Here is a 115,343-nt window from a genome sequence, read left to right as displayed (position 1 = left end):
TTCACTATCTTGTGCAAGCGGAAGGAATCGACTGGAAGCGGGTCACAGCGTTTCATATGGATGAATATATCGGACTTAGCCCGGGGGCACCGCAGCTTTTCAGTCACTTCCTGACCACGAAGTTATTTAGCCGTGTTAACCCGGGGGAAGTCCATTTGATGAATGGCTCAGCCGATCCGATGCAGGAATGTAAGCGATATGCCGGATTGCTTCAGGAAGCTCCGCTGGATATTGTCTGCCTGGGCATAGGCGAGAATGGGCATATTGCCTTTAATGATCCGCCGGTCGCTGATTTCAACGATCCTTCTACTGTTAAAAGAGTTCAGCTGGATGACCTGTGCAGAGAACAGCAGGTTCATGACGGATGCTTTGCCCTTCTGGAAAATGTGCCGGAGTATGCGCTGACCATGACGATTCCGGCACTGGTATCGGCTGAGAAGCTGTTCTGCATTGTGCCGGGAGTATCCAAACGAAACGCGGTGCAAGGCGCATTGAAGGGGCCGGTATCCCCTTCATGTCCTGCTTCGGTCTTAAGAACGCATAGGGACTGTCTGCTGTATCTCGACCGGGATTCTTGTCCGGGAGATTGAGAGCTTGCCGGATAAGCTGAAATATGGGCAGAACCACGGATGCATTTTGTCATACGAACTGGAGAAATGCCGGTGTGGACTAGCATCGGTGTATCATAAATGTTCATGCTAAGCTGCTTGAAAAAGTAACTCTATGAAAGGCGATGGATACATGGATCTGCGGAGTACTCCTCTTTCCGTTTCATATCTGACAGGAAGACATTACCGGACGGGAGAACCGATCATGCTTGGCCTGGCTGGAGGGATCATTACCGATTGCAGGGTGATCCCTGCAGATGGCTTGGATGGGGAAAGCGAAGAGTCGCTTCCATGGATCGCGCCAGGCCTGGTCGATCTGCAAATCAACGGCTACGGTGGCATTGATATGAATGCTCCGGATCTATCGGAAGAGGATGTTATCACGTTCATTGAGCGAATGTGGGCAGAAGGAGTCACATCGTTTTATCCTACGATAATTACGGGAGCGGATGAATCGATACATCAAGGACTGGAGGTTATTCACCGGGCATGTTCACGTCTTGAAAGGGAAGGGGGCGGAGCAGGTGGGCTGCACAGCATTGCAGGCATCCATTTGGAAGGTCCGTTCATTTCGCCAGAAGATGGCCCGCGCGGTGCTCATAATCGGACATTCGTAAGAGCCCCTGAGCCTCATTGTCTGGAAAACTGGCAGCAGGCTGGAGGCGGACGCATCCGGATCGTAACGCTGTCCCCGGAGTGGCCGGGGAGCGAGGGCTTCATTCACCGCTGCATGGAGAGCGGCATCGTCGTGGCTATCGGACATACGGCCGCAACCGGCGATCAGATCGAACAGGCAGCAGCAGCCGGAGCGCGCTTGTCCACGCATTTGGGCAATGGCGCCCATCCTGTGCTGCCGCGTCATCCCAACTACATCTGGGATCAGCTGGCAGAGGACCGGTTATGGGCAAGCGTCATTGCCGATGGTTTTCACCTTCCCGATGCTTTCCTCAAGATTGCCCATAGGGTCAAGGGTGACAGGCTGATCCTGGTGAGCGATGCCGTAAGCCTTGGCGGCATGCCGCCGGGAATCTATGATACACCCGTCGGTGGCAATGTCACGCTCACGCCGCAGGGCCGGCTGCATCTCACCGAACAGCCGGCTCTGCTGGCCGGGTCGGCTTTACCGCTCACGGCCGGGATCGGGCATATGCTGTCCGCCGGGATTTGCAGCCTTGGGGAAGCGTGGGACATGGCGTCCATCGCTCCTTCTCGGCTGATGAACCTGGAGACTGAGGCCGGGCTTGTGCCGGGTGCTCCGGCGGATATTGCCGTCTTCACGCTTCAGACAGGAAAGATAAGAATTCAGGAGACGTATAAACGCGGAAAGCTGCAGTTCAGCCATCCGGCCTGAGGCGAAGTAATCCGTATTCTCCGAAAAATAAACGGGACGTTCCCTTAAGTGAGTACAGCTTAAGGGAACGTCCCGTTCTGCATTGCAGAGAAAGTATGAAGCAAGACATTGCAGGTAATTGGCCGGGTTTCATGAAGATGGCTTCAAGAAGCATACTTTTTCCGGAATTCGCCCGGCGTCATGCCTGCATGCCGCTTAAACATGCGGATGAAGGAATTGACGTTTTGGTAGCCGACACGGACCGCGACATCCTGAATGCGCAGGTCCAGGTTTTGCAGCATGTCTTTAGCGGTGCGGATGCGGATGTCATTGAGATAATCGCTGAAGTTCTGCCCGGTTTTTTCCTTGAAATAGGTGGACAGGTAGCCGGATGTAATATTCAATTTGTCGGCCATCATATCCAGGTTGATATCTTCCTCCAGATGATCGTTGATATAGGTCATGACAAAAGAGGTCATTGGATCATGGTTCTCCGTCTTGCGCCGGATCAGCTGAAGGGCAGGGTCCAGCAGGCTGCGGAACCAGGTCTTATACTGGTCACCGCTGTAGAAATGCCTGGTGATGTCCAGCGGCGGCACCGATATGGCGTTGTAAGCAGCAGACAGATTGAGATTGCGAAGCAGCTTATCGAGCTCATCGGCCACGTCCTTGGCGAATTGGTGGTATTCGCGGGCAGCAGCCTGTTTTTTCTCAAGCAGGGTCATATTCTTTTCAATCCACTCCTGCAAGCTTTCCTCGCTTCCGCTAAGCAGCCGGTTCTGGAATTCCTCCTCCCATAGTGCTCTGTAGAAGCGGGTCTCCCTTCCGGGATCACCTTCTTCCGGATGGATCCACTGCGTTTGATCGAGAAGCCTGCGATGGTTCAGCATCGCGCTAACCTGGGCGTAGGTCTCTGTAAAAGGCACTCCGGCGGATTGTACCGGACTGTCTGCCATCGTCACCAGATATAAGCCGCGATCCAGGTTAAGTACCTCCTGCAGATGCCGCAGCCGTGAAGCTGTCTCCGCCGATTCGCCCGGGAGGAACACGATGGACAGCACCTGCCACGGCTCGGTTTGGATCGTTACCGACTCAGGATAAACCTGCTGCCATATATGATCGATGTATTCCCGTACATAATAAGCGCCTTTCTCCTGCTCCAGATGATATTTCGCGTAGCCTTCCTTGAATATGATTTGATAAACGATCATGACATAAGGCATGCTGGCATCCGCAAGCTCCTTCAGCTCACTGAGGTTCATATGGATATTTTTCAGCCGGTTCGTATAAGCGTAGTTGCGAAGCATCGAATTTTTACGGGCCAAATCGCTGGAGATACGCTGATGGGTGGAGCGCATATGCTGAACTCTGCGGCTGATCAGCTCAAATTCACGTATGGGTCCCTGCGCAGGCTCGGGTTCGTCTGTCCGGAGGGTGTCGACCATGATCCGGATTGGACGATGCACCCGACGGCTGAACAAGTAAGTAAGAACGACCAGCAGGCCAACGACGGCCAGGAGCGAAAGAAGTATGAGGTTCAAATTCAGGAGCTGGGCGGAAATGCTTTGAACGGGAACCCTGCTGATATATATGAAGCCCGTGTCCTTGCCTTTTTTATAGAAAAAATAGGAATCGCCGGTCTGAACGAATGAATGATGGCCATCCAGTGAATCAAAAGCAGGCAGAACACCGGCGTCCGGACCGGACATTGGCGTATAGAGCGCGCGCCCTTCCGGGTCAAGAATGTAAAAGCTTCCGCTCATTGTGGATTGCAGATTCCGGGCCAGACGCTCCGCATCAAGCATGGCAACCAGGTACATATCCTTGTAGGGCATCATCTTAATAATGACAGGCATCAGCATCCCCTTCGAACGGGCGGAGCCCGGCGTTTTCTCGGCAAATGCTGCCGCAGGGAAGACCTGAAAGGCGTAGGCCTCCTTAAACTGCTCATTCCAGAATGTCAGAGGATAGGACGGGCTGTTGTAATAGGTACTGAACATCGATTTAGCGCTGCTTGTCCCGTCCTTCTCGATAACGTAATCATCCTGTTGAAAATAAATCATGAGATTATCCATGCCCAGAAATGGATTCGTGTATAGGCGTTTCATCTCTGCAATCGCGTAATTGACATAACCGTATGCCTTGTTGTCTTTGACATGCCGCAGCTGGTTGACATACGTCGTCCACAGCGGGTCTTGATTCAGTCCAAGCACCATCTCCCGGGTCAGTCGGAACTGGGTCTCATAGCCTTCTACCGCATGGTTCATGCCCAGTTCATTATATTTGACGATTTCGTTGTGGATTTGCCGCTTCAAATAGAAGAAGGAAACGAGGTTAAAGGCGGTGAGCAGCAGGATGACGGCGAGAAAACCGGACAGCAGTTTGGTGAAAAGCGTTGGAAAGCCAAGCTTTCTCTTCAGAACAAACGACATTCGGATGAACACCTCCAAGCAAATTGTGGTCGGTTTATAGTCGATGGCAAAGCGGCGGCTTAAAAGTGACTATATCATAAGGTTTATTTTCGCGTTCACACAATATTCACCTTTTCGGAATTCTCTACAACCTTTCCACTCACCCGAAAAAAAGGGGATGACGCCGCAAACATGCGGATTTATTTTCTCTGGTTTGATCCGGTATGCTTTCGGTACAGGAAAGGAAATGCATTTTACGAAAGGGAGGTGCGGATGTGAAATGAAACCGGTGGAGACGAATCTGGCAGGCACCGGGGGGGTACTGAAGGCGCGTCCCCGTGCTCGTCCGGGAAGAAACCGGTTGGCACAAGCCTTCCGGCGAAGCAAGTACCTGTGGCTGCTCTTTCTACCCTGCCTGCTGTATTATTTGGTGTTCAAATACGCCCCGATGTTCGGTCTGGTCATCACGTTCAAGAACTATAATGTGTTCAAAGGGATTTGGGCAAGCGATTGGGTTGGCTTGAAGTACTACCGCATGTTTTTCGGCAACCCGGATTTCTGGATATTGATGCGGAACACGTTTTTGCTCGGTGTTTACAAGCTGGTATTCGGTTTTCCGGCACCGATTATTTTGGCACTCCTGATGAATGAGCTGCGGAACGCCGTATTCAAAAAATGGGTGCAGACCTTCAGTTATCTGCCGCATTTTATTTCAAACGTTATCGTTGCCAGTATGGTCATCATGTTTCTCTCGCCGACAAGCGGCATCATTAACCAGCTGATTACCTCGCTTGGCGGAAAGCCCATTAATTTCATGATGGAACCGGGGCTGTTCAGGCCGATCTACGTGATTTCGGAAATATGGCAGCATATCGGCTGGGAGACGATCATTTTTCTTGCGGCATTGACCGCGGTCGACACGCAGCTATACGAAGCGGCCGGAATCGATGGAGCGGGAAGATGGAGAAAGCTGTGGCATGTGACCTTGCCCGGGATCGCGCCGACCATCATGATCATTCTTATTCTTGATATCGGAAAGGTTCTGGAGATCGGATTTGAAAAAGTATTCCTGATGTATAACCCGGCTGTATACAGTACGGCCGATATTATCAGCACCTATGTGTACCGGGTCGGCATGGAGCAGGGCAACTTCAGTTACGCTTCAGCCATTGATCTGTTTATGGGCGTGATCAGCTTCATCTTTATCTTCTCAGCCAATTCTCTCAGCCGGCGGATAGGAGGAACGAGCCTATGGTGACCACTGGACGCGGCCGGAGCCGCATTAGCTTGTTTACGATCTTCAACATGCTGGTCATGCTGCTGCTCTCCGCCGCCATGCTCTATCCATTTGTATATATGCTCGCGATATCGCTTAGCGGGGATGTGTACGTTATGAAGGGGGAGGTGACCCTATGGCCCAAGGGCTGGAACCTGCGGATGTATGAGCTGGTGCTGGGTGACCCCAAAATCTGGACGTCATACCGGAACACGATCATCTATACGCTGCTTGGTACAGCCATCGCCATGCTGGTCACATCCATGGGAGCGTACGCATTGTCCCGCAAAGATATGATGTTTCATAAAGGCTTTACCCTGCTCATCGTATTCACGATGTTTTTTGGGGGAGGCATGATCCCTACGTTCCTGGTCGTTCGTTCGCTTGGACTGGTGGATACGATTTGGGGAATGGTTCTGCCGGGCGCCGTCAGCACCTGGAATTTGATACTGATGCGCACCTTTTTCAGCGGTATCCCGAAAGAGCTGGAGGAATCGGGACGTATGGATGGACTGAATGATATCGGAATCTTCTTCCGGATCATCGTGCCGCTGTCAAAGCCTGTGTTTGCGACAATCTCGCTGTTTTACGCGGTCGGTATCTGGAACAATTTTTTGTATCCGCTCTTATATTTGCGGAGCCAGGAACTGTTTCCGCTGCAGGTACTCCTGCGCAATCTCGTGCTTGCCGGCAGCGTCAGCTCCGGGCAGGTGACACAGATCGGCGGCGACAATCTGGTCGTTGAGGATTCGCTGAAGTACGCCACGATCATGGTGTCCACACTTCCGATATTGATTCTGTATCCTTTCGTCCAGAAATATTTCGTCAAGGGCTCGATGATTGGCGCTGTGAAGGGATAGCATTCGGAAGATGATCCGTAACTGCAGCGGTCACCACGCAAAGTTTTCCGAGTTAATCCGAAAAAGAACATTAAAATCAAAGGGGGATATACTCATGGGAAAGGGAAAGAAACGTTCGTACGTAAGTCTGATCGCCGCGTTGTTGGTCGTGTTTGCGGTAGCGGGCTGCTCTTCAGGGGCGGAGAAGTCTTCCGGGACTGAGCCGAAAAGTCAGGCGGATCCCGCCGCCAAGCCAAAAAGCGAGGTCACATTAACGGCCTTGCTGGATAACAACGCAACGTTTCCGTACAGCAAGGATTGGCCGATCTGGAGCTGGATCAAGGAAAAGACGGGAGTGGCTATGAATGTGGAGACGCCATCGGGCAAGCTGAGCGATACGCTCAATCTGGTGATGGCTTCGGGCAATTTACCGGATCTGATGTATATGTCCAGCCGCCGCGATTCCAACAAATATGGTGATCAGGGAGCCCTGGAAAACCTTCTGGATCATGTGGACCAGATGCCGAACCTGAAAGCATGGATGGAGCAGTACCCGGAGGAAGCCAAGGCGGCACTTTCCGCTGACGGTAAAATGTATATGTTTCCGAACCAGGGCTTTGGGGAAACCAACCGGATGATCTGGCTGTACCGTGAGGATATTTTCAAAAAGAACGGGCTTACCGAACCCAAGACATATGAAGAGCTTCATCAGGTGCTGAAAAAGCTGAAGGCGCTTTACCCTGACAGCTACCCGCTCTCCATGCGTTTCGGTCAAATTCCCGATGAGATGATGGCGAATCTGACAACCAACTTCGGTAGCGGCAGTGATGTCTACTATAATTTTGACGAAAAGAAATGGAAGTTCGGACCCACGGAGGAGAATTACAAGGCCATGGTCAGCATGTGGCATACCTTCTATCAGGAAGGACTCATCCCGCCGGATTTCCTCTCCATCCAAACGAAACAGTGGCAGGATGTGATGTCTACCGGGCAATCGTTTATTACCATCGACTATATCAGCCGCGTCGACTTTTTCAACAATGCCATGCAAAAGGATAATCCGGAATACAGCCTGCAGTTTATGGCGCCTCCGGCAGGACTGTCCGGCATGAAGCCGATGAACCCGTATTTTCACTATTTAGAGGGTGGATTGACGGTTGCCTCAACCTCCAAGCATATCGATGACATTATGAAATACATGGACTTTTTCTATAGTGAAGAAGGCCGGACCTTGAGCAGCTGGGGCAAGGAGGGCGAGACGTTTACCGAAGAGAATGGGCAAAAGAAGTTCAAGCCTGAGTTTACGGATGTAACAGAAATGCGGAAACAGACCGGTCTGCAGACGAGCGGGACTTATACATGGATCGACTACAACGCCCATCTGTCCCTCTTTTCGCCAGATCTGAAGAAGGCTTATGAGGAGGCTGCCAAATATGATCCTCCTGCCATGCAGCCGAAGCCTGCCTTTACGGACCAGGAGAATGAAGTGCTCTCGGTAACCGGGCAAGCGGTGAAAAAGTACCGGGAAGAGAACTTCTCCAAATTTGTCCTGGGTACAAGAAACCTGAGCGAATGGGATAAATATGTGGAGGAAATTAACGGGCTTGGCGTGCAAAAGCTGATTGATACGTATGATGCGGCACTGAAAAGAGTGGAGCAGGCGAAACTCGAAAATAAATAACGATGATCATTATTCTTAGTGAAACCAGGTACCATTCATGGGCCTGGTTTTTTTATGAAGCTGGATGTTTTTGCATTTCCTGAATTAATGCAGGGGCGACAATAAGGCCGCTCCTACATTTCTGCTTCAAATGAGTTTTAGCTGGGAGAGTGTGAAGGCGGACATTGGTCTTCGATCAAACGTTTTGCAGCTCTTAAAAAGTAGTCAGAATGGAATGTATCAGCATCAACATAGGCACTCATCATGGCTCCATCGCTGAGGATTCGTAGCTGGAACGTAAGCTCGGCCGGGTCTGTGGCGCCGGCTTGCCGGGCAATATCCTCTACTTTTCCCCAGACCAAGTAACGGCTTTCGACCGCAGACTGATGTCCAGGATGGCCTGGGTCAGGAAATTCAACGACAGCATTCATGAATGGACATCCACGGAAATCGGACTTGTTCATCCGTTCGACCAAATCGTCAAGCAGGGCATAAAGCTGTTCTTTTGGCGAATCAGGAAAACGACATTTTATCTCTTCGATGTTTCCTTCTCTTCTACCGGATCGCAGTTCCAGGTATTCAACAACGAGTTGATCCTTGGTGGAAAAGTTGCGATAGAAGCTCGCTTTGGCTACACCGGACTCCTCGATAATACGATCAATACCTACAGCACGCACGCCTTCCCGATAAAATAAATCGGAGGCAACCCGCAAGATTCTCTCTTTCGCAGATTCTTTCTTTGTCATTATGATCACCCGGTTTCTAAAAAAAGGTAAATTTTCAATTGACATGATACAGATCTGTCTGTATCATACGATAACAAATGAGACAGATCTGTCTCGTTTATTCTAAAGGAATATTCCGGTTGCTGTCAATTCATCCGGGATGTTTAAAGGAGGAACATATCGCCTATGCCCCAATCGGCAAATTCACTCACATTGGAGCTTACGCATACGGTGGTTCAATCCCGCCAGCGTCCGCGTCTGATGCTAGCGGTTATGCTGCTGTCTGTCTTTATGGCTGTAGCTAACATTTTTATTGTGAACGTCGCAACGCCTTCAATTCAGCATGGACTCCATGCCGATTTCTATGGTGTGCAGTTTGTCATCTCTGCTTATACGCTAGCCTATGCGGTTGCTCTCATTCTCGGAGGGCGGCTTGGTGACCGGTATGGACGTAAGAAAATGCTGCTCATTGGCGTAGCCGGCTTTACGCTCACTTCATTGCTATGCGGTATATCGAATGGGATTGGAATGCTGACGATGGTCAGGGTCATCCAAGGATTCAGTGCAGCGCTGATTTCTCCGCAGGTATTATCACTCATTCAGGCTCAATATCCACCGGAAAAGCGCGGGGGCATATTCGGACTCTATGGCGCTGCACAAGGATTGGCAGCTACAACCGGACAGCTCATTGGTGGACTCCTCCTGATGTGGAATTCGTGGGGACTGGAGTGGAGAATGGTCTTTTTCTTCAGTATACCGATTGGTGTGTCGATCTTGGCGATGGTCCCATTCATTCCGGAATCAAAGGATATGGCCCGGACCAGAATGGATTGGTATGGAGCGATAATTGTGGCAGCTGGCTTATTCCTCCTCGTCTACCCGCTCGTACAGGGTCAGAAGGAAGGCTGGCCGATCGAGCTCGTCATGAGTCTAATCCTTTCCGCTCCGATGCTTGCCTTGTTTGTATGGTCTCAGAAGAAGATGCTGCATGTAAGCCGCGACCCGTTTATGAACGTGAATTTGTTTGGTCAGCGTGGATTTGGGCTGGGGATGATTGTGGTCTTTCTGCTCATGTCATCGCAAGCAGCGTTTTTCCTGATCGCTGCCTATTTGCTGCAAATCGGGCTTGGGTTTACAGCTCTAAAATCTGGAGCCATCATATTGCCGATGGGACTCGGATATTTCCTCGCTTCGCTGATGTCGGCCAGGGTGACGGGCAAGCTTGGTCCGCATGTGCTGACGCTAGGTTCCGTTCTGACTGCCATCGGATATTTGTTCCTTGCCCTCACCGTAAAGGCAACGGGGATTTCTCCAAATGTATACCTATGGATCCCGGCACTTGCCATACTTGGAATCGGCCAAGGCTTCATCGCTGCTCCGCTCACGAATATTGTACTCTCCAAAGTACCGAAGCAGGATATTGGTTCAGCATCAGGCATTCTGACCACTGGAATGCAGGTCGCCTACGCCATCGGTATTGGACTCATTGGCATTCTGTGGATGAATTCACTGGATCATTATGCCCTTCAAACAGGCGTTCAGGAGGGAATTCAACAGGCGGATGCGAGAGGCTATACCCATTCATTCATTTTCTGCATATACATGCTGGCTGCCTACACTGTGTTTCTCATTCCGTTATCAATGACGTTGGCAAAAAGAAAGCGGACATGAAAAAACCCGGCTGATCCTTATGAGATCGGCCGGGTTTTACGTTTACCATATGGTGTTCTTATCGAGGCGTTACGGCATTCTCAACGGAAGTGACAATAACTACTTCGGCATTCGTGATGCCAGGGAGCGAACGAGTCATGATTGGAGAATGGTAAGCAATGATTTTTGTGCCTGCACGTAGGGCTGCTTCGCCGCCAAGGTCATCAATGATCTGGGTATCCTTTGAAATATTCAGAATAACATCATTGGCCTTAGAATCGTCAGAGCCTACATTGACGTATACTTGATCTTTCGAAGTGCTGTCTGAAGGTGCGACAGTACCCTCAATCTTGACGGATTCCGCTTTCTTCACAACAATCTTGCTTGCATGGGTTTGAGCCGGATAGATCATAGTCATGATGTCGCTGTAAGAAGCATCCATATGAATGCCGGCTTTAAGTGCATCTTTGGTCAAGACTTTTCCGTCTTCATCGACGATTTGCGTCTTGTCATCCACGGAGAGGATGACATAATTTACGCCGCCTTTTTCATGCGGTTTGCCGATGACTGTGATCTTGCCTTCAGATGTGTTCGTAATGATTCCATCCGTACCTGCAGCCAGTTCATGGCCCACTTCTGCTTCACCCTCACCTGTTTCATTATTGGTGTTGACGCGAATGTAATTTGTAGTCGCTTGCGGCGGAAGACTCATGGCTACGGCAGGGCCATAAAACGCTTTAATACTCATGCCTTCCTTGATAGCTCCGGCTTCAACAGCTTTGCCGTCCTGATCGAGAATCGTCGCTTTGTCCGCAAAGTGCAGAATAATGGTATCTTCGTTTGAATTATAGATATCCGTTCCTTTAACAAGGATGCTGCCATCTCTAACCTCGGAGACGGTACCTTCGATTGCTGTGAAGCTTTGATCCTGAACCACAAGCGTCAAGGCTGCTTCGCGGGGGGGAAGACTTTTCGTGATGTTCGGGCTGTAGAAGGCCTTTACGACTTTTTTCTCATCCATAATCGTTTTCAGAGCTACGGTTTTTCCTTTGGAATCGACAATTTTAGTATCTTTAGTAATGGACAGAATGATTTGGCTTTGATCGCTAGGGGCTAGTCCGCGGCCGGTAACGGTAATGAATTTACCTGTCTGATCGTTTACGAAATCAGTGATTTGTCCCATGGTTCCAGGAACCACTTTCACTTGGTTTTGAATGATTCCTTGTCCGTTATGAACCGTCTCGGGCGGAACATCCTGCGCGCTTGCCGCCACCGGCACGGCAGCCATGGCCAAAATAGATGCTGTAGCTAACACTTTGTACATTTTGTTCATCTGATATTCCTCCTGTATGTGTGTGCTTGTACGAACGGTTAGGGATGCTTCCGGCAGCACATGAATTGTTAAATTATGCTTGCCTTTCATGATCCTAGACGAGGGTGTTGCACAAAATGTTGCACAAAATCGCAAAGCTATTTTCAAGCTAACGTTTGGCGTAAGCCGCTTATTTTGGCGAAAATCATCACACGGTCCGAGGAGGATTTCTTGCTAAACGGCAGCATGAATTCACTAAAGTGTGCGAATGACCATATAGTACATAAACGCAAATGAGAGGTGGATTGTACGAGTGAAAATAACGCTGGATATCGCCAAGTTTCTGCTCGAAGCAGCTGAAAAGAAGGCGAAGGAGATGGGCCTTGCGGAAAATATCGCAATTGTTGATGATGGAGCCAATCTGGTCGCGTTTCACCGGATGGATCATGCCAAAATAGGGGGGATCGACATTTCGCAAAACAAGGCATGGACCAGTGTGGCGCTGCAAATGCCGACTTCGAACCTTGCTCAGGCCGCTCAACCAGGTAATCCTTCATTTGGGATCAATACGACCAACCATGGGAAAATCGTGATACTGGGCGGAGGAATTCCACTTAAAATTGGAGAGATGATCATAGGTGGTATAGGCGTAAGCGGAGGCACAAGCCAGCAGGATATAGAAGTAGCGAACGCCGCGGTACAGGCGCTTGAAGGATTGATTCAGCATCATGAGTCCAGAAATATAACATATCGGATAGGCTCGAATTAATCATAAAGAGATGATCAGAAACCGACAAAAAAACAATCCGCCTGCCTTAGGAAGGCAAGTAGATTGTTTTTTTGAGTATGATTTAGAAAGCCCAGTTTCCGTTCCGGAATACGGGTTCAATCTGACCGTCTTGCGTAATTCCGTCAATGTCCATTTCAGCGGAACCGATCATGAAATCGACATGAATAATGCTGTGGTTGAGCCCGGCTTGATCCAGCTCCTCACGGGACATCGAGAGGCCGCCTTCCAGGCAGGTTGGAAATGCTGATCCCAATGCCAAGTGATTGGAGGCATTCTCGTCATATAAGGTATTGAAAAAAATCAGGTTCGACTCTGAAATGGGAGAATGATGCGGTACGAGCGCAGCTTCTCCCAAATAACGTGCTGCTTCATCCATACCGAGCATCGCCTTCAGTGATTCATAGCCTTTTTCTGCCTCAAAATCGATGACTTTCCCATCCTCAAATGTGAGGCTGAAATTTTCAATCAGGTTGCCCTGGTAGCTGAGAGGCTTGCTGCTGCGTACCACTCCATGTGTACCCTCTCTGTGCGGGGAGGTGAATACTTCTTCTGTCGGCACATTCGGGTTGAACGGGTTTTTGGCTTCGTTGACCGCCGTGCCGCCGCTCCAGATGTGGTTCTCCGGAAGCTCAATCGTCAGATCCGTTCCCGGAGCGCGGTAGTGCAGCTTCTTATACTGCTTGCTGTTCAGGTAAGCTCTTTTGTCGTGAAGGGTGGCATTATGCTCCTGCCAGGCTTGAACGGGATTATCCTGGTCCACGCGGGATGCTTTGAATATCGCTTCCCACAAGGCTTGGACAGCCGCATCTGCATCCAGGTCAGGAAAGACCAGCTTGGCCCAGCCTGTGGAGGGTACTCCGATGATTGACCATGTCATCTTGTTCGCGGACATATATTCTCTCCATTTGGCCAGCGCGGTACCGGCAGCTTTGGAATTGGCGGCGACCCGCTTGGGGTCGACTCCTTTAAGCAGCTCCGGATTACTGGATTCGATGAACAGGAATGCACCGCCATTCTCCGCAAACTGCTGGACAGCCTGTGCTCTCCATAAAGGATATTCTTCAAAGGCTTCATCCGGTGCAAGATGGTATTTGATCTGCGTACTGATTTCATCCTGCCATTCGATATGTACCAGTTTGGCTCCTGCTTTATAGGCGTGCTCCGTGATCATTCGGACAAATTCCGGTGTATGGATGGGCGCGTTAATCCAAAGCGATTGACCTGGCTGAATGTTGACTGCGGTTTTTATGGCCAGCTCCGCGTATTTTTCCAATTGGTTTATAAAAGACATTCGGGTTCCTCCTTGGTACTACAGTTTAGGATATACAACTTCGTCTTTTTGTTTCAATTCCCTTCTTTTTGAAATTCAACGTTCAGCGCAAAAGAATATCTTCCATAAGTATGCCAATCAGATTAAACGAAGGCAGCCCGCTACCTGTAGAAGGTAAGCGGGCCGCAAAGAAGTTGTCTTCCTGAACCTCATCAAATCCTTCTGGCTTCCAGCCTTCGGGCAATGATCGATAATGCATAGTTGACCGTAAAATACAGCAGCGCTGCCAAAATCAGCGCCGGAATGACGTAATTTGGACTGTGACCCTGCAAAATCTGCACATTATGCATAATTTCCGGCAGCGAAATGACGATGGCAAGGGAAGTGTCCTTCAGTAGCGAGATGAACTGGCTCACCAGCGGCGGCATCATGCGGCGCAGCGCCTGTGGCAAAATGATATGTCGCATGGTCTGGATATAGCCGAGGCCTGAGGAGCGTGCGGCTTCAATCTGGCCCCGATCCACCGAGGCGAGGCCACTGCGGACAATTTCGGAAATCATCGCACCCTCGAACAGCGTCAGGCCTGCAATGGCCGCCCAGAGTGGGGGCATCCTAAGCCCTAATTGCGGAAGGACCATATAAATAAAGAAGATGATAAGCAGCAAGGGCAGATTGCGTAAGATGTCAATGATGATCGCAAGAAGCCGTGACAACACAGGAATGCGTGCGTAACGCAGGATACCGAGAATGTTCCCAAGTATAAAGCTGAACAGGATCGCGAGGGCGGCGACGAGAAGAGTCACGCCGAATCCCTGCAAAATAAAGGAGAGATTAGGCCAGGAATACGCTCCTGCAAAATCCATGCCTCAAGCCTCCTTTCATAAAAGTAAGCTCCTCAATGGTCCGCTGAGCTGAACCGCCGCTCCATATATTGCACCGCCAAGCTAAGCGGGAGGGTGAGGATGAGATAGAATAAGGCCACGAGGGTATAGACGGTAAGTGGCAGAAACGTGTCGGCATTGATTAAATCGGCATAATACATCAGATCAAGACCGGCCACGACGGCAAGAATAGATGAGTTTTTAACCAAGTTGATAAACTGGTTGCTGATGGAGGGCAATACGATTTTGATGGCCTGCGGCAGCACGATATGCAGCATGGTCTGGATATAGGTGAGTCCCGTAGCCCGCGCGGCCTCTGTCTGTCCGGATGGAACGGTCTGGATACCGGCACGGATGCTCTCGGCAATAAATGAAGCAGTATATACCATGAGTCCGAGCGTGCCTGATGTGAAACCGTCAAGCGGAACGCCGAGCGACGGAAGCCCCAGGAAAAAGAAAAAGACGACGAGCAGCAGCGGAATGTTACGGATAAATTCAACATAGGCCGTACCCATCCAGTTCAACGGTTTGACAGGTGATATGCGCATGACAGCAATGATCGTGCCAAGAATAAAGCTGCCGATGAGAGCGATGGCGCTGGACTCGATCGTATGAACGAACCCGAGCAAAAAGCGGTCCCAATGATCAAACAGGATATGAATATTGAACCGACCTGTCACGCATTTTCACTCCTTTCCCGGATATCGTGATCCGTAGGAAGGCAAGAAGGGAAGGCAGGATGCCCTCCCGCTCAGGCTTGACTCCGGTTACTCCGGCTTCACGCCCATCCATTGCTCGTAAAGCTTGTCGTACTCTCCGCTGGATTTCATTTCCTTCAGTAGATCATTGACCTGTGCCACGAAATCCGCATCGCCTTTTTTGACCGCGATGCCGTAGGGCTCATCGGTGAAGTTTCCGCCTACCAGAACGTAATTCGGATCCTGCTGCTGCATGCCAAGGAGGATGGCATTATCCGTCGTAAGAACTTCTCCTTGACCCGCCTTTAGCGCGGTAAATGCGTCCTGATAATTTTCGAATTCCAGCACGGTGGCATCCGGTGCCTTTTCACGGATGTTTTTCGCCGAAGTCGATCCTTTGACCGTCAGCACCTTGACGCCTTTTTTCAGATCCTGCAGGCCTTGAATCGCGCTTCCCTTTTTGACGAGAAGAGACTGCCCTGCTTTGAAGTATACGTCGCTGAAGTCTACCTGCTCTTTGCGCTCCTCTGTAATGGTCATTGTGGCGATAATCAGGTCGATATCCCCGTTTTGGAGCAGAGGAATCCTGGTTTTTGAGGTGACTTCCTTCAGTTCAACTTTCGTTTCATCACCAAAAATTTTCTTGGCGAGTGCCTTGGCGATATCGATGTCGAAGCCTTCGACCTTGCCTGAGGCGGGGTCCTTCAGTCCGAAAAGCTTTGTGTCGTACTTTACACCGGCTATGACTTTGCCGCGTGCTTTGATTGCATCTATTGTGCCGGATTCCTTCTTGCTGCCGCACCCAACGAATACCAAACAGACCGTCAGCAGCACCAGTAAAGCACTCAAACGTGATCTTCTTTTCATCTCTTTTCTACCCCTTTCAATATGTAAGTGCGCCGCCTAATGGCGGATCAGGCGGCTTAAGAACAATCGTGCACGCTCCTCGCGGGGCTGCTGAAAGAAAGTGGAGGCTGGAGCCTCTTCGACAATTTGTCCGTTGTCCATAAACACGATCCGGTCGGCAGCCTCCCTGGCGAAGCCCATTTCATGCGTGACGATCACCATGGTCATTCCTTCATGGGCCAAGGCCCGCATAACATCCAGCACCTCGCCGATCATTTCCGGATCAAGGGCGGAGGTAGGCTCATCAAACAGCATGACTTTCGGCTTCATGGCGAGTCCCCGGGCAATGGCAACCCGCTGCTGCTGGCCTCCGGAGAGCTGGGACGGGTAGCTTTGGGCTTTGTCAGCAATACCGACACGGGTGAGATATGCCAAAGCTCGCTCTTCCGCTTCATCCTTGGACAATCCCAGCACCTTGATGGGAGCGAGTGTGATATTGTCGATCACTTTTTTATGGGGATACAGGTTGAAATGCTGGAAGACAATGCCGATGTCGCGGCGAAACCGGTTGATGTCCACTTTCTTGTCATGAAGCCGCGTATCATTGACGGTGAGCTCGCCGGAGGTTATGGCTTCAAGACGGTTGATGCAGCGGAGGAGCGTGCTCTTTCCAGAGCCGGAGGGACCAATAATGACGACGACCTCACCTTCCTCGATCTGAAGATTGATGTTTTGAAGAACCTGAAAGCTGCCGTAAGCTTTACATACTCCGCGGAACTCGATCATTTTTTTGACCTCCCTTCGTAAGTCATTACGTCAGGCAGCTTGCACCTTGGACGATACGTACATCCTTACAATATATTGCCGATCTTATGGCATCATGCTTGATTTGTCATAAGATGCAATCCATTTTGTCCATTTAGAGCGGACATGAAAAAGCCCGCACCTTTATCTGGCGCGGGCTTGAATATGCTTTTGGATCAGCGTTTTCTCTTGGCTAAAGCAGCAATCAATGAAATGATAGACAGGACAAGTGCGGCAATAGAAACCACAAGTGTGGCCGTTTGTACGCCACTGGAGGACGAGCTATCCGCTGCTGCAGGAGCTGCATCGCCGTTGCTTGAATTGTCCGTTTTTTGGTCTTGATGATCCGCAGCAGCATCATGGCTGTGACCGGATGACTCGGCCTCTTGACCAGCAACCGTCGTGATCTTCGTGATGGAATGCGGAGATTCAGAGCCTTCATCGCCGGTCCATTCCACAATGCTTCCATCCTTGTAGTACTGGAACGCATTCCAGGCTACGTCTGTTTCCTTTTCAGGGTTGTGGGCCACGAAATTGAACTGCTGGAACTCCCCGGCATTTATGCCTTCAGCTGTCGCGTTCCAGGTAATGCTGCTGATTTTGCCTGCGCTGTCCTTTTCAGTGGTGATTTTCCAGTCCGGGATGGGCTGATACTGCATGAGCTCCACACCCTCAGGCACCTTTAATGTAACTTTGGTTGTCGCGATTTCTTTTTCAGACGGAATTTTGATGGTATAGGTCTCCCAGGCCCCAGGCTGGGATGAAGCAGGCTTCACGGTCACATGCGCGCTTGCGATGCCAGAGAACAGCAGCAGACCCGCCGCAGCGGTAGCGATAAACGGAAAACGTTTGGATATTTTCATTAGATTGGTTTCTCTCCTTTGGTGAATCCGGTAAGGATTCTTTGTGTTTTTTGATGAAGTCCGACTCGAGATATCATGGACAACAAGCGTAAGTAGAGGAAGGGGCGAATCGTTCTGAAGCAATGCCCATCACTAATCTTAGTAGCGAGTCGAAAATTTTAATATGATTCACAGTTTACGGTATTAATGATTACCGACATGAATCACAATATCGGTATCCCAGGTTTCAAGCTTGTCGGTCAGCATATGCACATGTACATTCCATTTGCCTGCCATGCTGATCAAATCCTTGGCTTTATAGCCTTCGGCTTTGCCTCCCGGCATGACGATCTCGTATTTACCCATATCCATATCCAGGCTGGTCAGGGTGAGCTTGATTTGCTCGATTCCCTGTACCGGCTGCCCCTTGCTGTCTTGAACCTTCACTTCAAATTCGTTCACGCCTGTAATATTCGGACTGATATCAAGCGAAATGACATTCTTATTCTCGAGCGTCTGCGTTACATGCAGCGGACCGGGAGAAGCCATGGCAGTAGGCATATTGGTCAGCGCAGCCGCAAGCACCAAGGCGAGAATACCGGCAGTGAGTTCCAGCCAGACACCTGCGCCAAGGTTACGCTTTTCCTGCCGTCCGCGCAGCATGTTCCAGGCGGCCAGAAGCAGCATGATGAGAAGCAGGGCACATTTGGCCAGCAGCACCTGGCCGTACGGCGTATGAAACAGGGAATACCAGGTTGGTACATACTGCAGGCTGCCGTATACTCCGCTGATCAGAATCAGGACCACGAAACCCGTTCCCCACAAACTGAATCGGCGGATTATGGCAAAATAACTTTTCTTTCGCTGCTCCGGCTCTGCCGGCAAGGAGGCTTCCTTCGGCAGCAGGACAGCAAAGGCGAGCAGACTGCCCAGCCAGAGGGATGCTGCACCCAGATGGAGGAAGTCCATAGCGATGCCAACGACCTTGTGCTCAGAGGCGGCTGGATGACCGATAAAGGATTTCGCCAGCAGCATAATCAGCATGAGCAGAAAGGCGACCGTTCCGGCGATGTACGCATTGTCTTTGTCCTTTATTTTTGGTACGGCAATAGCCAAGGCTATAATCAATACCAGGAGCAGGAGTTGAACAAGCCAGACTTCACCGAAGCTGGTAATCCGCAGCATTTTGAGGAGTAAGGACGGTTCAGACCAAACGCCGCTCCAGCCGACGCCAGCATCAATCCCGGTCTGCTGCGGCAGACTGAGCAGGAAGCTTGCCGTGAGCACGGCGATATTGATCCACATGAGCTTGATGCTTCTGGTGGACCATGCCGGACGGCTACCCGTACCAGCGGGAAGCAGATACAGCTGGAAGCAATAAATACCCGCGAGGAATGCGAGGCTGGTATAGAACAACCAGCGGATGATGATGAGATCAACCCCGGGCCAGCCGGCAGACGAAGTTACCGAGTGAGATTCATTATTGCTGCTGCCCCCGCTGCCTTCACCAATCTGAAACGAGAAGGTTCCTTCCACCGGATGGCCATCAGCGGATACGGCTTTCCACTGAACGGCGTAAACGCCCTTTGGAAGATCAGGCTGCAAATCGGCCTCAAGCACGGAGGATTCACCTTCGGGAATCCGGCTTTCACTGAGATTCACCGTTTTACCGGATGAGTCCGTAACCTTAATCGAATGAAAAGCCTTTTGGAGAGGCTCGTTAAAATGAATGTCTACTTTGGCCGGCGGCTCAGCCAGTACTGCATTTTCAGCAGGAGTAGATTTGACAATATAGGCGTGGGCAGAGGCGAGGCCTGGGACCAGCAGCAGTCCTATAAGCATCACCGTCAGCCATGCTGAGAAAAAACTGATTTTTTTATTCAATCCATCACCTTCTATGTGGAGCCTTTGCAAAAATGAGCAGATAAAGCTGCGTTTGCAAACATCCCGAGTTGTCTTTTATTGTGTGCCCTTTAGCTTGGGGTTAGGCGTGAGTGTAGTAACATTGTATTCCTAGGCCCAAAAATTATTTTATAGCTGCTGCCTGCAGAAGAAAATGACCCGTGTGGGCTATTCGGTCTAAACCGTAGGCCTGACCGGTGCAAGGCAGAAGAGTCCAAAACCTGATTTTTCGGTATAATGGACATCAAAAGAAGCCAAGACAACCTATCGTAAAAAAGGAGCGGATAGCCGATGCGTTTATGGCATGAAGCATTGATTTCCAAGCTGCCCCGCCCGCAGCTGCTCGGCCAGCACCGGGAATGCTGCGCGCTTCGCGGTAACGGCTGGGGCAAAAAACACGCCACCGTGAACTATGTATTTGAACACAGTCCGATGATGCTGGTCCGCTACCATCAGCTCATTATGGAAGAAATGATGAACAGATCTTATCATGTGGACAATTTGTGGCAAAATCCGCTGTACCGCGGCAAATCCTGTGAGCCTTGGGCGGATCGCGAGTTGAACGCATTGGATGAAGCAATGGCTTATCCGGAGCATAATGAGACTTATTTGCAGGAATGTTTGGATAATCTGGCTGGGAAAGGACTCATAATCGCCCATTTATAATATGAATTGGAAAATTATGATGGGCTATTTAGCTAACTTGGGTGGCATACTGGAGGAATCCGGAGCATCTTTCCGGCTGGTACCGTTCAGCCTCACTCCTGCAAGCTCAGCTGTGTCAGGGATGGCTTAAGCATTTTCTGAACATTTTCAATATTTTTCATAACGCTTTATAATAATAAAGAACTTCCCGGCAAGTTCAAAAAAACGATCCAGGAGTGATTTTATTTTATGAGTCAAGCTGTATTGGAACGCCGTAGTGAACTGCTGAAAAAGAATATTCAACAACTGCTTATTCAGGATAACCAGCACGGAATCAGCCGCCAGGAAAGCATGTTCTTGCAGCAAATGATCAAAGAGCTGCATCAGACATCTCATGAAATGAACGGCCACAACTAGGACTCTTTTTCTTCAGAAAATTTCATAGCCAATGAACAGGGGCTGCCCACTGCAGAATAAATCTAGCGGTGGGGCAGCCCCTTTGGATTTTTTATAAGCTTGGAACAACATGCTCCCCGCGTGCGGGAATAAGTCCGGATTTGCCTTCGATATACTGGATGAACAGCTCGGATAACTCGGGATCAAACTGTGTTCCGGAACAATCTCGAAGCTCCTTAACGGCTTCCTCTATGGATTTGGTAGCTTGGTAGGGGCGCTCGGAGGTCATCGCATCGAAGGAATCAATGATGGTGAGCATACGGCATAGCAGCGGTATTTCAGCAGCCTTGTAACCATGAGGATAGCCTGTACCGTCGTACCTTTCATGATGCAGCTCGATGTATGGGGCTAATTCTTTGAATTTGTCGTTGGTCATTGCCATTTCTTTGCCCCAGTTCACATGCTTTTTGACCACATCCCATTCCGTCAGGGTGAGCGAATCCCTTTTGTTCAGAGTTTCCCAAGGAATCTCCAGCTTACCGATATCATGAATCAGGGCTCCAAGCACAAACTGCCTGCGCGTCACCGTATCGAGCTTAAGGAGAAGGCTCATGTCCATTGCATAGCGGAACACCCGCTTCGAATGCTTGAATGTGTTGATATCCTTGTAAAGGAATAGATTCAGCAGCTGCTCGATATCCCGCACATCCTGGGCAATTTCAATTTCCTGCTCAAGAGGTACGGTGCTGCCATAAATGTAGGCAATATTTTTCCCTTGTTTTTTGGCATCATAGAGCGCTTGATCAGCCTGAAGCACGAGCATTGATTTGTCATGAATATCAATGTGATAACCGGAAATTCCTGCGGAAAAGGAGAGACAGGCATGCGGAAGGACTTCCACTCCCTCGAAGGGGGTGTCATTGACTCTTTTTCGCAACGTGTTCACGAAGATGAGCGCTTCCTGCTCGGTATATCCGGGCATCAGCAGTGTGAATTCCTCTCCGCCATAGCGGGAAGCTGTAATGCCAGCCAGGGCGGCCTCTTCTTTTAAAATCGATCCCAAAAGGCCAAGAAGCCTGTCCCCCTGCAAATGCCCAAAATGATCGTTATAGCGTTTAAAGTCATCAATATCGATCATGGCCAGTGAAAGGGGAGTACCTTCATTCCGGGCAAACTTGATTTCTTTTTCGAGAAGGCTTTCAAAATAGCTGTGATTAAATAGCCCCGTCCGCTGATCGCGGATGGCCCGTTCCTGGAGCTGAAGGTACATATCGAACAGTTTTTTAAACAAATGAGACAGAAATATACTGATCCCCAGGAATAAAATCAACCCGGTAATGCCGTTGTTCACGATCAGAATGGTCAGGACAAGCGACAGGATCAGAATGCACAAATAGACGAGCATGGATTCCTGGAGAAGTCCTTTCAACATGCGGTAAATATCACTTTGGTCGATCATATAGTAGTAGATGCTAATACAGAGTACATTCAGGGTGAAGTATATGATGAGCGCACCTACATAAGATAATAGATGTACATTTTGAAGCTGTCCGAGCTGCCCGCCGAGTCCGTGGAAAACCGTGCCGGCTCCGAAGATCATAATCGTATAGATCGAAAAATTGGTCAGATGCTTCCACCAGGATACCTTCTGTTCAAACAAAGCAAACAAAAGCGAGCTTAGAAGCAGAAGCGCAAGTGCCGCCGGAGTACCAAAAATGAAGAGACATGCCAGATAGACCGCCGAATCCATGGACTGTTTGCTACCTTCGGGGGGGATCTGGAATGTATAAAAGTAGAGGATCAGAGATGCTGCGAACATGGAGCCTAGCAGCGCCCATTCATCAGGTGTGTAGTGGAAGGACAGATGTTTTATACTGAATAAAAACAGGAAGGTGCCGAGCGCGCAGAACAAGAGGGCATTCAAGTTTTTCGGAATCCGGGCCTTCGTAAATAGGCGTTTTTTTAACATGGCATCTTCTCCTGTCGTTCATGATGTGTTCAGAGGCTGAGGCCCGTAGGTAAAATAAAAAGTATGTATGGAAAAGGTTGCGCTAAATCAATATAAGTGAATCTGTTTCTATACGCAAATATCCATATGAAATATCTAAGTGGACCTATGGCGATAAGGAGAATTATTCGACTTGTAAATTGGTAATTCCTTCTATGATAGTGGCATTTTTTCAAATTCAGGTATCTGGAAATAAGAAAAGAAAAATTTGATCTCCTCACTTGCATACCTAGAGGGGGTATAGTATAATAATGTTATTAGATCGATTAAAGGAGGAATGGATGGAGATGATTGCTGAGACAAAGACAAATCAGGAACACCATGACCAGGACAGTGCTGTTGTCCTTCAGGATGAGACCTGTACGACAGGCTGCAGTGAGCGGCATAGTCATCATTCCCAGCAAACGAAGAATAATCTCATTACCCGCCTGAATCGCATCGAAGGACAAATCCGCGGCATCAAGGGCCTGATTGAGAAAGATACCTACTGCGATGATGTCCTGAACCAGATTTCTGCTATACAGGCTGCTCTGAACGGAGTCGGCAAGCTGCTTCTCGAGAATCATATGAGGAGTTGCGTGGTGGAACGGATTGAGTCTGGAGACCATGTTGTGATTGATGAATTACTGATTACGGTTAAGAAATTAATGAAATAATATCCCTTAGCAGGGATTGTACAACTTAAGGAGGAATATATCATGAAAAGCGTAACATTGGACGTTCAAGGGATGTCTTGCAATCATTGTGTAAATGCTGTAGAAGGTGCTGTGAAAAATGCAGGTGCAACCGGCAAAGTGGATCTGCCTGGAAACAAGGTTACTGTGGATTATGACGAAAGCAAAGTAAGCCTCGACACCATTAAAGCAGCCATCGAAGACCAAGGCTACGATGTAGTCTAAGCCTGATTTCATATCAGCTTATGAATATCCCATAACCGTACCGGGCAGCCCCGGGCCTTTTAAGGTCTGCAGTCGCTGCCCTTTTTTATAAGAGTAGATATACCCCATATGGGTATGCTGTCAGAAAGGAGCCGAGATCATGGAGCAGAATACAGGAAACCGAGAGAACGAGCATCAGGCAACGCTGCAGATTACCGGTATGACGTGTGCCGCCTGCGCAACCCGGATTGAAAAAGGCTTGAGCCGAATGGACGGCGTCAGCCGGGCCAACGTCAATCTGGCGCTGGAGCAGGCCACCGTCTCGTATGATCCCAAGCAGTCGGATCTGCGAAAGATGGAAGAAAAGATAGAGTCGCTCGGCTATGGCACAATGAAGGAAACAATGGATTTTGAAATTACCGGTATGACCTGCGCCGCCTGCGCCACGCGGATTGAGAAAGGGCTCAGCAGAATGCCTGGCATTTCCCAGGCCAATGTGAATCTGGCGCTCGAGACAGCCCATGTGGAGTATGCGGCAGGTATGGTTACCGTTAAAGATATGTTGAAAAAGGTGGAGCAGCTTGGCTACAAGGCTCTCCCGAAGCAGGAAGCCAAGGACAGCGCCGAGCTGCGCCGGCAGGAGATTAATCATAAACGGTTCAAGTGGATGATGGCTGCCATTCTCTCACTTCCGCTGCTTTGGGCGATGGTGGGGCATTTCTCCTTTACTTCCTGGATACCTGTACCATCGCTGTTTATGAATCCATGGTTCCAGCTGCTGCTGGCGACACCGGTTCAATTCTTGATCGGCGGGCAGTTTTATGTAGGAGCTTATAAAGCACTGCGCAACAAGAGCGCGAATATGGACGTGCTGGTTGCGCTCGGAACGTCGGCTGCATATTTTTATAGCTTGTATCTGACCATCCAATCCATCGGGATGGATATGCATCATCCGGTGGAGATGTACTATGAAACCAGCAGCATTTTGATTACGCTGATTCTGGTCGGCAAATGGTTTGAGGCGCTTGCCAAGGGCCGCTCTTCCGAGGCTATCAAAAGTCTGATGGGTCTGCAGGCGAAGACCGCGCTTGTGCATCGGGACGGTCAGGAGATCAGCATTCCGGTAGAGGATGTTGAAGTAGGCGACATGGTGATCGTCAAGCCGGGTGAGAAAATTCCGGTGGACGGTAAGGTCGTCCAGGGACTGTCATCCGTAGACGAGTCCATGCTGACCGGTGAGAGCCTTCCAGTAGAGAAGCGTGAGGGCGATGCCGTGGTGGGAGCCACGCTGAATAAAAATGGCATGCTCCGCATTCAGGCAACGAAGGTCGGCAGTGAAACGGCTCTGGCACAGATCATCAAGGTGGTGGAGGAAGCACAGGGCTCGAAAGCTCCAATTCAGCGTATTGCCGACGTGATCTCCGGTATTTTCGTTCCGATTGTCGTAGGGATCGCGATCGTGACATTCCTGATCTGGTATTTTGGCGTGGAGCCCGGGCAGTTCGCAGCGGCTCTCGAAAAGGCTATAGCAGTACTCGTTATTGCATGTCCATGTGCACTTGGACTTGCGACGCCAACTTCAATTATGGCAGGCTCGGGCCGTGCCGCCGAGTTCGGTATTCTGTTCAAGGGCGGAGAGCATCTGGAGTCAGCTCAGGCCATTGAAGTCGTTGTGCTCGACAAAACGGGTACGGTCACGAGCGGCAAGCCGGTTCTGACGGATGTGGTTCCCGCGCCGCTGATGACGGAGCAGTCACTGCTCCGTACGACTGCCGCAGTGGAGCGCCAGTCGGAGCATCCGCTGGCAGAAGCCATTGTGGCTGGCGCTCTCGACCGGAGCAAGGCACTGCCGCTGCCGGAAGCGAAAGACTTTGAGAACCTTCCTGGTTACGGCGTTTCGGCAAGAGTGGACGGCCGGCTGGTATTGGTAGGCACCCGTAAACTGATGGCGGAGCGGGGCGTTCCGGTAGAGGCTGCCCTGGCTGCGATGAGACAGCTGGAAGACGCCGGCAAGACGGCGATGCTCGTAGCCGTGGACGGCAAGTATGCCGGTATGGTGGCTGTTGCGGATACGATCAAGGAAACCTCCCGTGAAGCCGTATCCCGACTGCAGGAGATGGGAATCGAGGTCATTATGATTACCGGTGACAATGAACGCACAGCGAAGGCAATTGCTGCGCAGGCCGGTATCCATCAGGTTCTGGCCGAGGTGCTGCCGGAAGGCAAGGCCGAAGAGGTGAAGAAGCTGCAGCAGACCGGCAAGCGGATCGCCATGGTCGGCGACGGCATCAACGATGCGCCGGCGCTGGCTACGGCCGATATTGGCATGGCGATCGGCACCGGCACGGATGTCGCCATGGAGGCGGCGGATGTGACGCTGATGCGCGGCGATCTGAATGCTATTGCAGACGCAATCCTGATGAGCCGCCGTACGATGGGCAACATCAAGCAGAACCTGTTCTGGGCGCTGGCTTATAATACCGTCGGCATTCCGATTGCCGCTATCGGTTTTCTTGCTCCTTGGCTGGCCGGTGCGGCAATGGCTTTCAGCTCGGTGTCGGTCGTGCTGAACGCCTTGCGCCTGCAGCGGGTGAAGTTGTAAGATAGGCGCCATAAAAAAAGAAGCCTGGACTGAAAACGGCGCCGTTTTCAGTCCAGGCTTTTTTAATGGTGTTCTCGGAGCTCATTCCATCCCTGGCTGCATAGATAGGCATGAACATCCAGGATTAATTTTATATTTTATATTGACATACCGTCGGTCGGTATGTAAAATCAAATTATAAAACCGACCGGCGGTCTGGAGGTCGAATATAATAAAAGGAAGTGTAAACCATCCGATGAACGAAATGCATTCCACTGCCGGTCAGCAAGCAAGTACTGCTTTTGGAGTTGGCGCAGGGGCGGATCAGAGCCGCATACGGAAGAAGAGAACACTAATTAAACCCCTAAGTATTTTTCTGAAGATTTTCACAATGCTGCTCATTTACTTCGGCGTCATGTATATGTTCCTCGGTATCCTCGTCTGGATGGGCGTAATCGACCGGGTGTCTGAGGATTACGGATTTCTCGCAAGCATGAATATCGTAGTAGGAATCCTGTTGAGCGCTACCGTTATGATCGTATACAAATGGAAGGAAGGTGGTCGTCCGCTGCATTTTGGCTGGAGGCTTACCAAAAGGGACGGAGCCTTTTTGATGGCAGGTCTTGCTGCATCAACCCTGCTGGCAGTGCTGTTCACTTGGGGCGCAGGTGCTGACAAAGCAGTGCATGCCGAGTTTTTATGGAACAAGTTACAAAGCAGCTCATTTACCCTGCTGCTGCTGTATGGGGCACTCGGCTGGTTCGTTGGGGCGCTTCAGGAGGAGGTTCTGGACCGTGGATATTATTTCAGGGTGCTGGAAGGAATGGGGCCAGCGGGGGTTATTTTGCTATCGTCCTTCATTTTCTCGCTGACGCATATTCCTACCAAAGGCTTTGATCTGGTCTCCCTTGCGATTCATTTCATTGGCGGCGTAGGATATGGCTATGTCTACCTGAAAAGCGGTTCTCTGCTCGTATCCACGGCGGTGCATGCCTTTCACAACCTGCTGCTCGATGTGCTGTTCAACAATGATTACAGTATCAGCCTGGTCAGCTTCCATCAGGGCCTGCTCGAAACCGACAAGTTGATCCAACAGGTTATTTTGATAAGTGCAGTAATGGTGATTGCCGGATTTATCTATCGCGGTAAAGGAGTCATGGCTCCGGCGGATAACTTGAAGGCGTTGTGGAGCAAGAAGGCGGTTTAGAAGGGTTCATTGGCAACCTTGCATACCGGCGGTCGGTATTAGTTCGTGGAAAAGTTAAGATCATTCTTAAAAAAAGGGAGATTGATAAAGATGACATCATATCAATGGGATTTGATTGGTTACGGCGTATGGGCGCTGATTATTTGGATGACGTTGCGGCAGTTTATGCAGACCCGGCGTCCGGTAAAAGGAAGTGGGCTGCGGCTCCTGCTGGGAGATTGGATGCTGTTTGCTCCGCTACCTTGGATTATTTATTGTGTAGCCAGCCGGGGGACACTCGAGCAGGTAGGGTGGATGCTTGGGCTTGGCGTGCTGGTGGCCGTTCCTTATATTCTGACCAGCCGGTTCGTCAAAACACCATCAGGGCAGATTATGTTCAAGTTCAATGCGCTTTTTTATTTGTTCCTGTTTGGCCTGCCTTATGTCCGTTATGTGATCCGCAATAAAGTGTTCCACAGCTATCCGATTCTCGACGCTCGGCACCGCCCGGATATTGAGCTTATGCTGGCAGAGTATATTGCGGTTCTGGTGATTTTCACTTTGATATGGCGGCTGGGCATGTATATCCAGTACACACGTACACGAAACCGCGAGGAGGCACCAGCGTCTGCAGGCCAGCCTACCCGTATAGCTTGAACATACCGACGGTTGGTATATAATAGGGTGGTAATCACTGATGAACTACAGGAGGTACCATATGAACGACAGCGGTCATACCACCAATTCCAGCCTGCAGCAGATTCTGGACGCAGCCGAGCAGCTGATTAAAGAGAAAGGCTGCCGCCAGACGACGCTCCAGGATATCATTACCACATCCGGTCTGTCCAAGGGAGCTATTTATCACTACGTCTCGGGTAAGGATGAACTGTTCGGAATGATTTTGAAGTCAAAAATGGAATCGATGAACGCACGCTTTCACCAGGCCGTCACACAGGCAGCTGACCAGGATGCAAGGATGCCGGTTCAGGCGATTACCGAAGGAATGATGTCCGGCGCGGATAAGGAGCAGGTATCCAATAAAATTTTCACCTATCTTCTAAGCCAGGCCGATAATCCCAAGGTAGCTCATGTCCTACGCGAGGTATACGATTACTCTCTCCAAACGGCGACGGCTTGGATTGCGACAGGGCAGCAGGCAGGAGCGATTCCGCCGCATATTGATGCAGCACACATGGCCTCTATGTATATGGTTTTCACCTATGGTTTACGTGTACGTAACACCATTGTGCAGGATTCCGAGGGAGCCATTCCGATGGAAGATATTTTCGGGCTGCTGATCCATTCCTTGAAATAGAAACACTCTATACGGTGCGGGCTGTGGGAAGCTATACTGGGGTAGATACGAATTGTAAAAAAATCCATTTCACAGGTGATCTATGTCTTCTTCTATTTCTTCCCGCCGGCCGGGGATTCTGTCAGTGGCATTGACTCTGTTTTTGAACGGGGTACTGCCACTGCTTTTGTATGTATGGCTCAGAAAAGGGCACTCTGAGTTTGTGGCACTGCTGATCGCATCGGCCGTGCCGCTTGTGGAGTCGGCGCTGTATTACGCCCGGTTCCGGAAGCTTGATGCATTCGGACTGCTGATGCTCGCCGGCATGGTGCTCAGTATGCTGCTGGCCCTGGTGGGAGGCGAGACGAAGCTTCTGCTATTGCGCGGGTCAGCTGTTACGGCAGTCATCGGTGCTGCATTTCTATGCTCACTCTGTTTTCCCCGCCCATTGATGGTGCCGTTGGCAAGAAGGTTCACATCCACACATAAGCACGAAGATTTTGATGCTTTATGGTCGATTCCGTATGCCCGGCGGGTATATAGAATCATGACGGCTGTTTGGGGAGTTATCCTGATCGGTGAGGCGGCTGTAAGAACTTTGCTGGCTTGGGAGCTATCGGCAACCTGGTTCCTCGCCGTATCCGATATCGTGTTCTACAGCTTTATTGCCGCTGCCGCTTTGTGGACCATGTACTATCGCCGCATTGCCGCCAAGAAGCTGGCGTTAATTAGGCTCGGAGGCTCTTTGTCCTGATCTTTCTGCAGGGAAAACCTGCGCTAATGACCCTTCAATCTGCTATGAAAATACATCCAATTACATCTATGAATGAGGAGGAGATTTACCAGATGAACGATACCCTGTCTTTACTGATGAACCACCGCTCAATCCGCAAATTTAAAGATACGCCAGTCACTGAGGAGCAGCTGCATGCGATGATCTCCGCAGCGCAAATGGCATCAACCTCCAGCAATGTCCAGGCTTACAGCGTGATTGCCGCTACGGATCCCGGATTGAAAAAGCAGCTCGCGGAGCTTGCCGGTAACCAGGCTTATGTGGAGCAGTGCCCGGTCTTTCTCGTGTGGTGTGCTGATCTTTACCGTCTGAAGCAGGTAACGGCAGAGCCGCTGCAGGAACGGGCATCCTATGAAACGACGACGGAGAATTTCATCGTGGCGACGGTAGATGCCGCCCTGGCTGCTCAAAATGCTGCGATCGCCGCTGAATCACTGGGTCTTGGCATTGTCTACATCGGGGGTGTGCGGAACCGGATCGCCGAGTTGTCCAAGCTGCTGGGCCTGCCAGAGTTGGTCTATCCGGTGTTCGGCATGTGTATCGGCGTCCCCGACCAGGAGCCGGGCCAGCGTCCCCGTCTTCCGCTGCAGTCAGTGCTTCACTTCAACGGCTATTCCGGAGAGCAAAGCGTGGAGCCGGTTAAGGAGTATGATGCCACCATGAAAGCTTATCTCCAAGAACGGACAGGCGGCAAAAAGAATACGCCATGGACGCAGGTCATGGCTGACAGACTGGCTGAGCCGATCCGGTTGCATATGAAGGAGTTTTTGGATGGCAAAGGCTTTATGAAAAAATAACCGGTTTGCTGCTTATGGCAAACGAGTTATATACCGTAAAAGCGCTTGGCATTCGCATACAATATCCGGCGTGCCTCAGGCAGTGGAAGCCCCTGAATCCGGCTCCAGGCTGATGCTACATCAGCCGTCATTCGCGGATGGGTCATCTGCCCGGCAAAAGGTCCCTCAAAAGGCCAGGGCCCGTCAGTTTCCGACATGACGAGGGAGGGAGGATATACTCGTGCCAGCTCCTGAATCTCCTCTTCATATTCAATATCGGGAGTAAAAGAAATGTAGTATCCTTGTTCGGCCATATGCTGCACCGTGTCAGGCGATCCTTTGAACCAATGGAAATGAGCGCGTTTGATATGGTGTTTTGCCAGCAGGCGGCAGGCTGTATCGGCATCCTCGTAGACGGCATGCAGCACGATCGGCTTGTCCTGGTCACGGGCAAAGGCAATAAAACGATCCAGCAGCTCCTCATACGGAACGGAGTCAAAGGGGAGACCGGCTTCTGTGGCCTCCATGCGCGTATAGTAAGGTAAACCGACCTCACCAACGGCGATCATGTCTTTGGCATGCTGCTTCATCCAGGAGAAAAGCTCAAGGATATCAGCTGCGTCAGGAATAGGCTGCTCGGGATGGAATCCGAAAGCCGGATGGACGAGGGACGGGTACCTTTGCGCAAGCTGCAGATTAGCACGGGCAGAGTCGTGGTCCATGGAGACGGCGATAACGCCTTCAACACCTGCATCCACCAGTCCGGACAGTATTTCCTGCTGCTGGACTTCACTGTATGAATCCAGATGAATATGCGCATCAATTAGCGGAGCAAAGGGTTCAGAGCGAGTTCCCTGTGTCAGATTCATAGATCAAGCACCTCCAGAATGATGATGTAGTATCATTATAGCTCAAGATGCTCATGTGCTGCCGTGCCCGTTCAAGGGGTTCCTTTTGTACTCTTAAGCAGCTCCTGCATATTGGAAGGAAGCTCGAAGGTTTGAAGATGCTTGAAGGTGATCAGCTTGATTTTGTCAGGATAGAGGGGAGAGACCTCGAAGGTCATCCGGTCCTTCCCGACTGTAATATGCGGTCCGAGGACAGGCATCGTCTCCAGCGTAATGGAAAAGTGGAATCCACGGTCTCCCGGTCCGCCATTAACCCGTTTAGCCTGAAGGATTTCAATTTGGTACGGATAGACGAGCGGGTTCTCGGCCAATCGGTGTTTATAATAATCATTCACGGCGTTTTGAATATCGGGAAGAAGGAGTTCCATCATGATATCCTGGTACAGCAGCAGCTTCGGTTCCTTGGGCTGATCGCCGGCCGCTGCGGCAGTAGTCGGAATAGACGACAAAAGAATGGTCAGCAGCAGCAGAAACGTTTCAACTCTGGTTTTCATAGATTCACCTCCTATACAACGATCCCCAGCTGAGGCTGAAATTATTCCGTATGGATTCTGAAAAACACTTTTGTGAACAAAAATGGAAACTTGCTGCGAAGGGGCAAAAAAGCTTGTGCTACGGTACCGCTCCCCCTCCTAAAATGCTATAGTACATAGATCAAGATGTTTGCCATATTTGCCATAGCAGTGTATAAAAATTATGGCACTGCATCCGGTTCAGAGGAGGAAGAAGCAGTGAAGATTCACGTTTACGGACAAACCAGCGGACTTACCGAAGGCATGGCAGAGTTGTCGGAAATATTACATATAGAGCTGGATGCGACAGGGCTTCCGGTTGAGGTGCTTCAGGCACCTGGTCCGATCTTAGTTAAGCTTCAGGATGGTAAAGGTACCATCCGCTATCAGGATAAAATCCACTTTTTCCGTGCCCTTGGTCTGCTCGTACAGCATGCAGGGGAGAAGGATCATTTTGAAATTACAGAGGAGCCGAAATTCAGCTTTAACGGCACGATGCTGGATGTTTCCCGCAATGGGGTATTGACGGTTCCAATGGTCAAGCGGTTTATCCGCTACATGGCATTGATGGGGCTGAACGGTCTGATGATGTACACCGAGGATACCTTCGAAGTGAAGGAGCAGCCTTATTTCGGATATATGCGTGGACGTTATACGGTGGAAGAGCTGCAGGAATGCGATGCATATGCGGATCAGCTCGGCATTGAGATGATTCCATGCATCCAGACGCTTGGCCACCTGGCGCAGGCGCTAAAATGGAATTATGCAGGGGGTATGAAGGACCATCAGGATATATTGCTGGTCGGTGAGCCTAAGACCTATGAATTTATAGAGCAAATGATCGCTACCGCGGCCAAAACCTACCGCACCAAGCGTATTCATATCGGAATGGACGAAGCATTTCAGGTAGGCCTCGGAAATTATCTGCGCAAGCACGGCTACCACAACCGTTTTGAGCTGATGAACGAGCATGTGGCGAAGGTGCTGGAGATTACGGAGCGCTACGACCTGAAGCCGATGATCTGGAGCGATATGTACTTCAATCTGCTGTCGAACGACACGCAAGGCGGATTGTATAACATAAACGCCGACTTTTCCGAGGATAAGATGGACCAGATTCCGAAAGGCGTCCAATTCGTATACTGGGATTACGGCAAGGCGGATGAGGAAGGCTACGGCCTGATGTACGAAAAGCATCTGAAATTCGGTTCCAAGCCAATCTTTGCCGGAGGCATTCATATCTGGAACAACATCGTTCCGAACTACGGCAAGACGTGGAATATCAGCCATCCGGCGCTGCGCGCGGCCAAAACCAAGCAGCTGGATGAGGTACTCGCGACGGCTTGGGCAGATAATGGGAACGAGAACAATCATCTCACCATTTTACCGGGTCTGCAGCTGTTTGCTGAGCATGGATATGGAAATGACGTAGATCATGACAATCTGCAAAAACGCCTTAACGCCTGTACCGGTGCAGATCTGTTTAAGCCTGTGGTGGCGCTCAGCCTGATGGATGAAGTACCAGGCGTCCTGCCGGAGAACTATTGGATGGCTAACCCGTCCAAATACCTGCTATGGCAGGATCTGCTGATTGGCTTGTTCGACAAGCATATCGAGCCGGATACGGAAACGGTTCTGCCGGGCTATTACGAAGAGATGGCGAAGGAATTGGGCGGTTACCGCGATGCCCTGGACGCACCCTTCGATCAGCTGTTCGGCATGTACGAGAAGCTGGCGCGCGTGCTTGCGCTGAAGAGTACGATGGGCGTGCAGCTCAAGCGCTTCTATGACGAAGGACAGAAGAGCGAGCTGCGCCGCCTGGCGGAAGAGGCGCTGCCTGAGCTGTATCACCGTGCAGATGAGCTGCGCGTCGCGCATCGCCGCATGTGGATGGAGACGTATAAGCCATTCGGCTGGGAAGTGCTCGATATCCGCTATGGCGGTCTTCTTGCACGTATCCGGTCCGCAGAGGACCGCGTATTGGATTACGTCGAAGGGCGCGTGGACAGGCTTGAGGAGCTGGAAGCGGAGCGGCTGCTCTACGACCAGACCGGCGTGCCGGAGGCAGGTCCAATGAACGTCAATGCAACGTACCAGAGCATCGTGACGGCGGGAGCTTTTGTATAGTAGAAAACTAGATATTTATTTATAACTCGGAAAAAAGGGAGTCCCACAGGTCGTTTGACCAGGGGCTCCCTTTTTAATATTGTCTGTAGTTAATCCTGCCTAGGATTGATGATGCATCTTCCGCTGCTCTTCCCGCATCCAGCCGGAGAGCTCCCGTCTCAGCTTGATAAAATCCGGATGCTCGATGATCTCCTCCCGGCGGGGCCGCGGAAACGGCACATCAACGGTTTGCAGCACCGAGGCCGGACGGCCGGAAAAGACATAGATGCGGCTGGAGAGCAGGAGGGCTTCTTCAATATTATGCGTGATAAAAAGCACGGAGCGCCGGCTTTCCTCCCAGATATCCAGCAGCCAGCGCTGCATGTCGCTTCGCGTCAGCGCATCGAGCGCGCTGAAAGGCTCATCCAGGCACATCAGCTCCTGCGGACTGAGCAGGGCGCGCAGGAAAGCCGCCCGCTGCTGCATCCCGCCCGAGAGCGTATGGGGGTGGGCCTTCTCGAACCCGCCCAGCCCGACTTTGTCGAGCCAATAGCGGGCCTTCTCACGGGTTTCTTTGTCGACAGTGCCTTGCACCTCTTGCGAGAGCAGCACATTATCCTCAATGGTCCGCCATGGGAAAAGTGCGGGCTGCTGGGGCATGTAGCTGATATGCCCTTGCTGACCGGTCACTTCCGTGCCGTTCATATGCACGGTTCCCGTATCCGGCTTCACGAGGCCGCCAATGATATGGAACAGCGTGCTCTTACCGCTGCCGGATGGACCAACAATGGAGACAAACTCCCCCTTTTGAACGGTCAGCGACACATTATCCAGCACCTGAAGACTGCTTCGTTTGGTCCGGAAGGCCTTGCTGATGCCAGAGGCTTCAAGAGCGGGAGGCAGCTCAGACTGAGCTGCGGGTGAATGGGCAGCAATTCGTGTTTCTTCTGAAATTGACATGTAAAAGAGCTCCTTTCTGCAGCCACGGCATTAGCCTTCCTGCTTCGGTTTCCAGCGCACGAGCCATTTTTCCAGCAGGGCGATGAGTCCGAACATCAGCAGGCTCAGTACAACAATGATCATAATGGCGACAAACATGCGGTCGGTGCGGTATCCTGCCTTTTGCAGCATCATATAATAGCCGATGCCTTTATCGGCTCCGATCCATTCGGCAATGACTGCACCCATCACGCTGTAGGTTGCCGCGATTTTAATACCCGAAAATATCGAAGGCAGCGCATGCGGAAGCTCCAGCTTGGTAAAGATCTGCTGTTTACTCGCGCCGATCATCCGCATGTAATTCAGCATCATCCGGTCTGTTTGCTTCAGCCCGCCCATCGTTGCAACGGCAACCGGGAAGAAGCAGACGAGCGTGATGACGATCAGCTTGGGCAGCAGTCCGAAGCCGAACCAGATCATCAGCAGCGGAGCGAGCGCGATTGTCGGAATGTTCTGGCTTAAAATCAGCAGCGGATATAGTGCCGACTTGAGAAAAGGAATCATATGAAGAATAAGTGCGATAATCAGTCCCACGACGGTTCCGATGATAAAGCCCTCCAAGGTCAGTCTGACTGTAGCCCAGACATGGCCCCATAAATCTCCGGCTCCATCAGCCGTTTGCTTCGCGATATCCGCCGGAGAGGGCAGAATCCACTGCTCGATATGAAACAGCGAGGTGCACAGCTGCCATACGGTCAAAAAGAAGAGGACCGCCACAAAGGGCGGCCACACATGACTCCACCAACGTCTCATGGACGGTATTTCTCCGTTAGACGCTCCATGCTGATGCCGCTCGGATTATGGGCGATTTTAATCTGTGAGATGATGCTTGGACTTCCGGCTTCCACCAAGGCCGTATGCATATTGCGTACAACCTCCAGCAGTTCTTCCAGCTCGCCTTCCATCGTTGTTTCGAGAGGATGCACCTCATACTTTACACCGGACTGCTGAATGACTTCGATCGCACGGTCCACGTAGGGAATGGAATTTTCATTGTTCGGGGTCTTGGGAATAACTTGAATGCTGAGCAGGGTATGTGCCATACCCGATCACTTCCTTTTCTAAGAAATATATTTATAAAAGATTTAGGCATCATTATTAGGTGGATAACAGTAACCGCAGCGGCTATCAAGCACATTATTAGGGTAAAGAACAGAGCCTACATCTTAAGGCAAAAAGTCATTGGTATAAGCGCCGCTAACCTCAAGCGGTTTCTCGAGCAGCTTATGCTCATACATCCAATCGGAATAACCCTTCCACACCTGTTCCTTCTGCTCGCCCCAACGCGCTGCATCGTCCTTGTATTTCGGGCTGAGCCATTTCTGGCTGGCCATGACCAGGTCCTTATCAAGCTCAGGCACAGCCTTGATCAGAATATTAGCGGCATCCTCAGGATGGTCGATCGCATACTGATAACCCTTAGAAGTGGCGCGCATAAAGGCCTTCACAAGCTCCGGATCTTCCTTGATCTGCTTCTCATTGGTGACCAGAACCGGTGTATAGTAATCCAGCTTGTCAGAGAAGTCCTTCACATACAGCATATCAAGCGGCTGTTTTCGCAGCTCGGCTTCAATACCGGTCCATCCGTAAAAGATCCAGGCGAAGTCGATATCACGCTTCACGGCTGTAAAATAATCCGCTTCGCCCATATTAACGATTTTGACCTTGCTCACGTCGCCTTTGTCGATGTCCATGATCGAGCTGATCACGGCCTCCTCAACAGGCGAGCCCCAGCCGCCGTAGGTTTTGCCTTCAAAATCCTTTGGCTTCTTGATGTTCCGGTCCACCGGAGCGGCAAAACCGGATGTATTATGCTGAATGATGGCGGCGATCGATACCAAAGGCACGCCTTGCGTACGCGCCTGGGTCACGTTCTCTTGAACGCTGACGCCAAAGGGCACTTTGCCGGATGCCACCATGGCATCCGCTCCACCAGAGCCGGGCTGCATGATTTCGACATTCAGGCCTTCTTCTTCGTAGTAACCCTGATCTTTAGCCACATACAATCCGGTATGGTTCGTATTTGGCGTCCAGTCCAGGACGACCTTCACATCCTTGAGCTTCTTGGTTTCAGTTCCATCCGCAGCGGAGGATGATTCACCGGATGGTTTGCCCGCATCCGTCGTTTGGGCGTTCTTGCTTCCACAGCCGGCAGCTACCAGCATGAGCAGAAAGGCTAGCAGAAGCAGCCCGATTTTCTTCGTTTTCATTGTTTTCTCTCTCCTTACCAGGTTTCTCCCCTTCATTGCAGCAGAATCGTTTCCTTCCATATCTGAGAGATGAATAACAGAATCATGACAGACTATGTCTTCCAATGACTCTATCATTCAACAAAAAAGCGCCCCGTATACGGGACGCTTAGGGCGCAAGATGGGCATGGCGAAGCGCCATGACGATGCTTTTCCTACGCTGGCATTACCCAGATCAGGTTTAAGGGTCAGTATCTTGAGGGATACAATCTCAGCCGGCCAATTCCAGCACCCCGGATTCTTATGAAGTTACGGGTATATCAATGTGTATTATAGTCTTAACTCTGGTGGAATTCAATCCATTCTCGCCATGGCCCTAAAAGAAGGCGTATAAATCTTCAGGAAAATGCCATTATAAGGATGGAGGAGAGGTCTGGTCTATTTAGGAGGATGAGGAAAATAAAAGCACCCATATCATTTGCGCAATCCGTCATGATCATTATGCTCAGTACAGGCCTTCTGAATCATGTTATCATCATTCCTATTATGCTGGATGCAGCTAAGCGGGACGCTTGGATTTCCGTGCTTCTGGCTTGTGCATGTGCGCTGGTCTGGATTTTCATCCTGCAAATCAGCAGCACCAAAACCAATAAGCAGCATCTGTTTGAATGGCTTTCGAAGGCTTACCATCCCATTGTAGGCCACCTGTTTGCAGGAATCATGGGCATATATCTATTTTCCATATGTACGCTTACAACCAGAGACACCGTGTACTGGATCCATCTGACCTTCTCTCCGGAGACGCCCATTGTAGTGTTCACCTTCTTGTTCCTTTTGATTTCAGCGATAAACGCTTATTTGGGTATCCATTCCCTGGCCCATACCGCAGGTATCCTGCTGCCCTTTGTGGTTGTGCTGGGTTTTTTTGTAATGCTGTCGAACACGCCTCATAAGGATTACTCCTTATTACGGCCGATGCTGGAACACGGCATTCAGCCGGTTTGGAACGGGGCTGTATATGCAGGAACCGGTTTTGTTGAGGTCATCATGCTTCTGTTTTTGCAGCATCACATCAGGTCGCGCTTGACATATCTATCCTTTATGATCATGATTCTGCTTCTCTTGGGTCTCACGATGGGTCCGATTATCGGCGCGATTGTTGAATTTGGTGCAGAAGAAGCCGATAAGCTCCGCTTTCCCGCGTATGAGGAATGGAGATTGCTGATGATTGGCCGGTACATCGAGCATCTGGACTTTTTCAGCGTGTACCAGTGGTTCAGCGGTGCATTTCTGCGGATTTCCCTGGCCATGTTCCTTATCCTCGATATATTCCGAATTAAAAGCAAGAGGGGGAAGATATGGGTACTGGGCTGCATATTTTTGGCCGTCACCGTGTTCTCAATCATTCCTTTTAGCGATAAATTCTTCCTAAAGATGATGTCTTTTTACGTGCTTCCGTTTTCTTTATGGGGAGTGCTGATATTTTCAGTGATTATTGCCGGGCTGGTGAGTTTGGCCCACCGAAAGGGGAAGGTGACGTCTTGAAGGAGCATGATCAAAAGGAAAACCAAACACTTGAAGATACGGCTTTACGGCTATTCGGTTCAAGCGCGGACATTCAGAGAAGGACAATCCCTTTGTCGAATTCGGACTATACCGTGCACCTGGTTTATTGCGAGGGACTATGCGATGTCAATAAAGTGGAGCAATACATCATACCCGAATTAAAAAATATTCCGGAGGATATTTTCCAAACGAGTGAAATGAATCTAGAGCAAAAGATCCCATTTCACATGAACAACCTTCAAACGGATCAGGTGGAAGCATCGATGACAGAAACCGTACTGAACGGTGATCTCCTGCTGATCTTTAAGCCCTCGAATCAATTCTACTCCGTGACCTTGGCCGATCCGCCCAAACGGACGCCGGAGGAACCGAATACGGAAGTGTCGACAAGGGGACCCAGAGATGGCTTCACGGAAGATACATTTACCAATATTGCTTTGATTCGGAAAAGGATCAAGACCGAGCTGCTGGCGGTTGAAGAATTCACGATTGGGTCTCAAACGGCTACAAAAGTTCATCTGTTATACCTCAAAGACACGGTTCAGCAGCATGTTCTCGATGAGATTAAGGCCAAGCTGTCTCGTGTACAAATCAAAGGGCTCGTCAGCAGTACCCAGCTGGAAGAAACTTTGATGGGGTTCTCCTTTTTTCCGCTGATGTCTTACACGGGAAGGCCGGACTATGCCGTCAATTCGCTGCTTCACGGCAAGTTTATACTGGTGATGGGCGGTTCACCGACAGTAATTATAGGACCGGCGACTTTTACTTTTCTGCTCAATACATCGGAGGACGCCCAATACGTTAATATCTTTGTTGCATTCACGAGGTTTTTAAGAGTATGCGGGGTGCTTCTCTCCATATTTCTGCCTGGGTTTTGGACGGCAATTACGACATTCCACCAGGACCAGCTCCCGTTTACTTTACTTGCAACCATAGTGAATTCCAGACAAGGCGTGCCCCTTCCGGCTCCTTTGGAAGCAGTGGTCAGTCTCCTTTTGTTCGAGATTTTCCGGGAGGCGGGGATGAGATTGCCCTCATCATTTGGGCAGACGCTTTCGGTTGTGGGCGGGTTAATTATCGGTCAGGCAGCCATCAGCGCGGGCATTGCTGCCCCCGGAACCATTGTGATTACAGCGATCTCCGTACTATCCACATTTACGCTCGTGAACCAGTCTTTGGTCAGCGTTGTCAGCTTGGTTCGTATTGCCGTACTCTTAATGAGCGGAATTCTAGGGCTGTTTGGTACGTTAATAAGTCTTATGGCTCTGATCCTCTTTCTGGTTAATCTGCGTTCGTTCGGCACCTACTATCTGTCTCCTATATCTCCGCCGCGCTTCAAGGACGTATATAAAGTTTTTTTCAGAATACCGTGGGGCAAAGGGAAATTCACAGACAACTCGGAAAATAAAGGATGAGAATGGGCATGAAAATAATCCGATGCATTCTTGTCACCGCGCTTTTCTCCACGCTGCTGACGGGCTGCTGGGGTGCAAGGGAAATCGAGCATATGATTTACGTAAATACACTCGGAGTTGACTATGTAAAGGACAAAGTCGTGGTTTATATCCAAATGGTTAACTTCAGCGGCATTGCCAAGAAAGAGTCGGGGCAGGCTCAGGCGCAGAAAACGTCCGTAGGAAGAGCAGAGGGAGATTCGTTTGATACCGCGATCTTTAATCTGTACAATTCAAGCCCGCAAAGGATTGTCTGGAGCAATGTGAAAACGATTGTATTTAGCGAGGCGGCCTTGAAGGGCGGCTTAATCACACAGGTTTTGGAAGTATGGGACCGGTATTATGAATTTCGTTATACGGTTTGGACCATGGCGACCAAGGAACCTATCGATGAAGTGCTCAATACGGCATCAATCAGTGATTTATCCGTGATCTACTCGCAGCTTAATAGCCCAATGCATACGTATGAACAGAACTCAATCATCGCTCCGATGTATCTGTACAACTTTATAAGGAAGTGGAAAGAGAAAGGCGAGACGGTGCTGTTGCCTTATCTGGATATTAAGTCAGGCTGGTACGACAACAAAAAGCCTTCTCCTAACATCAGCATGACCGGAGTCTGTTTTTTGGATAATCAGCAATACCGGGGCTGCCTGGAGGGCAATGATATATTAGGGCTTCGATGGCTGGAGAAAAGGACGAAAAGGACGCCCTTGGTGATCAAGGAAGAAAAGGAAGTAAAGGCATTGATGGTCATGAATAAGCTTAAAACCTCCGTACATCCAAAGCTGAAACAGGGCAAGCCCGCGTTCGACATCAAAGTATCCATGCAGGCCACGCTCCCGCAATTGAGCACCAGCCTTCATAAGAGACAGCTTGAACTGCAGGCTACTAAGGAAATTAAAGATGAAATTATGAAGACTTACTTGAAGGGCTTGGATATGAACGTGGATGCTTATGGGCTATCGGCAAAATTCTTTCGCAGTATGCCGAAGGAGTGGCATAAGCTGAACACCAAGGAAAAAATAGCCTTGGATCCAAGCAGTATCGATAACATTGATATTAAGGTGAATCTGATCAGTGGTGGAATATCCAAGATGAGGTAAGGGTTGCATAGTGAAAAAAGCGTCCCGGATCCGGGACGCTTTAAAGTGTAAGATGGATGGCTTGCAGCTACGAATTGGTGATTTAGTTATTTTGGCTACGAGCCAGCCTGAATCACTTGCTGCTCTTTATATGCGCGCTGTTTGCGCTGGATCTGGAATGCCGCAAAGCTTAGAGCAACCATGAAAAGCGTGAAGACCGCCAGCAGCCAGGCCGTTTGGTTTACTTGGAGATGATCCATGCACCAGCCGATAACCAGTGGAAGCAGCGCACCACCCACCCCTCCGGAAGCAATGAGGATGCTCGGCGTGGATTCCTCGCTTCCCGCAAGCATTTTACTCGCAAAGACAAGAGCGATGGAGAAAATGCCGGACATGAACAGACCAAGCAGCAAAATAACGGTAAAGGCTGACCAGACGCTTGAGGTAAGAGGGAAAATGGCCAGCAGAACCAGCGTCACCGCGCAGCTGAAAAATACGTATACCCGGTAATGAATGCGTTCAGCGACGGTACCTGCGAAAATCCGTCCCACAGACATGGCGATCCAGAAACAGGTGACGCTGAGCGCCGCTCCGGCTTCCTTCATACCAAGCTTCTCAATCAATATGGCAGGCATAAAGTTGGCAAGACTCATCTCAGTCCCGACATAAATAAAGAAGAACAGCATGAACATCAGCAGAATCCATAAGGATTTACCCTGATAGGGAAAAGGCTTCTTGGGTTCACTAATAATCTCGGTGTTTGAACCGCTGATGGATGCTGTCAGCTGCTTCATGCCCAGCTCGGCATCAATGGTTTCACCAAAGGAGCTTTTGGTCCAGAAGAAAAAGGTGACAAGTGAAAACAGAGAAATGACGAGAAAGGAAAAACGCCACCAGCCCTGCGTAATTAATCCGCTTGCGATGAGCGGCATGAGCATGGCTCCCACACCGAAAAAGACTTCAAGACGGCTCATGGCCACCGCCGTTTTTTCCTTAATGGCTGCAATAATAATCGTTCCGATCACTGCCTCAATCATGCCGAAGCCAAAACCGGCGCATGCGGCTATAGGGTACAACCACCCCCACGGTGGCAGGAGCATGTAAGCAAGCTCGGCTGCGCAAAGCAGGGAAACCGCAATCAGCAAACCGCCTCTTTTGCCGAATCGTTTATTAAGTAAAGGAGAGACAAGCACCCCTGCCAGAAAACCGGCAAACTGGGTGAAAATAAGCGTCCCGCCTTCGCTGTATTCACGGCCGTAATGCTCGAGAAGTACAGGAAGTACTGAACCGAGCACGACATGGGCCAGACCAATCAGAAAGTAGGATAAACATCCTATCCATAATAACCGTTTCATGATGAGCTCCTTCTTATAGTATTTATGACAAACGTTTTCTCATCCTCATCATACCAAGCCATATCTCCTGCGTCACCGATTCTTGTAAAATTCTCCTGAACGGTTCATCCAAATTCGGAAAGGGTACACTACATATACGTGCATGAAAGCTATTTATCAATGGATAGGAGAATGATAGCGAATGGAAGCTAAAATTGAAATGGAACAAAATATTGCGAAAATTATGGATCATAATGAATTCTGCTCCTTTGCCACCGTTGAAGGCAATCGGCCAAAGCAGCGCTATATGGCGCTCTATAATCAGGGGTTGAGCATACATATGGTGACCGACCGCAAAACCCATAAGGTGGAGGAGCTTGAGGAAAATCCGCATGTTTCCCTGCTTCTCGGATATGAGAAGGGCGGTACCAAGGATGTCGTGGAAATCGAAGGCGTCTGCAGTATTTCGGATAATGATGAACTTCGCAAGCAGATCTGGAAACCGGAGTTCAAAATGACATTTTCAGGCCCCGAGGACCCGGACTATGTCATTCTTAAGATCAAGCCGGTGCGGATTGAATACACATCGGACAACGGGGAAAAGCATGAGTGGATTGAGTAGAAAAGCCATTTGAGCTAGTGTTTTCGAACTAAAATTCAGTATGTAAAATCTTGTATAATACCTGGGACAGGGTCCCAGGTATTATTTTTTTACAAATGGGTGTTTTTGTCTTTATTTTGGGTTGGAATCGATATAAACTACTATTGGACCATAGAAGGATTTAACCGGTGGTTATTTTAGAGAACGGTTACAAAACGGTCCGTGCATTGTACTTTTGAGGTACATATATTTAGGAGGGGTAAAATGTCGAAGTCCCGTAAAAAAGTTGTAAAAAGTATTGCCGCCGCCGCCGTTGCATTCAACGTATTGGCGCTCCCGTTTTCTGCGTACGCAGACGGAAGTACAAGCTCCAAAGTAAAGCTCCGTTTGATGGAAACATCGGATCTGCATGTGAACATGGTCAACTATGATTACTATGCAGACAAGCCAACAGACGAATACGGCTTTGCCAAAACAGCCAGCCTGATCAATGCAGCGCGTAAAGAAGCAAAAAACAGCCTGCTGTTCGACAATGGCGATCTCCTTCAGGGCAATCCGCTCGGAGATTACGTGGCTAAAGTAAACCCGCTCAAGCCGGGCGAAACTCATCCGGTATATAAAGCGATGGATTTAATGAGTTATGATGCGGGCGGCGTAGGGAACCATGAATTTAACTACGGACTCGATTTCCTGAAGCTGGCTGAAAAGGGAGCAAACTTCCCGATCGTTAACGCCAATATTTACAAAGACGACGGGGATAAAGATGACAGCAATGATGTAAACTATTTTACCCCTTATACCATACTGGACAAGAAAGTGATTGATGAGAACGGCAAGGAGCAAACCGTTAAGGTTGGCGTTATCGCCTTTGCACCTCCTCAAATCATGCAGTGGGATAGTGCCAATCTGGAAGGCAAGGTTATTGCAAAAGACATCATCCAAACAGCTAAAAAATTCATCCCTCAGATGAAAAAAGAAGGAGCCGACGTTATCGTCGCGATTCCTCACTCCGGTTTTGAGGATATTCCGCAAACCGAGCTGATGGAAAACTCCGTTCTGTACCTGAGCCAGGTTGAAGGCATCGATGCGATCATGTTCGGACATGCCCATAAAACATTCCCAAGCGCTGAGTTTAAAGGCAAAAAAGGCGTGGATCTCGACAAAGGTACCATCAATGGCGTGCCATCTGTTGAACCTGGATATTGGGGTGACCACCTCGGCATTATCGATCTGGACCTCGAAATGGTAGATGGCAAGTGGAAGGTAAGCGACTCCAAAACCGAAACTCGTGCCGTTTATGATGTAGCCACTAAAAAAGCTCTGGTGGATGCCGATCAAGAGATCGTAGACGCTGTTAAAACAGAGCATGACGCAACCATCGATTACGTTCGCGGCCCTGTAGGCAAAACCACGGCACCAATTAACAGCTACTTTGCGCTTGTACAAGATGATCCGTCTATCCAGATCGTGACCAACGCGCAAAAGTGGTATGTTGAAAAGAACCTGAAAGGTACCGAATACGAAAACCTTCCGGTTCTCTCTGCAGGAGCTCCATTTAAAGCAGGCGGACGCTCAGGCGCTTCTTATTATACAAATATTCCGGCAGGAACCATCGCGATTAAGAATGTCTCCGACCTTTACGTGTATCCGAACACTGTACACGCTGTAGTCGTGACTGGCGAAGAAGTGAAAAACTGGCTCGAATGGTCCGCAGGACAGTTCAACCAGATCGATCCTTCCAAAACAACGGAACAACCGCTTATCAATAATGATTTCCCAACATACAACTATGATGTTATTGATGGCGTAACGTACCAAATCGATGTGACTCAGCCGGTGAAATATGATCTTAAAGGTAGTTTGGTTAACGCCGATGCCAACCGCATCAAAAACCTGCAGTATAACGGCAAGCCAATCGATCTGAAGCAAAAATTTGTTGTGGCAACAAACAACTACCGTGCTTCGTCCTCCAAATTGGCCAATCCGGATGGCAAGCGCATTATCATGGCAGCTCCGGACGAAAACCGTCAGGTTATTATTGACTACATCCGCGAGAATGAAACGATCAATCCTTCCGCGGACAACAACTGGTCGTTCGCTCAGGTCGACAAGAAGCTGGATGTAACGTTCACTTCCTCTCCGGATGCTAAGGATTTGGTAGCGAAAAGCAAGAATATGTCGTATGTTGGTGCCGCTGAAAATGGTTTTGCCAAATACGGCCTGGATCTGTCCGTAGGTGCAGCAGCTCCTTCCACAGAGCCAACAACGCCTCCAACGACGACTCCGGCAGAGCCAGAGAAGCCACAAACTCCTTCGGTTCCTACGGTTCCGGCAAAGCCATCCGAGCCGACAACCAAGCCTGAGCCTAAACCTGAACCGACCAAACCGTCTACAAACGGCAAGGTTTATGTGATCAAAAAGGGTGACAATCTCTACCGCATCGGACTTCAGTTCGGCGTAGATTGGGAAAAAATCGCAAAAGCAAATGGAATCAACAATGTCCGCGGCCTCAAAATCGGACAACAAATTTTGATCCCATAAGTCATATGTGACATATGTTATAGCCAAAGAACAAGGCCGACGGTTAAGGTTAACCGTCGGCCTTGTTTTGTTAAATTATTGTTTAAAATTAACAAAACCTCACACACAAATTGTGGGCACCGTGCTATAATCAAATCAACAATTTTCGGCAAAATATGCCAAGGAGGAACTACATGAACTGCAGCGGATGCGCCCCCATACAACCTGTAGAAGATCAAGGAAGGGTCCGATTCAAGCCTAGACATCATCTGGTATCTGCAGTAATCCATGAAAAACAACTTGTAACGGAAACAGGCGTTGAGGATATCATTGTATTCTACGATACGAAGGATGAACTTCTCGAACTGATGCATAGCCTCTATATGCTTCCGGCAGAAATCGTGGAGGCAACGTCCATTTCCATTACAGGCCGGGGGCGGGATGAAAGCAGCAGTCCTTGGATCTCACTCGCCCAGATGAGGGCGAGAATGAATCATTATAACGTGGTCGACATTATACAGCAGGGGCAATTTTCAAGCCATATGCAGCCGATTGTCGATATTTCGGAAAATATAGTCGGCTTCGAATTTTTGCTGCGCCCTGCGCCAAACGGTATCCCTTTTCAACCGTACCTTTTGTTTGAAATCGCCAGGGAAACCGGGATGCACTCCTTCCTGGACCGGGCAGCCCGAATTTCGGCCATTGAGACCAGCGCGGAATGGCTGCCGAAAGGCATCAAACGCTTTATTAATTTCTTGCCATCATCCATATATAATCCTGAATATTGCCTGAGTCATACCTTTAAAACCATTGACCGGCTGCACCTGGACCCTGAAGACTTTGTGTTTGAAGTGGTGGAAACGGAAAAAATCGTTAACATGGATCACCTCCTCCAAATTTTCAAGGCGTATCGCGACCATGGGATGAAGGTGGCACTGGACGATGTGGGATCCGGCTACTCGACAATGGAAGTGATGTCGATGTTGAAACCGGACTATGTCAAAATTGACCGCAGCTTGATCGACTGCTGTGATCAGGACGCTGCCAAAAGGGATCAAATCCTGAATATCCTTGACCGGGCTGAAAAATTTGGCGGTAAAGTGCTTGCTGAGGGAATTGAGCGCCGGGAGGAGTTTGAATTTTGCCGCAATTCCGGCATTCAGCTTGCTCAAGGCTATTTGTTCGGCAAACCCTCCGACCGTCCTCCATTTGATGCACAGCGGGCCGTGTAACAACTACATATGGAAAAATGAAAACCGTAGTCCTGTGAGGGATTACGGTTTTTTGATGAGGATTGAATCATAACACGTCAATCATCTGCAGAAAATTTATGAAGAATAATATAGCAACGATAAGATAAGGAATACGTTTGTTTTCTTCTTTGTTCTTCCAATGGCGGATAGAAAAAAAGAGATAAAAAATAGAAGTGCATAAAGGAATGTATTTCCATCGGTTGATGATTAAGAGGACAATCATGGTTATAATCGTACATGCCCAAACGACTCTAAGCCATATCGGTTCATCTCGCAACATAGGTAGAAATTTCATCGGATTCACCTGCATTGTTTTTTACTTATGCATATTCATATTCTATCCATGAGTAACGAATACCTTTATTATACATTCTGGTTCAGATCCGGTAGCGCTTAATAAAGCGGGATAAAGTGCCCTCCATGGCATACCTGCAATAGAAAAGCGGCACAAGCGTTTAAGCTTGTGCCGCTTTTTCTTTATCACAGCGCGCAAAAAGAGCCGTCCCGCGTGAGACGGCTCTTTTTATAAAAATAGAATGCATGATTTTTCAGCGCTGCTATTCAATCATCGCAAGAAGACGGACCGCATTTTATGGTCCGTCTTCTTGCTAAGTACGTCGATAGAAGTCTCTATTTTAGTGTGCGACTTTTACATTGCCCATGCCGCCGACCGTATAATCTTTGCCATACACGTTGATATCGGCAGGCACTTCGGATTCGTTGGCCACAATCACATCATGTTCGCCAACCGTTACCTTGAGGCGCGAGCCGCGGAACATTACTTTGAAAGAGAAGGACTTCCAGTGACCCGGGTTAAACGGATTCAGCTGCAGAACACCATCTTTGACCTTCAGGCCGCCGAAGCCGTGAACAACGGACATCCACGTACCGGCCATACTGGTCGTATGACATCCATCCTCGGTGTCATTGTTGTAATTATCCAGATCAAGGCGCGAGGTACGCAGGTACATTTCATAAGCCTTCTCCTTGTAACCGAGCTCACACGCCATAATGGAGTGTACACAAGGGGAGAGGGAGGATTCATGTACCGTCAGCGGCTCGTAGAAGTCGAAATTGCGCTTCTTCGTGGCCAGATCATAGCGGTCGCCCAGGAAGAAGAGACCCTGCAGGACATCGGCCTGCTTGATGTAGGCAGAGCGCAAAATCCGGTCCCAGGACCAGTTTTGGTTCAGCGGCAGATGCTTGGGATCGAGATCCTTTACAGGCGTTAGATCTTTATCCAGGAAGCCGTCCTGCTGCAGGAAGACTTCGCGCTCAGGATCGTAAGGGTAGTACATTTTATCAATAATCTCATGCCATTTCTCTGTTTCTTCTGTGGTCAAATGCAGCTTCTCCACCAGCTCATTATAACGGGAAGGCTCATTTTCGCGCAGGTAATCCAGCACTTCCAGTGTATATTCCATGGTCCACGAGGCGATGCGGTTCGTATACCAGTTGTTGTTGACGTTATTTTCGTATTCGTTCGGACCTGTCACGCCGAGCATCACATATTGATCTTTGGCTGGCACATAGTTAACGCGTTCCTCCCAGAATCGGGCGATTTCAGCGAGAACTTCCAGACCATATTGGCCCAGGTAATCGAAGTCTCCAGTATAATTCACGTAGTTGTAAACCGCATAGGCGATGGCGCCGTTACGATGGATTTCCTCAAAGGTTATCTCCCATTCATTATGGCATTCCTCGCCGTTCATGGTAACCATCGGGTAGAGGGCGCCTTTGGTGAAACCAAGCTTGCGCGCGTTTTCCTTCGCTTTTTCCAAATGCTTATAGCGGTAGATGAGCAGGTTGCGGGCGATGGAAGCGTCTGCTGTGCTCAGGTAGAACGGCAGGCAATAAGCTTCGGTATCCCAGTAGGTACTGCCGCCGTATTTTTCACCGGTAAAGCCCTTCGGTCCAATATTCAGACGGTCGTCTTCGCCGCTGTAGGTTTGGTTCAGCTGAAAAATGTTAAAGCGGATCGCCTGCTGCGCAGCCACGTCGCCTTCAATCACGATATCGCTGTCGCGCCATTTGTCGGCCCATGCCTGAATCTGCTCTTTATGCAGTTCCTGAAATCCGGCCTCTACAGCGCTTTGAAGTGCACCGCGCGCGGCATCGACCAGCTGTCCAAAGCCAAAGTCGCGGGAAGTAACATTGGCCACATACTTATAAATAACGATCTGTTCGTTCTCGGCGGCTTGAATCTGTACGCGGGATCCCACGTATTTTTCTTTTTCAATTTGTTCAGCTTCAAAAGTCAGTGGTTCACCGTTTTTGCTGATTTCAAACTTCATTACCGAGGTGAGATGGAAGTCGAGCTTTTTGGTCTTTATGGTTAATGCTGCATCGTTTTCACCGAATTCCTTAGAGACCTCTGCCCAGAATTTTTCCTCGTAATTAGAGTCCTTATTTTGTACGTCACCATCCAGGTATGGAGTTACGGTAAGCGTTCCGCTGAAATTGAGCGGGGTAACGGCATAGCGGATCGCGCCGATTTCATGACGGGTCATGCTAACAAAGCGCAGTGATTCAACGCGAACTTCCTTGCCGCCCTCCAGTTCAGCGGTAAAGCTGCGGGAAAGCGTACCTTCCTTCATGTTCAGCACCCGCGAAAAATCTTTAACAGTACAGGTGGCGAGGTCCAGCGGTTGTCCGTCAATATCAATGTTGATACCGATCCAGTTGGTGCTGTTCAGGACTTTGGCAAAATACTCCGGATAGCCGTTCTTCCACCAGCCGACACGTGTTTTGTCGGGATAGTAAACGCCTGCCATATAGCTGCCTTGCAGCGATGGACCGCTGTAGTTTTCTTCAAAATTGGCGCGCTGGCCCATATATCCATTTCCGATGCTGAAAATACTTTCAGAGATTTCATGCTGATGCAGCTGAAAATCCTCTTCGATGATGTTCCATTTATCGAGCTTTAAATATTGCTTCACAGTAACCGGCTCCTTTGAAGACATAGTAGGGTAGCTTATTTCGAAATAAACATAGTTGTATTCTGTATTTTGCGAAGACTTGATGTCATTTATTTTCGATTTCCAGGGAAATAACCCGAATTATTGAGCCGGGAAAATACCGGTCAGTCGGCTGATCGACATTTCCTGCAGGGAGGGAACGACTTCATCAGCGCGGCCAAGCGTAGCCTTGGAGCCTATTCCGATGCTGCGCATACCAGCGCGGATCGCTGCTTCAATGCCGGCTTCGGCATCCTCGAACACGACGCATTCGGAAGGGCTGGCATTCAGCTCTTTCGCGCCCAGCAGGAATACTTCCGGATCAGGCTTGGCACTGGCCGTTTTCGTTCCGTCAATAATGGCGTCGAAGTAGGGTACCATCTTGGTGTTGTTCAGGATTGTCATGGCGTTTTTACTGGCTGAACCGAGAGCAACGAGAATGCCGGCTGCTTTCAGCTCTTGTAAGAACGCTAGTGCACCCGGAAGAATCTCTGATTCATCCATATGCGATATATAATCTACGTACCATCCATTCTTTTTCTCGGCGAGCGCAAGCTTCGTCTCGTCATCAAGCGATACTCCGCCAATCTCAAGCAAAATATCGAGCGAAGCCATACGGCTCACGCCCTTTAGACGTTCGTTGTCCTGCTCTGTAAAAGTAAAGCCAAGTTCCTCGGCGAGCCGTTTCCAGGCCAGAAAATGATATTTCGCAGTATCGACAAGTACGCCGTCCAGATCAAACAGACAAGCTCGAATTGGAGTATGAAGTGTCATGGAAGAAGTCCTCCTTGGTAGTTGTGCAAACGTTTGAACAATTTCTGAAAATAAATGAAGCACCAAAGATGCTCCACCTGTTTACGGATTTCACGAAATCCAGTCTGTGTATATTTTATAACATAATTCACTATTTCTCGAGAATGATTCCTGAAATAAGGAAAGGTTCTTCTTCTGTGAAAATAACGTCAAACAGGCCCGGTCGTCAAGAGGTAATTTTTAAAAAGGTTCTGCCAGGCGGAAAAACGGGTGGTCTGGCTGACGTTTGTATAATTGCTGGCAGAAGTGCCAGTTATGATTATGGCTTTTTAGGCGGCGAATATAACGATGATTCCCTGATAACCAGCCGATGCGGGATGATATGACGTTTTTGGAACTGTCTTTCCCCATCATGCTGAATGGATTGAATCAATGCCTGCGAAGCGGTATATCCCAGATTATAAATGCCGATATCCATACTGCTGACAGGTGGTGTCGATAGTTCGGCAATCGAAAGATTGTTAAAGCTGACAATGCATAAATCCTCGGGAACCTTGTAGCCGAGCTCATACAATCCGCGTAAAACGCCGAGGGACACAAGATCATCCACCACGACCAAGGCGGTTGGCCGCTCGGGAAGATTCATGAAAAAGGACATGGCACGGTAGCCGCTTTCCTGCAAAAATTCGCCTTCGACGATCCATTCCTTACGCTTCTCAAGTCCGGCTTCCTCCAGCGCGGTGACATAACCTTTCATGCGGTCACGCGATACAATATGGTTCGGCGGACCGCTGACAAAGCCGATGCGCTGATGACCGAGCGAGATCAGATGCTTGGTTGCATCGTAGGCGGCCTGGACATTGTCATTATCCACGGACAGAATGTCGGGGAATTTCTCGCTTCGTCCGACCAGGACGAACGGAAACTGGTTATTTTTCAAAAATTCAACAACCTGATCATCCTTGCGGGAGTACAGCAGTATGGCTCCATCGACCCGTTTTCCTTTCAGAAGGCGTGATACCGCTTCAATTTCCTCCTGCTCGCTGCCGCCGGAACTAATCAGTACATCGTATCCCGAGCGGTTGGCCTGGGTGACGATCCCGCGGATCAGCTCCATGAAGAACATATTCAGAAACAGCTCTTCAGCGGGCTTCGGCAGGATCACGCAAATGCTTTCCGTGGTCCGCGAGACAAGGCTTTTGGCCATAATGTTCGGATGATATCCGAGCTCCTCCATCACATCCCGTACTCTCTGGGATGTTTCACGGCTGATTCTGGTGTTGTTCGACAGCACACGGGACACGGTGGAGGGGGAAACGCCCGCTTTTTTGGCGACATCTTTTATCGTTACAGACATTGTTACCTCCCTGTGGAACCGTTTGCGTTCTTAATTGTACAGGAACGCCAGTTCCCATGATTGTGCTATTTTACACTTGATATCTTAATCCAAATCCCTGGGGCTTGTAAATATGGTTCCTCATGTCCCAAGTGATATTCACAGAAAATAGCAAAAAAATGCTAATTTTGAGGCATAAGCATGATCCTAACCTGTTAAAACCCGAGCATAGGTAAAGTAAGGGCATAAATTTGTTTTGGAACCGGCCATTCTACGGATGGAAATGTAAATATCAAGAGAAAATGGTTGCGCAAACGTTTTTGTTCAGCGTATTCTGCGTAATAAGAAAGCATCATAAAGCTCTCTAACCAAGGAGGATGGCATGAATCCAAAGTTGATAAAGCCGAAGTTAAAAGAATCACATGCGAAGGCATTCAAGCGTTTGGGAACAGGTATGACAGCAGTGATGTTGACAGGCTCACTGCTTGCCGGATGCAGCAGCGGTGGGAAAACAGCCGTGCCTTTAGAACAGCAAACGAGTCAGGGTACAGATGTGAATCAGACGGAGCCATCAGACAAATCACAGGTAAAAGGGGCATCCACGTCCGAAAACGGAAAAGGGACGCAAGCCGCAATTCATGAGCAGTCCTCGACCGTGTATTACGAGGTATTCGTCCGGTCTTTTTATGATTCAAACGGAGACGGGATCGGCGATCTCAAGGGATTGACGGAGAAGCTGGACTATCTCAATGACGGTAATCCGGATACCCATGATGATTTGGGGATAGGCGGAATCTGGCTGATGCCGGTCAATCCGTCGCCAAGCTATCATGGCTATGATGTTACCGATTACCGGAATATTAATCCTGATTACGGAACGCTGGAGGACATGAAAAAGCTGGTGGAGGAAGCGCATAAGCGTGGAATCAAGGTCATTATGGACCTTGTTGTCAATCATACCAGTGTGAAGCATCCATGGTTTCTTGAGGCTAGCAAAGACAAAAACAGCAAATACCGCGATTGGTACGTATGGGCAGAGGACCAGGGAATCAGTCCATCGGGTACGAGCGCTGCCGGTAGCGGGAATCCGTGGTTTGAACGCGGCGGTACTCATTATCTCGGCACGTTCTGGGAAGGGATGCCTGATCTCAATTTCGATAATCCGGAAGTCCGCAAAGAAATCGAAAACATCGGACAGTTCTGGTTGAAGCTTGGCGTTGACGGCTTTCGGGTTGATGGAGCGAAGCATATCTATGAGAATCTGCAAAGCGACCGCGGTACGGCAACTACAGCCAAAAACACCGCATGGTGGCAGGAATTCCGCAGCAGCATGAATAGCGTGAACAAGGAAGCCTATATGGTCGGTGAGATATGGGAGAAGTCAGCAGCGGTTATTGCCCCATATGTGGACGGCGCGTTCAATTCAGCCTTTGACTTTAACCTCGCCGACAGCATAATCAGTGCGGTCAAGCAGGAGAAGGATAATAATCTTGGCTTCACGCTGGAACGAACCAACCAGTTCTACATGGACAAATCCCAAAATCAATTTGTCGATGCCGTCTTTTTGTCCAATCATGATCAGAACCGGGTGATGAGCCAGCTCGGTAAGGATACAAACCACGCCAAAATGGCGGCGGCGCTGCTGCTCACGCTTCCAGGGAACCCGTTTATCTATTACGGGGAGGAAATTGGCATGCAGGGCGTAAAGCCCGATGAGCATATCCGCGAACCATTTGCCTGGATGAAGAGTGGTGGGGAAAAGGGACAGACCACCTGGGAAAATCCGACCGTCAGCGGTGTGGACCAAGCAAATTCCAATGTGGAGATCCAAACAGGGCAAGCGGATTCCCTATTGTCCGCGTACCGGAACCTGATCCGTTGGCGAAACGAGCTGCCTGCACTCCGGGATGGTGATTTGAAAAGCGTGGATACGAAAAATCCGGCAATCGTTGCCTTTGTGCGCAGAAGTGCACTGCAAACTGTGCTTGTTTTGCACAACCTGTCAGGTCAATCACAGGATATTCCGTTGGATTCAGCAGACCTGTCCTCTTTCGGAAAAATGATCAGAAACAGCAGCAGCACCGCGTCAATGCACGAAAATAATGTAATAGTTCCAGCTTATTCCACAGTCGTTCTACAATAAAACAAGATGAAATTAACAGGAATCATGTGATATTTGGAGATATTCCAAGATAATAACCGTAGAATAGGCATATATGGCTTAAAATACACTGTGCAAACGTTTTTACAAAATATTACGCATTGTGTATGATAAACGCATGATTAAAGCGCTTACCTGACAGAATCTTCATGAGATACGGTCTAAATACATACAAAAGAGGTCCGTCATCCTTTTTGTGAAATCGTTTGCGCTAAAAATCAGATGCGTACAAGTTTATATCTCGGAGAGGGGTTATTTTGAAATGAAAATGAAACAGGTTATGGCACTGGCTGCAACGCTGACCATGGCATTCTCAATTACAGCATGCGGCAGCTCAAGTAAGACTGCAGAGGAGCCGGCAACGTCCAGCACCAATACAGATACAACAGCGCCTGCTACGGATAACAAGGATGAATCCACAACAACTGAGGCTTTGAAGCCTGAGGATGGAGCTTCGATCGTTGTTTGGGAAAGTAAAGACGAGAGAGCGTTCACGGACGAAATCGCAAAACAATTCACTGCAAAATATAACATACCTGTCAAAATCGAAGAAGTAGCACCGACGGACCAAGTTACGAAGCTGTCTCAGGACGGACCTTCGGGCCTTGCTGCTGACGTTGTCATTTTCCCGCATGATAACCTGGGCAGAGCCGTAGAAGCAGGACTTTTGCTCGCAAACGATACATTTAAAGATGAAACGACCAAGAACAATACAGAGGCTTCCATTCAAGGCGTAACCTATGACGGCACGCTGTATGGATATCCAAGAGCGGCTGAAACCTATGCCTTGTACTACAATAAGTCCATTGTAAAAGAAGCTCCAAAATCGTTTGAAGACGTCATCGCCTTCGGCAAAACATTTACGGATAACGCGAAGAAGAAATACGCCATCATGTGGGAAACGGGCAATATGTACTTCAACTATCCGTTCATCGCAACGACCGGCGGATACATTTTCGGCAAGAACGGCACCGACAAAGACGATATCGGCATCAACAACGAAGGCGCTTTGGAAAGCTTGAAAGTATACCAGGAGCTGAAATCCATTCTGCCCGTGAAGAGCGGCGATATCAATCCGGATATCAAACGCAGCTTGTTTAACTCCGGCGACGTTGCCATGGATATCAACGGACCTTGGGAGCTTGGCGGCTATAAGAAAGCCCTCGGCGACAATCTGGGCATCGCTCCGATTCCATCCATCGGAGGCAAAACGGCGATTTCTTTCTCCGGCATCAAAGCTTGGTATGTAAACTCGTTTACGAAATATCCAAATGCATCCCAATTGTTTGCTGAATTTGCATCGACCAAAGATGCTCAGCTGCTGCTGAACGAAAAAGTCGGCTCCATCCCTACGAACAATGAGGCTTTGGAAGCCGACCAAATCAAAAACGATCCATATGTATCCGCATTTGCAGAGCAAGCCAAAAACTCTCAGCCAATGCCTTCCATTCCTGAAATGGGCAACGTATGGAGCCCTGTGAACGCAGCTCTTCCAGAAATCTGGGACAACAACGTGGATCCAAAAACAGCGATGGATAAGGCTGCACAGCAAATCAAAGATTTGAACAACGGCGCCACCAAGTAATCCATGCCATGGTTTGAAAAATAATGATGAACCCACCCGCCGCTCGGTGAGCGGCGGGTGATTCACCTTAGAAGGCATTTCGGCTGCAAGGGATATGCAGTAAAGACGTTTTTCCGAGGCAGCGTTGAGACTTCATTTTTCTTAGAATTCGGGGAGGGGAGAGGGCTGATGCAAAGGCACCGCAGTAAGGCAACGATACTGTCGATTTTAAGCATGGGACTGGGACAAATATATAACCGCCAGTTCATCAAGGGCATCATTTTCCTGCTTGTCGAGGCTTGGGGAATTTTTTATTTCAGCGGAAATTTAGGCAGATCTTTATGGGGGATCGTCACACTTGGAGATGCGCCCCGGAGACTGGTCAAAGGCAAGTGGCTTGATGGGGACCACTCCATTTTTATTTTAGTCCAAAGCTTGATTACGCTCTTATTTTTTGTTTTGTTTATCATCTTGTACATCATGAATGTCCGGGATGCCTACAAAACGGCACAGAACCGGGAAAATCGCATTAAGCCTAACAGCTTTAAGCAGTCGGTCCGGTACATTATGGACTACAAATTCGCGCAGTCTTTTCTGAGCCTGCCGGCGATTGGTATTTTGTTTTTTACGATCATGCCGATCATTTTTATGATCATGCTGGCATTTACGAACTATTCGGCACCGAATCATATTCCTCCGGCTAAACTCGTCGATTGGGTAGGATTTCAGACTTTCCGGGATCTGTTAACCCTCAAGACGTGGAGCCATACCTTTTTCGGCGTTCTGAGCTGGACTATTATCTGGGCAATCCTGTCCACATTTACCACCTATTTGGGCGGCCTGCTCGTGGCGCTTTTGATTAACCAGCAGGGCATCAAGTTCAAGGGGTTGTGGCGGACGATCCTGGTTATTCCTTATGCAATCCCGCAGCTGATCTCGCTGCTTGTCATGAGAAACATGTTTAACGGCCAGTTCGGCCCGATCAACCAATATCTCGGATATTTGGGATTAGGCGGCCTGCCTTGGCTAACAGACCCATTTTGGGCTAAAGTAACCGTCATTGTCGTCAATATGTGGGTTGGTATTCCGGTTTCCATGATTTTGATCATGGGGGTACTGACGACGATTCCGAAGGATATGTACGAAGCGGCAGAGATCGACGGCGCAAGCGGATATCAAAAATTCCGCATCGTGACCCTGCCGATGATACTGTTCTCGACGGCGCCTACATTGATCATGCAGTTTGCAGGCAATATCAACAACTTCGGCGCCATTTATCTCTTAACGAACGGGAATCCCGTCGTCGGCGACTACCAATATGCGGGTGCGACGGATCTGCTCGTAACCTGGCTGTATAAACTGACGCTGGATCAGAATAAATACAATATGGCTTCCGCCGTCGGCATCATTATATTCCTGATCATTGCTACGTTCTCTATCTATAACTATCGCCGCACCAAGTCATTTAAAGAGGAGGATATGATCCAATGAGCGGACGTAAAGTGAGAAAAAGCTTCCGTTTGGGGCTGAGCTATATCATTTTAATCATCATGTCGGTAGTTGCGATCTATCCTGCACTCTGGGTGCTCCTGGGGTCATTCCGGCCGGGTAAATCGTTGTACAGCAAAACCCTGCTTCCAGAGAGCTTAACGCTGGATCATTACCGGGAATTGTTTCATTCCAAAAGCATTTTGTTTGGCCAATGGTATATGAATACCCTGAAAATCGCCATATTGTCCATGATTATCGGCGTACTGCTCACCCTGTTGACCAGTTATGCGGTTTCACGTTTCCGCTTCCGCGGACGCAAAACGGCATTGTCGACGGTTCTGATCCTCGGAATGTTTCCGGGCTTCATGAGCATGATCGCCATCTACCTTTTACTTAAGGAATGGCATTTGCTTGACACGCATCTGGCGCTCATCATTGTATATGCTGCCGGTGCTCCCCTCGGAGGGACGTTTATCGCCAAAGGATTTCTGGACACCATTCCGCGCACGCTGGACGAAGCAGCCAAAATTGACGGGGCGAGCAACTGGATGATTTTCACGCGGATTATCCTGCCGCTGTCGAAGCCGATGATTACTTATTTGGCGCTGACGCAGTTCGTTGGCCCTTGGGTGGATTATATTTTTGCAAGGCTCGTACTGCGGACGAAGGAAAACTGGACGCTTGCGGTCGGCTTGTATGATATGGTTTCCTCGAATCAGAATACGAACTTCCCGGCGTTTGCCGCGGGGTCGGTTCTGATTGCAATTCCAATTACTATCCTGTTTATTTTCCTGCAGCGTTTGCTTGTGGACGGATTAACATCAGGAGCGAGCAAGGGCTGATCTGCACATACGACAACAAGATTAAAGGTACAGCTGCTGCATTACATATGCACGCTGTACCTTTTTTATGGCTGAAAACAAGGAGGAGGAGTGAATGATGATGATAAAACAGCATTTCCGGATCCCCTGCATAGGGCTAAATTATTTCTGATTATTGTGGCGGCTGTTGTGCTCCTGTCTGCAGCGGCTACAGAAGAAGTAGCGTCCATGTCTTCTCAGCAGTATGCGGTGAGCGAGAAGCTGGTAGCTCTTTCCGCCAGGCTGGAGGATACTTCCCGGCAGCTGCAGCAGTCAATGATTCCATTCCGAATCTGATTTCGTGATTTGGAAGCAGATCGTTCGTTGCAATCCGCATATACTGCCCGTTTGCTATTTCAATGAAATTCAGCTTTAGGTTACAATAGTTTCCATAAAGGGTCTAAAGGGTCCTTTCACAGGGGGAAAGTTTATGAAGACTATATATGATGCCGGACGCATCATACTGCGTACATTTGAGGATACAGATGCGGAAGCCGCCAAGACGTTCTGGGGAGACGAGGAAGTTATGCGCTACTGTCTTGGCGCCACCCCGCATGATAAGCTGCCTTTGATCTTAAAGGCATACCGCGAATGTCATGAAGCAAAGGGTTTATCCGTTTACGCCGTTGTGGAGAAAGAAACGGGAACGGTCATGGGTGCCTGCGGCTTTAATGTAACCGGGGAAATACAGGAGGTTGAACTTATCTATCATTTTGCCAAGTCCAGCTGGGGAAAGGGATATGCGACTGAAGCGGCGAAGGCCTGCCTGGAGATTGCCAGGGGAAATAGCGGCGTGAAGCGCATCCATGCCTCTGTTGATCCGAATAACCTGGATTCGTACAAGATTCTTGAGAAAATCGGCTTCGTATATGCAGGCAAGGAGTGGTTCGAAGATACAGCGCAGGAAGAATCGGTCTATGAAATGAGACTGGGATGATTGAATTACCCCTTCCAATAAAATACATCCTTCGGGTACAATAATGACCACAAGGGGGCGTATGATGAAAATTCGTGTATTGATTGCTGATGACAATTCATTCATCCGGGAAGGGATGAAGATTATTTTAAATACATTCGGGGAATTTGAAGTGCTTGCTACGGTTGGTGATGGCCAGGAGGCTGTAGATTACTGCTGTTCGCATGAAGTGGATGTCGCTCTGCTGGACGTGCGGATGCCGAATATGAACGGTGTAGAAGCCACAAGGCTGATCAACGAGCAGACGACAACCAAGCCGCTTATTCTGACGACGTTCGACGATGATGAATATATCTTGGATGCCATTCGCTTCGGCGCGAAGGGATACCTGCTTAAGAACAACGATCCGGAGCGGATCCGCGATGCGATTAAGAGTATACATAACGGTCACAGCGTCCTGCAGGACGTAGTGCTGGATAAGCTGAAATCCCAGATGGTTGGCGGCCAGGAGGCTAAAGTTGGCAAGCCTTCCAACCTGTCTGCTGCCACAGTCCAACAAAAACCCGGTGACCGTCCGGATAAGGAGGGCTCCGATGCCGCAAGCCCTTTCGACCGCAGCCAATTTACGGAGCGGGAATTGGGTGTCATGTCCCTGATTGCACAGGGGCTGTCCAACAAGGAAATATCAAAGGAATTGTTTATTTCCGAAGGGACAACCGCCAATTATATCACGTCCATATTGAATAAAACGGCACTTTCGCACCGGACACAGATCGCGATCTATTATCTGACGGGTAAAATCCGTTAGGACGGAAAGGTCGTGACTGCAGATGGAACTATGGACTACCGGCAACAAGATCATATTGCTCATATATATCGTTATGATCACGTATTTTGGTTCTGATCAATCGGGCAGATGGTTAGTCTTATTCTTTTTAATCTATATTGCCCTGAACCTGGTGCAGCATATTGTGAAGGATCCGCGGCTGAAGCAGGGAGTGCTTTTGCTTATTATCGCGTATGTTGTGGGCTGCGCGTGGTATGAAGAACCTAACTTTATCCTTTTACTCCCGCTGAATATGTATGAGATTGCTTCATTCCATATCCGGAACAAATATCCGGCCCTGCTGGTGGCGGCTCTGCTGCCTGCCCTGTTCCTCCGTGACCTTTTGTTGACGAACTACGCGTTTATTGCGGTGCTCTGTTTCTTGAACTACACGCTGATCCGGCAGTATATGGACAAAGTGGACCGACAGGAGGATGCGGTCGACAGGATGCGGCATGATCTGCAGCGGCTGACAAAAAAGCAGAATGATAACTATGAATTTGCCCGCACCTCGGAATATATGGTGAAGCTGGAGGAGCGCAACCGCCTTGCGCAGGAAATCCATGACGGTCTCGGACATGCAATGACGGGAGCGCTGATTCAGATGGAGGCCGCCAAACGACTTCTTAATAACGATCCTGCCACCGCGAGCGTGCTCCTTCAAAATGCGATTGGCATATCCAAAGAAGGTATCGAGGAAATCCGGTTGACGCTGAAAAATAATAAGCCTCTGGTGGAGCAGCTCGGACTGACGCGGCTAAAAACAGCGGTGGAGTCTTTCGGAATGCAGGCGAATTTGCATACGAGTGTGGTCCATCATGGGGATATGGAGATCATTACCCCGCTGCAGTGGAAAATCATCCATGAAAATGTGACCGAGTCCCTGACGAATGCCGCGAAATACGCTTCAGCCACCACGGTTCATGTGGAGGTCAGGGTCCTAAACCGCTTTATACAAGCTGTGGTATCCGATAACGGCCGGGGAACGGAGAAAATTGTAAAGGGGCTTGGCCTTCTTGGTATGGAAGAACGGACCGCATCGGTGAATGGCACGGTGATTGCGGACGGGACCTCAGGTTTTACCGTAACGACATTGATTCCCTATGACCGGAGATGAAGAATATCATAGTGCTTTTTATACAAACCGCCCTGCTGCCCGGCATGGAAATATGAAAATTCTCATATAAAAGGATGAACTTATGCACTGACATAAGGGCATCCTTTTTTCTTATGATATAAGCATGAAATGACAACAGAGCAGCCGCATCCTTATATCCAAAGAATATCCACCTCTAAAAGCGGTCTGGCATCTAGGAAATTGCATCGATAAAGGGATTCTTATGATATAAGTGTGATACAGCAACAAAGAGATTACATCCTTATATTCAAAGAATATCCACCTCTAAAGGCGGTCTGGCATCCTTGAGAGTACATCGATAAAGGGATTCTTATGATATAAGCATGAAATGACAACAGAGCAGCCGCATCCTTATATCCAAAGAATATCCACCTCTAAAAGCGGTCTGGCATTGAAAATATGGCATTAACAAGGAAAACATGAATAGGAGTGAACGGAATATGAACGTACTGGAGCTGCGAGGCCTCACTAAAAAATTCGGTGATTTTATCGCCGTCGATAACATGTCATTACAAATCCGGGAAGGAGAGATATTCGGTTTCCTCGGATCCAATGGCGCAGGCAAAAGCACCACCATTAACATGATCTCATCCCTGCTGCGGCCAAGCGGCGGAGAAATTCGCATCCTGGATCGCGACGCTACGAAGCAGACCCGTTTTGCCAAAATGAATCTCGGGATTGTACCGCAGGATTTGGCGATTTATGAGGATATGACCGCATTTGAAAATGTCAGCTTTTTTGCCGGATTATACGGATTGCGCGGGAATGATCTGAAGGAGCGGGTGCAGGAGGCACTGGAATTTGTGGGACTAAGCGACAAGGCTAAGAGCTTTCCGAAAAATTTCTCAGGTGGCATGAAACGTCGTCTGAATATTGCCTGCGCCATCGCTCACAAGCCAAAGCTGATCATCATGGATGAACCAACGGTAGGTATTGATCCCCAGTCCCGCAATTACATTCTGACTTCGGTACGGAAGCTTAATGATTCCGGATGCACCATTATTTATACAAGTCACTACATGGAGGAAGTGGAGGAGATATGCTCCCGCATCGCCATCGTGGATCATGGCAAAATTATTGCCGAAGGGACCAAAGAGCAGTTAAAGGCGACCATCACGGATGTCAAAGATATCCGTATCGAGCTGAAATCGCTGGATGCACTGGATCTTGAACAATTAAAATCGATTCCTGGCATTCGGGTGCTCAGCGTGCAGCAGGATGATAATATGGTCCGAATCCAGAGTGATGCTGCGGTAGATAATCTGAACCGGATTTTGAAACAGCTGATCGACAGCGGCATGGAAATCCGGGCTGTGGAAGAGCAGGCTCCCAATCTGGAGACTGTATTCCTGACGCTCACAGGCAGAAATTTACGGGATTAGGAACCCGGGAGAGGAGATACCTATGAACACTTTATCAATAGCATGGAAGGAAATGAAACATGATTTCCGGGACTTCCGTACGTTGATATTTTTGCTCGCATTTCCGATTTTGCTGATGCTGATTTTGGGTTTTGCGCTAACGAATGTATTTAACGGTGATGTCAGCGTAGATAACCTGAAGGTGCTTGTGAAGAATACGAGCACTGGGCAGCTGTCTGAAGCGTATACGGCTTTTGCCAAAGGGGTCAGCCAATCAGGTATTACGTTTGACGACCTGAAGGCAGGCGTCAATGGCCGGGAGGAAGTAGAGCAGAACCGCTATGCCGATTACATTGAGGTGAGCGACAGCGGCATTCATCTTTACGGAAGCAGCCGCAGCTCCATTGAAAGCAACATCGTTCAAGGGATGATGAGCTCCTTCGCCGATAAATATAATGCGGCTGCAGCGGTGGCTCAGCAGGATCCCGCCAAAGCAGAGTTTATTATTGCAGCCACCCACCAAACGGATTACATCAAAGATACAGCGATTAATGCAGACCGGCAGCCAGGATCCATTGATTACTACGCCATAGCGATGACGGTCATGATCGGTATGTGGGGCGCGATGAGCGGCGGTTCGCTGATCCGCTCTGAGATTGTGCATGGAACAGCAGCAAGGCTGGCCGCGGCACCTGTTCGAAAAAGTGAGATTTTTATGGGGAAAGTCCTGGGTAGTGTTGTCCTTAATATGCTGTGTGTCTTTGTCATCGTCATGTTCAGCAAATATGTATTTAAAGCCTACTGGGGCAATCATCTCCCGTTAATCTTCCTGATTCTGCTCACAGAGGTCATCATGTCAATCAGCTTGGGATTGGCTATCAGCTATATGATGAAAGGCGAGCCTTCCGGCGGGATCGTCATGATTATCGTGCAGCTGGCGTCCTTCCTTGGCGGAGCTTATTTCCCGATGGGAGACGATACGGGCGGATTTCTCGGAAGCGTCACGAATCTGTCCCCGATCCGCTGGGGGAATCAGGCTTTGACGGAAATTGTGTATGATAACGCGTTGACGGCTGCTTTGCCTGCAATGCTGCTGAATATGGGTCTGGCCGTGCTGTTCCTTGGGGCAGCGGCTCTGATGATGCATCGCAAGGAGGGGATTTAACATGTGGAATGATATTTGGTTTCTGGTTCGGATGACCATACTGACGACTTTCCGTAAGCGCGGAAATCTGCTTCTATATTTCGGCCTCCCGATCGCCGGCGTGCTTGTTGCCTCGATGCTGTATGGATCGCAAAGTACGCCCGATTTGCGGGTTGGAGTTGTCAATGAGGATGGCAATCAGGTGATTGCGGCAGATACGATCAGGTTTGTACAGGGATTAAGCCATGTGAAGCTTGTGAATACGACGAAGGAAGATTTGAAGAAGAACATTGCCGCGAGTAAGCTGGATACCGGGATCATCCTTGATGCGGGTTACTCCAGCAGCGTGCTGAAGGGCAAAGCGGAACACATTAGTATCGAGTCCGTGAAGGGTGCTCAGGTTACGGCTTATATCAAATCCATGCTGTATGGCTATATCGATAACGTCACGGCGATGGGATCCATTGCAGCCGGTGACACCGGAAAGTTCCAACAGCTATATGACACTTATCAGGCAGGGCAGTTCAAGCTGACGACAGAATCCGTCAATGATAAGTCCTCGGGCCAGCAAATGTCATACCAATCTATCGGATTTCTGATCATGTTCATGATGACTTCGGCGGTGAATCTATCACAGTTAATCCTGAAAAATCGGGAAAACCGGACGTATTTCCGTATACTCACCTCGCCGATCAGCTCCAGAACCTACGTATTATCGAATGTGATCGTCAATTTAATCGTAATGATAATACAAATTACCATCGCACTGTTCTTTATGAAGGTGGTGTTCCGGATTGATGCAGGCATTCCGATGGGGGAAATGGTTTTTATCCTTGGGTTGTTTGCCCTCGTCTCCGTCAGTATCTCGCTGGCCATCGTTTCTTTCTCCAAGAGTACGGCTGCTGCAGGAGCATTGCAGAATCTGATTGTTACGCCAACCTGTCTGATTTCCGGATGCTTTTTTCCAAGAAGTATTATGCCGGAAGCCCTTCGCAAGATATCCGATTTTATGCCCCAAAACTGGGTGCTGGAGTCACTCGGAAAGCTGCAAGCAGGCGAGGCCTTGTCCAGTATCGGTTTTAATCTTGTGATTTTGCTTTCCTTTGCGCTCGTATTCTTCCTGCTCGCAACGTATAAATTTGGACGCAACAACGATACACGGAATTTTGTGTGATAAATCATTTATGTTATGAATAAAAAAGAAGCTCCCGATCCATTAAAGGACCTGGGGCTTCTTTGCTTTAGATACCCGGAGGTAAATTGATTCTTAAAAGGGCGTCGTTTATTCTATGATTTGGCCGCTCTGAACATTGCGCATCCATAGGCAGGGAGCTGGGCTGCCAGCTTGTTGCTCTTCAAAACGGCGGTTTCCTTCGTGTAAATATTTTCCCAGCGGCTCTCATTGACCGGAACTTCAATCTCGGCAGGCAGCTCGCTGTTATTCATCATAATGACGAAAAGATCATCCTCATCCTCCCTTGTATAGACCAGCGATGTGCTGTCTGCTTCAGCAGAGAGGAAAGTTAATTTGCCGGTACGCAGGGCACGATACTTCAGACGCATGGCGATCAGGTCCTGATAGAAGGCAAAAAGCTCAAGGTCCTGCTTTTCTTCATCCCATTCCATACATTTGCGGCAATCCGGGTCATGTCCGCCGGTCATGCCGATCTCATCCCCGTAGTAGATGCAAGGAGCGCCCGTATAGGTGAACTGGAACAAGGCAGCAAGCTTCATTTTGTCCTTGTTTCCTTCGCATTTGGTAAGAAGTCTGGCTGTATCATGGCTGTCCAGCAGATTAAAGGCGACTTCATTCGCTTGACGAGGATACCGTGAGAACTGTTTGCCGATGGCGTTGGCAAAATCCTTCGCATCACCAACCCCATCGACGAAAAAGTCGAGCACCGCATTGGTGAACGGATAATTCATCACCGCATCAAATTGGTCACCCATCAGCCAAGGAGAGGATTCATGCCAGATTTCGCCGAGAATGTAGGCGTCCGGTTTGAGCTTTTTCACCACGCGGCGGAATTCGCGCCAAAATTCATGATCGACCTCGTTGGCGACATCCAGGCGCCAGCCGTCGATATCGGCTTCTTCGATCCAGTAGGCAGCGGCTTTCAGTAAATATTCTTTAACTTCCGGATGATCCGTGTTCAGCTTCGGCATCAGCGGTTCGAAAGCGAAAGTATCATAGGTCGGAATCCCATCTTTGACGGCGATCGGGAATTCGCGAATGTAGAACCAGTCCTTGTAGCGGGAGTTCTCCCCGTTTTTCTGCAGATCCACAAACGGTGCGAACGTTCTGCCGGAATGATTGAACACGGCATCCAGCAGTACGCGTATTCCGCGTTCATGGCAGATGTTGACCAGCTTTTTCAGCGTATCGATATCCCCGAACTGCGGGTCGATCTGGAGGTAGTCCTCGGTATCGTACTTATGATTGGTCGTCGCCGTAAAGAGCGGCGTAAAATAAATGGCATTGACTCCAAGCTTCGATAAATGGTCGATATGATCGATGACGCCTTGGATATCGCCTCCAAAGAAGTTGTCGCGCTCGGGGGTACCACCCCATGGCAGAGTGCCCTTCGGATCATTGGACGGGTCCCCATTGGCGAAACGCTCCGGGAAAATTTGATAAAACACCGCATCCTTTACCCACGAAGGGGTCTGGAACACATCGACCGGATTAATGAAAGGATATTCGAACAGGCGGTCCGGATTTGCGGGAGGATTCTTCAAGAAATCATATTCTGTCATCCAGAATTTCTCTTGTCCGCTCTCCAGCAAAAATCCATACTTCAATCTCCGGTATTCCGGGACAATTTCGCATTCCCAGTAATCAAACAGCTCGTCGGATGCCAGCTTACTCATCGGCACATAGGCCTTGGACTGATCCCAGATATACTTGTCACCAGCCAAGGCTGATACAGCGGTTACATCATTCCGCTTCGTGCGGATTCTGAGATGGATGGTGCGTCCGTCATAGGCATAACACCAGTTCAGTTTGGGACGGTGGTACACGGCTTCAAGCAACATAGATTTTCCTCCTCGATTTGGCAGAAACGACTGCGTCTCCTTCTGGGGGTCATATCGTTTCCCGGTATATATAAAAAAGGTACAACCCTGGGACTCATAATGAGTCTTCGAGGTTGTACCTTGATTTTAAGGTAGCATAGCCTTTAAATTGATAGTGTCGGTGTGACAGCATTCGCGCTGCCTGACATGTAGAATATACCATGATTTTATTGGGCATACAACCCGGAAATAAGATGGCCTGGGATATTAGAGAGGATGGAAATATATTGGGGATCCATTTGTTATATATCGAAGATGACGCCGAAATCGGCTCATGGGTGAATGAAGATTTAGGTGGACGGGGCTATGAGGTGACTTGGCTTCAAAATGGGGAGCGGGCTGTGGAGCAGGCAGCAGGATGCCGCTTGGTCATTCTGGATGTGATGCTGCCGGGGCTGGACGGATTCACGGTCGGACAGCGGCTTAAGAAGGCCTATCCCGACTTGCCGATCCTGATGTTGTCCGCCAGAACCTCCATTGACGATAAGCTGGAGGGGCTTCAGTTCGCTGACGATTATTTGACCAAGCCGTTTCATCCGGATGAGCTTGCAGCCAGGATCGAGGTGCTGCTGCGCCGCTCCGGATCCTACTCGACGGAACCGCTTGTGCTAAAACATCTGCTCGTATATGAACGGGAGAACCGGATCGTGAACAATGACAATGGCGAGGAAATTCTGCTAACAGGCAAGCAGTTTCAAATCTTTACTTATCTGCTCCGCCATCTCGGGCAAATTCTGACCAAAGAGCAGATCTATGAGGGCGTATGGGGCGATCCTTATTTGGACGGAGACAAGACACTGATGGTTCATATCCGGTATTTGCGGGAGAAGCTGGAGCGTGATCCGGCCAATCCGGAGATCATCGAGACGGTGCGCGGTGTTGGTTACCGGGTGAAGGCATGAGGAAGGAGAAGCTGCCTAAATCCCGTTTCCGGGGCTCGCTGCTCTCCAGGTACTTGCTCATCATCGTCATCGCACTGTTGTTCATTCCGGTCGTGTTCCCCGCCTCGCTTGTCGGCTATCAATTCGTGCAGAGCATAATCGTCGGCAATATTTCTCCGGAGCCGGAGGCGAAGAATGATCCCTACACAACCATGCGTCTGGAAGATATGTGGCATAGGGAAGCCAAAAGGCTGAAGGGAAACACGCCGGAACAGATCGATGCCAGGATCGGCGAGCTCCATGCGGCTTATTCGAAAGTGGACATGTTCTGGGTGGATGCGAAGTCGCGGGTACGGCAGCCCGGGACGAGCAAGCTCAAGCTTCCCCAAACCTGGGAAGCCGCGGATGCCGTCGCCTACATGAAACGCTACAGGGAAGCAACGCAGCAGTTTTCCGTCATCGCGTTTATCGGCGATGATCAAAAGCTGAAACAAGGGTTCATGGTGATGCAGGTTTCGAGATCGGAGCTGAGGACAGCCGGCTATGAAATGTCCGCGCGGACCTCGATGATTTTCTTCGGCATTATTTTGCTGATGTTTCTGCTGTTCATCGCGGTCTCGTGGATGTTCTTCGTGAACATGCGCAGACGGCTGCTTCGTCTTCAATCGGCGATGACGGTGCAGGACGGCAGCAATCTGCCCAATCCGATCCTGATCAAAAAGACGGATGAAATCGGCCAACTGGAACATGCCTTCAACGGTATGGTCGTTCGGCTGGGCAGCAGCCAAAGGCGCGAGCGCGAGGAAGAGGAGCTGCGCAAGCGGCTCATCGCCAACCTGTCGCATGATCTAAGAACGCCGCTCACTGTGATTCGCAGTCATGTGTATTCGCTCCAGAAGGAGCAGCTGTCGGACAAGGGGCGGCAGCTGCTGAAGCTGACGGAAACCAAGCTCGGGGATTTGTCCGGCCTCATCGACAATCTGCTGTCTTACAATTTGCTGACCAGCGGCAAATACACCCTTGATCCTGAACGGTGCGACGTGCTCCGCATTGTCAGGGAGAGTGCGGCTGCGTGGTACCCGCTTTGGGAAAAGGAGGGCTTTGAAGCGGATATCGATCTTCCCGAGGAGCCCCTGTTCTGGATCATCGATCCGCAGTGGTTCCGCAGGATTCTGGATAACCTGTTCCAGAACGCCGTCAGGCATGCCCGCAGCGGGCAATATATCGGGCTGCATGCCCGGGCGCTGCCCGGCGGACAAACGGCCATCCTCATTTCCGATAAAGGCCAAGGGATGGAAGCTTCATCCGGTGACAAGGGAGCAGGGATCGGGCTTGCCATTGTCGGTTTCCTGACGAGAGAAATGGGAATTGTGATGGATATCAGCAGTACCAGTGGAGGCACGAACATTCTTATTTATCCCGCCTCGGGAAGTGAGCCCGGGCTTAAGCTGAAAGGATAGAGTTTAATAGGTACAGCCCCAAGTTTAAACGAAATTTAAACTTGGGGCTGTCTGTCTTTTAACCTTGGGGGACTAATATAGTTTCCGAGGTGATTAATCGTGAGTGAACTTGTCATTCAAACGAGAGATTTAAATAAGAAATATGGCGGGCGTTATGCTGTGCGCCATTTGAACCTGGAAATTGCCAGAGGGGAAATCTACGGTTTTCTCGGGCCCAATGGCGCCGGCAAAACGACGACCATTCGTATGCTTCTCGGATTGATCCGTCCGACGATGGGTTCCATCCAAATGTTCGGCAAGGATTTGAAAAAGGATAAGCTGAATATTTTGCGGAAAATCGGCTCGCTGGTGGAATACCCGTCGAACTACGGCCATTTAACGGCGGTGCAGAATCTCGAGGCGGTCCGGCGTATCCTGGATGTACCGAAATCGCGCATTGATGAAGTGCTGAGCATTGTTTCCCTCACCAAGGATGCAAAGCGTCCGGTGAAGGGCTATTCGCTTGGGATGAAGCAGCGTCTTGGCATCGCAACGGCCCTCCTGGGAAACCCGGAACTGCTGATCCTGGATGAACCAACCAACGGCCTGGATCCGGAGGGAATCCATGAGATCCGCGAATTGATCCGCAGCATGCCGAAGCAGCATGGCATTACTGTGCTCGTCTCAAGTCACCTGTTATCTGAAGTGGAGCAGATGGCAGGAACGGTTGGCATCATCCGTGAAGGGGAAATGGTTTTCCAGGATACGATCAGCAATCTGCAGCAGCAGGCATCCAGCGGTTTCCGTCTCGTGGTGTCCGAGCCGCAGGAAGCGCTGCAGCTGGTACGGGGTCAAGGCTATGCCGGACAGCTGGAGAACGGTGGTCTGAAGCTGGAGCAGCTTAGCGATCCGGAGGTGGCTTTGCTCGTCAAAAGGCTGGTGGATAACAACCATGCGATTTACCGGGTGGAAGAGAAGCGTCAGTCCCTGGAGGATATCTTTATGCAGGTCATTGAGCAGGGGGGATTCCAGTGATGGTCGGAAGGGCACTATCAGCGGACCTCCTGAAAATACGCAAGCGGGGCATATGGTTTCTGGTCATCCTGGGGTCGCTCGGGCTGATTGCCATGCAGGCTTTGAACTTTGGGCTTCGTTATGATTATCTCGTAGGAAACATATATAAAGGTGATGAATGGGGAGGTCTGGTGGGGGAAATATTCTCCTTCGTACCGATTGCGCTCGTCCTTGGGGCGACATTGATTGCTTCCCAGATTGCGAACGTGGAACATCTGAACAATTCATGGAAACAGCTGCTGGCGCTGCCGATTTCCAGAACGGCCGTCTTTACATCCAAGTATCTGGTTGGAGTTATTGCGTTAACAGCTGCTTGCGTGCTGCTGTTTGCCGGAACAATCGGGCTTGGGCTGGCTTTGGGTTTCAGCATGGAGCATATTCCGTATCTGAAGATTTTGAAGCTGTCGTTCCTCCCTTTCCTTGGAGCTTTGCCGATGCTGGCGCTGCAGCTGTATCTGTCTTTAACTTTCAAAAACCAAGCCCTGCCGATTATGATCGGCATCACCGCTGCCATCGCAACGATGTTTTCCGCGAATTATCCGGATCTGCTGCCTTTGGCGTGGCCGTTTCTCGCTTACTATGCAAAGCCTGCCATGCCGGTGGCGGCGGGAATTATCCTGTTCATCGTCATCTACCTGTTCGGGACAGGCCATTTTGTCAGAAAGGATGTGGACTAAATGGGAGGCTATTTCAAAGTATTATCTTCCGAGCGGCTTAAAATGTCGCGCTCCTATATCGTTCTCCTCATGCTGATTAGTCCGCTCATAGCCGTATTGATCGGGCTGCTCTCCAACATCGATGGATCGTCCATGCCCTGGATCACGCTGATGATGGTCATGAGTATGGTGCATGCCATGCTGTTCATGCCGATTATGTCGGGCATTTTTGCTGCCTTTATCTGCCGTTATGAGCATAGCGGAGGCGGGTGGAAGCAGCTCCTCGTTCTGCCGGTCACGCGTACAGGCGTATATTTTGCCAAATATACGGTCGTGGCTGTTATGCTGGCGATCACTCAGCTGCTGCTTGCAGTAGCGGTGTTTCTGGTGGGCTTCATTAAAGGAATCCATGCTCCGGTAGAATGGGATATCATGCTGCGGAGCATCCTGGGGGGCTGGATCGCTTGCCTCCCGTTAGCCGCATTGCAGCTGGCTATGTCCATGATGTGGAGCAGCTTTGCCGCGCCGCTCGCGCTGAATGTTACGTTAACAATACCGAATATTCTGGTTGCAAACTCCTCTACGTTTGGTCCCTTTTACCCTTGGGCACAGCCGCTGCTGGCTAGCCTACCCGGAAATGCGATGGAGGGCGGAGGTTTTGGTGCACTGAATTTGCCGTTCGAGAACCTGATGATAACCGTGCTGGGCAGCTTTGTCGTTTTCTTTATCTTTGGCTGGGTGTATTTTAAAATGAAAGAAGTATAGACATTTACGAAAATTTTTCAGAAAAAGAGTTTGAATCCGCCACATGGCGGGTAAACCATGACAAGGGCGTCTTCGGGATCGGGGGCGCTCTTTATTTTGTTCTTTTTTACTTGAACGTTTTGATAAAGTTTTTTTGATCCTTGGTAAAGACATAGTCGCGTCGCTCGTAGAACCTATGAGCGTGGACTCTGCTTGGGTGGGACAGTAATTTCATCCCGGAAAATCCATTCTTCTTTCCCCAACTCTCAAGATGATCGATCAGCATGCTCCCTATACCCTGGTTTCGATACTCTTTTTTAACAACAAACCCCAGGACGTTAACTAATGACTCGGAAAAAAGCAGTTCATAGGGGCTTCCGTGAATATATCCGATGACCTCCTTGTTTTGCTCGCAAACAAAGATGATATCTTTTGTAGTTTTTGTAATGACTTCAATCCTTTCTTTTACTTTTTCTTCGGAAAATAAATATAGATTCGGATTAAAGTCTTGATTTAACAAATAAATATCAGGATAATCCATCACTTGAATTTCCCTAACACGTTGATTATTCATTTTCAAATACCTCCATTCGCATTAGCTTGTAATTATGAAATAAATGTTAGCCGTCATTGCATATTTTAGCAAAGCTGAATAACTATTCACAAAGGCGATATAACATGATATATTATTATATAATGTTTTTACAGATGTTTAAGATAAATTAGGCCCATCTATCCCTGACGGGCTAGATGTTTTCTTATGGAGGGGGCTATACCATGTCGCATGAATCATCCTCAAAACCGATGTATGAGCAAATATTTGAAGCGCTGCGCGAACAGATCGCATCCGGTAAATACGTACCCGGCGAGCGGATTCCTTCCGAGAAGGAATTGGGCGAAGCTTATAATGTAAGCCGGATTACCAGCAAAAAGGCTTTGGAAATGCTGACTCAGGAAGGATATATTGTCAGACAACCCGGCAGGGGCTCATTTGTTTCCGAGCATTTCGGCTCTGCTGATGCTTCTCCAGGCAGTGCAACCGGCGTAATCACCAAGCCGCGTCGCGAGAACGGAAAGCTGCTGATCGGGCTCGTGATGACGGACTTTGGCGACAGCTACGGCACCGGCCTTGTATATGGAATGGAAGAAGCATCCCGGCAGCATGACAGTTATTTGATCCTTAGAAGATCGCTTGGAGTGCCTGCCAATGAACAGGAGGCCATTCAGGGTCTACTGGAGCTTGGCGTCGATGGGCTGATTATTTTCCCTGCGCAGGGAGAGTATTTTAATGCCGAAATATTGAAGCTTGTCATCAGCCAATATCCGTTTGTGCTGCTGGACCGTCATTTAAAGGGCGTTTCTGCGAGTTCGATCAGCACCAATAATGCAGCGGCAACGAAGCAGATGATCAAGCATCTTTTTGAACTCGGACATACCCATATTGCCTTGATGACGGGACCTCCGCAGGATACAACGGCCATCGAGGAGCGGATTGAGGGCTTCATTCAGGCACATGCTGAAAGCGGCATCGTTGTGGACCGCCGGCTATGGATGGATCATATTACGGCTACGCTTCCGACTGCTTTTGTTCCCGAGAATAAGGAAAAGGAAAAGGAGAACATCAAGAAGCATTTACGGGAGCATCCCAAAATTACGGCACTGTTCGCGATGGAGCACAACATTGCCCAGCTGGCATATGAAGCCGCACGGGAGTCCGGTCTGCGGATTCCGGAGGATTTGTCGATCGTTTGCTTCGACAGTCCGGATTATGCCGGGGGATTTCTGTTTACCCATATGCGTCAAAAGCAGGAAGAGATGGGCAGACTGGCCTTCGAAAATGTCCTTAAGCTGAGAAACGGAGAGAGCGTACCCAATAAAATTTTGCTGGATGCCGAGCTGATCACCGGATCCTCGACAGGCCCGGTCCGCAAAAAATAATCAGGGTCCAAATATAAAAAAGGAATGCCATTCTGCATGAATGGCATTCCTTTTTTTTGTGTTTTCCAAGCTTCGGTCGGCGGTCGGCTATTCCTTCCTCCTAAGCCGATCCGCGGGAGTCAGTGATGGAGATAAGATGGCGAGCCTTCCTAAAATATTATATTGGTATGTTTAAATGTTATAAAAAGCATATTGACATGTTAATGTTGCGAAATTATAATGTGTCTATGCAAGCGGTAACAAAGCTGGTATATGAATGTGATATACATGATTCTTATCTACATAGAAACGGGAGGAACAACACATGGAATCATTGGGACAAGAACCGATCTCTTTGAGGCATTTGTCCGATAGAATGTCTGAAAGACTGGTTGAGGCGCCGCATCTTTTGAATATTTTCCGGAATGCTATCCGAAATACCTGGGGAACGACACTAAAGAGAATGTCAGACGGCACGACCTTCGTCATTACCGGTGATATTCCCGCCATGTGGCTTCGGGATTCGGCAGCACAGGTTAGGCCCTTTCTGGTTCTGGCAGCAGAGGATGAGGAAACAGCAGATCTCATCGAGGGTTTGGTAACTAGACAGCTGAGATCCATTTTACACGACCCATATGCAAACGCTTTCAATGAAGGACCTAATGGCCATGGCCATCAGGATGATGAAACGGAGATGTCTCCATGGATCTGGGAAAGGAAATATGAGATTGACTCCCTTTGCTATCCGCTGCAGCTCAGCTATCTGCTCTGGAAAAATACCGGACGAACCTCGCAGTTCGATGAATTATTTAAAGAGGCTGCTGAGATGATTTTGGATCTCTGGATTACAGAGCAGCGGCATGAGACAGAATCGAGCTACCGGTTTCAGCGAAAGAATTGCGTTCCTACCGATACGTTAATACGGGAGGGGAAAGGCGCTGAGACGGCTTATACCGGTATGACATGGTCGGGATTTCGTCCGAGCGATGATGCCTGTGACTACGGCTACTTGGTCCCATCCAATATGTTTGCGGTTGTGGTTCTGGGTTATGTTCAGGAAATCGCACGTGAGGTGCTTCAGGACGAAGCCCTATACAGCAGAGCCAATAAGCTTGCTATGGAGATTGACGAGGGCATTCAGCAGTTTGGGATTGTAGAGCATCCTGAATTCGGCAGGATTTATGCTTACGAAACGGATGGCCTCGGCCATTACAACCTCATGGACGACGCCAACGTGCCGAGCTTGTTATCGATTTCCTACCTGGGGTACAGAGGAGCAGATACTGCTGTTTATCAGAACACACGGCGATTTATTTTGAGTAAACACAATCCTTATTATTACCAGGGAAGTGCTGCAGAGGGGATTGGCAGTCCGCATACACCCAAGGGGTATGTCTGGCATATTGCTCTTGCGATGCAGGGGTTGACGGACGATCGACCGGATGAAAAGGAGCGTCTGCTGAAGGTCATGAGCGAAACGGATGCCGGCACAGGACTGATGCATGAGAGCTTCAGGGCTGATGATCCTGCGGATTTTACCAGACCCTGGTTTTCCTGGGCTAATATGATGTTTTGCGAGCTGCTCATGGATTACTGCGGAATCCAGGTACAACGGTAACGGGCTCCTTCTGAATCGGCAGCGCATATTGGCTGATTCGGTTCAAGGGTCAGGAAGATTGAATGAGGGAGGTATGTGAAAAATGATGGTCAACAATAAGAAGCTTCGCGGCTGGGCCAAAGGTTACCTGTTTATATTGCCTTCAATCATCGGCTTCAGTGTCTTTGTCGCCTATCCGCTGTTATCTTCCATTTATTACTCCTTAACCGAATGGAGCGGATACGATACGCCCCGTTTTGTCGGCTTCGATAACTTTAAATACATGTTCACAGAGGATCCGGCCTTCTGGCCATCCGTTCGGGCGACACTTTACTTTGTGTTCTTGAGCGTCCCCTTGTCGCTGATCCTCGGTCTATTATTAGCCATGCTGCTGAATAAAAGTTTGCCGGGCATCAAATGGTTCCGTACGATTTATTATTTGCCTACCGTGGTACCATCGATTGCTTCGCTCACCTTGTGGCTGTTCATTTATCAACCGCAATACGGACTGGCCAATTCCCTGCTTAGACTGCTCGGGCTGCCTGAAGGCACATGGCTGACGAGCGAAACGACAGCCCTTCCATCGATTGTGTTGATCGGATTATGGCAGGTCGGATCAGGCATCATTATCTTTTTGAGCGGATTACAGTCAGTTCCGCAGGAACTGTATGAAGCGGCGGAAGTCGACGGGGCAGTCAGATGGCGTATGGCGCTGCATATTACGATTCCCATGATTACCCCCATCCTGTTCTTACAGCTCATCCTCGGCATTATCGGTGCTTTCCAGGCATTCAATCAGGTTCAAGTGTTGACGGGCGGAGGTCCGAACTTCTCTACCTCATTGCTCAACTTCAAAATCTACAGTGATGCCTTCAATGGCAGAATGTTTGGTTATTCGATCGCTGAGGTGTGGGTCCTCTTTGTGATTATCATGATTTTCACAGCCGTGACTTACCGGTATTCGAACCGGTTCGTATATTACGAAAGCGACAATGCGAGATAAGGAGGTAGATTCATCATGGTGATGCATACGGAAGTTCGGGCTAAGCAGAGACGGAGCTTTAACATACTGGACACCGTCCGCCTGGTCATCTTGACCATTGGAGCGGTCGCAATGCTTTTTCCCCTTCTCTGGATGGTGACGATTGCACTAAAGGGCAACAATGACGTATTCAAGATCCCTCCTGAATGGTTCCCCAAAGAGCTTCACTGGTCCAATTTTGTAACCGGGACGAAGGAAATCAACTTTTGGCAAACCTTTGGCAATTCATTGTTTATCGCAATTACATGTACGGTCGGGCAAATTGTCAGCTCGGTGCTTGTCGGATATGGGCTTGCAAGATTAAGCTTCCCGGGCCGGAAGCTGTGGTTCTCACTGTTTGTCGGCAGCCTGATGCTTCCGGGATTTGTCGGGATGATTCCTCTTTTTAATCTCTATACCCATCTTGGATGGTACGACACCTGGCTGCCGATCATCGTGCCTGCCTTTTTCGGGAACGCCACGTTTTCATTTCTGTATGTGCAGTATTTGAAAACGATCTCCGTTTCGTTTGATGAAGCGGCCAAAATCGATGGTGCCTCTGACCTTTATGTGCTGATCAAGGTTCTGGTGCCGATGACCATGCCGGTTATCATGACCATGGTGATTTTCTCCTTCCAAGGCGCCTGGAATCAATATTTGGAACCCCTGATTTATATTATAGATCCGAGCAAATGGACCTTGGCCCTGGCGATGGCCTCATACAAGGGCACCTATGCAACCGCTTGGAACCTGTTCATGGCAGCGGATTTAATATACATTCTTCCGATGCTGCTGCTCTTCTTCTTTGGACAGAAGTATTTTATGCAGGGGCTTGGCTCTATTAATTCCGCATCGTTAAAGTAAGAACCTTTGCCGGATAGGGGGTGGTGCCTGCCGGATTTGCTGAAACCCCAAGACATACCTTGCTCAGGCGTCATTATTTTAAATTATTTTAGGGAGGTCTTTCTATGAGACAGGGTTCCAAAAAATGGGCCAGCGGAATTGTAGCGATACTGCTATTTTCAAGCTTGCTGTCCGCATGCGGTGGCAATAAATCGGATACGACGGATTCAGCAGGAACGGGATCTGATTCGGGATCTTCGAAAAAGCAGGTTGAGGTCACGCTGATCACCTGGGAATCGGCAGAAATGAACGATAAGATCATGGCGTCCATGAAAAATTTTGAACAGGAGAATCCCGACATCAAGATCAAACTTATCCCTACCCCCCTGGACAATTACGGCGTCAAGATCAACGGGATGCTAACCGCCAAAAAGGCTCCCGACATCTTTATGACAGGCAACGACATGCTGCTGGATAATGCCTCCAAGGGACTTCTCTATGATTGGTCGTCAATGGAAGCCAAGGACAAAGAGTTCATGGACGGCTTCTACAAAGGCGTTGCGGACAGCTGGCATTACGAAGGTAAATTGGTCGGTCTGCCGGGTCTCTTGAATACGTACGGCATCTTTTACAATAAAAAGGCGTTCACAGACGCCGGTCTGACAGAACCGAAAATCGGTTGGACCTATGACGAATTCTTCGCGGATATGCAGAAGCTGTCGAGCAAACAAGGCGGTGTGCAGCAGTTCGGCTATTACGCTCCGCTGGATCCGTTCTATGCCTCTCTTTATTCGGTATCCGCCGGCGGGGCTCCGTTCGCGGACGCCATCATTAATCCAACGAAAGTGGAAATCAGCGACCGTTTCGTGGAAGGCGTGGAAAAATACAAAACGGCTATTGCAGACGGTTCCATGAACCCGCCTACCTTCGATTTAACGAATGTCATGAGCTCATTCAAGCAGGGCAAAGTTCCGATGACGCTTCAGGGACAATGGGTGGCGGATGATTTGATTCGCACGGCTCCCAAAGAATTGGAGTGGGGCTTTGTGCCGATGCCAACGGGGAGCAGCCAGACCGAAATCTATGATGCCGTAGGCTGGTGCAGCCCGACAACAGTTGAAAATCCGGAAGCCGTCTGGAAAGTGCTTAAGTATCTGGATTCCAAAATGTACGAGGAAGTCCTGCCTAAAACTCCAGTGGCACCTGCCGCATATCAAGCATCCTCAACCGCCTACTTTGATGCCCTGAAAGCCGCCGGACATGCCGAAATCGGCGAAGGCATCGACCATATTCTGAAGTCCCCAAGCACGCTGCCAGTTCGCTTCTTATCGTCTTGGGCGGGTAAAGCCAATCCATTTATCGAAGCCTCCTGGAAAAACATTCTGATGGGCAAAGCGCCTGTAACCGAGCTGAACACGATGGCGGACAAAATCAATAAGGTCATCTCGGAAGCAAAGTAAGCTCCAGCCAGTAAAATATGAAGCCGATCGAAAATTCCCGGAGGTCGGCTTCAAGTTTACACATAAAGGAGGACACTTATATGAGATTGAATAAAAGCCGTATTTCCAAGCTTTTCGCCGTCCCTTTGGCCGTGGTGCTAACATGTGGCTCTGTATCCGCATGGGGAACACCGACGACCTATGCTTTTACCTCAACGGATGCCGACACCGCCATAAGAGCATTTAACAATACGTTCTGGGATCCGGCAGCCAAGATTTTCTGGAACAACTCAAGCCATAGCGATCATCAAGGCTTCTGGGTAGAAGCCGAGCTGTGGGAAATGGTGATGGATGCCTATCAGCATACCTCCGATCCTGATCTAAAGGCACAGCTTCGGGCTCAGATCGACGATATTTTCGACGGGATCGTGGCCAAGTACGGCGCAGACTGGACCAATAACCCATTTAATGATGATATCATGTGGTGGGCGATGGGAAGCGCACGGGCCTATCAAATTACCGGGGAGTCCAAGTATCTCGATGCGGCCAAACATCATTTCGATTTCGTTTACGACACGCAGTGGGATGACAGTTTTGCGAATGGCGGAATCTGGTGGCTGAACAGCGAGCATAACACCAAAAATGCCTGCATCAACTTCCCGGCTGCCGAGGCGGCGGTGTATATGTATAACATCACCAAGGATCAGCATTACCTGGATGTGGCCACCCGCATATTCAAATGGGGCAAAACGATGCTGACCGACGGCAACGGCAAAGTATTCGACCGGATTGAGACCGAGAAAGGCGCGATCCCGGACGCCACGCATTACAATCAGGGTACATATATCGGCGCGGCCGTCGGATTGTATCGGATAACGGGGGATACGGTATATCTCGACGATGCAGTCAAAGCCGCAAACTTCACCAAAAACAAATTGGTGGACGCGAACGGTTTGCTGAACTATGAAGGCCCTAACGGTGATTTAAAAGGTGGTAAAACGATTTTAATGCGGAATCTCGCCATTCTCCAACAGGCGCTGGGTGAGCGAACCGAAAGCAAATATACGGAATTTGGAAGCGTGTTTGACGGATGGGTTGCGTTCAATACGGAAATGGCTTGGAGCCACCGGAACACGGACAATATTATCGATGGTAACTGGGCAGGACAGCTTCTGTCCGGGACATACGAATCCTGGTCCTCAGCTGCGGCTGTCGAAGCTTTGACGGTGATCAAACCGCAGGAAGCCGACCTGCATTTCGCAGTCAAAGATCCCTACAAAAAAATAGAAGCTGAACACTATAACATCGGCAAGGGATTTGGATTGGAGGGCGCGCTGGAAGGCTCTCTGCAGCTGGGCGGAATTCAGTCCGGATACTACGCCGCGTATAAAAATGTGGATTTTGGTTCCACAGGCGCTAAGGGCTTTATTGCGAGAGCCGCCAGTGCAACAGGCGGAGGAAACATTGAAATCCGGCTCGATTCCTTGGACGGACCTAAAGCGGGAACCCTGAACGTGGAAGGAACCGGCGGATGGAATAATTATATCGATGCCGTGACCCTGCTGAAGGATGATCAGGGAAATCCAAGCATGATTACAGGCAACCATGATGTCTATCTCGTCTTCACCAAGACGAACGACCAATACCTGTTTAATCTGAACTGGTTTAAATTCACCACGGGCGATCCTTCCCACACCGATGCCTATGCCAAGCTGAAGGCTGGAAATTATGACAGCAGCGAAGGGCTGGGTAAAAATGCGGAGGGAGGATTCCTGGATGGAATTCATAACAATGCCTATGCCTCTTACAAAGGCATTGATTTTGGATCAGGTGCGGCCGGTCTTACCGTGCATGCTTCCAGCGGCAGCCAGGGCGGCACGATCGAAGTCAAACTGGATTCTTTGAATGGGCCTACCGCAGGCGTTGTCGACATTCCGGCGCTGGACAGCTGGGATAAATGGGTAGACATCGTGGCCAATATCGATGACAAAGCAGCTGTAGGCGTGCATGATGTGTATCTGATTTTCCATGGCGCAAATGGCAGTGACTATCCTTGTAATTTGGATTGGTTCACGTTTACAACCATGAAGGGCAAAGCCAGAGATGCTTATGCAAAGCTGGAATCCGAAGATAACTCGAGCGGCGTGGGCTTCGGTACGGAATCGGGCGGCGGCCAGACCTATCTTGCAGGAATTTCCGGAAAGAACAACCCTTATGTCATGTACAACTATATTGACTTCGGAAGCACAAGCCCGTCCAAGTTCCATGTCAACGCAGCAAGTGACACCAGCGGAGGAACGATCGAGGTCAGAATCGACAGCATGAACGGTCCCGTGATTGCAAGCAATACCATTACGGGAACCGGAGGCTGGCAAAATTTCAAGGTGTTCTCTACGGATATTACGGCTCCAGTCACCGGAAATCACATCGTGTTTATGTTATTTAAAGGGACGGACTATTTGTTTAATGTAGATAAATTCACCTTCGGCGATCCGTCTGTATTCACGGCACCAACTATACCGGTTGAACCTCCAAAGGACCAGGTTCCGCCGAGAGACGTGGAGAATGTCCGGATTACTCGCGGAAATGACAAACTGACCCTTACTTGGGATGGACCATACGATATCGATGGTCAGAAGGTGCAAATCACTCTTTCCAGTAATGGACAACAGATCGGTGACATGATTGAGGTGAACCGCGGCATTCAAACGGCGGTTCTCCCCGGAATCGAGCAGGGTAAAGATTATTCCATCCTGTTCAAATCCGTAGATACATCAGGTAATGTATCTCAAGGAATCACAATCGAGAGCAAGGATCAGCCTTCTTTTACTCTGACCGTTAATGGAAGTGCATTGAAGGATGGTGACTCTCTTAGCGATGATGCCGTTCTCACTTTCCTGGCGGGAGGCGGCTTGTCCACGGGTGGAACTGCCATACTTACCCTGGATGGAAAAGAGTATAAGGTTGATTCCCGGAATAACAGTACTGATATCGCTTTGGCCGGCATATTAGGTGACAAGACGGTATCCGTTACTATTGATGCGGGGGCGGGAACTCCTTCTCAGCAATCATACCAATTTCATGTATCGACCAGCCTGGGTTCCCTCAAGAAACTGACCGCGCGCTTTTCGGATTCTGGCGAATTAAAGGGTCCACTCATTTCACAGCTGACTAACGCACTGGACCAGGCGCAGCATCAATTGGACGGAGGTAAGCAGGATCAAGCTGTTAAACATCTGCAAAATTTCATTAAGCACTTAAACAATAAAGCCATGGCCGGCAACGTCAAAGACAGTGCAAAAGCGGTTTTGAACACAGATGCTGATTTCTTGATTCATGCTTGGCAGAACGGAGCGAAGTAAGGAAGCTGCATCCTTCAATAACTATAAAAGAGGAGCTGTTCCAATCGTAGTTTTCCATTACGGGGAACAGCCCTCTTTTTTTTACGGACTCGGTCGATAAAACATTTGGTCTAGAGAAAGAGGAGGAGAGAACATGCTGTGGTCTGATCGCGCGGAAGCAGCTCAAGAGGCACTCCGGCAGTACTTTTGGAACCCGGAGATTGCGATGTACAACATAGAGACACCTTGTCCGAATGGCGAATGCAATACGATTTTCCATTATTGGTGGATGGCGCATGCCGTGGATGTTCTGGTGGACGGACTTCTCAGATCCAAGCGGGAGATTTATGCCAGAACGCTCGCTGAGCTTCATGATGGCATTTTGCGGCGCAACGGAGGCGTGTATCCGAATGAGCTTTATGATGACATGGAATGGATGGCCATTGCCTGGCTTCGTGCCTACAACGCGACCGGACATGAGGCTTACAAGGAAACGGTTCTTTTGCTGTGGGAGGATATCAAAACAGGCTGGAATGATCATATGGGCGGAGGCATCGCCTGGCATAAATCGCAGCTGGATTATAAAAATACTCCTGCGAATGCTCCGGCTGTCATTTTGGCGGCAAGACTGTATCAATGCTCCGGTAAAGAGCAAAATCTGGGGTGGGCACAGCGCATTTATGATTGGCAAAAGCAGCATTTGGTTGATCCGGAGAGCGGCATCGTCTGGGATGGAATAAACCGTACCGGTGATGGAAGCCTTGATAAGGGGTGGAAGTTCACATACTGTCAAGGCGTGTTTATAGGTGCAGGGGTTGAGCTGTATCGGGCAACCGGGGAATCTGTTTTCCTGGAGGATGCGCTCCGGACGGCAGCGGCTGTTGAGGCCGAGCTTAGCGGACCTGATGGTATGCTTCCTAATGAGGAGGATGGTGACGGCGGTCTTTTCAAAGGCATTCTGGTGCGTTATCTGTCTGAATTATGCTTATGTGTAGGCTCTCCGGGACTGCCGGCAGCAGCACTGCTGGTCCGCAATGCAGATAGCTTATGGGAAGCGGGAAGCAGCCACAGCCATCTCTTTGGGACGGACTGGAGAACAGCTCCTGCTGGGCGTGTCTCGCTTAGCACACAGCTCAGTGGTATGAAGCTGCTGGAGCAAATGGCTGAGCTGGAGAGGAAAGGTATTCTTCCTCAGAAGGTCTAGCCTGCTCAATGAATAAAGATGGACATAACTTTGCAGCGTCCTCCGGCTAATGACGGCGAAGGGCGCTTTTCTATAAACCCAGCTCATTTAATCAACAGCTTCCTCTGAATTACTTCCTTGAAAAATTGGACGAACCCCGGACGAGCAGCTCGGAATCCACGACAAATACCCGTTTATCCTCGTACTGGTTGTCGTTCATCTGGTCGATAAGTCTCTCGACAATGATGGCGCCCATCGTATACTTCGGCTGATTGACCGTGCTTAAGGGAGGTGTGACGTACTTGCTGATCCGGTTATTGTCGACGCCGACGACGGCGAGCTGATCCGGGATGGAAATGCCCCGTTCCGCACAAGCCTGGTACACGCCAAGCGCCATTTCATCGTTGGCAGCGAAGACGGCGCTAAAAGGGATTTTTTTGTCAAACAGTCGCTTCATCGCTTCATATCCGCCGTTTTCGTTAAAATCACCATTCTCCACCAGCTCCGGACGGAACGGAATCTGGTTGTCCTTGAGTGCCTTTAAATACCCTTCAAGCCGTTCATAGCTGTCGATGGCCTCGGGGTAGCCGTTGAGGAATACGATATCGCGGTGACCGCAAGCCAGCAGATGCTCCATGACCTGGCGGGAAAATTTAACGTTGTCCGTGTAAATGCAAGGGATCCTTGGATGTTCAATATTGCGTCCGATGACGGCGATAAAATAGCCTTTGTTCGCGACTTCACAAATATCCTCGTCCGAAAGCTGCGGGGTGATCATAATGATGCCGTCCATGGTACGGTCCATCAGCATCGTGACATATTCACGTTCCTTGTCTGGCTGATTCTCAGCATCGCAAATAAAGACCCTGTATTTCTGGGCATAAGCCATATTTTCAATACCTTTAATGATCTCCGTAAAATAAGCGTTGTTAATATCCTGGGCGATGACACCGATATTCATCGTTTTTTGCTGGCGCAGATTTTTGGCTGCGGCGTTCGGGTGATAGTTCAGTTCATCCACAGCCTTCATGACCTTATCTCTTGTCTTGGAGGTAACGCCGTTCGCCTGATTCAGCACACGAGACACGGTGGCAGGGGAGACGCCGGCCTTGGCGGCAACGTCGATGATTTTCGCATCCATATGTTTCAACCTACTTTAATTTATTTTTTTTAATTTTTTTAAAATCCTTGTTTGACAAATGTTTCTTGCGTAATTATAATTCAAAATGAAATCGATTACAATATCTGCTAAGCATCTAAGTTTTGATCCGGCAAAACCGTCATACCAGCCTAATCTTCTACAAAAGAGCAGGCTTTTATTTTGAATCCAAAAGAAATCGATTTCATTTTATGTGTAAATAAAGACTTTGAGACTGAAAGAGGTGAACATTTACAACATTTATTGAGATAAATGAAATCGATTACATCACAAGATGGTTACTGAATCCACCTATTTGAAATTTCAACTTTATTTTACGAACCGGGGTGAAGCCAAATGCGGGTGTTTTTCAATGAGCTGGTCAAAAACAAAGTATTGTTTCTTATGATTTTGCCAGCGCTGCTGTTCTTCATAGTCTTCAGCTACATTCCAATGGTGGGCATCTATTATGCGTTTACGAACTTCAGCTTCGATGGCGGATTGTTCGGAAGCCCGTTTGTCGGCTTGCAGAACTTCAAGTTTCTGTTCGAGTCGGGCGCGCTTTACAATCTCACCAAAAATACAGTGCTCTACAATTTGGCTTTTATATTCGTCGGCAACATCCTGCAGCTTGTATGTGCGGTGTTCCTGAGCGAGATGGCGGGGAAATATTTCAAAAAAGCGACGCAATCGATTATGTTCCTGCCTTTCTTTATTTCCTTCGTTCTGATCGGCGCTTTCGTATACAATCTCTTCAACTTTGAAACCGGTGCGGTGAACACGCTGCTTCGCGAGCTGGGACTCCAGCCGTATGACTTTTACCTGCATACCGCGCCTTGGAAATACATCATCGTATTCTTCAACGTCTGGAAGGGTCTCGGTTATGGAACGGTCATCTATCTGGCAGCCATTATGGGGATCAGCGACGAGTACCACGAGGCAGCCAAAATCGACGGGGCGAATATTTTCAAGCGCATCCGCTACATTACGCTTCCGCTTCTCAGACCGACATTCATCCTGCTGATTCTGCTCAGTCTGGGTGGAATATTGAAAGGCCAGTTTGATCTGTTCTGGCAAATCGTCGGCAACAACGGCATGCTCTACGATGCCACGGATATTATCGATACTTACGTGTACCGCTCACTTGCCATCAATTTTGATATCGGAATGGGGACGGCGGCGGGATTGTTCCAATCCTTCTTCGGATTCGTTCTGGTCGTCACTGTTAACTGGATCGTGCGCAAGGTGCAGAAGGATTATGCGTTATTTTAATCGTTCATTCGATTGTAAAAGCCTAAATTTTGAATGGGGGTGCCGTATGTATGCGTGCTGAACGCTCGACCATCGTTTTTAACATTATAGGCTATATCGTCATTTCGGTCCTGACACTGCTGTGCCTGCTGCCGTTTTGGCTGATTATTTCCGGCTCGCTTTCGGTGGAGGACGACATTATCAGGGATGGTTTCCGGCTGGTGCCGCAGCATTTTTCCTTTGATGCCTACAAGGCGGTATTCAGCAACCCGATGCAAATTTTCAAAGCTTATGAAGTAACCATTGGACTGACTCTGGCGGGAACGGTACTGGGACTTTTTTTCACATCCATGGCCGGATACGTTTTGTCCCGCAAGGATTTCAAATACCGCGACAAGCTGGCTTTCTTCATCTATTTTACAACCCTGTTCAGCGGTGGTCTGATTCCGTGGTACATCATGATCGTCAACTACCTGAACTGGAAGGACAGTTATATGGCACTGTTGGTTCCGTCCCTTCTGAGTGCATGGAACATCATCCTCATGAAGAACTTTATGAAATCGATTCCAGACTCTATCGTGGAGTCGGCCAAAATCGACGGTGCCGGCGAATTTACGATTTACAGGCGGCTGATTTTGCCTCTCTCGACACCGGGACTCGCTACCATTGGTCTGTTTCTCGGGCTGGCGTACTGGAATGACTGGTTTTCCGCCAATATTTTCATCACGACCGAATCCAAGTATCCGCTGCAGTTTCTGCTGTATAAAATCCTGGCGAGTGCGGCAGTGCTCAAGACGAATATTGCCGGCAATCTGGGTGCGGACTTCAAGGCACCTGCCGAAACGCTCAAAATGGCCGTGGCCATCGTTGTTACCGGTCCGATTATTTTTCTCTATCCGTTTGTACAGCGTTATTTCGTCAAGGGTCTTACCATTGGTGCCGTGAAGGGCTAGGTCGTAACAAGCGCCTGTCTTAACCGGATGCCATGATCCACATAAAATCAAAAATCAGGGGGAGTAACTCATGAAAAAGAGGTTGTTCAAGCTGCTGTCCATCTGTATGACGGTGGCCATGCTGACCGCGATGCTGTCCGCGTGCGGCAGTGGAGGTAGCGGAAACGGAAGCTCGGAAGAAGGCAAGACCGCGGATTCATCCTCAAAGGAAACCAAGGCGACAACAGATGACGGCAAGCCGGACACATCCAAAAAGGTTGTGCTGAACTGGTACCTGCTGGGCGATGCCCATGCCGATACGCCGAAGGTCGTGGCCGAGTGGAACAAAATGCTGGAAAAAGACCTCAATACGACAGTCAAGCTGAACTTCACGACCTGGAACGACTGGCAGACCAAATACAACCTGCTGCTCGCTTCGGGTGAAAAGGTGGATATGCTGTTCGCGTCATCCTGGGCCGACTTTTTCAAATACTCTAAGCAGGGCGCTTTCCTGGACCTGACGGAACTGCTGCCAAAGTATGCGCCAGAGACCTGGAAGGAAGTACCGGAGCAGGACTGGAAGGATGTGACGGTAGGTGGCAAAATCCTCGCTGTGCCTAGCACATATCCTGAATACACGCCGGACGGTCTGGTGTACCGTGAGGACTGGAGAGAAGAGCTGAATGTCCCAGAGATTACCGACCTCGACTCGATCGAGAAATACTTGGAGGCTGTGAAAACCGTCAAGAAAGTGACGCCGATTAAAGGTAAGGCATGGAATGAAGTGAATACCCTTTTCCACAGCTATTATGATTTTAAAAATATCGGCGGCGACAGCGGCGTCATCGTGGCCAAATCTTATGATACACCTCGCGATGTGGTGGCCTATCCGTTCACAACGGAGTTCGAAGAGTGGGCTAAGCGCATGAAGACTTGGGCGGACAAAGGGTTCTGGACGTCCAATACGCTTTCGATTCAGCAGGAATCCGGTGATTTTATCAAAACAGGAACCGGTGCGGTTTACTGGCGTAATGCTCCTGGTGCATCCGGCTTTATCTCTGATATTGAGAAAAACTATAAGCAAATCAAGAAGATGGGTTATTTCCCGTTCACTCGCTTCCATAATTACGCGGTACCTAACCTTGGCATCAACAACGGCATGGCTATTCCGAAAAATTCGGAGAATCCGGAACGTTCCTTGATGGTGCTGGAGAAACTCCGCAATGATCCGAAATACTACAACCTGATGACGTATGGTATCGAAGGCGAAAATTATACCCTGGATGACAAGGGCGAAATCACTTCTCCTCCAGCAGGCAAAGATCCGAAAAAAGGCTACAGCATCGCAAGCTGGGGCTGGAGATACTCCAAAAACGACCATCCGTCTTCGTCCCGTTGGGCAGGCGAGGATGAGCTGATCGCTGAGTTTAAGGCGGAGAGCAAGCCGGAGATTTTCTCCCCCATTCTGATGGACTACCAGCCGGTAAAATCCCAGTTGGCGGCTGTTAACCAGGTGTACCAGCAGTTCGGTATGCCGCTGATGATGGGCTTAGTACCCGATGTGGATAAAGCAATCGAGAATTACCGCAATAAACTGAAGGCGGCCGGTGTGGACGAAGTGCTGGCTTATGTACAAAAGGAAGTTAATGCATATGCGGATGAAAAAGGCTTGAAATAGGGATTTCACAAGATCCTGAATAATATCAGCGCAGGCAGTGCTCCGGGCAGAGGGCGGAATGGTAAAAAGAGAGAGGCTCATCGTGAATGTGAGCGATCCGTCCCATGCCAGGATGAGTGCTGCCTGATTGATAAGGAGGAGCAGCAATGAATCAGCATGCTGGAGTATGGCTCAGCACGATTGACCAACTGCAGGAACTGCAGCCGCAGAAGCCAGTGGTTGTGGTGGAAACAGCTTCATTAGAGCAGGCTGTTACAAGGATACAAGTGGAACCGGATACCCGTTTTCAGGAGATGGACGGATTTGGCGCTTCCTTTACGGATGCTTCCGCTTATCTTATATATCATGTGCTTGATGAAAAGTCGAGGCAGGAAGTTATGCAAAAGCTGTTCGATCCGATGGACGGCATCGGCATCAGCTTCCTGCGCCAGCCGATGGGTGCGACTGATTACACAACCGAAATTTTTAGCTATGATGATATGCCGGAAGGCGAAGAGGACTTCGAGCTGAAGCATTTCAGCATCGATCATGATCGTGAGTACGTCATTCCGGCCGTACTCGAAGCACTGCGCATCAATCCTTCCATCAAGGTAATGGCTTCACCCTGGAGCCCGCCGGGCTGGATGAAGTCCTCGGATCATATGGTGACAGGCAAGCTGCGGCCGGAGTGCTACAGCGTGTATGCACAGTATTTTGTGAAATTCGTGCAGGCGTATGAAGGAGCAGGCATTCCGATCTACGCCGTTTCCATTCAAAATGAGCCTGGCTATGAGCCGAAGGAATACCCTGGCATGATCCTGACGCCGCAGGAGGAAGCGGAGTTTATCCGCGATCATCTCGGACCGGCGTTTGAAGCAGCAGACATTACTGCCAAGATCCTCTGCTATGATCATAACTGGGACATGCCGCAGCATCCGCTGGGCATTCTGTCTGATCCTGAAGCTGCCCGTTATGTCGCCGGGGTCGCCTGGCATGTATACGGCGGCGAGCATGAGGCGATGACGCAGGTAAGGGAGGCGTATCCGGATAAGGGGGCCTGGTTCACCGAGGCATCCGGCGGCAGCTGGATTCCACCGTTCCGCACCGCGTTTCTTGACCAGATGAAGCATGTCGTTCGCACGACCCGCAATTGGTCCAAGTCCGTGATATGGTGGAATCTCGCGCTTGATGAGCATAACGGTCCGACGGTATTAACGAACAGCACCTGCCGCGGACTGGTGCAGATCAACCAGGAGAGCGGAGCCGTGAAATATGAGCTCGATTACTACACGATGGGTCATATCAGTAAGTTCGTCGTACCGGGCGCATATCGGATCGAATCGACAACCTACCGTGATGAGCTGGAAAGCACCGCTTTCCTGAATCCGGATGGCTCGACGGTTCTGATTCTGTCCAATCGTACGGAACAAGAACAGGCCGTAGAGATTGATACGGGAAAAGGGTTCATTGCATTAACGCTGCCTGACGGGGCGGCAGCTACGGTGAAATGGTAGGGAATTAACATCTACAGAAACACCCCGCTTATTTGGAGCGGGGTGTTTTGCTATTATAATAAAGTAGATTTTCATGCCTGTTCCCCCCTTGACTCTCCTCTTAGGGGAGGCTTTAGACTGCAGTCAGAAGGGAGTGAAGCATATTATGCTATTCACAGTCAAAGAAGTATCCGACCTCTCCAAGGTGACGGTCAAGACGCTGCATCATTATCACAAAATCGGTCTGCTCCAGCCGGCTGAAGTCAGCGAGGCGGGTTACCGTCTGTACGGAACGAAAGAACTTGAGCGCCTGCAGACGATACTGTTTTACCGCGAGCTGGATTTCTCACTGGAGCAAATTGGTCAGCTGCTTGATCAAGAAAAGGACCGGGCAGCGATTTTGGAAGAGCAGGAGAGTCTTCTGAAGCAGCGCCGGGAGAGATTGGACAAGATCATGAATACGCTGAGGAAAACAAAGGCCAGCCTGGAAAGTGGAGAGCCGCTAACGCAGGCTGAGCTGTTTATCGGATTTGAGGATGAAGAAGCATGGCGCGAAGCGCTGCAGGAACAAAGTGATTACCTCCGGGAGCAATATGGGGTAGAGCTTGAAGCGGAGCCCATCGATGTGCAGGGCATGAATGAGCAGGCCGCGGAGGCTGCCATCTTTATGAAGGAAATGATTTCCTCCCTGCAAGGAGGAGTCATGCACAATGATTCCCGGCTGCAGGAGCTGATTCGCGGCCATATTGCGTTTATGAACGATCATGGACACCGGGTATCGGCAGCGGATTTTGCGGCCCAGACGTCATTTTTCATGAAGGATGATTTTCACCTGAAGATGCTGGAAGGACAGCAGACCGGACTTGCATATTATTTGAATGCAGCAGCGCAAGCTTACGCCAAGGCGGAAGCATAACACATGCAGGCAGGGGTAAACGAACCGTTTATCTTCTGCCTTTTTTTGCGTCCATTATTCGATTCCACTTATTTACAGTACACCGTCCACAAGGAACTTCTATCCGCCCATAGAATACTTACGCCTAACGACAAAAGGGAAAGGATGCTGCCGCATGAACGCACGGGCACCCATTTGGAAGAGGGCTTATTGGTATTTCAAGCGCAATCTGCGCGCAAAGCTGTTTTTGTTTTTCTTTATCGCGTCGGCCGTGCCCTTGATGATTCTGGGGTATTTGTCATATTCGAAATCGACGGAGGAAATCCAGTCGCAGATGGTCCAATACGGACAATCGAGCATTACCCAGCTTCAGTCGCAGCTTGATTCGTATTCGCGGCAAATGAAATCCACCACACGCTATATATACTCCTACCTGCTTGACCCGATCAACGGTACGCTGCATCCGGAAGAGCCCAAGGACTACGCCAGCTATGTCAGCCAGAAAAATTTCAACCGCTTTCTGGATGCTCATAAGACGGAGGAGACCTCGGGCATTTACCTGATCACACCTACGGATATTTACTTCGGATCCCCTCAGATCGACGTGAAGGAACTGAAGCAGCAGCCGTGGTGGCAGGCTATTCCCGAGAGCTACCGCGGCGAGTACTGGACGGGCCTTCATGACAGCAATTACTACATTTCACGTAATTTGAATATTCCGAAGCAGGTTATCGGTTTGGTATTTCCGGTGCAAAGCCAATACGGCTACCTGCATAACAGCCGGATTATCGTTGAAATGGATGCCACCAAGCTGCTCGAGGCGTTCGATACCTTGGAAAATAATCTGCATTCCTTTATCACGATTTGCGACCGGGACGGCAGGCTGATCTACCAAAGCCCGAACATGGTCAAGGCGGAGGAAGATGATCTCGTATGGAACCGGAGCATAGAATCCAGCGGGTGGAGCATTGAGGTCAGAACGCTGTATGAGCCGGTGTACCGCTCCACGATCATGATCCGTTATTTTACCATCGCATTGATTGGTCTTGCCTTCGTATTCGTGCTGCTCATTTCGTATTTGTTCTCCTCCCGCATCACAAGACGGATCATTTCCCTGAAAAATAAAATGCAGCTGGTCGGCATCGGGCAACTCCAGTCACGCATCGATATGGACACGGAGGACGAGTTGGGACGGCTTGGGGCAAGCTTCAACAAGATGGTGGAGCAGATCCGTTTTCTCATTCAGGAGGTGCAGCATAAGGAACAGCTTAAGAAAGAGGCCCAGCTGCAGGCCTTCCACTACCAGATCAACCCGCATTTGCTCCTGAATACGCTCAACATGATCCAGTGGCAGGCGAAGCTGAAAAGCGATGCGGAAATCCAAAATATGATTCACTACCTTATCAAGGTGCTGGAAGGCAATCTGGTGATCACCGAGGAACTGATTCCGCTGGAGAAGGAACTTCAAACCGTTGGATATTATTTGAAAATACAGGAGGTGCGCTACGGCGAGGCATTCCGGTACAGCATGGAAAGTGATCCGGCACTGGGCTCCTGCCTGATTCCGCGGATGACGCTGCAGCCGCTGCTTGAAAATACGTTTTTTCACGGCTTTGAGGACGGGGAAGGCAACATTCGCATCGAGGTGGAGGTAGAGGGGACGGAACTGGTCCTGACGCTTGAGGATGACGGAGCGGGCATCGAACCGGAAAGGCTCGAAACGCTGCTCTTGGACAAACAAACCCCTGCGCGGCTCGGAAAAGGTGGTCTCGGCTGCTACAATGTGGACCAGAAATTCAAGCTGCACTTCGGCGAAATGTATGGCATGCGCATTCAGTCCAGCGTCGGTAAAGGAACAAAAATCACGATAAGATGGCCCAAAACAGAAGGCGGTTCACGCTCGCAATTGCCGGAGTCTTTCCCTGAGAACCGAACAAATTGACAGTAAAATGAAGACAAAATTCCGTTATGAAACGCTTTCATTGTTGTTATACTTGGGAAAATTCTTAGGTTTCACACAAAGGAGGAAGGCAGCTTGAACGCAATGAAACGCATGTCAGCGGCTGTATTATGCACGGTTCTCATGCTTACGCTCGTTTTGTCCGGATGCTCTGGCAAATCAGGCGACAGTAAGGCGGCGGGGGATACGGCCGGCGGGAAGACGAAAATCACCGTCTGGATTTGGGAAGATGCCAAAAACGTCATCGATCTGAATATGCCGGAATTTAAAAAGCAGTATCCGAACATTGATGTCGATCTGCATGTGCTTGCGCAGTCAGATGTCTATCAGAATTTCCTGATCGCTGCCAGCTCCGGCGACCAGCTTCCGGATGTGGTGAATCTCGAATCACTCCGCCTGTCGCAGATGATTGAAACCGGCGGTTTGTTGGATATTTCGGACAAAGTAGCTCCTTATAAAGATAAAATGAACGCCTACAAATGGGCAGATGCCACAAAAGATGGCAAAGTTTATGCGATGCCATGGGACAGCGGCCCTGTCGTCATGTTTTACCGCAACGATCTGTTTAAGCAAGCAGGACTTCCTTACAAGCCTGAGGATGTGAGCGCAGAGCTGAAAACTTGGGACGACTATATGAAATTCGCGAAGCAGCTGAAGGAAAAGACAGGCGTTGCAATGCTGGCGGAATCGAAATCGCAGACCGACGGCGTGTTCTTCCAGCAGATGCTGTGGCAGCGTGACCTGTGGATGTTTGGCAAGGACGGTTCGGTCCAGCTGGATAACCCTGAAGTGATCAAGACGGCGCAGTATTTTGTCGACCTCGTGAAAAACGGCTATGTATACGAAGTGAAGCCTTGGAGCGACGCTTGGTATAGCTCCTTCCAGCAAAATAAAGAAGCGACCATCGTTGGCGCCTCCTGGTACGAAGGATTGCTTCCGACACTGATTGATCCGGATGCCAGCGGCAAATGGTCGGTGGTGCCAATGCCAAAATGGTCCGCTGATGACAAGTACAGCAGTGCGATTGACGGCGGTGCCAGCCTGGCGATCAACAAAAACTCCAAGCATCCGGAAGAGGCGTGGGAATTTATTGAATTCATGCTCGGCAAGGAAGAATCGCAGCTGAAAATGATGAAGGAAGGCGGATTGTTCCCATCCCTCGAAACGACCTATAATGACGACGCATTTAAAGAAAAGGTTCCTTATTTTAACGACCAGCCCATCCGTACCCTGTACATTGATGCCGTGAAAAATGTGGCGCCGATCACGTACACCAAGGATTATCCGCTTGGTAACGAACTGATTACGAATGCCTTCGCCGAAATATTCCTGGATAACAAATCCGTTGAAAGCGTGTTCAAAAAAGCGGCTGACGAGCTGCGGCAGAAGACAGGACGCAAATAGACAAACATGAGTCAGCCCGCTTAAAGATACAGAAGCTGTCCGCGCCTTGAAATAACGGCCTTAAGCCGTTACCAGGGTGCGGGACTTCGCTTTCCTGGAGGAGATCCGATGCAAAATTTCTATTGGAGATGGCAGTTTAAAACGGCACCGTACCGGTTTATCGCCCCGTTTTTCATACTCTTTATGGTATTTGTGTTTTTACCTTTTGTATTCTCCATTTATTTGAGCTTTACGAACTGGCATGGCGAGGAAGTCAAAACGTTCGTCGGGCTCGCCAACTATAAGACCCTGCTGACGAACCGGGAATTCTGGCAGTCACTGCTCAACAGCATTTTTATTTTTCTGCTGTACGTACCAGTGATGTTGTTGCTTGCACTCATCTTCGCCTCCTGCCTCAGCAGCAGCTGGATGAAGTGGACCGGATTTTTCCGTACGGTGTTTTTCATACCGAACATTACCTCCGTTGTTGCCATTTCGTTTGTGTTTCTATTGATTTTTAACTCGACAGGCATTTTGAATCAAGTGCTGATGAACGCGGGGTTCATCCATGAACCGATTCCATTCCTGGAAACGCCGTGGTGGGCCAGGATCTCGGTGTCGCTGCTTGTTATTTTCCGGTGGACCGGATACAACATGATTCTGCTGCTGGGCGGCATGCAGAGTATTTCGAGATCGCTGTATGAAGCCGCCGAGGTGGACGGAGCCAGCGGCATCAAGTCATTCTGGTACATTACCCTGCCCCTGATGAAAAGGCTGCTGGCCTTTTGTACCGTGCTGTCAACGCTTGGGACGTTCTCGCTGTTTACGGAGCCGTTCATTTTGACCAAAGGCGGACCCAACCTGTCTACAACCACCCCGGTGGTGCTGATCTATAAAGAAAGCTTCCAGAACCTCAATATGGGTTATGCTTCAACGATTTCGATCTTTTTCTTCATGGTGATGATGATTCTTTCCCTGCTGCAGCTGCGGCTGTTCCGGGAAAACGATTAGGCGGTGGGCAGGAATGAAAAAACAACATAAAACATTATCCATCGTCATGCTGCTGGTATTTCTGATTTTGGCCGCCGTGTTTATGTTTCCGTTCATCTGGATGCTGAGCTCCTCGCTCAAGGACAAAAGCCAAATTTTCGCCAATCCGCCGATTTGGATACCACACACGCTGCATTGGGAGAACTTTACACAGCTGTTTACGGAGCGTCACTTTGGAGCCGTCATTTTGAACAGCCTGTTCACGGCCGTGACAGGAACGGTGGGTGCGTTGTTTTTCTGCTCGCTGGCCGGGTTTGCTTTTGCCAAGTACCGTTTTCGCGGCAAGGGCCTGCTGTTCGGGCTGGTGCTGGCTTCGCTTATGATTCCGATGGAGTCGAGCCTGGTGCCGCTGTTTGTCATTTACCGTGATCTTGGTCTGATCGACCATCTGTGGGGTGTGATATTACCGAGACTGACCAGCGCCTTCGGCATCTTTTACATGAGGCAGTACTGCATGTCCGTGGAGAACGAACTGCTCGAAGCGGCACGTATGGACGGCTGCTCGGAGAACCGGATTTACTTCCGGATTGTGGCTCCAATTTTGATTCCGGCATTTGCGAGTCTCGGCATTATCTTTTTCGTGGAGGAATGGAACAACTTCCTGTGGCCGACGGTCATTCTCCGCAGCGAGAATAATCTGACCATTGCCGTAGCGATCCGCGCGCTCCAGTCCGGGGTCCGCACGCCATACAACCTGATTATGTCAGGCTCGGTTATCAGCGTTCTGCCGATGCTCGCCGTGATCTTTATATTCCAGAAACAAATTTTTGCAGGTCTGGCGGATGGAACACTGAAGGGATAAACCACTTGGCATGAAGGAGGCGTGACCATGGCAGCACCCAAAATAAAGGTTCTTATTGTCGATGATGAATTGATCGTCCGCAAAGGACTGCGCAGCACTGTGCCCTGGGAACGGTACGGGATGGAAGTGGTGGCTGATGCGGGCAACGGGCTGAAGGGATGGGATGCCTTTCTGGCTCATCAGCCCGACGTTGTGATTACTGATATTGTCATGCCGAAGCTGAACGGGCTGGAGCTTGCGCGGAGAATCAAGCAGGCTGCGGGCGATACGCAGATTTTGCTGCTCAGCTGCCATGAGGATTTTTCTTATGCGCAGCAAGGCTTCCGGCTGGGAGCTTCAGGCTATATACTCAAAACCAACATGGACGAGGATGAAATGGGCTTTTATCTTAGCCAGTTTCAGGAGCAGTATCTGCTGCGCGTCGGCAGTAATGTCGGAGAAGGAACGGAAGCTCATGGCAGTGACGAGGCCCGGCAAGCTCATATTGGCTCCTGGCTTGGCGGTTTCTCGGGTGGTATTGAAGAGCAGGCCCGGCAGTGGTTTGCCGGTGATTGGAGCTGGATGGGCAAGGGCTGCTCCATTGTTCTGATCCGATGCGGCGAAGGGGCAGACATGCTGAATGACGCTGACTGGGAGGATTTACTGCGGGATGCGGGCGCGCCAAGCGAGCGTATCGCCTGCGGCAGAGGCAGAACATTTCTGCTGTGCAAACCGGAGGCGGCCGAGCGCGTCGTTTGCCGGCTAAAGGCTTTGAAGGGCAGCCATTCGAAATTGATTTGGCATAAGCAAGGTCCTGTCAGCAGTGTCCGGGAATGGATCGATACGGTGCTCAGCCTATATCAGCAGGATGAACTCCGGACGCAATATGATCTATGGGGTGAGACTTGGCCGGATTCCATTATGAAGGCGGTGGGCATCCTCTCTTCCGAGAGAGGTAACATGTTATCCGTTGCCGAGGTGGCGGAGGAGGTCGGGCTCAGCCGCAGCCATTTCAGTACCTTGTTTAAGCGCACGGTGGGGGAGAACTTTATTGATTTTCAATCGAAAATCAAGCTTCATAAGGCTGAACATATGCTGACCGGCACGCTGATGAGCGTCAGTGAAATATCCGACCAGCTGGGCATGGTGGACGCCAATTATTTCAGCAAATGGTTCAAGCGATGCACGGGTCTCACACCGAGTCAGTACCGGTCGGTTCAGAACCGCGATTCAACTATAGAGGAGAAAAGAGGGCTACAGCGACATGATCAACAACCGGCAACCGCAGAATGACTGGGAAAATCTCGAAGTACTGCAGCGCGGAAGGCTGAAGGACCATACGTATTTTGTGTCATACAAGGATGAGGCGTCCGCACTTACGTATGAACGCGGGCTCTCTCCGTGGTTTCGTCTTTTGAACGGGTCTTGGAGGTTCTATTATGCTGCTTCTCCTGGATTAGCACCGGCTGGCTTTCAGGAGGAAGCTTTTGATGATTCGGCTTGGGGGAAGCTAGAGGTGCCGGGACACTGGCAGCTGCAGGGGTATGGAAAACCGCATTATACAGATCTTTATTACCCTTTCCCGGTTGATCCGCCGCGCGTGCCTTCGGATAATCCGACAGGATGCTACCGCAGGAGCTTTCATATCCCAGCTGAATGGGCAGAGCGGCAGATTGTGCTGCGCTTTGAGGGCGTGGACAGCGCTTTTCATCTATGGGTGAATGGGCAGGAGGCAGGATACAGCCAGGGCAGTCGTCTTTCATCCGAGTTTGATATTACGTCCTTGATCCGGGAGGGCAGCAATCAGCTGTCCGTTAAGGTGTATCAATGGTCTGACGGGTCTTATCTGGAGGATCAGGATATGTGGTGGCTCAGCGGAATTTTCCGGGATGTCAGCCTGTCTGCCCGTCCGAAGATGCAGATTCGGGATTTTACGATCCGTACCGATCTGAATGATGCCTTGGATCAGGGCGAGCTGAATATCTGCGTAGAGATCGGCAGAGCGGACACGACAGATGAAGACCGGAGCAAGTATCACTTAAAGGCTCAGCTGCTGGATGAAAACAAATGGAATGTCATTGGAGCCGGAAGCGTCTGCGATATTGGGACTGCGTCAAGTGAAGAATTGTTCGGGATCCGTATTCAGGTGGAACAGCCGCGGCTATGGTCAGCCGAGCAGCCGAGTCTCTATCATCTGCTGATTACGCTGGAGGATGAACAGGACGGAATGATCGAATGCATCCCATACCGGGTCGGCTTCAGACGCATCGAGATTGCGGGAAATACATTCTTGGTGAATGGCGTACCGATTCTCCTAAAGGGTGTGAACCGCCATGATTATCATCCGGAGCTGGGCAGAACGGTGCCGTACCAAACAATGCTGCAGGATGTGCTGCTGATGAAGAGGCATAACATTAATGCGGTCCGTACCTCGCACTACCCGAATGATCCACGGTTCTATGATCTGTGTGATGAATACGGCCTGTATGTCATGGACGAGACGGATTTGGAATGCCATGGCTTTGAGCTGCTCGGCAACATCAGCCGTATCAGCGATGATCCTGCCTGGAAAAATGCCTATGTTGACCGGATGATACGCATGGTGGAGAGGGATAAAAACCACCCGAGCATCATCATGTGGTCGATGGGCAACGAGTCCGGCTTCGGCTACAACTTTGAAGCGATGGCGGAGTGGTGCCGCGCGAAGGACCCGACCCGCCTGATCCATTACGAGGAGGACCGTGAGGGCAAAGCTGTAGACGTGATGAGTACCATGTATACGTCCGTAGAAAAGCTTGCCGGGCTGGCGGGCGCAGAAGGTCCGCAGAAGCCGAGGATTATCTGCGAATACGCGCATGCAATGGGCAACGGGCCCGGCGGCTTAACCGAATATAACGAGCTGTTCCGCAGCTGTGAAGGTCTGCAGGGCGGATTCGTCTGGGAATGGACCGATCACGGTCTGACGACAGTAGATGAGCAAGGAAGAAGCTATTACGCTTATGGCGGTGATTTTGGCGATGTGCCGAACAACTCGAATTTCTGCATGGACGGTTTGCTTTTCCCCGACCGTACGCCTTCTCCGGGCTTGCTCGAGCTGAAAAAGGTCATTGAACCTGTAGCTACCGTGGCCATCGATTTGAAGAAGGGAGCGGTGGAGCTGGAGAACAGACTGGACTTTAGCGGTCTGGAATTCCTGGAAGCATCCTGGTCTATTCAAGCGGATGGAGTTCTTCTGCAAAGCGGCTCGGCACCTCTTCCTGTTGTTAGGCCGCATAGCAAAGCTCAGCTTAAACTGCCATATGATTTGTCAGGGCTGCATGTTACGTCTTTAAGTGATACTTACCTGACGATCCGTTATGTACTCCGCACGGACTGCATCTGGGCGATGAAAGGCCATGAAGTGGCGACAGCTCAGTTCCGTGTACCGGAAGAGCTGCTGCCCGTGCAGGAATTTCTGCCGGCGAATGCTGGAGCTGATGCAGCGACGGGCTTCTTGAACTGCACAGAGCATGGACATTTGCTGAAGGTCACCGGGGCGGATTTTGAAGTTGTTTTTAACATGATGGACGGGGCTATTCAGTCCTGGACTTTTGCCGGAACCGACATGATCGCAAACGGTGGGGGGCCGAAGCTCTCCTTCTGGAGAGCCCCTATCGACAATGATATGTACGTGGTTCAGGAATGGCGTAAAGCCTATTTGCATCTACTCCAGCAGCGGATTGACGAAGCTTCCTGGGAGCGGAACGGTGACGGAGGCGTAACAGTAACGATTCGTACGCGCATCGCTCCACCGGTGTTTGATTGGGGCTTCCGCTGTATTTGCCGCTATACTTTGCATGGCGATGGCCGAATGCATGTTGCCGTTGATGGAGTTCCGGAGGGTACACCGCCGAAAATGCTGCCGCGGATTGGGCTTGATCTCACCTTGCCGGGTACGATGGACCTCGCGGACTGGGCAGGAAGGGGGCCGGGCGAGTCATATGCGGACAGTAAACATGCTAACCTTTTTGGTGTCTATCATGCTTCAGTCGATGAATTATTCACGCCATATATGGTCCCGCAGGATAACGGCAACCGCACCGAGGTGAGCTGGGTATCTCTGACGAGCAGCCGGGGTATGGGCCTGTTGGCGGTAGGGCTGCCAGTCATCGAATTCAGCGCTCACCGCTATACTGCGGAGGATCTGGAGAAGGCGGGACACTTGAAAGATCTAACACCGAGAGATACCGTCTCCCTCCATCTCGATTACCGCCAGAATGGCCTTGGCAGCAACAGCTGCGGCCCTGCCCAGCTTCCGCCTTATGAGCTGAGGCCGGAAGTATTCAACTACGGATTCATTCTTATGCCATATTCCAATCAGGCTGCATCGCCAGCCGTCATGCGAAAGGAGCTAGTGAAACAACATGCCGAATAATCAGAACATTTTGCGCTTGGACGGGAAGACAGCCGTGGTGACAGGAGGTGCTTCCGGGATTGGCTTCGCCACCGCCGAGCTGCTGGCGGAGTTTGGCGCAAAGGTCATGCTGCTTGATATTCATGAAGATAATGGGGAAAAGGCTGCGGCACGCATCCGTGATAACGGCGGGCAGGTCCAATTCTTCCGCTGCAATGTGACATCTGGAGAGGATTGCCAACGGACGGCAGACACGATTGCCGGAGAGGTTGGCCAGATTGATATTCTCTTCAATAATGCAGGCGTCATTCGCCGCAAAACAGTGGTGGAGCTTGAGGAAAAGGATTGGGATCTAGTCATGGACGTATCCCTGAAAGGAGTCTATCTGCTCTCCAAATACGTTATTCCGCATATGGCTGCGGGGGGAGGAGGCAGCATCATCAACACGGGCTCGGGCTGGGGACTAAAGGGCGGCGATCAGGCGGCTGCTTACTGCGCAGCGAAGGCTGGCGTGGTGAATCTCACCAAGGCGATGGCGATTGACCATGGGCCGCAGAACATCCGCGTGAACTGCGTATGCCCGGGCGATACGGACACTCCGCTGCTGCGGGATGAAGCCAAGCAGCTCGGGAAGGAAGAGTCGTCTTTCCTCGTTTCCTCGGCAACGGGACGACCGCTGGAGCGGCTGGGTACGCCGCAGGATATCGCCGGAGCGGTTCTTTTCCTGGCTGGGGAGTTGTCTGCCTGGGTCACCGGCAGCGTGCTGGTGGTAGATGGCGGCGGTCTGGCCTAAGAAGGTCCAGGTTTGACACAGATAAGCGTTCCAATTTGGCATAAGGAGAGATGACAATATGGCACAGCATAAACGGGCATCTTCGCATCCCTATATACCGAACATGATTCCGGAAGTTCAGCGCCAGATGCTGGATGAGATCGGAGTAGAACGGATCGAGGATTTGTACCGGATCATTCCGGATGAGCTAAAGCTGAAGAAAGAGATGGATATGCCCCCTGCTTTAAGCGAGCAGGAGCTGAGACGGCATGTCAGTCGGCTGTTGAACCGAAACGAAAGCACGCAGGATGTCGTCAGTTTTCTCGGGGCAGGCTGCTGGCCGCATTTCATTCCGGCAGTATGCGATGAAATTAACCAGCGTTCCGAGTTTGTGACAGCTTATGCAGGGGAGCCATATGAGGATCACGGCCGGTTCCAGGCTTTGTTCGAATACCAGAGCCTTATGGCGGAGCTGCTGGATATGGATGTTGTGAACGTGCCTACCTTTGACTGGGCGCAGGCTGCGTCGACCTCGCTGCGGATGGCCGCTCGGATGACCGGACGTACGGAGGTGCTGCTTGCGGGAACGATCGACAAGGATAAGCTGAAGATCATCGTCAACTACATTACGCCGGACCTGTCTTATCAGCTGGTTGATTTTCGGACAGAATCCGGTGAGCTGAATCTTCAGGATTTGCGTAATAAAATCACAAGCAATACGGCCGCGGTGTATTTTGAGAATCCATCCTTCTTCGGCACGATCGAGTCACAGGGACGGCAAATTGCCGACATTGTCCATGAAGCAGGCGCGGTATGTGTAGTTGGAGTGGACCCGATTTCGCTTGGAGTACTCAAACCGCCAAGCCAATACGGCGCAGATATCGTATGCGGCGATCTGCAGCCCCTCGGGATGCACATGAATTACGGCGGCGGCCAGGCGGGCTTTATCGCCACCCGTAATGAAGAGAAATATGTGATGGAGTATCCTTCACGCCTGTTCGGTATCGCTCCTACGATCGTGGAAGGCGAGTACGGCTTCGGGGACGTCGCTTATGAACGGACTTCATTCCATGACCGGGAAAAAGGAAAAGAATCCGTTGGAACCCAAACGGCGCTGTGGGGTATTACGGCGGGGGTGTACCTCGCACTGCTCGGACCTCATGGCATGCAGGAGCTGGGCCAGACGATTATGCAAAAATCCCAGTATGCTGCGAAGCTGCTTGAAGAAATTGAGGGCATGTCCGTCCGATTGCAGTCCCCATTTTTCAAAGAGTTTGTTGCGGATTTTACGAAGACAGGCTTGACGGTAGAGGAGATTCAAAAACAGCTGCGTATTGAAGGCATTCAGGGCGGTCACGATTTATCCGCTGACTTTCCTGAGCTTGGTCAGAGCATGCTGCTCTGTGTCACAGAGGTTCACACCCAGGAGGATATCGAGCTGCTTGCAGCAGCGCTGGATCGCATTTGCAGCCGGGGAATGAAGGGAGTGGAATGCTGATGAAACGCATCGCACGCGAGCATACAGTACGAAATTTTCATCAAGCCAAATGGGATGAGCCGATTATTTTTGAACTGCATAAGCAAGGAGAGCGTGGTGTGGAGGCCCCGCAGGCGGAGTCGGCGATTGAAGCGGCTGTCGGAGATGGGATCTCGGTCATTCCGGACAGCATGATGCGCACAGAGCCTCCGGCTCTGCCGGAAATCGGCCAGGCCAAAGTGCTGCGTCATTACCTGCGTCTGTCCCAGGAAACGATGGGATCGGATTTCAACGTTGAGATCGGCCAGGGTACCTGTACCATGAAATACATCCCGCGCGTTAACGAAATGATGATCCGTACGCCGAAAATGATGGATCTTCATCCGCTGCAGCATGTGGACGATGTGCAGGGCATTCTGGAGGTATATCACCGGCTTGATTTGGCGATGCGCGAGATTTCCGGTTTGGACCGGTTCTCCTTTCAGCCGAGCAGCGGCACACAAGCCTTGCTCACGATGGCATCCATCGTCCGTGCCTATCACGAGTCCAGAGGAGAGGGAGAGCAGCGCAACGAAATCATCACGACGATGTTCTCACATCCCTCTCAGGCCGCCACAGCAGTCGTCAAAGGCTACAAAATCATCACGGTTCAGCCGGATGCAGACGGTTTTCCGGATATTGAGCAGTTGAAGCGCGCAGTCTCCTTCCGGACGGCAGGCTTCGTCGTAGCGAACCCCGAGGATACCGGTATTTTCAACCCGCGCATCCGGGAATTCACGGATATCGTGCATGCCGCAGGCGGCATCTGCTACTATGATCAGGCCAATGCGAACGGACTGCTCGGCGTTACCCGCGCGAAGGAAGCAGGATTCGATATGTGCTTTTTCAACCTTCATAAAACCTTTGCGGCACCGCATATGTGCGGAGGACCGGCAACGGGCGCCCTCGGCGTCACCGAAGCACTAGCTCCATTCCTGCCGGGGCCAGTTGTAAGCCGCAGCGGCGAGCGTTACGAGCTTCAGGAGCCGGGAGAGCTCAGCATTGGCAAGGTGCGAAGCTTCCATGGCGTGGCTCAGACCGTGCTCAGATCATACGCCTGGATTCGCAGCCTCGGAGCGGAAGGCCTGCTGAACGTCGCCCAGGTGGCCGTACTGAACAACAATTATCTCTATCATAAAATCCTGCAAATTCCGGGTGCTTCTGCTCCTTATATCAAGGGTAACCGTCTGGAGCAGGTACGCTACAGCTGGCAAAAGATGACCGAAGATACCGGGGTCACAACCGAGGATGTGACACGCCGGATGTGCGACTTTGGACTGCATTATTGGACCAGCCATCATCCATACGTAGTACCGCAGCCGTTTACGCTGGAACCGACGGAATCCTACTCCAAGGAGGATCTGGACGAGTACATTCAGGCACTCGCGCAAATTTCCAAGGAAGCCTACAGTGAGCCGGAAACGGTCAAAAATGCGCCGACCCGCAGCACCGTGCATCGCATTGACGATTCCAGCTTCGATGACCCTGCGAAGTGGTGCATCACCTGGAGAACTTATTTGAAGAAGACGGCTTCGCCCCAGGCGTAGGCTCAAATAGAGAAGAGGACTACTGAATGATCAGCGGTCCTCTTTTTTTGCGAAAAACACCCGGAACGGAGTATTCAATTACAAACTCGTCCCTTTTCTGATCATATCTGTACCGGTACAGATGAGGTTTTCTTCTATTGTAGAATGGATATCGTCCCCTTAGAATCAAGGCAAGGACCTTAATAAACCCTCCTGCATGCAGGCTAGAAGGAATAGAAGCTATGAAAAGGATATCCTATCTGCTCCTCATCGGAATCAGTCTGATTTGGGGATCGCAGTTTTTTCTGGTCGACCTTGTGATCGGCTCCGTACCTCCCGTCACCCTTGCGGCGGCCAAAGCGTTGATTGGCGCAGGTACTCTTGCACTGCTTGATATCATGTTGGGGAAGAAGCAGCCGCTTTCAGCGAAAAAAGCGCCTTGGCGTATCTATATATGGATCGGTTTACTTGAAGCGGTCATTCCCTTCATCCTGATCGGATGGGGACAGCAAACCATAAGCAGCAGCATGGCATCCATTTTGATGGGAACGATTCCGATCTTCACGATCCTGTTCGTCAAGCTGTTCGTGCCCGGCGAAACTATTTCTTCAGCCAAATGGTTCAGCGTTATCATGGGAATGGCCGGTATCGGCATCCTGTTTGTGCCCGATATGGGTACTTCCCTCCATAGCGGCAGCTTCGCCGGTTATCTGGCATTGCTCGGAGCTTCGGTGAGTTTTTCAGGATCGCTAATCTTGATAAAACGGTTGCCTCCGATGTCCTCCATTTTGGCCATGAGGAATGTGCTTTTCGCGGCTTCCGTTATGTTAGTCCCGCTTGCTTTTCTGCTCGAAGACCCGGCTCATGTGGTCTTGACTCCCAAGCAAATCCTCGCCGTAGTTATCCTTGGAAGCTTCCATGCAGGGATTGTATATATGTTCTACAATCTGTTAATCCAACGTGCAGGCGCCACGTTCACCTCCCTGAACAATTATCTGGTACCGCCCATTGGCATCATTCTCGGCGTATCTATTCTGGGAGATCATTTTACATGGAATGCAGCGATCGCACTGGTTGTTATCTTGCTCTCCTTGGCAGCCGGAGGATTAGAAAAAAAGAAAGGATCGTGAAATCCCGATCCGTTCATGCCATGTACACCTTATCCCGCTAATTTTTTATAAGATTAAACATTAGTCATATTTAGGAAAAGTGTAAAAATCAAGAAATTGAACTTTAGCGGCGCAGTCGCGTTAGACAAACGGCAAAAGGCACCCAGAGGGGTGCCTTTTAAGTTCTAACAGCGTTTTATTATACAGGGGTTCAAGGCATGACTGCATCCGAAAACGGGTTCAGGAGAATTTACTGCAGTGCCTTCGGCACCGGAACGGTAATCAGCTTGCCGGCATCCTTGGCCTGAATAATCAGCATATTGCCGGAGCGGAGGGTCGGACCGTAATTGCGAGACCCTGTATTAACGGTAAACGCCGGAGCCGTCGTTTGCAGATTATAACCACGGAATATACCGTCGCTTTGCCCGACATAAACACCGTTACCGTAAATATCTGTCTGGATCGGCGGATTGTCAGTTCTCCAATTTACTTTCTGGCCATCCGCGAGCTTCATGCCCAAAACTGCATTTGTAGCGTAGTCCATAAAATAAATCCTGCCGGCATGCACCGAACCGATGAGGGAAATGAGGCTGCCCGGCTTGATCCATTTTTTCAGCGGCTTGCCTTCCGGTTCGTAGTGGCTGAAGTCATACTTGGATACAGATGTTTCCGTAACCAGGTAAAGATCGTTTCCGTCAAGCAGCATGGAGCCGCTGTAACCGGAAGAGGTGGAATTCACATCCGCTTTCGGCCAAGAGTATACCCGCTCTCCCATCAGTTTGCCTGTTTTGGCATTGAGAACGGAAAAAGTTGCCTTCAATGTATCACTTTCTTCACCAAATGGAGTTGGCTCCGCTTTGGAGTAGACCAGTCCATCCCTAACGCTGATTGGCGTTTCATGATGGTCTGCTTTCCATAATATCTTGCCCGTTTTCTTATCAATGGCGTTTACCTGAGAGAATGACAGTGCCCCGGAGAGGATATAGGATACGAAAACCACCCCATCCTCCTCCATGGTTATCGAGCCGCCGTTTTCAGCCTGTTCCTCGACTGCCTTCCAGCGCTGTTTGCCCGTAGCTGCTTCCAAAGCAATCACTGCATTTTTCTTGGTCACATAGACGGTATCCCCGATCACAATAGGAGAATCCACATCGGTCAAGCCTGCGGCTGTATGCCAAAGCTCTTTTCCTGTTTTGGCATTAATGGCATATACACGGCCGTCTTCCCCAATGCCGTAGGCGCTGCCTTTCAAGTATTGTACTTTGGGCTTCAGCTGATTGCCGTAGGTATATATCTTTTTACCGTTAGTCAGATTCAGGGCGATCAGCTTTTTCCCGGAAAAGGAAAGCACCGTTCCGTCATCGGTAACTGCCGCGGCCGCGTTGGGGTCGACGGCTGCCGTCCACTGCGGTTTTTGCAGAGGGGCTTTGATCTGCTCGGGGGCCCAATAACTGTACGAAACGGCAGGAGAATCGGCATGGGTTACGGGAACGGAGCTTACACTGCACAGCATAGCAGCTGTGAGGGCGGATATCGTTCCGATGCGGAGAAACTTGGTTTTATTCATTATGTACCTCTTTTCTGCAATTCATTTTTTTGAGAATCATAGAATAACTATAATTTCCATTCATATATTAGACGTTTTATCCAGAATAAGGTTGCTGTTGTACAGCATGAAAAAAAGTTAAGATAAGCATGAGCTGAGTCTAGTTATGTAGTGAAGATTCAATATATGGGGAGTACAAAAGGCGAACCCGAATTTTGCAGTAAAAAGGCAATATTTGATTGCGTTTCTGTTTAAGAGGTTTTATTCTGGTAGATGCATGATTCCATTTTCTGTGAATTAATGTTTTGAGAAATATATGATTCAAGGTGGAACGGACCACTTCATTCTTACGTATCAAATGACATATGAGTGGTATAGAACAAGGGAGGGCGCGTAATGGGTAATGATATGAGCGTGATTTTAACGGAGAAAATGCCAAACGGTGAGCTCCGGCAGATTGAAGAGCGTAATTGGAGCATGAATATGGTCGCGGCGCTCGAACATGTGAATTATCTAGTTGTCGGAGGCCGGGAGTACGAGGCTATTGAAGGAAGATTGAATGTGGATGAGGGCAAGCTTGAGCTTCTGCTGGTCCGGATCCGCAACGAGTAGATTCGCCGCAATGAAAGGAGGAACCAATCATGGCAAATGAACAACAGCCGCAGGATAGAGAAAAATCAGTCTCCAAGCTGTTCACGCCTGAAGGTAAGCCGATCAAGGTTTTGTCCACATCGCTGGGTGTGGCTCTTCTCGCGAATGCTTTCCTGATGTCTGGTGTAACGGCTGCAGACGCTACAAACGGTACAACGGATGAGCCTAAGCTGGTCTCATGGTCGACCGAGGAAGTGAAGGCATATTTCGATAAAAATGCGGACTGGAACATTCCTCTCCCCGAAGAAAAGGAAAAGGAAGATCAGACACAGAGCGGAAGCACGGGCAGCGGAGATACGACCATTATCAATAACTACGGCACGAGCCATTCCGGATTTGGCTGGGATGATCTGCTGTTGTACCACTTCTTATTTAACAGCGGTTCAAGCTACCGGCCAAGCACGTATTATGACAACCGGCGTACTTATTACACCGGCACATCCCAGACTTACAAGCCGCGTTCGTATACCAGCAGCACATTTCAAAATAAGCCGGTCGTCGGATCCACGGTTACACCGAAAACCTCCAGATCTACCGGCTCGATCACCCGTCGTGGCACGTCTTCAGGCTCTGGCGGGATTGGCGGCAAATCCAGCGGCTACAGCTCGTCCGGCAGCTCCAGCTCGAAATCAGGCATCTTTTCGGGTTCAGGTTCAAGCTCACGGAGCAGCGGGTTTGGCGGATGATGAACAGTGTATTTGAAGTACTTGAGCCAGGCGGACAGGACCGCAAGGAACGTGTAGAGCAGCTCGGCAAGCTGGGTTTTACTTGGGCGGATATTGGAGATGAGGAGTATTGGCTTGATCAACTGGTTGTCATGAAACAAGAAACATACCAGGAGCTGGAACAAGCCTCTGCCCGGTTGTGGCGTATTCTCGACCGGACGGTACGTTATGTGCACGGCAACCGGAATCTGTATGAGCTGATCGGCATACCGGAGATTTTATGGGATATGCTCGATATTTGCCCGCTGCCTGAAGAGAACCTGATCAGCCGCTATGCGCGGTTTGATTATGCCGTCTCGGCTGATGGAAGCATTAAGCTGTATGAACTGAATGCAGATACACCAACGGGTTACGTGGAGGCTTCAATCGTTACGCCCTGGATGTGCCAAGAGGCGGGCATCGATTCGCCCAATGTCCGGATGAAGGAGCTAATCGCTGCAGCCTGGGGGATGGAGAAGCCGGATACGGCGGCCTGCATTGCCTATGGCGAACATCTGGAGGATTCCGGAACGATAGATGCTCTTGTGAAGCATAGCGGCCTGGATGTGAAATGTGTCGATTGCCTCGATCTTTCTATAGACGAGGGGATCGTAAAGGATGGCACCGGACGTGAGATTAAGCGCATGTTCGCCCTGTATCCGAAGGAATGGATGTCCGTGGATGATGCGGGCGATGCGCTTGCCTATTCCATCGAGACCGGCAAGCTTGAGCTGTTTAATCCGCCACACAGCATTTTGCTGCAGTCCAAAGGACTGATTGCTGCGGCTTGGGGATTGTATGAACTGGGGCTTCTTTATAACGCGGAGGAACGCGAAGCGATTGAAAATTATATTTTGCCAACCTACAACAAACCTGTTTTTTCTGGCAGTTACGTCTCCAAATCCATGTTCGGACGTGAAGGCGGCTCCGTTCAAATGTTCGACAGCGAGGGAGAGCTGGAAATCAAGGATGAGGACGGCTTTGATACGAGCGAATTATTCCCTTCCGTCTATCAAATGAGAGCGAATCTTCCGGAGATCAGCACGGTTGCCGGAGAACGCCGTCTATTGACCGGAATGTTCATGATTAACGGAAAACCATGCGGTCTGCTCGGCAGAGCCGGTGGGTTGATCACAGGGAATACGAGTCATTTTATCGCGATAGGAGTGAAATAGATGAGAAGAAATCGGGACGACATACGCCGGAACGCGAGACCGGGATTCAAACTCGCTGCTGTTCTGGCGCTCTCCATGCTGGCTGTGCTTCTGCTGAATGCCTGCTCTGGCAATGAGAGCTCGGTCTTTCATACCAATTCTTCTGAGGAGGCTTCGCTGGACAATGTGTCCCGTGTGCCGTGGGATTACCGCATTGTTGAGAGCAGCGTCGGAGATTTGATCGGTAGTGATATGACCATTTTGCCGGATAACGAGCTGATGCCAAATGACGAAAACTATGCGACGGGAGATAAAATCTGGGCACTGCAATATATGGATGCGGAAATGACCACCGATGCGAATGAGCGCAGCAACGTCCAGCTGTCCGCGTGGAGCACGATTAAGACCTTCAAGACGCAGGAAGATGCCAAAAAGGACATGGCCGACCTGAAGGTTCCCGTAACGACGGAAATTGACTTGGTCGGCGTCTATAAAACGCAATTGAAGGAAAAGACGCGTAATTTCGCCGTATTGGAGCTTCCATCAGGCAACCGGATCAAGCAGCCGATTGATGATGCACGGTACAAGGATTTGGAGAAGAAGAAAAAGGTTTCCGTAAAGCTTGAAGAGATTCATGATTTTGCCGATTATGAATCGGCCTACGCAAAATTCAGGGGGTGGGCGAGTTGACCGTCGTCGTTAATTTGGTCGTAAGCGTACTTGTCATCATTGTGCTGCAGCTGCTGGGAATGCTGATTTTCAGCTGGATGACGCCATTTAAGGATATGGAGGAATTGAAAAAAGGGAATGTGGCGGTCGGTCTGGCACTGGGCGGCAAATTTCTGGCTACGGCCATCGTGCTTGGCGTTGCGGCATTTACGAATACGTCCATCTGGTTTTTGGCGATGTGGTTTGCCGTCGGTTATGTATGCCTTGTGGCAGCCTATTGGATTTTCGAACTGGTTACACCTGGCTTTAATATCGCTGACAGTTTACAAAAAGGCAACGTCGCGGTAGCTACCCTGCTGTGCTTGGTGTTCATCGGAACAGCATTTGCTGTCAGCAGCTTGATTGTCTAAACAGCTCTGGTTTAGTAGCAGGCATATCATAGGACATATACTATCAGCAAAATACAGCATTAGGCAGGATTCGCCCGGCGGCTTGTGGAAGCAAGAGCAAAGGGCGTTTTTTCTTTGGCCATAAAAATAGGCCGGTCCGAGGAGCGGGTTTGGAAGCCTGCCGCATACATATATATGGGGAAGTATTCCTCTGAAGCATCAAAAAGGTCGGTACATGACATGAGGAGGAGTTCGGATGGGGTTACATCCTTATAAAAACTTGACTCAATGGTTTGCCAGTGCTTTATTTGTTGTGGTCTTTTGCTGTCTTCAGCTTGCTCTGCAAATACAAATGCATGAAGCTTCCGGCATAGCGGGGCTGTTTTTTGTTCTTGGGCTGATCTTTATTACGATATCCATCTTTATTGGTACAGACTTATTTTCAAAGAGACAGATAAGCTTTGAAGGCAAAGTGATCAACAAGGAGGGCCGGGTAGTCAATGTACTGACGACCGAAGAGAAGCTGAAACAGGTCAAAATTACCGTTCCTGAAGTATATGGGCAGCTTGAAGTGAATCAAATGGTAGAATTCAAACTGACCCAGATCATGAAGATGCCGGTCAGTATTCGAATTATGGAGAATGCGCCTGAGGATCAGGACGAAGCCGTTCACAGCTAAAGGTGAAGCTATATCAATCAGACTAGATGTTTATACGACAACAGTGATCGAAAGAATCATCCCCATAAACTACAGAATCTCTATTACGGATTACGAAAGGAGCATGCAGCATGAATCAATCAATATGGGAACATTGGAATGGACATAGGGTCAAGCTGACCTGGATTCCGGGAGATGAGCAGCCCGATCCGGCGCTGGTCACCAGTGTTCACGGGATATGCCTTCATCAAGGGAATGTACTCGCTGTACATGTGCAGGGACGCGGTTTTAATTTGCCGGGAGGACATGTGGAGCCGGGAGAGACGCCGGAGGAGGCCTTTCATCGAGAAGCAATGGAGGAAGGAAGCGTCGAGGGAACGGTGGTTTATCTCGGAAAGATGGAGATCAATCACGAAGAGGACGAGCATTTTGACCCAAAAGGAAAATATCCGATGATTGGCTATCAGCTGTTTTACCGCATGGATATTACGGAACGCCTCCCTTTCAGCCGCGAGCATGAGTGCCTGTCCCGGATCTGGGTCGAGCCGGCGGAGTTTGAACATGTGGTAAATGAACACCGGCTAGTAGGATTGGTGCTTGAGGAAGCCCTTCAGCAGGATAAGATGCAATAATAGCTGTTGCTAGCGAATACATAAATGCTCGGAATGAACGGGGGGAGAGTGGACGGACATGAAAGCACCGGAACAACTGCTGCGGGTGTGGCATCGTTTTGACGGTTATCCAATGGAGACGTTGACCAAGGCCTGGTACAGCCTGCAGCCTGAAAAAGGAGGGCAGCGCAGCGTTCGTGTCATGAAAGAGCATAAGGAGCAGTACGGAATTACAGGCAACTGCTTTGATCTGGCGATCTGGCTGCTGGATGCCTTTCATACGGAAAGCATTCCTGCCTATGCCGTCGGGCATGATCTGGGATCTCCGCATGCACATGTGGCAGTTGTAGCGTTGGATGAAGCGGGTGGACGGTTCTTCTGTGATCTGGGAGATCAATGGATACAGCCCATTTTAGTGGATCGGAACCATCAGTGCTTCACAGAGGAAGCCGTGGATGGTTTTATTACTGGAGGACGGATTCAGGTATCCAACAATTCCTCGGCGCAGAACGTGGGGTTCAGTTACGTAAGACCCAACGGGAAAATGAGCACGCAGTCCTTCGATCTCACGCCAATTTCGATGGAGGATCTGCTTGCAGCAGCGAATCATTCCCAGCATTTGCTGCGGCATCCGCTTGTGGAGCATCGTTTGTATCAGCCGGGCGAGGTGGTGCATTGGGAGTTTGACCGCTGGACCAGCTTTGTCAGCAAGAACAGCGGACTTGAGAGAGAGGACGGGCTGAATACGAATGAACAATGGGCGCATCGCATCAGCCGTATCTCGGGAATCGACTACCGGGTTGCGCTGCAAGCCCTGGACTTGTATTCAGAGCTGGCAGCAGTTTAATGAGAGCTTTTTCACGCACGCGGCTTGATAATATCTCTTGGCATCCTTCATTCTGCCGCAGTACCCTTTTTGCCGGATTGATGCTCGTAGTTCCGGATCAGCATCCCCGTTGCCTTTCTCATGCCAAGCCCGGCGTAGAAATCTTGAAGTTCCGTATCGCACAGCAGATCGATCATATAGATATCTTTCAGCTTGTCCAGCATTCGCCGGGTCAGCTCTTTTCCAATACCCCGGTTTTGATAGGAAGGCACGACCTCCAGCAAAGGAATATAGGCCGTCAGTACCCGGTCGGACAGCGCTGTAATAAATCCGACGACGTGATTGGTATGTTCATCAATTGCCAGTATGATATGAGTAGCATTTTGAAGAATCCGGTCGAAGGTTGCGGTAGAAGGCGGATTCGGCCATCCGTCGAAGAAGCCGTCCGCAAAGGACGCTTCGGTGATATTTTGCATATGTTCCTGATAAATGATCATGAGATATACCTGCCCTTAATAGAGATTGCCATTATGATCAGAAATTAGCTGGCTTAATACGAATTATATGAAAAAACAAAGGTTACTGGAAGATACATAGATTATTGTCCGAACCGCCGCATCGCAGATAGAATATCTATCATCGAAGACCGCCCTATTCATGAAACGGGTGAAGCTGCTGGAAACAATGATTATAACCATTCTTAAGATAGCATTGCAGACGCTAAAGCTGATATGATGAATTAGATAAAAATGGAATAAACGCCTGATAAAACCTGTAATGGCGAAATCGCAGACAGGCTGCATTGCATGGTCTATCCGGCTGTGTCTTCAGAAAATCTGTCCAGTGAACGGCGTTGCCATTTGCGATCCGGATGGGTGCAGAATCGTTCTGCAGAATCCAAGCGGAACTTAAATTTAGAAAAATGAACATCTTTTAAATATCATTTTATGGGGATGTGGTTGCGTGTTTGACGATGCATTTGCTGCAATAGAGGAGTACCGCAGGGTGATCAATGAGGGAACCGTGGAAGAGGTAAATGCTTGGATTTCGGATGATTTTATCGGATATTTCGGCTACTACCCGGACAGGGATTACGAGGTTTACCGATCGGAGCATTATAAAACAGATAATATCGATACGCTGGCTATGTATGAAGGGAAGCAGCCACACTGGGAGTATGTCGATCTTACCCGGAACATGCGCTCAGACAATGAACTGATTATATCGGCCATTGTGAACTTTAGCCTGCAAGGCACGAAGGTAGCCAGCGTACTGGCTATGGAAGTATTCCGCAAGGAACAGGGAGCGTGGAAGCTGTACAGACAGCATATGGAGAAATATGCGGACGTCTAAAACAGGCATCTGCAGCTCCTCACTACGATGTTGAGGTGATGTCAAATGGAAAATAACATGAAGATAGAAGAATGGATCATCGAGGCGGATATCCGCCGTATGCAGGCTGCAATGGAAGCGGGCGAGACGAGCTCCGAGGAGCTGGTTCGGATCTATCTGGAGCGGATTGTGCGTTATGACGGAAAACTGAGATCCATCATTGAGATTAACCCGGAAGTGATAAGCATCGCCAGAGCGCTGGACGACGAGCGATATGAAAAAGGAAGCCGGGGACCGCTTCACGGCATTCCCCTGCTCCTGAAGGATAATATCGATACCCATGATGCATTGCATACCAGTGCAGGAACACTGGCCCTGGCGGAGCATGTAGCGGCGCAGGATTCATTCGTCGCTGCGCAGCTGCGGAATGCAGGTGCCGTATTCCTCGGGAAGGCCAATATGACGGAATGGGCCAACTTCATGGCAGATGGAATGTGGGCCGGATACAGTACACGCCGGGGACTTTGCCTAAATCCATATGGTCCGGGAGAGCTCTTCGTCGGCGGCTCCAGTTCAGGCTCAGGAGCGGCCGTGGCTGCCAACCTTGCAGCCGCAGCGATTGGTACGGAAACCTCCGGCTCCATCATCGGCCCGGCCAGTCAGAACATGCTGGTGGGCATCAAGCCAACAGTCGGTCTGGTCAGCCGTTCGGGAATTATACCGATTACCCATACTCAGGATACCGCTGGACCGATGGCCAGATCCGTTACCGATGCAGCGATTATGCTGGGTGCCATGACGGGAGTGGATGAACGGGATGAAGTCACAAAAACGAGTCAAGGACATTTTCTAACCGATTATACGCCCTTTCTGGATGCTTCGTTTCTGAAGCAGGCGCGGATCGGGATCCCGCGGTTCTATTACAGTCAGCTGGACCCTGACCGGATGCAGATTCTGGAGGCTGCCATTGAAGTGCTCCGCATCGAGGGAGCAGCCATCATCGATCCGGTAGAACTGCCATGCCAGGAAACAGATTGGAATTGGAGCGTTCTGCGCTATGAATTCAAAAAAGGGGTGAATGACTATTTGGCCCCATTGCCGGAAAACATCCCTGTCCATACGTTGGCAGAGGTTATCGCTTTTAACAACGAACATGCTGAGCAATGCCTGAAATACGGACAAAATGTGCTGGAGGCATCCGAGTCGACCAGCGGAACGCTGACCGAGCCGGAATATGTGGACACGATCCGCGTGAATGAAGAAATGTCACGGGCACAAGGCATCGATTATGCGCTTGAGAAATATAACCTCGATGCGCTGCTGTTCCTGGGCTGTGAGGAAGGCGATGATATCGCGGCCAGAGCCGGATATCCTGTCATTACCGTGCCGGGCGGCATTGCGCAGGATGGGGTTATTGCTCCCGGCGGCTATATCACCAAAGGCCCGCAGGGTATCACGTTCATCGGTACTGCTTACAGTGAACCTACACTGATCAAGATCGCTTACGGATACGAGCAGGCCACGAAGCACAGAGTGCCGCCGGAGATGGGCATGCTTGCAGGAGAATAAGCAGTCCGCAGCTTGGATAAGCCGTGAATTTTGGTTGCATCTATTTTGCAAAAGCAGCATCAACATCCGCCTGCTGCAGATGACCGGATTTCACATCATTCATGCTTATGGCGGATGGAAAAAGGAGCCGTTAACCTCTGCCAGTCCGGAAATGATCTTCATATGCCGGAAGGCGGGTTAAGGCTCCTATAAGAAAAGCGGTCGTTAATTATTTGCGGCTTCTGCTTCGGACTCGGCGCAGGAACACGGAGAGTCCGGCTACTGGCGGCAGCAGCAAGGTTGCATCCATCGGCTGGTGATACCATAATCTCTGCATGATTTGGATACAGAACACCAAAATTACAATAGCACCCAAGAGCAGCATCGGATCCACGGACCGGTGCAGCACTTTTTTGAAAAATAATTTAATTCCGAAATAGGCTACAGCGAAATAAAATCCGCACATCAGTGCGATGGACAAGGCGGCTGCGATCATCATCAATGGGATTCGCCCCGATTCAATTGGGTTTATTTCCCATTATACTCTTATTGTCTTGAATCTTAAAGGCAATACTTATCCTTATATCGGATCCAATGCCAGCCCGGACAGATTGTGGCGGATTAGCTCACAAGAATCGTTAAAACGCTGCTGCTCATCCTCATTCAGCTTCAGTTCGAGCAGTTCCTGAATACCATCACTGCTGATAATCGCCGGAACGCCGGCACATACGCCGTATTGGCCGTACTCTCCGTC

At 49.9% G+C, this 115,343-nt stretch carries 100 protein-coding genes, 2 pseudogenes and 1 riboswitch (2 of these 103 only partly in view); of the genes and pseudogenes, 74 read left to right on the top strand and 28 right to left on the bottom strand.

Features of this window, described 5'->3' with window-relative positions; translation table 11 throughout:
- A protein-coding gene (locus KJS65_RS17440; protein ID WP_244864610.1) for a glucosamine-6-phosphate deaminase crosses the window boundary here: on the top strand, positions 1-590 show its 3' portion. It extends 187 nt beyond the left edge of the window; only the last 590 of its 777 coding nucleotides appear in the window; its start codon lies beyond the left edge, outside the window; the stop codon is at positions 588-590.
- A 151-nt stretch (positions 591-741) separates the two neighbouring features.
- Positions 742-1,959: an N-acetylglucosamine-6-phosphate deacetylase gene (locus KJS65_RS17435; protein WP_213651150.1), complete on the top strand. Its 1,218-nt coding sequence runs from the start codon at positions 742-744 to the stop codon at positions 1,957-1,959.
- Between the two features lie 143 nt (positions 1,960-2,102).
- Here KJS65_RS17435 and KJS65_RS17430 read toward each other — a convergent pair whose 3' ends face one another.
- Positions 2,103-4,370: a helix-turn-helix domain-containing protein gene (locus KJS65_RS17430; RefSeq protein ID WP_213651149.1), complete on the bottom strand. Its 2,268-nt coding sequence runs from the start codon at positions 4,368-4,370 to the stop codon at positions 2,103-2,105.
- A gap of 259 nt (positions 4,371-4,629) precedes the next feature.
- On the opposite strand from KJS65_RS17430, the gene KJS65_RS17425 reads away from it, so the two are divergent.
- The 3 genes from KJS65_RS17425 (at position 4,630) to KJS65_RS17415 (ending at position 8,145) form a co-directional block, all read left to right on the top strand.
- Positions 4,630-5,607: an ABC transporter permease gene (locus KJS65_RS17425; protein ID WP_213651148.1), complete on the top strand. Its 978-nt coding sequence runs from the start codon at positions 4,630-4,632 to the stop codon at positions 5,605-5,607.
- Positions 5,601-6,485, top strand: a complete 885-nt coding sequence (locus KJS65_RS17420; RefSeq protein ID WP_213651147.1) for a carbohydrate ABC transporter permease — start codon at positions 5,601-5,603, stop codon at positions 6,483-6,485. The genes KJS65_RS17425 and KJS65_RS17420 overlap by 7 nt, the downstream gene beginning before the upstream one ends.
- A 94-nt stretch (positions 6,486-6,579) precedes the next feature.
- Complete coding sequence (locus KJS65_RS17415; protein WP_213651146.1) at positions 6,580-8,145, top strand: extracellular solute-binding protein; 1,566 nt, start codon at positions 6,580-6,582, stop codon at positions 8,143-8,145.
- 137 nt (positions 8,146-8,282) lie between these two features.
- Here KJS65_RS17415 and KJS65_RS17410 read toward each other — a convergent pair whose 3' ends face one another.
- On the bottom strand, positions 8,283-8,870 hold the full coding sequence (locus tag KJS65_RS17410; protein ID WP_213651145.1) for a TetR/AcrR family transcriptional regulator: 588 nt from the start codon (positions 8,868-8,870) through the stop codon (positions 8,283-8,285).
- 165 nt (positions 8,871-9,035) lie between these two features.
- On the opposite strand from KJS65_RS17410, the gene KJS65_RS17405 reads away from it, so the two are divergent.
- Positions 9,036-10,520, top strand: coding sequence for an MFS transporter (locus tag KJS65_RS17405; protein WP_213651144.1), 1,485 nt, complete (start codon positions 9,036-9,038; stop codon positions 10,518-10,520).
- 58 nt (positions 10,521-10,578) lie between these two features.
- On the opposite strand, the gene KJS65_RS17400 is transcribed toward KJS65_RS17405, so the two are convergent.
- Positions 10,579-11,832 (bottom strand): peptidase, encoded by a 1,254-nt coding sequence (locus tag KJS65_RS17400; protein ID WP_213651143.1) that lies wholly within the window; start codon positions 11,830-11,832, stop codon positions 10,579-10,581.
- Between the two features lie 292 nt (positions 11,833-12,124).
- On the opposite strand from KJS65_RS17400, the gene KJS65_RS17395 reads away from it, so the two are divergent.
- A complete protein-coding gene (locus tag KJS65_RS17395) occupies positions 12,125-12,580 on the top strand; it encodes a GlcG/HbpS family heme-binding protein (protein ID WP_280531333.1) in 456 nt (151 codons plus the stop codon).
- An 82-nt stretch (positions 12,581-12,662) separates the two neighbouring features.
- Here KJS65_RS17395 and KJS65_RS17390 read toward each other — a convergent pair whose 3' ends face one another.
- The 7 genes from KJS65_RS17390 to KJS65_RS17360 all read right to left on the bottom strand — a co-directional run bounded on the left by KJS65_RS17390 (position 12,663) and on the right by KJS65_RS17360 (position 19,826).
- Positions 12,663-13,892 (bottom strand): aminopeptidase, encoded by a 1,230-nt coding sequence (locus KJS65_RS17390; protein WP_213651142.1) that lies wholly within the window; start codon positions 13,890-13,892, stop codon positions 12,663-12,665.
- Between the two features lie 191 nt (positions 13,893-14,083).
- The gene (locus tag KJS65_RS17385) at positions 14,084-14,734 is read right to left on the bottom strand and encodes an amino acid ABC transporter permease (protein ID WP_213651141.1); all 651 of its coding nucleotides are present in this window, start codon (positions 14,732-14,734) and stop codon (positions 14,084-14,086) included.
- A gap of 32 nt (positions 14,735-14,766) precedes the next feature.
- Complete coding sequence (locus tag KJS65_RS17380; RefSeq protein ID WP_213651140.1) at positions 14,767-15,432, bottom strand: amino acid ABC transporter permease; 666 nt, start codon at positions 15,430-15,432, stop codon at positions 14,767-14,769.
- Positions 15,433-15,519: 87 nt separating this feature from the next.
- Positions 15,520-16,317 carry an ABC transporter substrate-binding protein gene (locus KJS65_RS17375; RefSeq protein WP_213651139.1) on the bottom strand — a complete coding sequence of 266 codons (798 nt, stop codon included), beginning with the start codon at positions 16,315-16,317 and terminating at the stop codon, positions 15,520-15,522.
- 36 nt (positions 16,318-16,353) lie between these two features.
- Positions 16,354-17,082: an amino acid ABC transporter ATP-binding protein gene (locus KJS65_RS17370; RefSeq protein ID WP_213651138.1), complete on the bottom strand. Its 729-nt coding sequence runs from the start codon at positions 17,080-17,082 to the stop codon at positions 16,354-16,356.
- A gap of 194 nt (positions 17,083-17,276) precedes the next feature.
- Positions 17,277-17,963, bottom strand: coding sequence for a YcnI family copper-binding membrane protein (locus KJS65_RS17365; protein ID WP_213651137.1), 687 nt, complete (start codon positions 17,961-17,963; stop codon positions 17,277-17,279).
- 183 nt (positions 17,964-18,146) lie between these two features.
- Positions 18,147-19,826, bottom strand: a complete 1,680-nt coding sequence (locus KJS65_RS17360) for a copper resistance protein CopC (RefSeq protein ID WP_213651136.1) — start codon at positions 19,824-19,826, stop codon at positions 18,147-18,149.
- 309 nt (positions 19,827-20,135) lie between these two features.
- Here KJS65_RS17360 and KJS65_RS17355 point away from each other — a divergent pair, with 309 nt between their 5' ends.
- The gene (locus KJS65_RS17355; RefSeq protein ID WP_213651135.1) at positions 20,136-20,510 is read left to right on the top strand and encodes a TIGR02328 family protein; all 375 of its coding nucleotides are present in this window, start codon (positions 20,136-20,138) and stop codon (positions 20,508-20,510) included.
- 228 nt (positions 20,511-20,738) lie between these two features.
- A complete protein-coding gene (locus KJS65_RS17350; protein ID WP_213651134.1) occupies positions 20,739-20,906 on the top strand; it encodes a hypothetical protein in 168 nt (55 codons plus the stop codon).
- A gap of 91 nt (positions 20,907-20,997) precedes the next feature.
- Here the strand turns inward: KJS65_RS17350 and KJS65_RS17345 are convergent, their stop codons facing one another.
- Positions 20,998-22,854, bottom strand: coding sequence for a bifunctional diguanylate cyclase/phosphohydrolase (locus KJS65_RS17345; RefSeq protein WP_213651133.1), 1,857 nt, complete (start codon positions 22,852-22,854; stop codon positions 20,998-21,000).
- A 326-nt stretch (positions 22,855-23,180) separates the two neighbouring features.
- Between KJS65_RS17345 and KJS65_RS17340 the strand changes: the two genes are divergently transcribed.
- The 8 genes from KJS65_RS17340 (at position 23,181) to nfsA (ending at position 30,422) form a co-directional block, all read left to right on the top strand.
- Positions 23,181-23,549 (top strand): metal-sensitive transcriptional regulator, encoded by a 369-nt coding sequence (locus KJS65_RS17340; RefSeq protein ID WP_213651132.1) that lies wholly within the window; start codon positions 23,181-23,183, stop codon positions 23,547-23,549.
- 42 nt (positions 23,550-23,591) lie between these two features.
- On the top strand, positions 23,592-23,792 hold the full coding sequence (locus tag KJS65_RS17335) for a copper ion binding protein (RefSeq protein ID WP_136607893.1): 201 nt from the start codon (positions 23,592-23,594) through the stop codon (positions 23,790-23,792).
- Between the two features lie 139 nt (positions 23,793-23,931).
- On the top strand, positions 23,932-26,373 hold the full coding sequence (locus KJS65_RS17330; RefSeq protein ID WP_213651131.1) for a heavy metal translocating P-type ATPase: 2,442 nt from the start codon (positions 23,932-23,934) through the stop codon (positions 26,371-26,373).
- Between the two features lie 235 nt (positions 26,374-26,608).
- Positions 26,609-27,559: a CPBP family intramembrane glutamic endopeptidase gene (locus tag KJS65_RS17325; protein WP_213651130.1), complete on the top strand. Its 951-nt coding sequence runs from the start codon at positions 26,609-26,611 to the stop codon at positions 27,557-27,559.
- 90 nt (positions 27,560-27,649) lie between these two features.
- The gene (locus KJS65_RS17320; RefSeq protein WP_213651129.1) at positions 27,650-28,195 is read left to right on the top strand and encodes a CcdC protein domain-containing protein; all 546 of its coding nucleotides are present in this window, start codon (positions 27,650-27,652) and stop codon (positions 28,193-28,195) included.
- A 61-nt stretch (positions 28,196-28,256) separates the two neighbouring features.
- Entirely contained in the window at positions 28,257-28,853 is a 597-nt protein-coding gene (locus tag KJS65_RS17315; protein WP_213651128.1) for a TetR/AcrR family transcriptional regulator, read from the top strand.
- A 124-nt stretch (positions 28,854-28,977) separates the two neighbouring features.
- Positions 28,978-29,586: a VC0807 family protein gene (locus KJS65_RS17310; RefSeq protein ID WP_244864609.1), complete on the top strand. Its 609-nt coding sequence runs from the start codon at positions 28,978-28,980 to the stop codon at positions 29,584-29,586.
- Positions 29,587-29,678: 92 nt separating this feature from the next.
- A complete protein-coding gene (nfsA, locus tag KJS65_RS17305; protein WP_213651126.1) occupies positions 29,679-30,422 on the top strand; it encodes an oxygen-insensitive NADPH nitroreductase in 744 nt (247 codons plus the stop codon).
- Between the two features lie 26 nt (positions 30,423-30,448).
- Here the strand turns inward: nfsA and KJS65_RS17300 are convergent, their stop codons facing one another.
- A complete protein-coding gene (locus KJS65_RS17300) occupies positions 30,449-31,270 on the bottom strand; it encodes a TatD family hydrolase (protein WP_213651125.1) in 822 nt (273 codons plus the stop codon).
- A gap of 71 nt (positions 31,271-31,341) precedes the next feature.
- Entirely contained in the window at positions 31,342-31,803 is a 462-nt protein-coding gene (locus tag KJS65_RS17295; RefSeq protein ID WP_213651124.1) for a DUF3888 domain-containing protein, read from the bottom strand.
- Positions 31,804-32,040: 237 nt separating this feature from the next.
- Between KJS65_RS17295 and KJS65_RS17290 the strand changes: the two genes are divergently transcribed.
- Positions 32,041-33,948 (top strand): beta-N-acetylhexosaminidase, encoded by a 1,908-nt coding sequence (locus tag KJS65_RS17290; RefSeq protein ID WP_244864608.1) that lies wholly within the window; start codon positions 32,041-32,043, stop codon positions 33,946-33,948.
- A gap of 99 nt (positions 33,949-34,047) precedes the next feature.
- Here KJS65_RS17290 and KJS65_RS17285 read toward each other — a convergent pair whose 3' ends face one another.
- From KJS65_RS17285 to KJS65_RS17270, 4 genes are all read right to left on the bottom strand, one after another.
- The gene (locus tag KJS65_RS17285; RefSeq protein WP_213651122.1) at positions 34,048-34,887 is read right to left on the bottom strand and encodes an ABC transporter ATP-binding protein; all 840 of its coding nucleotides are present in this window, start codon (positions 34,885-34,887) and stop codon (positions 34,048-34,050) included.
- Positions 34,888-34,917: 30 nt separating this feature from the next.
- Positions 34,918-35,679 carry an ABC transporter permease gene (locus KJS65_RS17280; RefSeq protein ID WP_136607899.1) on the bottom strand — a complete coding sequence of 254 codons (762 nt, stop codon included), beginning with the start codon at positions 35,677-35,679 and terminating at the stop codon, positions 34,918-34,920.
- The gene (locus KJS65_RS17275) at positions 35,676-35,969 is read right to left on the bottom strand and encodes a thiamine-binding protein (protein WP_136607900.1); all 294 of its coding nucleotides are present in this window, start codon (positions 35,967-35,969) and stop codon (positions 35,676-35,678) included. Before KJS65_RS17275 ends, KJS65_RS17280 begins: the two co-directional genes overlap by 4 nt.
- A 123-nt stretch (positions 35,970-36,092) precedes the next feature.
- Positions 36,093-37,136, bottom strand: coding sequence for an ABC transporter substrate-binding protein (locus KJS65_RS17270; protein ID WP_213651121.1), 1,044 nt, complete (start codon positions 37,134-37,136; stop codon positions 36,093-36,095).
- Between the two features lie 172 nt (positions 37,137-37,308).
- Positions 37,309-37,421: riboswitch (TPP riboswitch) on the bottom strand.
- Between the two features lie 144 nt (positions 37,422-37,565).
- Here KJS65_RS17270 and KJS65_RS17265 point away from each other — a divergent pair.
- Genes KJS65_RS17265 through KJS65_RS17255 form a run of 3 tightly spaced genes read left to right on the top strand, consistent with a single transcriptional unit; the run spans position 37,566 to position 41,241 of the window.
- Complete coding sequence (locus tag KJS65_RS17265; protein WP_213651120.1) at positions 37,566-38,660, top strand: GerAB/ArcD/ProY family transporter; 1,095 nt, start codon at positions 37,566-37,568, stop codon at positions 38,658-38,660.
- Positions 38,657-40,096, top strand: a complete 1,440-nt coding sequence (locus KJS65_RS17260; protein ID WP_213651119.1) for a spore germination protein — start codon at positions 38,657-38,659, stop codon at positions 40,094-40,096. The genes KJS65_RS17265 and KJS65_RS17260 overlap by 4 nt, the downstream gene beginning before the upstream one ends.
- Before the next feature lie 8 nt (positions 40,097-40,104).
- Positions 40,105-41,241: a Ger(x)C family spore germination protein gene (locus tag KJS65_RS17255; RefSeq protein ID WP_213651118.1), complete on the top strand. Its 1,137-nt coding sequence runs from the start codon at positions 40,105-40,107 to the stop codon at positions 41,239-41,241.
- A gap of 95 nt (positions 41,242-41,336) precedes the next feature.
- Here KJS65_RS17255 and KJS65_RS17250 read toward each other — a convergent pair whose 3' ends face one another.
- On the bottom strand, positions 41,337-42,575 hold the full coding sequence (locus tag KJS65_RS17250; protein ID WP_213651117.1) for an MFS transporter: 1,239 nt from the start codon (positions 42,573-42,575) through the stop codon (positions 41,337-41,339).
- Positions 42,576-42,756: 181 nt separating this feature from the next.
- Here KJS65_RS17250 and KJS65_RS17245 point away from each other — a divergent pair, with 181 nt between their 5' ends.
- The 3 genes from KJS65_RS17245 (at position 42,757) to KJS65_RS17235 (ending at position 46,907) form a co-directional block, all read left to right on the top strand.
- Entirely contained in the window at positions 42,757-43,176 is a 420-nt protein-coding gene (locus KJS65_RS17245) for a pyridoxamine 5'-phosphate oxidase family protein (protein WP_168929017.1), read from the top strand.
- A gap of 243 nt (positions 43,177-43,419) precedes the next feature.
- Positions 43,420-45,696, top strand: a complete 2,277-nt coding sequence (locus KJS65_RS17240) for a bifunctional 2',3'-cyclic-nucleotide 2'-phosphodiesterase/3'-nucleotidase (protein ID WP_213651116.1) — start codon at positions 43,420-43,422, stop codon at positions 45,694-45,696.
- A gap of 173 nt (positions 45,697-45,869) precedes the next feature.
- Positions 45,870-46,907 carry an EAL domain-containing protein gene (locus KJS65_RS17235; protein ID WP_213651115.1) on the top strand — a complete coding sequence of 346 codons (1,038 nt, stop codon included), beginning with the start codon at positions 45,870-45,872 and terminating at the stop codon, positions 46,905-46,907.
- 656 nt (positions 46,908-47,563) lie between these two features.
- On the opposite strand, the gene KJS65_RS17230 is transcribed toward KJS65_RS17235, so the two are convergent.
- The 3 genes from KJS65_RS17230 to KJS65_RS17220 all read right to left on the bottom strand — a co-directional run bounded on the left by KJS65_RS17230 (position 47,564) and on the right by KJS65_RS17220 (position 51,995).
- The gene (locus KJS65_RS17230) at positions 47,564-49,867 is read right to left on the bottom strand and encodes a glycoside hydrolase family 65 protein (protein ID WP_213651114.1); all 2,304 of its coding nucleotides are present in this window, start codon (positions 49,865-49,867) and stop codon (positions 47,564-47,566) included.
- A gap of 120 nt (positions 49,868-49,987) precedes the next feature.
- Positions 49,988-50,659 carry a beta-phosphoglucomutase gene (gene pgmB / locus KJS65_RS17225; protein ID WP_213651113.1) on the bottom strand — a complete coding sequence of 224 codons (672 nt, stop codon included), beginning with the start codon at positions 50,657-50,659 and terminating at the stop codon, positions 49,988-49,990.
- A gap of 298 nt (positions 50,660-50,957) precedes the next feature.
- Positions 50,958-51,995, bottom strand: coding sequence for a LacI family DNA-binding transcriptional regulator (locus KJS65_RS17220; RefSeq protein WP_213651112.1), 1,038 nt, complete (start codon positions 51,993-51,995; stop codon positions 50,958-50,960).
- Positions 51,996-52,356: 361 nt separating this feature from the next.
- Between KJS65_RS17220 and KJS65_RS17215 the strand changes: the two genes are divergently transcribed.
- The 12 genes and pseudogenes from KJS65_RS17215 to KJS65_RS17165 all read left to right on the top strand — a co-directional run bounded on the left by KJS65_RS17215 (position 52,357) and on the right by KJS65_RS17165 (position 64,609).
- Positions 52,357-54,117, top strand: coding sequence for an alpha-amylase family glycosyl hydrolase (locus tag KJS65_RS17215; RefSeq protein ID WP_244864607.1), 1,761 nt, complete (start codon positions 52,357-52,359; stop codon positions 54,115-54,117).
- A gap of 280 nt (positions 54,118-54,397) precedes the next feature.
- Positions 54,398-55,720 (top strand): sugar ABC transporter substrate-binding protein, encoded by a 1,323-nt coding sequence (locus KJS65_RS17210; RefSeq protein ID WP_213651111.1) that lies wholly within the window; start codon positions 54,398-54,400, stop codon positions 55,718-55,720.
- Positions 55,721-55,888: 168 nt separating this feature from the next.
- The gene (locus KJS65_RS17205) at positions 55,889-57,190 is read left to right on the top strand and encodes a carbohydrate ABC transporter permease (protein WP_213651110.1); all 1,302 of its coding nucleotides are present in this window, start codon (positions 55,889-55,891) and stop codon (positions 57,188-57,190) included.
- Positions 57,187-58,032, top strand: a complete 846-nt coding sequence (locus KJS65_RS17200; RefSeq protein ID WP_213651109.1) for a sugar ABC transporter permease — start codon at positions 57,187-57,189, stop codon at positions 58,030-58,032. Before KJS65_RS17205 ends, KJS65_RS17200 begins: the two co-directional genes overlap by 4 nt.
- A gap of 90 nt (positions 58,033-58,122) precedes the next feature.
- Entirely contained in the window at positions 58,123-58,347 is a 225-nt protein-coding gene (locus KJS65_RS17195) for a hypothetical protein (protein WP_213651108.1), read from the top strand.
- Between the two features lie 133 nt (positions 58,348-58,480).
- Positions 58,481-58,987 (top strand): GNAT family N-acetyltransferase, encoded by a 507-nt coding sequence (locus tag KJS65_RS17190; RefSeq protein ID WP_213651107.1) that lies wholly within the window; start codon positions 58,481-58,483, stop codon positions 58,985-58,987.
- A gap of 43 nt (positions 58,988-59,030) precedes the next feature.
- Positions 59,031-59,457 (top strand): annotated as a pseudogene (locus KJS65_RS30280) (response regulator); the annotation flags it as partial.
- A 116-nt stretch (positions 59,458-59,573) separates the two neighbouring features.
- Positions 59,574-59,774: pseudogene (locus KJS65_RS30275) on the top strand (response regulator transcription factor); the annotation flags it as partial.
- A 22-nt stretch (positions 59,775-59,796) separates the two neighbouring features.
- Positions 59,797-60,909: a sensor histidine kinase gene (locus KJS65_RS17180; protein WP_213651106.1), complete on the top strand. Its 1,113-nt coding sequence runs from the start codon at positions 59,797-59,799 to the stop codon at positions 60,907-60,909.
- 461 nt (positions 60,910-61,370) lie between these two features.
- Complete coding sequence (locus KJS65_RS17175) at positions 61,371-62,312, top strand: ABC transporter ATP-binding protein (RefSeq protein ID WP_136607918.1); 942 nt, start codon at positions 61,371-61,373, stop codon at positions 62,310-62,312.
- Positions 62,313-62,334: 22 nt separating this feature from the next.
- Entirely contained in the window at positions 62,335-63,456 is a 1,122-nt protein-coding gene (locus tag KJS65_RS17170) for an ABC transporter permease (protein WP_213651105.1), read from the top strand.
- 1 nt (position 63,457) lies between these two features.
- The gene (locus KJS65_RS17165; protein WP_213651104.1) at positions 63,458-64,609 is read left to right on the top strand and encodes an ABC transporter permease; all 1,152 of its coding nucleotides are present in this window, start codon (positions 63,458-63,460) and stop codon (positions 64,607-64,609) included.
- A 113-nt stretch (positions 64,610-64,722) separates the two neighbouring features.
- On the opposite strand, the gene KJS65_RS17160 is transcribed toward KJS65_RS17165, so the two are convergent.
- A complete protein-coding gene (locus KJS65_RS17160) occupies positions 64,723-66,471 on the bottom strand; it encodes an alpha-glycosidase (RefSeq protein WP_213651103.1) in 1,749 nt (582 codons plus the stop codon).
- Positions 66,472-66,737: 266 nt separating this feature from the next.
- On the opposite strand from KJS65_RS17160, the gene KJS65_RS17155 reads away from it, so the two are divergent.
- From KJS65_RS17155 to KJS65_RS17135, 5 genes are all read left to right on the top strand, one after another.
- Positions 66,738-67,412: a response regulator transcription factor gene (locus KJS65_RS17155; RefSeq protein WP_213651102.1), complete on the top strand. Its 675-nt coding sequence runs from the start codon at positions 66,738-66,740 to the stop codon at positions 67,410-67,412.
- A complete protein-coding gene (locus KJS65_RS17150) occupies positions 67,409-68,851 on the top strand; it encodes a sensor histidine kinase (RefSeq protein ID WP_213651101.1) in 1,443 nt (480 codons plus the stop codon). Before KJS65_RS17155 ends, KJS65_RS17150 begins: the two co-directional genes overlap by 4 nt.
- A gap of 99 nt (positions 68,852-68,950) precedes the next feature.
- Positions 68,951-69,865, top strand: coding sequence for an ABC transporter ATP-binding protein (locus tag KJS65_RS17145; protein ID WP_213651100.1), 915 nt, complete (start codon positions 68,951-68,953; stop codon positions 69,863-69,865).
- Positions 69,865-70,581 carry an ABC transporter permease gene (locus tag KJS65_RS17140; protein WP_213651372.1) on the top strand — a complete coding sequence of 239 codons (717 nt, stop codon included), beginning with the start codon at positions 69,865-69,867 and terminating at the stop codon, positions 70,579-70,581. Before KJS65_RS17145 ends, KJS65_RS17140 begins: the two co-directional genes overlap by 1 nt.
- Positions 70,582-71,325: an ABC transporter permease gene (locus tag KJS65_RS17135; RefSeq protein ID WP_213651099.1), complete on the top strand. Its 744-nt coding sequence runs from the start codon at positions 70,582-70,584 to the stop codon at positions 71,323-71,325.
- Positions 71,326-71,431: 106 nt separating this feature from the next.
- Here the strand turns inward: KJS65_RS17135 and KJS65_RS17130 are convergent, their stop codons facing one another.
- Positions 71,432-71,878 (bottom strand): GNAT family N-acetyltransferase, encoded by a 447-nt coding sequence (locus KJS65_RS17130; protein ID WP_213651098.1) that lies wholly within the window; start codon positions 71,876-71,878, stop codon positions 71,432-71,434.
- A 203-nt stretch (positions 71,879-72,081) separates the two neighbouring features.
- Between KJS65_RS17130 and KJS65_RS17125 the strand changes: the two genes are divergently transcribed.
- From KJS65_RS17125 to KJS65_RS17095, 7 genes are all read left to right on the top strand, one after another.
- Positions 72,082-73,242 (top strand): GntR family transcriptional regulator, encoded by a 1,161-nt coding sequence (locus KJS65_RS17125; protein ID WP_213651097.1) that lies wholly within the window; start codon positions 72,082-72,084, stop codon positions 73,240-73,242.
- A gap of 304 nt (positions 73,243-73,546) precedes the next feature.
- Positions 73,547-74,839, top strand: coding sequence for a glycoside hydrolase family 125 protein (locus KJS65_RS17120; RefSeq protein ID WP_213651096.1), 1,293 nt, complete (start codon positions 73,547-73,549; stop codon positions 74,837-74,839).
- An 82-nt stretch (positions 74,840-74,921) separates the two neighbouring features.
- Complete coding sequence (locus KJS65_RS17115; protein ID WP_244864606.1) at positions 74,922-75,821, top strand: carbohydrate ABC transporter permease; 900 nt, start codon at positions 74,922-74,924, stop codon at positions 75,819-75,821.
- 15 nt (positions 75,822-75,836) lie between these two features.
- The gene (locus KJS65_RS17110; RefSeq protein WP_213651095.1) at positions 75,837-76,703 is read left to right on the top strand and encodes a carbohydrate ABC transporter permease; all 867 of its coding nucleotides are present in this window, start codon (positions 75,837-75,839) and stop codon (positions 76,701-76,703) included.
- 104 nt (positions 76,704-76,807) lie between these two features.
- Positions 76,808-78,142 carry an ABC transporter substrate-binding protein gene (locus tag KJS65_RS17105; RefSeq protein WP_213651094.1) on the top strand — a complete coding sequence of 445 codons (1,335 nt, stop codon included), beginning with the start codon at positions 76,808-76,810 and terminating at the stop codon, positions 78,140-78,142.
- A gap of 80 nt (positions 78,143-78,222) precedes the next feature.
- Complete coding sequence (locus KJS65_RS17100) at positions 78,223-81,483, top strand: carbohydrate-binding protein (RefSeq protein ID WP_213651093.1); 3,261 nt, start codon at positions 78,223-78,225, stop codon at positions 81,481-81,483.
- A gap of 133 nt (positions 81,484-81,616) precedes the next feature.
- Positions 81,617-82,666, top strand: a complete 1,050-nt coding sequence (locus KJS65_RS17095; RefSeq protein WP_213651092.1) for a glycoside hydrolase family 76 protein — start codon at positions 81,617-81,619, stop codon at positions 82,664-82,666.
- A 109-nt stretch (positions 82,667-82,775) separates the two neighbouring features.
- Here the strand turns inward: KJS65_RS17095 and KJS65_RS17090 are convergent, their stop codons facing one another.
- Positions 82,776-83,786: a LacI family DNA-binding transcriptional regulator gene (locus tag KJS65_RS17090; protein ID WP_213651091.1), complete on the bottom strand. Its 1,011-nt coding sequence runs from the start codon at positions 83,784-83,786 to the stop codon at positions 82,776-82,778.
- A gap of 354 nt (positions 83,787-84,140) precedes the next feature.
- Between KJS65_RS17090 and KJS65_RS17085 the strand changes: the two genes are divergently transcribed.
- From KJS65_RS17085 to KJS65_RS17015, 15 genes are all read left to right on the top strand, one after another.
- On the top strand, positions 84,141-85,055 hold the full coding sequence (locus tag KJS65_RS17085; RefSeq protein WP_136607934.1) for an ABC transporter permease: 915 nt from the start codon (positions 84,141-84,143) through the stop codon (positions 85,053-85,055).
- A gap of 50 nt (positions 85,056-85,105) precedes the next feature.
- Entirely contained in the window at positions 85,106-85,987 is an 882-nt protein-coding gene (locus KJS65_RS17080; RefSeq protein WP_213651090.1) for a carbohydrate ABC transporter permease, read from the top strand.
- A 70-nt stretch (positions 85,988-86,057) separates the two neighbouring features.
- Complete coding sequence (locus KJS65_RS17075) at positions 86,058-87,644, top strand: extracellular solute-binding protein (protein ID WP_213651089.1); 1,587 nt, start codon at positions 86,058-86,060, stop codon at positions 87,642-87,644.
- Between the two features lie 146 nt (positions 87,645-87,790).
- Positions 87,791-89,137 (top strand): glycoside hydrolase family 30 protein, encoded by a 1,347-nt coding sequence (locus KJS65_RS17070; RefSeq protein WP_213651088.1) that lies wholly within the window; start codon positions 87,791-87,793, stop codon positions 89,135-89,137.
- A gap of 145 nt (positions 89,138-89,282) precedes the next feature.
- Positions 89,283-90,032, top strand: a complete 750-nt coding sequence (locus tag KJS65_RS17065; RefSeq protein WP_213651087.1) for a MerR family transcriptional regulator — start codon at positions 89,283-89,285, stop codon at positions 90,030-90,032.
- A 154-nt stretch (positions 90,033-90,186) separates the two neighbouring features.
- Positions 90,187-91,953, top strand: coding sequence for a cache domain-containing sensor histidine kinase (locus KJS65_RS17060; protein ID WP_244864605.1), 1,767 nt, complete (start codon positions 90,187-90,189; stop codon positions 91,951-91,953).
- Positions 91,954-92,055: 102 nt separating this feature from the next.
- Positions 92,056-93,375 carry an ABC transporter substrate-binding protein gene (locus tag KJS65_RS17055; RefSeq protein ID WP_244864632.1) on the top strand — a complete coding sequence of 440 codons (1,320 nt, stop codon included), beginning with the start codon at positions 92,056-92,058 and terminating at the stop codon, positions 93,373-93,375.
- Positions 93,376-93,483: 108 nt separating this feature from the next.
- Positions 93,484-94,365: a carbohydrate ABC transporter permease gene (locus KJS65_RS17050; protein WP_213651085.1), complete on the top strand. Its 882-nt coding sequence runs from the start codon at positions 93,484-93,486 to the stop codon at positions 94,363-94,365.
- Between the two features lie 13 nt (positions 94,366-94,378).
- Entirely contained in the window at positions 94,379-95,206 is an 828-nt protein-coding gene (locus KJS65_RS17045) for a carbohydrate ABC transporter permease (RefSeq protein ID WP_213651084.1), read from the top strand.
- A 27-nt stretch (positions 95,207-95,233) separates the two neighbouring features.
- Positions 95,234-96,478, top strand: a complete 1,245-nt coding sequence (locus KJS65_RS17040; protein WP_213651083.1) for a response regulator transcription factor — start codon at positions 95,234-95,236, stop codon at positions 96,476-96,478.
- Positions 96,450-99,599, top strand: coding sequence for a beta-galactosidase subunit alpha (ebgA, locus tag KJS65_RS17035; protein WP_213651082.1), 3,150 nt, complete (start codon positions 96,450-96,452; stop codon positions 99,597-99,599). Before KJS65_RS17040 ends, ebgA begins: the two co-directional genes overlap by 29 nt.
- On the top strand, positions 99,589-100,371 hold the full coding sequence (locus KJS65_RS17030) for an SDR family NAD(P)-dependent oxidoreductase (RefSeq protein ID WP_213651081.1): 783 nt from the start codon (positions 99,589-99,591) through the stop codon (positions 100,369-100,371). The genes ebgA and KJS65_RS17030 overlap by 11 nt, the downstream gene beginning before the upstream one ends.
- A gap of 58 nt (positions 100,372-100,429) precedes the next feature.
- Positions 100,430-101,848, top strand: a complete 1,419-nt coding sequence (gene gcvPA, locus KJS65_RS17025; protein ID WP_213651080.1) for an aminomethyl-transferring glycine dehydrogenase subunit GcvPA — start codon at positions 100,430-100,432, stop codon at positions 101,846-101,848.
- Complete coding sequence (gene gcvPB, locus KJS65_RS17020) at positions 101,848-103,413, top strand: aminomethyl-transferring glycine dehydrogenase subunit GcvPB (protein WP_213651079.1); 1,566 nt, start codon at positions 101,848-101,850, stop codon at positions 103,411-103,413. The genes gcvPA and gcvPB overlap by 1 nt, the downstream gene beginning before the upstream one ends.
- Before the next feature lie 221 nt (positions 103,414-103,634).
- A complete protein-coding gene (locus KJS65_RS17015) occupies positions 103,635-104,522 on the top strand; it encodes a DMT family transporter (protein ID WP_213651078.1) in 888 nt (295 codons plus the stop codon).
- 229 nt (positions 104,523-104,751) lie between these two features.
- On the opposite strand, the gene KJS65_RS17010 is transcribed toward KJS65_RS17015, so the two are convergent.
- On the bottom strand, positions 104,752-106,068 hold the full coding sequence (locus KJS65_RS17010; protein WP_213651077.1) for an outer membrane protein assembly factor BamB family protein: 1,317 nt from the start codon (positions 106,066-106,068) through the stop codon (positions 104,752-104,754).
- Positions 106,069-106,443: 375 nt separating this feature from the next.
- Here KJS65_RS17010 and KJS65_RS17005 point away from each other — a divergent pair, with 375 nt between their 5' ends.
- From KJS65_RS17005 to KJS65_RS16970, 8 genes are all read left to right on the top strand, one after another.
- Positions 106,444-106,659, top strand: a complete 216-nt coding sequence (locus KJS65_RS17005) for a hypothetical protein (protein WP_136607949.1) — start codon at positions 106,444-106,446, stop codon at positions 106,657-106,659.
- A gap of 29 nt (positions 106,660-106,688) precedes the next feature.
- Positions 106,689-107,384, top strand: a complete 696-nt coding sequence (locus tag KJS65_RS17000) for a hypothetical protein (RefSeq protein ID WP_213651076.1) — start codon at positions 106,689-106,691, stop codon at positions 107,382-107,384.
- A complete protein-coding gene (locus KJS65_RS16995; RefSeq protein WP_213651075.1) occupies positions 107,381-108,577 on the top strand; it encodes a glutathionylspermidine synthase family protein in 1,197 nt (398 codons plus the stop codon). The genes KJS65_RS17000 and KJS65_RS16995 overlap by 4 nt, the downstream gene beginning before the upstream one ends.
- Positions 108,578-109,246, top strand: a complete 669-nt coding sequence (locus tag KJS65_RS16990) for a hypothetical protein (RefSeq protein ID WP_213651074.1) — start codon at positions 108,578-108,580, stop codon at positions 109,244-109,246.
- Positions 109,243-109,635, top strand: coding sequence for a DUF350 domain-containing protein (locus KJS65_RS16985; RefSeq protein WP_213651073.1), 393 nt, complete (start codon positions 109,243-109,245; stop codon positions 109,633-109,635). The genes KJS65_RS16990 and KJS65_RS16985 overlap by 4 nt, the downstream gene beginning before the upstream one ends.
- A gap of 235 nt (positions 109,636-109,870) precedes the next feature.
- Positions 109,871-110,293 (top strand): hypothetical protein, encoded by a 423-nt coding sequence (locus tag KJS65_RS16980; RefSeq protein WP_213651072.1) that lies wholly within the window; start codon positions 109,871-109,873, stop codon positions 110,291-110,293.
- A 110-nt stretch (positions 110,294-110,403) separates the two neighbouring features.
- Positions 110,404-110,904: an NUDIX domain-containing protein gene (locus tag KJS65_RS16975; RefSeq protein ID WP_213651071.1), complete on the top strand. Its 501-nt coding sequence runs from the start codon at positions 110,404-110,406 to the stop codon at positions 110,902-110,904.
- A 58-nt stretch (positions 110,905-110,962) separates the two neighbouring features.
- A complete protein-coding gene (locus KJS65_RS16970) occupies positions 110,963-111,730 on the top strand; it encodes a hypothetical protein (RefSeq protein WP_213651070.1) in 768 nt (255 codons plus the stop codon).
- A 47-nt stretch (positions 111,731-111,777) separates the two neighbouring features.
- Here KJS65_RS16970 and KJS65_RS16965 read toward each other — a convergent pair whose 3' ends face one another.
- Positions 111,778-112,206: a GNAT family N-acetyltransferase gene (locus KJS65_RS16965; RefSeq protein ID WP_213651069.1), complete on the bottom strand. Its 429-nt coding sequence runs from the start codon at positions 112,204-112,206 to the stop codon at positions 111,778-111,780.
- Positions 112,207-112,672: 466 nt separating this feature from the next.
- Between KJS65_RS16965 and KJS65_RS16960 the strand changes: the two genes are divergently transcribed.
- From KJS65_RS16960 to KJS65_RS16950, 3 genes are read left to right on the top strand one after another with little or no spacing between them, the layout of a single operon-like run.
- Complete coding sequence (locus tag KJS65_RS16960) at positions 112,673-113,062, top strand: DUF4440 domain-containing protein (protein ID WP_213651068.1); 390 nt, start codon at positions 112,673-112,675, stop codon at positions 113,060-113,062.
- A gap of 45 nt (positions 113,063-113,107) precedes the next feature.
- Positions 113,108-114,610, top strand: coding sequence for an amidase family protein (locus KJS65_RS16955; RefSeq protein WP_374706194.1), 1,503 nt, complete (start codon positions 113,108-113,110; stop codon positions 114,608-114,610).
- Positions 114,597-114,791, top strand: a complete 195-nt coding sequence (locus KJS65_RS16950; protein WP_136607958.1) for a hypothetical protein — start codon at positions 114,597-114,599, stop codon at positions 114,789-114,791. The genes KJS65_RS16955 and KJS65_RS16950 overlap by 14 nt, the downstream gene beginning before the upstream one ends.
- A gap of 27 nt (positions 114,792-114,818) precedes the next feature.
- Here the strand turns inward: KJS65_RS16950 and KJS65_RS16945 are convergent, their stop codons facing one another.
- Both KJS65_RS16945 and KJS65_RS16940 read right to left on the bottom strand, forming a co-directional pair.
- On the bottom strand, positions 114,819-115,091 hold the full coding sequence (locus KJS65_RS16945) for a hypothetical protein (RefSeq protein ID WP_213651067.1): 273 nt from the start codon (positions 115,089-115,091) through the stop codon (positions 114,819-114,821).
- Positions 115,092-115,169: 78 nt separating this feature from the next.
- Positions 115,170-115,343, bottom strand: the final stretch of a protein-coding gene (locus tag KJS65_RS16940; protein ID WP_136607960.1) for an L-lactate dehydrogenase. 786 nt of this gene lie beyond the right edge of the window; only the last 174 of its 960 coding nucleotides appear in the window; its start codon lies off the right edge, out of view — the gene reads right to left on this strand; it ends in the stop codon at positions 115,170-115,172.

Origin of the sequence: Paenibacillus sp. J23TS9, assembly GCF_018403225.1 — a bacterium.
Taxonomy (GTDB): domain Bacteria; phylum Bacillota; class Bacilli; order Paenibacillales; family Paenibacillaceae; genus Paenibacillus_AQ.
The sequence above is the reverse complement of the archived record's forward strand: the minus strand, read 5'-3'. Positions and strand labels throughout refer to the sequence as shown.

What these genes read in the sequence shown, in the direction of transcription:
- KJS65_RS17435 (WP_213651150.1), top strand. Translation starts at nt 742, where the DNA reads ATGGATCTGCGGAGTACTCCTCTTTCCGTTTCATATCTGACAGGAAGA.
- KJS65_RS17430 (WP_213651149.1), bottom strand. Translation starts at nt 4,370, where the DNA reads ATGTCGTTTGTTCTGAAGAGAAAGCTTGGCTTTCCAACGCTTTTCACC.
- KJS65_RS17425 (WP_213651148.1), top strand. Translation starts at nt 4,630, where the DNA reads ATGAAACCGGTGGAGACGAATCTGGCAGGCACCGGGGGGGTACTGAAG.
- KJS65_RS17420 (WP_213651147.1), top strand. Translation starts at nt 5,601, where the DNA reads ATGGTGACCACTGGACGCGGCCGGAGCCGCATTAGCTTGTTTACGATC.
- KJS65_RS17415 (WP_213651146.1), top strand. Translation starts at nt 6,580, where the DNA reads ATGGGAAAGGGAAAGAAACGTTCGTACGTAAGTCTGATCGCCGCGTTG.
- KJS65_RS17410 (WP_213651145.1), bottom strand. Translation starts at nt 8,870, where the DNA reads ATGACAAAGAAAGAATCTGCGAAAGAGAGAATCTTGCGGGTTGCCTCC.
- KJS65_RS17405 (WP_213651144.1), top strand. Translation starts at nt 9,036, where the DNA reads ATGCCCCAATCGGCAAATTCACTCACATTGGAGCTTACGCATACGGTG.
- KJS65_RS17400 (WP_213651143.1), bottom strand. Translation starts at nt 11,832, where the DNA reads ATGAACAAAATGTACAAAGTGTTAGCTACAGCATCTATTTTGGCCATG.
- KJS65_RS17390 (WP_213651142.1), bottom strand. Translation starts at nt 13,892, where the DNA reads ATGTCTTTTATAAACCAATTGGAAAAATACGCGGAGCTGGCCATAAAA.
- KJS65_RS17385 (WP_213651141.1), bottom strand. Translation starts at nt 14,734, where the DNA reads ATGGATTTTGCAGGAGCGTATTCCTGGCCTAATCTCTCCTTTATTTTG.
- KJS65_RS17375 (WP_213651139.1), bottom strand. Translation starts at nt 16,317, where the DNA reads ATGAAAAGAAGATCACGTTTGAGTGCTTTACTGGTGCTGCTGACGGTC.
- KJS65_RS17370 (WP_213651138.1), bottom strand. Translation starts at nt 17,082, where the DNA reads ATGATCGAGTTCCGCGGAGTATGTAAAGCTTACGGCAGCTTTCAGGTT.
- KJS65_RS17365 (WP_213651137.1), bottom strand. Translation starts at nt 17,963, where the DNA reads ATGAAAATATCCAAACGTTTTCCGTTTATCGCTACCGCTGCGGCGGGT.
- KJS65_RS17355 (WP_213651135.1), top strand. Translation starts at nt 20,136, where the DNA reads ATGCGTTTATGGCATGAAGCATTGATTTCCAAGCTGCCCCGCCCGCAG.
- KJS65_RS17350 (WP_213651134.1), top strand. Translation starts at nt 20,739, where the DNA reads ATGAGTCAAGCTGTATTGGAACGCCGTAGTGAACTGCTGAAAAAGAAT.
- KJS65_RS17345 (WP_213651133.1), bottom strand. Translation starts at nt 22,854, where the DNA reads ATGTTAAAAAAACGCCTATTTACGAAGGCCCGGATTCCGAAAAACTTG.
- KJS65_RS17340 (WP_213651132.1), top strand. Translation starts at nt 23,181, where the DNA reads ATGATTGCTGAGACAAAGACAAATCAGGAACACCATGACCAGGACAGT.
- KJS65_RS17335 (WP_136607893.1), top strand. Translation starts at nt 23,592, where the DNA reads ATGAAAAGCGTAACATTGGACGTTCAAGGGATGTCTTGCAATCATTGT.
- KJS65_RS17330 (WP_213651131.1), top strand. Translation starts at nt 23,932, where the DNA reads ATGGAGCAGAATACAGGAAACCGAGAGAACGAGCATCAGGCAACGCTG.
- KJS65_RS17325 (WP_213651130.1), top strand. Translation starts at nt 26,609, where the DNA reads ATGAACGAAATGCATTCCACTGCCGGTCAGCAAGCAAGTACTGCTTTT.
- KJS65_RS17320 (WP_213651129.1), top strand. Translation starts at nt 27,650, where the DNA reads ATGACATCATATCAATGGGATTTGATTGGTTACGGCGTATGGGCGCTG.
- KJS65_RS17315 (WP_213651128.1), top strand. Translation starts at nt 28,257, where the DNA reads ATGAACGACAGCGGTCATACCACCAATTCCAGCCTGCAGCAGATTCTG.
- nfsA (WP_213651126.1), top strand. Translation starts at nt 29,679, where the DNA reads ATGAACGATACCCTGTCTTTACTGATGAACCACCGCTCAATCCGCAAA.
- KJS65_RS17300 (WP_213651125.1), bottom strand. Translation starts at nt 31,270, where the DNA reads ATGAATCTGACACAGGGAACTCGCTCTGAACCCTTTGCTCCGCTAATT.
- KJS65_RS17295 (WP_213651124.1), bottom strand. Translation starts at nt 31,803, where the DNA reads ATGAAAACCAGAGTTGAAACGTTTCTGCTGCTGCTGACCATTCTTTTG.
- KJS65_RS17285 (WP_213651122.1), bottom strand. Translation starts at nt 34,887, where the DNA reads ATGTCAATTTCAGAAGAAACACGAATTGCTGCCCATTCACCCGCAGCT.
- KJS65_RS17280 (WP_136607899.1), bottom strand. Translation starts at nt 35,679, where the DNA reads ATGAGACGTTGGTGGAGTCATGTGTGGCCGCCCTTTGTGGCGGTCCTC.
- KJS65_RS17275 (WP_136607900.1), bottom strand. Translation starts at nt 35,969, where the DNA reads ATGGCACATACCCTGCTCAGCATTCAAGTTATTCCCAAGACCCCGAAC.
- KJS65_RS17270 (WP_213651121.1), bottom strand. Translation starts at nt 37,136, where the DNA reads ATGAAAACGAAGAAAATCGGGCTGCTTCTGCTAGCCTTTCTGCTCATG.
- KJS65_RS17265 (WP_213651120.1), top strand. Translation starts at nt 37,566, where the DNA reads ATGAGGAAAATAAAAGCACCCATATCATTTGCGCAATCCGTCATGATC.
- KJS65_RS17255 (WP_213651118.1), top strand. Translation starts at nt 40,105, where the DNA reads ATGAAAATAATCCGATGCATTCTTGTCACCGCGCTTTTCTCCACGCTG.
- KJS65_RS17250 (WP_213651117.1), bottom strand. Translation starts at nt 42,575, where the DNA reads ATGAAACGGTTATTATGGATAGGATGTTTATCCTACTTTCTGATTGGT.
- KJS65_RS17245 (WP_168929017.1), top strand. Translation starts at nt 42,757, where the DNA reads ATGGAAGCTAAAATTGAAATGGAACAAAATATTGCGAAAATTATGGAT.
- KJS65_RS17240 (WP_213651116.1), top strand. Translation starts at nt 43,420, where the DNA reads ATGTCGAAGTCCCGTAAAAAAGTTGTAAAAAGTATTGCCGCCGCCGCC.
- KJS65_RS17235 (WP_213651115.1), top strand. Translation starts at nt 45,870, where the DNA reads ATGAACTGCAGCGGATGCGCCCCCATACAACCTGTAGAAGATCAAGGA.
- pgmB (WP_213651113.1), bottom strand. Translation starts at nt 50,659, where the DNA reads ATGACACTTCATACTCCAATTCGAGCTTGTCTGTTTGATCTGGACGGC.
- KJS65_RS17220 (WP_213651112.1), bottom strand. Translation starts at nt 51,995, where the DNA reads ATGTCTGTAACGATAAAAGATGTCGCCAAAAAAGCGGGCGTTTCCCCC.
- KJS65_RS17215 (WP_244864607.1), top strand. Translation starts at nt 52,357, where the DNA reads ATGAATCCAAAGTTGATAAAGCCGAAGTTAAAAGAATCACATGCGAAG.
- KJS65_RS17210 (WP_213651111.1), top strand. Translation starts at nt 54,398, where the DNA reads ATGAAAATGAAACAGGTTATGGCACTGGCTGCAACGCTGACCATGGCA.
- KJS65_RS17205 (WP_213651110.1), top strand. Translation starts at nt 55,889, where the DNA reads ATGCAAAGGCACCGCAGTAAGGCAACGATACTGTCGATTTTAAGCATG.
- KJS65_RS17200 (WP_213651109.1), top strand. Translation starts at nt 57,187, where the DNA reads ATGAGCGGACGTAAAGTGAGAAAAAGCTTCCGTTTGGGGCTGAGCTAT.
- KJS65_RS17190 (WP_213651107.1), top strand. Translation starts at nt 58,481, where the DNA reads ATGAAGACTATATATGATGCCGGACGCATCATACTGCGTACATTTGAG.
- KJS65_RS17180 (WP_213651106.1), top strand. Translation starts at nt 59,797, where the DNA reads ATGGAACTATGGACTACCGGCAACAAGATCATATTGCTCATATATATC.
- KJS65_RS17175 (WP_136607918.1), top strand. Translation starts at nt 61,371, where the DNA reads ATGAACGTACTGGAGCTGCGAGGCCTCACTAAAAAATTCGGTGATTTT.
- KJS65_RS17170 (WP_213651105.1), top strand. Translation starts at nt 62,335, where the DNA reads ATGAACACTTTATCAATAGCATGGAAGGAAATGAAACATGATTTCCGG.
- KJS65_RS17165 (WP_213651104.1), top strand. Translation starts at nt 63,458, where the DNA reads ATGTGGAATGATATTTGGTTTCTGGTTCGGATGACCATACTGACGACT.
- KJS65_RS17160 (WP_213651103.1), bottom strand. Translation starts at nt 66,471, where the DNA reads ATGTTGCTTGAAGCCGTGTACCACCGTCCCAAACTGAACTGGTGTTAT.
- KJS65_RS17150 (WP_213651101.1), top strand. Translation starts at nt 67,409, where the DNA reads ATGAGGAAGGAGAAGCTGCCTAAATCCCGTTTCCGGGGCTCGCTGCTC.
- KJS65_RS17140 (WP_213651372.1), top strand. Translation starts at nt 69,865, where the DNA reads ATGGTCGGAAGGGCACTATCAGCGGACCTCCTGAAAATACGCAAGCGG.
- KJS65_RS17135 (WP_213651099.1), top strand. Translation starts at nt 70,582, where the DNA reads ATGGGAGGCTATTTCAAAGTATTATCTTCCGAGCGGCTTAAAATGTCG.
- KJS65_RS17130 (WP_213651098.1), bottom strand. Translation starts at nt 71,878, where the DNA reads ATGAATAATCAACGTGTTAGGGAAATTCAAGTGATGGATTATCCTGAT.
- KJS65_RS17125 (WP_213651097.1), top strand. Translation starts at nt 72,082, where the DNA reads ATGTCGCATGAATCATCCTCAAAACCGATGTATGAGCAAATATTTGAA.
- KJS65_RS17120 (WP_213651096.1), top strand. Translation starts at nt 73,547, where the DNA reads ATGGAATCATTGGGACAAGAACCGATCTCTTTGAGGCATTTGTCCGAT.
- KJS65_RS17115 (WP_244864606.1), top strand. Translation starts at nt 74,922, where the DNA reads ATGATGGTCAACAATAAGAAGCTTCGCGGCTGGGCCAAAGGTTACCTG.
- KJS65_RS17110 (WP_213651095.1), top strand. Translation starts at nt 75,837, where the DNA reads ATGGTGATGCATACGGAAGTTCGGGCTAAGCAGAGACGGAGCTTTAAC.
- KJS65_RS17105 (WP_213651094.1), top strand. Translation starts at nt 76,808, where the DNA reads ATGAGACAGGGTTCCAAAAAATGGGCCAGCGGAATTGTAGCGATACTG.
- KJS65_RS17100 (WP_213651093.1), top strand. Translation starts at nt 78,223, where the DNA reads ATGAGATTGAATAAAAGCCGTATTTCCAAGCTTTTCGCCGTCCCTTTG.
- KJS65_RS17095 (WP_213651092.1), top strand. Translation starts at nt 81,617, where the DNA reads ATGCTGTGGTCTGATCGCGCGGAAGCAGCTCAAGAGGCACTCCGGCAG.
- KJS65_RS17090 (WP_213651091.1), bottom strand. Translation starts at nt 83,786, where the DNA reads ATGGATGCGAAAATCATCGACGTTGCCGCCAAGGCCGGCGTCTCCCCT.
- KJS65_RS17085 (WP_136607934.1), top strand. Translation starts at nt 84,141, where the DNA reads ATGCGGGTGTTTTTCAATGAGCTGGTCAAAAACAAAGTATTGTTTCTT.
- KJS65_RS17080 (WP_213651090.1), top strand. Translation starts at nt 85,106, where the DNA reads ATGCGTGCTGAACGCTCGACCATCGTTTTTAACATTATAGGCTATATC.
- KJS65_RS17075 (WP_213651089.1), top strand. Translation starts at nt 86,058, where the DNA reads ATGAAAAAGAGGTTGTTCAAGCTGCTGTCCATCTGTATGACGGTGGCC.
- KJS65_RS17070 (WP_213651088.1), top strand. Translation starts at nt 87,791, where the DNA reads ATGAATCAGCATGCTGGAGTATGGCTCAGCACGATTGACCAACTGCAG.
- KJS65_RS17065 (WP_213651087.1), top strand. Translation starts at nt 89,283, where the DNA reads ATGCTATTCACAGTCAAAGAAGTATCCGACCTCTCCAAGGTGACGGTC.
- KJS65_RS17060 (WP_244864605.1), top strand. Translation starts at nt 90,187, where the DNA reads ATGAACGCACGGGCACCCATTTGGAAGAGGGCTTATTGGTATTTCAAG.
- KJS65_RS17055 (WP_244864632.1), top strand. Translation starts at nt 92,056, where the DNA reads ATGAAACGCATGTCAGCGGCTGTATTATGCACGGTTCTCATGCTTACG.
- KJS65_RS17050 (WP_213651085.1), top strand. Translation starts at nt 93,484, where the DNA reads ATGCAAAATTTCTATTGGAGATGGCAGTTTAAAACGGCACCGTACCGG.
- KJS65_RS17045 (WP_213651084.1), top strand. Translation starts at nt 94,379, where the DNA reads ATGAAAAAACAACATAAAACATTATCCATCGTCATGCTGCTGGTATTT.
- KJS65_RS17040 (WP_213651083.1), top strand. Translation starts at nt 95,234, where the DNA reads ATGGCAGCACCCAAAATAAAGGTTCTTATTGTCGATGATGAATTGATC.
- ebgA (WP_213651082.1), top strand. Translation starts at nt 96,450, where the DNA reads ATGATCAACAACCGGCAACCGCAGAATGACTGGGAAAATCTCGAAGTA.
- KJS65_RS17030 (WP_213651081.1), top strand. Translation starts at nt 99,589, where the DNA reads ATGCCGAATAATCAGAACATTTTGCGCTTGGACGGGAAGACAGCCGTG.
- gcvPA (WP_213651080.1), top strand. Translation starts at nt 100,430, where the DNA reads ATGGCACAGCATAAACGGGCATCTTCGCATCCCTATATACCGAACATG.
- gcvPB (WP_213651079.1), top strand. Translation starts at nt 101,848, where the DNA reads ATGAAACGCATCGCACGCGAGCATACAGTACGAAATTTTCATCAAGCC.
- KJS65_RS17015 (WP_213651078.1), top strand. Translation starts at nt 103,635, where the DNA reads ATGAAAAGGATATCCTATCTGCTCCTCATCGGAATCAGTCTGATTTGG.
- KJS65_RS17010 (WP_213651077.1), bottom strand. Translation starts at nt 106,068, where the DNA reads ATGAATAAAACCAAGTTTCTCCGCATCGGAACGATATCCGCCCTCACA.
- KJS65_RS17005 (WP_136607949.1), top strand. Translation starts at nt 106,444, where the DNA reads ATGGGTAATGATATGAGCGTGATTTTAACGGAGAAAATGCCAAACGGT.
- KJS65_RS17000 (WP_213651076.1), top strand. Translation starts at nt 106,689, where the DNA reads ATGGCAAATGAACAACAGCCGCAGGATAGAGAAAAATCAGTCTCCAAG.
- KJS65_RS16995 (WP_213651075.1), top strand. Translation starts at nt 107,381, where the DNA reads ATGATGAACAGTGTATTTGAAGTACTTGAGCCAGGCGGACAGGACCGC.
- KJS65_RS16990 (WP_213651074.1), top strand. Translation starts at nt 108,578, where the DNA reads ATGAGAAGAAATCGGGACGACATACGCCGGAACGCGAGACCGGGATTC.
- KJS65_RS16980 (WP_213651072.1), top strand. Translation starts at nt 109,871, where the DNA reads ATGGGGTTACATCCTTATAAAAACTTGACTCAATGGTTTGCCAGTGCT.
- KJS65_RS16975 (WP_213651071.1), top strand. Translation starts at nt 110,404, where the DNA reads ATGAATCAATCAATATGGGAACATTGGAATGGACATAGGGTCAAGCTG.
- KJS65_RS16970 (WP_213651070.1), top strand. Translation starts at nt 110,963, where the DNA reads ATGAAAGCACCGGAACAACTGCTGCGGGTGTGGCATCGTTTTGACGGT.
- KJS65_RS16965 (WP_213651069.1), bottom strand. Translation starts at nt 112,206, where the DNA reads ATGATCATTTATCAGGAACATATGCAAAATATCACCGAAGCGTCCTTT.
- KJS65_RS16955 (WP_374706194.1), top strand. Translation starts at nt 113,108, where the DNA reads ATGGAAAATAACATGAAGATAGAAGAATGGATCATCGAGGCGGATATC.